This window comes from Hymenobacter negativus (assembly GCF_016056375.1).
GTDB lineage: Bacteria > Bacteroidota > Bacteroidia > Cytophagales > Hymenobacteraceae > Hymenobacter > Hymenobacter negativus_A.
Map to the genome: position 1 here is coordinate 115,343 of NZ_JAEDAE010000005.1, position 115,052 is coordinate 230,394.

105 protein-coding genes and 1 tRNA gene (2 of these 106 running past the window's edge) are annotated in these 115,052 nt (G+C 61.7%); 70 read left to right on the forward strand and 36 right to left on the reverse strand.

All coding sequences use genetic code 11. From position 1 onward, the window contains the following. The 4 genes in view from I7X13_RS12730 to rhaM are tightly spaced (at most 48 nt apart) and all read left to right on the forward strand, a layout consistent with a single transcriptional unit that may run on beyond the window. Positions 1-70, forward strand: partial view of an oligogalacturonate lyase family protein gene (locus tag I7X13_RS12730; RefSeq protein ID WP_198075779.1) — the end only. It extends 1,154 nt beyond the left edge of the window; the window shows 70 of its 1,224 coding nt (coding positions 1,155-1,224); its start codon lies off the left edge, out of view; its stop codon occupies positions 68-70. Between the two features lie 46 nt (positions 71-116). Next, a complete protein-coding gene (locus tag I7X13_RS12735) occupies positions 117-1,247 on the forward strand; it encodes a glycoside hydrolase family 88/105 protein (protein ID WP_198075780.1) in 1,131 nt (376 codons plus the stop codon). Positions 1,248-1,295: 48 nt separating this feature from the next. Further along, positions 1,296-4,148 carry a glycosyl hydrolase gene (locus I7X13_RS12740; RefSeq protein WP_198075781.1) on the forward strand — a complete coding sequence of 951 codons (2,853 nt, stop codon included), beginning with the start codon at positions 1,296-1,298 and terminating at the stop codon, positions 4,146-4,148. Positions 4,149-4,156: 8 nt separating this feature from the next. Further along, entirely contained in the window at positions 4,157-4,471 is a 315-nt protein-coding gene (gene rhaM / locus I7X13_RS12745; protein ID WP_198075782.1) for an L-rhamnose mutarotase, read from the forward strand. A 285-nt stretch (positions 4,472-4,756) separates the two neighbouring features. Here the strand turns inward: rhaM and I7X13_RS12750 are convergent, their stop codons facing one another. From I7X13_RS12750 to I7X13_RS12780, 7 genes are all read right to left on the reverse strand, one after another. Next, on the reverse strand, positions 4,757-5,326 hold the full coding sequence (locus I7X13_RS12750; RefSeq protein WP_198075783.1) for a LutC/YkgG family protein: 570 nt from the start codon (positions 5,324-5,326) through the stop codon (positions 4,757-4,759). Beyond that, positions 5,323-6,723: a lactate utilization protein B gene (locus I7X13_RS12755; RefSeq protein WP_198075784.1), complete on the reverse strand. Its 1,401-nt coding sequence runs from the start codon at positions 6,721-6,723 to the stop codon at positions 5,323-5,325. Before I7X13_RS12755 ends, I7X13_RS12750 begins: the two co-directional genes overlap by 4 nt. A 152-nt stretch (positions 6,724-6,875) precedes the next feature. Continuing rightward, positions 6,876-7,616: a (Fe-S)-binding protein gene (locus tag I7X13_RS12760; protein WP_198075785.1), complete on the reverse strand. Its 741-nt coding sequence runs from the start codon at positions 7,614-7,616 to the stop codon at positions 6,876-6,878. A 115-nt stretch (positions 7,617-7,731) separates the two neighbouring features. Then, positions 7,732-9,129, reverse strand: a complete 1,398-nt coding sequence (locus I7X13_RS12765; protein WP_198066455.1) for an FGGY-family carbohydrate kinase — start codon at positions 9,127-9,129, stop codon at positions 7,732-7,734. Continuing rightward, positions 9,126-10,406, reverse strand: coding sequence for a TIM barrel protein (locus tag I7X13_RS12770; protein ID WP_198075786.1), 1,281 nt, complete (start codon positions 10,404-10,406; stop codon positions 9,126-9,128). Before I7X13_RS12770 ends, I7X13_RS12765 begins: the two co-directional genes overlap by 4 nt. 244 nt (positions 10,407-10,650) lie before the next feature. Beyond that, complete coding sequence (locus tag I7X13_RS12775) at positions 10,651-11,661, reverse strand: GntR family transcriptional regulator (protein ID WP_198066457.1); 1,011 nt, start codon at positions 11,659-11,661, stop codon at positions 10,651-10,653. A 303-nt stretch (positions 11,662-11,964) separates the two neighbouring features. Beyond that, positions 11,965-14,073 (reverse strand): bifunctional aldolase/short-chain dehydrogenase, encoded by a 2,109-nt coding sequence (locus I7X13_RS12780; protein ID WP_198075787.1) that lies wholly within the window; start codon positions 14,071-14,073, stop codon positions 11,965-11,967. A 242-nt stretch (positions 14,074-14,315) separates the two neighbouring features. Between I7X13_RS12780 and rhaT the strand changes: the two genes are divergently transcribed. The 6 genes from rhaT to I7X13_RS12810 all read left to right on the forward strand — a co-directional run bounded on the left by rhaT (position 14,316) and on the right by I7X13_RS12810 (position 24,125). Further along, the gene (rhaT, locus tag I7X13_RS12785) at positions 14,316-15,404 is read left to right on the forward strand and encodes an L-rhamnose/proton symporter RhaT (RefSeq protein ID WP_198075788.1); all 1,089 of its coding nucleotides are present in this window, start codon (positions 14,316-14,318) and stop codon (positions 15,402-15,404) included. Positions 15,405-15,480: 76 nt separating this feature from the next. Then, on the forward strand, positions 15,481-17,415 hold the full coding sequence (locus I7X13_RS12790; protein WP_198075789.1) for a rhamnogalacturonan lyase: 1,935 nt from the start codon (positions 15,481-15,483) through the stop codon (positions 17,413-17,415). A 186-nt stretch (positions 17,416-17,601) separates the two neighbouring features. Next, entirely contained in the window at positions 17,602-18,378 is a 777-nt protein-coding gene (locus I7X13_RS12795) for a rhamnogalacturonan acetylesterase (RefSeq protein ID WP_317191573.1), read from the forward strand. 55 nt (positions 18,379-18,433) lie between these two features. Next, positions 18,434-19,252 carry a rhamnogalacturonan acetylesterase gene (locus I7X13_RS12800; protein WP_198075791.1) on the forward strand — a complete coding sequence of 273 codons (819 nt, stop codon included), beginning with the start codon at positions 18,434-18,436 and terminating at the stop codon, positions 19,250-19,252. 101 nt (positions 19,253-19,353) lie between these two features. Beyond that, positions 19,354-21,099, forward strand: coding sequence for a hypothetical protein (locus tag I7X13_RS12805; protein ID WP_198075792.1), 1,746 nt, complete (start codon positions 19,354-19,356; stop codon positions 21,097-21,099). A gap of 158 nt (positions 21,100-21,257) precedes the next feature. Then, positions 21,258-24,125: a glycoside hydrolase family 2 protein gene (locus I7X13_RS12810; RefSeq protein WP_233454778.1), complete on the forward strand. Its 2,868-nt coding sequence runs from the start codon at positions 21,258-21,260 to the stop codon at positions 24,123-24,125. 116 nt (positions 24,126-24,241) lie between these two features. Here I7X13_RS12810 and I7X13_RS12815 read toward each other — a convergent pair whose 3' ends face one another. The 6 genes from I7X13_RS12815 to I7X13_RS12840 form a co-directional block, all read right to left on the reverse strand. Continuing rightward, the gene (locus tag I7X13_RS12815; protein ID WP_198075794.1) at positions 24,242-24,979 is read right to left on the reverse strand and encodes an SDR family oxidoreductase; all 738 of its coding nucleotides are present in this window, start codon (positions 24,977-24,979) and stop codon (positions 24,242-24,244) included. Between the two features lie 66 nt (positions 24,980-25,045). Continuing rightward, the gene (locus tag I7X13_RS12820) at positions 25,046-26,608 is read right to left on the reverse strand and encodes a DHA2 family efflux MFS transporter permease subunit (RefSeq protein ID WP_198075795.1); all 1,563 of its coding nucleotides are present in this window, start codon (positions 26,606-26,608) and stop codon (positions 25,046-25,048) included. Between the two features lie 48 nt (positions 26,609-26,656). Further along, positions 26,657-27,253, reverse strand: coding sequence for a TetR/AcrR family transcriptional regulator (locus tag I7X13_RS12825; protein WP_198066467.1), 597 nt, complete (start codon positions 27,251-27,253; stop codon positions 26,657-26,659). Positions 27,254-27,421: 168 nt separating this feature from the next. Then, positions 27,422-28,441 carry a glycoside hydrolase family protein gene (locus I7X13_RS12830; RefSeq protein WP_198075796.1) on the reverse strand — a complete coding sequence of 340 codons (1,020 nt, stop codon included), beginning with the start codon at positions 28,439-28,441 and terminating at the stop codon, positions 27,422-27,424. A 42-nt stretch (positions 28,442-28,483) separates the two neighbouring features. Then, positions 28,484-29,425 (reverse strand): glycoside hydrolase family 43 protein, encoded by a 942-nt coding sequence (locus I7X13_RS12835; RefSeq protein WP_198066469.1) that lies wholly within the window; start codon positions 29,423-29,425, stop codon positions 28,484-28,486. Positions 29,426-29,439: 14 nt separating this feature from the next. Beyond that, on the reverse strand, positions 29,440-30,768 hold the full coding sequence (locus I7X13_RS12840; RefSeq protein ID WP_198075797.1) for a rhamnogalacturonan acetylesterase: 1,329 nt from the start codon (positions 30,766-30,768) through the stop codon (positions 29,440-29,442). 155 nt (positions 30,769-30,923) lie between these two features. On the opposite strand from I7X13_RS12840, the gene I7X13_RS12845 reads away from it, so the two are divergent. The 7 genes from I7X13_RS12845 (at position 30,924) to I7X13_RS12875 (ending at position 47,673) form a co-directional block, all read left to right on the forward strand. Next, the gene (locus I7X13_RS12845) at positions 30,924-32,003 is read left to right on the forward strand and encodes a glycoside hydrolase family protein (protein ID WP_198075798.1); all 1,080 of its coding nucleotides are present in this window, start codon (positions 30,924-30,926) and stop codon (positions 32,001-32,003) included. Positions 32,004-32,071: 68 nt separating this feature from the next. Then, a complete protein-coding gene (locus I7X13_RS12850) occupies positions 32,072-33,586 on the forward strand; it encodes a sialate O-acetylesterase (RefSeq protein ID WP_198075799.1) in 1,515 nt (504 codons plus the stop codon). A 480-nt stretch (positions 33,587-34,066) separates the two neighbouring features. Continuing rightward, positions 34,067-37,297: a SusC/RagA family TonB-linked outer membrane protein gene (locus I7X13_RS12855; protein WP_198075800.1), complete on the forward strand. Its 3,231-nt coding sequence runs from the start codon at positions 34,067-34,069 to the stop codon at positions 37,295-37,297. Positions 37,298-37,336: 39 nt separating this feature from the next. After that, the gene (locus tag I7X13_RS12860; protein WP_198066474.1) at positions 37,337-38,860 is read left to right on the forward strand and encodes a RagB/SusD family nutrient uptake outer membrane protein; all 1,524 of its coding nucleotides are present in this window, start codon (positions 37,337-37,339) and stop codon (positions 38,858-38,860) included. 171 nt (positions 38,861-39,031) lie between these two features. Further along, positions 39,032-42,064 (forward strand): glycoside hydrolase family 2 protein, encoded by a 3,033-nt coding sequence (locus I7X13_RS12865; RefSeq protein WP_198075801.1) that lies wholly within the window; start codon positions 39,032-39,034, stop codon positions 42,062-42,064. A gap of 9 nt (positions 42,065-42,073) precedes the next feature. Continuing rightward, on the forward strand, positions 42,074-45,520 hold the full coding sequence (locus tag I7X13_RS12870; protein WP_198075802.1) for a DUF4450 domain-containing protein: 3,447 nt from the start codon (positions 42,074-42,076) through the stop codon (positions 45,518-45,520). A 17-nt stretch (positions 45,521-45,537) separates the two neighbouring features. Then, positions 45,538-47,673, forward strand: coding sequence for a hypothetical protein (locus I7X13_RS12875; protein WP_198075803.1), 2,136 nt, complete (start codon positions 45,538-45,540; stop codon positions 47,671-47,673). 43 nt (positions 47,674-47,716) lie between these two features. Here I7X13_RS12875 and I7X13_RS12880 read toward each other — a convergent pair whose 3' ends face one another. Further along, complete coding sequence (locus tag I7X13_RS12880) at positions 47,717-48,136, reverse strand: hypothetical protein (RefSeq protein WP_198066478.1); 420 nt, start codon at positions 48,134-48,136, stop codon at positions 47,717-47,719. Between the two features lie 267 nt (positions 48,137-48,403). On the opposite strand from I7X13_RS12880, the gene I7X13_RS12885 reads away from it, so the two are divergent. Then, a complete protein-coding gene (locus tag I7X13_RS12885) occupies positions 48,404-48,670 on the forward strand; it encodes a hypothetical protein (protein WP_198066479.1) in 267 nt (88 codons plus the stop codon). A gap of 152 nt (positions 48,671-48,822) precedes the next feature. Here the strand turns inward: I7X13_RS12885 and I7X13_RS12890 are convergent, their stop codons facing one another. Both I7X13_RS12890 and I7X13_RS12895 read right to left on the reverse strand, forming a co-directional pair. Beyond that, positions 48,823-49,056, reverse strand: a complete 234-nt coding sequence (locus tag I7X13_RS12890; RefSeq protein WP_198075804.1) for a hypothetical protein — start codon at positions 49,054-49,056, stop codon at positions 48,823-48,825. Positions 49,057-49,284: 228 nt separating this feature from the next. After that, positions 49,285-50,817, reverse strand: a complete 1,533-nt coding sequence (locus tag I7X13_RS12895) for a hypothetical protein (RefSeq protein ID WP_198075805.1) — start codon at positions 50,815-50,817, stop codon at positions 49,285-49,287. A 232-nt stretch (positions 50,818-51,049) separates the two neighbouring features. On the opposite strand from I7X13_RS12895, the gene I7X13_RS12900 reads away from it, so the two are divergent. Beyond that, complete coding sequence (locus tag I7X13_RS12900) at positions 51,050-52,810, forward strand: ABC transporter substrate-binding protein (RefSeq protein ID WP_198075806.1); 1,761 nt, start codon at positions 51,050-51,052, stop codon at positions 52,808-52,810. A 1,137-nt stretch (positions 52,811-53,947) separates the two neighbouring features. On the opposite strand, the gene I7X13_RS12905 is transcribed toward I7X13_RS12900, so the two are convergent. Further along, a complete protein-coding gene (locus tag I7X13_RS12905; RefSeq protein ID WP_198066483.1) occupies positions 53,948-54,154 on the reverse strand; it encodes a hypothetical protein in 207 nt (68 codons plus the stop codon). Positions 54,155-54,523: 369 nt separating this feature from the next. Here I7X13_RS12905 and I7X13_RS12910 point away from each other — a divergent pair, with 369 nt between their 5' ends. Beyond that, a complete protein-coding gene (locus I7X13_RS12910; RefSeq protein WP_198066484.1) occupies positions 54,524-56,059 on the forward strand; it encodes a hypothetical protein in 1,536 nt (511 codons plus the stop codon). Between the two features lie 255 nt (positions 56,060-56,314). Here the strand turns inward: I7X13_RS12910 and I7X13_RS12915 are convergent, their stop codons facing one another. Then, entirely contained in the window at positions 56,315-57,637 is a 1,323-nt protein-coding gene (locus I7X13_RS12915) for a phage integrase SAM-like domain-containing protein (protein ID WP_198075807.1), read from the reverse strand. A 143-nt stretch (positions 57,638-57,780) separates the two neighbouring features. On the opposite strand from I7X13_RS12915, the gene I7X13_RS12920 reads away from it, so the two are divergent. Next, a complete protein-coding gene (locus I7X13_RS12920) occupies positions 57,781-59,190 on the forward strand; it encodes a T9SS type A sorting domain-containing protein (protein WP_198075808.1) in 1,410 nt (469 codons plus the stop codon). Between the two features lie 64 nt (positions 59,191-59,254). Here the strand turns inward: I7X13_RS12920 and I7X13_RS12925 are convergent, their stop codons facing one another. Next, complete coding sequence (locus I7X13_RS12925) at positions 59,255-60,019, reverse strand: hypothetical protein (protein WP_198075809.1); 765 nt, start codon at positions 60,017-60,019, stop codon at positions 59,255-59,257. A gap of 434 nt (positions 60,020-60,453) precedes the next feature. Here I7X13_RS12925 and I7X13_RS12930 point away from each other — a divergent pair, with 434 nt between their 5' ends. The 3 genes from I7X13_RS12930 (at position 60,454) to I7X13_RS12940 (ending at position 62,798) form a co-directional block, all read left to right on the forward strand. After that, positions 60,454-60,927: a LexA family protein gene (locus I7X13_RS12930; RefSeq protein WP_198075810.1), complete on the forward strand. Its 474-nt coding sequence runs from the start codon at positions 60,454-60,456 to the stop codon at positions 60,925-60,927. A gap of 37 nt (positions 60,928-60,964) precedes the next feature. Further along, on the forward strand, positions 60,965-62,197 hold the full coding sequence (locus I7X13_RS12935) for a Y-family DNA polymerase (RefSeq protein WP_233454779.1): 1,233 nt from the start codon (positions 60,965-60,967) through the stop codon (positions 62,195-62,197). A 205-nt stretch (positions 62,198-62,402) separates the two neighbouring features. Then, the gene (locus I7X13_RS12940) at positions 62,403-62,798 is read left to right on the forward strand and encodes a hypothetical protein (RefSeq protein ID WP_198075812.1); all 396 of its coding nucleotides are present in this window, start codon (positions 62,403-62,405) and stop codon (positions 62,796-62,798) included. 57 nt (positions 62,799-62,855) lie between these two features. Here the strand turns inward: I7X13_RS12940 and I7X13_RS12945 are convergent, their stop codons facing one another. Continuing rightward, positions 62,856-63,128 (reverse strand): hypothetical protein, encoded by a 273-nt coding sequence (locus tag I7X13_RS12945; protein ID WP_198075813.1) that lies wholly within the window; start codon positions 63,126-63,128, stop codon positions 62,856-62,858. Between the two features lie 92 nt (positions 63,129-63,220). Further along, the gene (locus tag I7X13_RS12950; protein WP_198066415.1) at positions 63,221-63,424 is read right to left on the reverse strand and encodes a hypothetical protein; all 204 of its coding nucleotides are present in this window, start codon (positions 63,422-63,424) and stop codon (positions 63,221-63,223) included. A gap of 194 nt (positions 63,425-63,618) precedes the next feature. On the opposite strand from I7X13_RS12950, the gene I7X13_RS12955 reads away from it, so the two are divergent. Then, the gene (locus I7X13_RS12955; RefSeq protein WP_198075814.1) at positions 63,619-63,945 is read left to right on the forward strand and encodes a hypothetical protein; all 327 of its coding nucleotides are present in this window, start codon (positions 63,619-63,621) and stop codon (positions 63,943-63,945) included. A gap of 88 nt (positions 63,946-64,033) precedes the next feature. On the opposite strand, the gene I7X13_RS12960 is transcribed toward I7X13_RS12955, so the two are convergent. The 6 genes from I7X13_RS12960 to I7X13_RS12985 all read right to left on the reverse strand — a co-directional run bounded on the left by I7X13_RS12960 (position 64,034) and on the right by I7X13_RS12985 (position 70,069). Then, positions 64,034-64,801 (reverse strand): T9SS type A sorting domain-containing protein, encoded by a 768-nt coding sequence (locus I7X13_RS12960; RefSeq protein ID WP_198075815.1) that lies wholly within the window; start codon positions 64,799-64,801, stop codon positions 64,034-64,036. A 549-nt stretch (positions 64,802-65,350) separates the two neighbouring features. Next, positions 65,351-65,956 (reverse strand): HIRAN domain-containing protein, encoded by a 606-nt coding sequence (locus tag I7X13_RS12965; RefSeq protein ID WP_198075816.1) that lies wholly within the window; start codon positions 65,954-65,956, stop codon positions 65,351-65,353. 161 nt (positions 65,957-66,117) lie between these two features. Continuing rightward, on the reverse strand, positions 66,118-67,038 hold the full coding sequence (locus tag I7X13_RS12970; RefSeq protein ID WP_198075817.1) for a HipA domain-containing protein: 921 nt from the start codon (positions 67,036-67,038) through the stop codon (positions 66,118-66,120). A 236-nt stretch (positions 67,039-67,274) separates the two neighbouring features. After that, the gene (locus I7X13_RS12975) at positions 67,275-68,015 is read right to left on the reverse strand and encodes a DUF5131 family protein (RefSeq protein WP_198075818.1); all 741 of its coding nucleotides are present in this window, start codon (positions 68,013-68,015) and stop codon (positions 67,275-67,277) included. Positions 68,016-68,098: 83 nt separating this feature from the next. Then, positions 68,099-69,250 carry a three-Cys-motif partner protein TcmP gene (gene tcmP / locus I7X13_RS12980; protein ID WP_198075819.1) on the reverse strand — a complete coding sequence of 384 codons (1,152 nt, stop codon included), beginning with the start codon at positions 69,248-69,250 and terminating at the stop codon, positions 68,099-68,101. 87 nt (positions 69,251-69,337) lie between these two features. Next, complete coding sequence (locus tag I7X13_RS12985; protein WP_198075820.1) at positions 69,338-70,069, reverse strand: S24 family peptidase; 732 nt, start codon at positions 70,067-70,069, stop codon at positions 69,338-69,340. 104 nt (positions 70,070-70,173) lie between these two features. On the opposite strand from I7X13_RS12985, the gene I7X13_RS12990 reads away from it, so the two are divergent. The 9 genes from I7X13_RS12990 to I7X13_RS13030 all read left to right on the forward strand — a co-directional run bounded on the left by I7X13_RS12990 (position 70,174) and on the right by I7X13_RS13030 (position 75,562). Then, positions 70,174-70,395, forward strand: coding sequence for a hypothetical protein (locus tag I7X13_RS12990; protein ID WP_198075821.1), 222 nt, complete (start codon positions 70,174-70,176; stop codon positions 70,393-70,395). A 56-nt stretch (positions 70,396-70,451) separates the two neighbouring features. Beyond that, the gene (locus I7X13_RS12995; protein ID WP_198075822.1) at positions 70,452-70,880 is read left to right on the forward strand and encodes a hypothetical protein; all 429 of its coding nucleotides are present in this window, start codon (positions 70,452-70,454) and stop codon (positions 70,878-70,880) included. Between the two features lie 4 nt (positions 70,881-70,884). Beyond that, positions 70,885-71,220, forward strand: coding sequence for a hypothetical protein (locus tag I7X13_RS13000; RefSeq protein WP_198075823.1), 336 nt, complete (start codon positions 70,885-70,887; stop codon positions 71,218-71,220). A gap of 233 nt (positions 71,221-71,453) precedes the next feature. Continuing rightward, positions 71,454-71,933: a hypothetical protein gene (locus I7X13_RS13005; RefSeq protein WP_198075824.1), complete on the forward strand. Its 480-nt coding sequence runs from the start codon at positions 71,454-71,456 to the stop codon at positions 71,931-71,933. Positions 71,934-71,948: 15 nt separating this feature from the next. Continuing rightward, entirely contained in the window at positions 71,949-72,743 is a 795-nt protein-coding gene (locus tag I7X13_RS13010; RefSeq protein WP_198075825.1) for a hypothetical protein, read from the forward strand. A 13-nt stretch (positions 72,744-72,756) separates the two neighbouring features. Next, positions 72,757-73,245, forward strand: a complete 489-nt coding sequence (locus I7X13_RS13015; protein WP_198075826.1) for a hypothetical protein — start codon at positions 72,757-72,759, stop codon at positions 73,243-73,245. Further along, positions 73,232-74,314: a P-loop NTPase family protein gene (locus I7X13_RS13020; protein WP_198075827.1), complete on the forward strand. Its 1,083-nt coding sequence runs from the start codon at positions 73,232-73,234 to the stop codon at positions 74,312-74,314. Before I7X13_RS13015 ends, I7X13_RS13020 begins: the two co-directional genes overlap by 14 nt. A 9-nt stretch (positions 74,315-74,323) precedes the next feature. Continuing rightward, positions 74,324-74,890 (forward strand): hypothetical protein, encoded by a 567-nt coding sequence (locus I7X13_RS13025; RefSeq protein WP_198075828.1) that lies wholly within the window; start codon positions 74,324-74,326, stop codon positions 74,888-74,890. Positions 74,891-74,902: 12 nt separating this feature from the next. Then, positions 74,903-75,562, forward strand: a complete 660-nt coding sequence (locus tag I7X13_RS13030; protein WP_198075829.1) for a hypothetical protein — start codon at positions 74,903-74,905, stop codon at positions 75,560-75,562. A gap of 35 nt (positions 75,563-75,597) precedes the next feature. Here the strand turns inward: I7X13_RS13030 and I7X13_RS13035 are convergent, their stop codons facing one another. After that, a complete protein-coding gene (locus tag I7X13_RS13035) occupies positions 75,598-75,915 on the reverse strand; it encodes a hypothetical protein (protein WP_198075830.1) in 318 nt (105 codons plus the stop codon). A gap of 13 nt (positions 75,916-75,928) precedes the next feature. On the opposite strand from I7X13_RS13035, the gene I7X13_RS13040 reads away from it, so the two are divergent. After that, on the forward strand, positions 75,929-76,228 hold the full coding sequence (locus I7X13_RS13040; RefSeq protein WP_198075831.1) for a hypothetical protein: 300 nt from the start codon (positions 75,929-75,931) through the stop codon (positions 76,226-76,228). On the opposite strand, the gene I7X13_RS13045 is transcribed toward I7X13_RS13040, so the two are convergent. Then, complete coding sequence (locus I7X13_RS13045) at positions 76,206-76,532, reverse strand: hypothetical protein (protein WP_198075832.1); 327 nt, start codon at positions 76,530-76,532, stop codon at positions 76,206-76,208. The genes I7X13_RS13040 and I7X13_RS13045 overlap by 23 nt on opposite strands. A gap of 35 nt (positions 76,533-76,567) precedes the next feature. Here I7X13_RS13045 and I7X13_RS13050 point away from each other — a divergent pair, with 35 nt between their 5' ends. The 24 genes from I7X13_RS13050 (at position 76,568) to I7X13_RS13165 (ending at position 98,351) form a co-directional block, all read left to right on the forward strand. Beyond that, on the forward strand, positions 76,568-77,023 hold the full coding sequence (locus I7X13_RS13050) for a hypothetical protein (RefSeq protein WP_198075833.1): 456 nt from the start codon (positions 76,568-76,570) through the stop codon (positions 77,021-77,023). Next, positions 77,004-77,405 (forward strand): HNH endonuclease, encoded by a 402-nt coding sequence (locus tag I7X13_RS13055; RefSeq protein WP_198075834.1) that lies wholly within the window; start codon positions 77,004-77,006, stop codon positions 77,403-77,405. Before I7X13_RS13050 ends, I7X13_RS13055 begins: the two co-directional genes overlap by 20 nt. A gap of 94 nt (positions 77,406-77,499) precedes the next feature. Continuing rightward, a complete protein-coding gene (locus I7X13_RS13060) occupies positions 77,500-77,976 on the forward strand; it encodes a phage terminase small subunit P27 family (protein WP_198075835.1) in 477 nt (158 codons plus the stop codon). Further along, the gene (locus I7X13_RS13065) at positions 77,976-79,790 is read left to right on the forward strand and encodes a terminase large subunit (protein ID WP_198075836.1); all 1,815 of its coding nucleotides are present in this window, start codon (positions 77,976-77,978) and stop codon (positions 79,788-79,790) included. The genes I7X13_RS13060 and I7X13_RS13065 overlap by 1 nt, the downstream gene beginning before the upstream one ends. 59 nt (positions 79,791-79,849) lie before the next feature. Then, entirely contained in the window at positions 79,850-81,211 is a 1,362-nt protein-coding gene (locus I7X13_RS13070) for a phage portal protein (protein ID WP_198075837.1), read from the forward strand. After that, on the forward strand, positions 81,208-81,852 hold the full coding sequence (locus I7X13_RS13075) for an HK97 family phage prohead protease (RefSeq protein WP_198075838.1): 645 nt from the start codon (positions 81,208-81,210) through the stop codon (positions 81,850-81,852). The genes I7X13_RS13070 and I7X13_RS13075 overlap by 4 nt, the downstream gene beginning before the upstream one ends. 33 nt (positions 81,853-81,885) lie before the next feature. Continuing rightward, positions 81,886-83,220 (forward strand): phage major capsid protein, encoded by a 1,335-nt coding sequence (locus tag I7X13_RS13080; RefSeq protein WP_198075839.1) that lies wholly within the window; start codon positions 81,886-81,888, stop codon positions 83,218-83,220. A gap of 89 nt (positions 83,221-83,309) precedes the next feature. Further along, positions 83,310-83,567, forward strand: a complete 258-nt coding sequence (locus tag I7X13_RS13085) for a hypothetical protein (protein WP_198075840.1) — start codon at positions 83,310-83,312, stop codon at positions 83,565-83,567. A gap of 10 nt (positions 83,568-83,577) precedes the next feature. Next, entirely contained in the window at positions 83,578-83,901 is a 324-nt protein-coding gene (locus I7X13_RS13090) for a head-tail connector protein (protein ID WP_198075841.1), read from the forward strand. Next, the gene (locus I7X13_RS13095; protein ID WP_198075842.1) at positions 83,898-84,224 is read left to right on the forward strand and encodes a phage head closure protein; all 327 of its coding nucleotides are present in this window, start codon (positions 83,898-83,900) and stop codon (positions 84,222-84,224) included. Before I7X13_RS13090 ends, I7X13_RS13095 begins: the two co-directional genes overlap by 4 nt. After that, entirely contained in the window at positions 84,217-84,708 is a 492-nt protein-coding gene (locus I7X13_RS13100; RefSeq protein WP_198075843.1) for an HK97-gp10 family putative phage morphogenesis protein, read from the forward strand. Before I7X13_RS13095 ends, I7X13_RS13100 begins: the two co-directional genes overlap by 8 nt. Continuing rightward, entirely contained in the window at positions 84,708-85,106 is a 399-nt protein-coding gene (gp17, locus tag I7X13_RS13105) for a tail completion protein gp17 (RefSeq protein WP_198075844.1), read from the forward strand. The genes I7X13_RS13100 and gp17 overlap by 1 nt, the downstream gene beginning before the upstream one ends. A gap of 29 nt (positions 85,107-85,135) precedes the next feature. Next, on the forward strand, positions 85,136-85,621 hold the full coding sequence (locus I7X13_RS13110) for a phage tail protein (RefSeq protein WP_198075845.1): 486 nt from the start codon (positions 85,136-85,138) through the stop codon (positions 85,619-85,621). Positions 85,622-85,723: 102 nt separating this feature from the next. Further along, positions 85,724-86,104 (forward strand): hypothetical protein, encoded by a 381-nt coding sequence (locus I7X13_RS13115; RefSeq protein ID WP_198075846.1) that lies wholly within the window; start codon positions 85,724-85,726, stop codon positions 86,102-86,104. A 41-nt stretch (positions 86,105-86,145) separates the two neighbouring features. Then, on the forward strand, positions 86,146-86,442 hold the full coding sequence (locus I7X13_RS13120) for a phage tail assembly chaperone (RefSeq protein ID WP_198075847.1): 297 nt from the start codon (positions 86,146-86,148) through the stop codon (positions 86,440-86,442). 21 nt (positions 86,443-86,463) lie between these two features. Continuing rightward, on the forward strand, positions 86,464-89,286 hold the full coding sequence (locus I7X13_RS13125) for a tape measure protein (RefSeq protein WP_198075848.1): 2,823 nt from the start codon (positions 86,464-86,466) through the stop codon (positions 89,284-89,286). Between the two features lie 741 nt (positions 89,287-90,027). After that, positions 90,028-90,285: a hypothetical protein gene (locus I7X13_RS13130; protein WP_198075849.1), complete on the forward strand. Its 258-nt coding sequence runs from the start codon at positions 90,028-90,030 to the stop codon at positions 90,283-90,285. Positions 90,286-90,415: 130 nt separating this feature from the next. After that, positions 90,416-94,141, forward strand: coding sequence for a hypothetical protein (locus tag I7X13_RS13135; RefSeq protein WP_213019079.1), 3,726 nt, complete (start codon positions 90,416-90,418; stop codon positions 94,139-94,141). 3 nt (positions 94,142-94,144) lie between these two features. Then, positions 94,145-96,181: a hypothetical protein gene (locus tag I7X13_RS13140; protein WP_198075851.1), complete on the forward strand. Its 2,037-nt coding sequence runs from the start codon at positions 94,145-94,147 to the stop codon at positions 96,179-96,181. Positions 96,182-96,185: 4 nt separating this feature from the next. Continuing rightward, a complete protein-coding gene (locus I7X13_RS13145; RefSeq protein ID WP_198075852.1) occupies positions 96,186-96,512 on the forward strand; it encodes a hypothetical protein in 327 nt (108 codons plus the stop codon). A 135-nt stretch (positions 96,513-96,647) separates the two neighbouring features. Then, a complete protein-coding gene (locus I7X13_RS13150; RefSeq protein WP_198075853.1) occupies positions 96,648-96,944 on the forward strand; it encodes a hypothetical protein in 297 nt (98 codons plus the stop codon). Between the two features lie 15 nt (positions 96,945-96,959). Next, positions 96,960-97,376 carry a hypothetical protein gene (locus I7X13_RS13155; RefSeq protein WP_198075854.1) on the forward strand — a complete coding sequence of 139 codons (417 nt, stop codon included), beginning with the start codon at positions 96,960-96,962 and terminating at the stop codon, positions 97,374-97,376. Positions 97,377-97,504: 128 nt separating this feature from the next. Beyond that, positions 97,505-97,960: a hypothetical protein gene (locus I7X13_RS13160; protein ID WP_198075855.1), complete on the forward strand. Its 456-nt coding sequence runs from the start codon at positions 97,505-97,507 to the stop codon at positions 97,958-97,960. Between the two features lies 1 nt (position 97,961). Continuing rightward, the gene (locus I7X13_RS13165; protein ID WP_198075856.1) at positions 97,962-98,351 is read left to right on the forward strand and encodes a hypothetical protein; all 390 of its coding nucleotides are present in this window, start codon (positions 97,962-97,964) and stop codon (positions 98,349-98,351) included. A 510-nt stretch (positions 98,352-98,861) separates the two neighbouring features. Here the strand turns inward: I7X13_RS13165 and I7X13_RS13170 are convergent. Continuing rightward, positions 98,862-99,134 carry a hypothetical protein gene (locus tag I7X13_RS13170; protein ID WP_198075857.1) on the reverse strand — a complete coding sequence of 91 codons (273 nt, stop codon included), beginning with the start codon at positions 99,132-99,134 and terminating at the stop codon, positions 98,862-98,864. Between the two features lie 112 nt (positions 99,135-99,246). Then, positions 99,247-99,320: transfer RNA gene (locus tag I7X13_RS13175), tRNA-Ile, on the reverse strand. A 98-nt stretch (positions 99,321-99,418) separates the two neighbouring features. On the opposite strand from I7X13_RS13175, the gene I7X13_RS13180 reads away from it, so the two are divergent. The 9 genes from I7X13_RS13180 to I7X13_RS13220 all read left to right on the forward strand — a co-directional run bounded on the left by I7X13_RS13180 (position 99,419) and on the right by I7X13_RS13220 (position 106,795). After that, on the forward strand, positions 99,419-100,078 hold the full coding sequence (locus I7X13_RS13180) for an HAD family hydrolase (protein ID WP_198075858.1): 660 nt from the start codon (positions 99,419-99,421) through the stop codon (positions 100,076-100,078). After that, positions 100,065-101,249: a site-2 protease family protein gene (locus tag I7X13_RS13185; protein WP_233454781.1), complete on the forward strand. Its 1,185-nt coding sequence runs from the start codon at positions 100,065-100,067 to the stop codon at positions 101,247-101,249. Before I7X13_RS13180 ends, I7X13_RS13185 begins: the two co-directional genes overlap by 14 nt. A 189-nt stretch (positions 101,250-101,438) precedes the next feature. Continuing rightward, the gene (locus I7X13_RS13190; protein WP_198075859.1) at positions 101,439-102,077 is read left to right on the forward strand and encodes a hypothetical protein; all 639 of its coding nucleotides are present in this window, start codon (positions 101,439-101,441) and stop codon (positions 102,075-102,077) included. Between the two features lie 9 nt (positions 102,078-102,086). Then, complete coding sequence (locus tag I7X13_RS13195; RefSeq protein ID WP_198075860.1) at positions 102,087-102,815, forward strand: TIGR04283 family arsenosugar biosynthesis glycosyltransferase; 729 nt, start codon at positions 102,087-102,089, stop codon at positions 102,813-102,815. 193 nt (positions 102,816-103,008) lie between these two features. Continuing rightward, entirely contained in the window at positions 103,009-103,386 is a 378-nt protein-coding gene (locus I7X13_RS13200) for a hypothetical protein (RefSeq protein WP_198075861.1), read from the forward strand. A 179-nt stretch (positions 103,387-103,565) separates the two neighbouring features. After that, positions 103,566-104,297, forward strand: a complete 732-nt coding sequence (locus I7X13_RS13205) for an MbnP family protein (protein WP_198075862.1) — start codon at positions 103,566-103,568, stop codon at positions 104,295-104,297. A gap of 7 nt (positions 104,298-104,304) precedes the next feature. Beyond that, a complete protein-coding gene (locus I7X13_RS13210; RefSeq protein ID WP_198075863.1) occupies positions 104,305-105,360 on the forward strand; it encodes a cytochrome-c peroxidase in 1,056 nt (351 codons plus the stop codon). Positions 105,361-105,378: 18 nt separating this feature from the next. Continuing rightward, on the forward strand, positions 105,379-106,386 hold the full coding sequence (locus tag I7X13_RS13215) for a hypothetical protein (protein ID WP_198075864.1): 1,008 nt from the start codon (positions 105,379-105,381) through the stop codon (positions 106,384-106,386). Positions 106,387-106,444: 58 nt separating this feature from the next. After that, a complete protein-coding gene (locus tag I7X13_RS13220) occupies positions 106,445-106,795 on the forward strand; it encodes a hypothetical protein (protein ID WP_198075865.1) in 351 nt (116 codons plus the stop codon). A gap of 15 nt (positions 106,796-106,810) precedes the next feature. On the opposite strand, the gene I7X13_RS13225 is transcribed toward I7X13_RS13220, so the two are convergent. Then, positions 106,811-107,239, reverse strand: a complete 429-nt coding sequence (locus I7X13_RS13225; protein WP_198066493.1) for a hypothetical protein — start codon at positions 107,237-107,239, stop codon at positions 106,811-106,813. A 91-nt stretch (positions 107,240-107,330) separates the two neighbouring features. After that, a complete protein-coding gene (locus I7X13_RS13230) occupies positions 107,331-108,431 on the reverse strand; it encodes an LptF/LptG family permease (protein WP_213019080.1) in 1,101 nt (366 codons plus the stop codon). Positions 108,432-108,496: 65 nt separating this feature from the next. Here I7X13_RS13230 and I7X13_RS13235 point away from each other — a divergent pair, with 65 nt between their 5' ends. Both I7X13_RS13235 and I7X13_RS13240 read left to right on the forward strand, forming a co-directional pair. Further along, positions 108,497-110,134, forward strand: coding sequence for an ArnT family glycosyltransferase (locus I7X13_RS13235; RefSeq protein WP_198075867.1), 1,638 nt, complete (start codon positions 108,497-108,499; stop codon positions 110,132-110,134). Positions 110,135-110,154: 20 nt separating this feature from the next. Next, complete coding sequence (locus I7X13_RS13240; RefSeq protein ID WP_198075868.1) at positions 110,155-111,039, forward strand: lysylphosphatidylglycerol synthase transmembrane domain-containing protein; 885 nt, start codon at positions 110,155-110,157, stop codon at positions 111,037-111,039. Positions 111,040-111,063: 24 nt separating this feature from the next. On the opposite strand, the gene I7X13_RS13245 is transcribed toward I7X13_RS13240, so the two are convergent. From I7X13_RS13245 to I7X13_RS13255, 3 genes are all read right to left on the reverse strand, one after another. After that, complete coding sequence (locus I7X13_RS13245) at positions 111,064-111,867, reverse strand: carbohydrate deacetylase (RefSeq protein WP_198075869.1); 804 nt, start codon at positions 111,865-111,867, stop codon at positions 111,064-111,066. 3 nt (positions 111,868-111,870) lie between these two features. Next, positions 111,871-112,896 carry a glycosyltransferase family 2 protein gene (locus I7X13_RS13250; protein ID WP_198075870.1) on the reverse strand — a complete coding sequence of 342 codons (1,026 nt, stop codon included), beginning with the start codon at positions 112,894-112,896 and terminating at the stop codon, positions 111,871-111,873. 171 nt (positions 112,897-113,067) lie between these two features. After that, positions 113,068-115,052, reverse strand: partial view of a putative Ig domain-containing protein gene (locus I7X13_RS13255; RefSeq protein WP_198075871.1) — the 3' end only. The gene runs 5,632 nt beyond the window's last position; 1,985 of the gene's 7,617 nt are visible here — the last part of the coding sequence; its start codon lies beyond the right edge, outside the window; it ends in the stop codon at positions 113,068-113,070.

Sequence of the window (115,052 nt, forward strand, 5' to 3'; positions counted from 1 at the left end):
GATTTTCCGTGCCAATTTTGAGGGCCAGCCGCAGGTGTACGCGGTAGAGATTGCCAAGTCCGCTTCATAAAGGCCCTTCCCTCGTGCCGGCTCAATCAATAAGAGTATTCAACCCAATGCACCTCAAAACCACCCTTACCACCGTCCTCTGCGCGGCGCTGCTCGCGCTGCCCGCAGCTGCTCAGAAGCTGCCCAAGAAGAAAGCCGTGCTCAAAAGCATGACGCGCGCCAACGACTATTTCATGCGGACCTGGCCCGACCCGGGCAAGGAAATCGTGACCAACATAGCCCGGCCCAGCCACATCTGGACGCGCGGCGTTTACTACGAAGGCCTGATGGCCCTCTACCAAACCGACAAGCAAAAGCGCTACTACGACTACGCCGTGGACTGGGGCACCAAGCACCAGTGGGGCATCCGCAAGGGCATTACTGACCGCAACGCCGACGACCACTGCGCCGGCCAGACGTACCTCGACCTCTACCAAATCGACCCCAAGCCGGAGCGTCTGCACGACATCAAGGCCAGCATTGACCTGATGGTGCAGAGCCCGAAAATCGACGACTGGAACTGGATTGATGCCCTGCAAATGGCCATGCCCGTGTATGCCAAACTGGGCGCCATGACCAGGGACACGGCCTACTACGAGAAGATGTACCGCATCTACAACTATTCGAAAACCCAGCACGGCGGCCACGGCCTCTACAACCCCGAGGACAAGCTGTGGTGGCGCGATAAGGACTTTGTGCCTCCCTACAAAGAGCCCAACGGCGAGGACTGCTACTGGAGCCGCGGCAACGGCTGGGTGGTGGCCGCCATGGTGCGCGTGCTCGACATCATGCCCAAAGACGCCCCGCACCGCGCCGAATACGAGCAGATGTACCTGAACATGATGCAGGCCCTGCCGCCCATCCAGCGTGCTGACGGCTACTGGAATGTAAGCCTGCACGACCCCACGCATTTCGGCGGCAAGGAGCTGTCGGGCACCGCGCTGTTTGTGTACGGCATGGCCTGGGGCCTGAACCACGGGCTGCTCGACCGGCAAAAATACGAGCCCATCATCGCCAAAGCCTGGCAGGCCATGGCTACGGAATGCGTGACGCCCAATGGCTCGCTGGCTTACGTGCAGGGCACCGGCAAGGAGCCCAAAGACGGCCAGCCAGTTAGTTACACCTCGCGCCCCGATTTTGAGGATTATGGCCTAGGCTGCTTTCTGCTGGCGGGCAGCGAGATGTACAAGTTGAAGTAAATATCCCAAAGTCCTGCTGTTGCCCCCCTCCCCGCCAGAACGCCCTTTATGAAACGACTTCTCGCCCCTCTCTTTCTAGCCACGCTGGGCCTCACCGCACAGGCCCAGGCCCCCAAGTGGCCGGCCATCACCCAGCAAACCAAGCCCTGGACGCGCTGGTGGTGGGAAGGCAGCGCCGTGAACAAAGCCGACCTCACCACCGTGCTCACCGAGTACCAGAAAGCCAACCTCGGTGGGCTGGAAATCACCACGATTTACGGCGTGAAGGGCGCGGAAAGCCAGTTCATCGACTTTCTCTCGCCGAAGTGGATGGACATGCTCTCGCACACGCTCACCGAGGCCGGGCGGCTGGGGCTGGGCATTGATATGGCGCAGGCGTCGGGCTGGCCCTTCGGCGGGCCGTGGGTGGCCCCGGCCGACGCCTCGAAGTACGTGACCTACAAAACCTACGAGGTGAAAGGCGGCGCGAGCCTGAGCGAGCCGGTGAGCTTCATGCAGAAGCCCATTGCCACGGCCATTGGCCACAAGGTCGACATCAAGCAGCTGGCCGACCCGGTGGCGAAAAACAAGAACATGCAAACCCTGGCCCTGGAGCAGGTGCGCTTCGAGAAACCGCTGCCGCTGCAGGCGCTGATGGCGTACTCGGACAAGGGCGAAACGCTGGACCTGACCAGTAAAGTTGGGGCTGATGGCAAGCTGGCCTGGACCGCGCCGGCCGGCGCTTTGTGGACGCTCTATGCGCTGTTCCAGGGCGGGCACGGCAAGCAGGTGGAGCGCGCCGGCCCCGGTGGCGAGGGCGACGTGATTGACCACTTCTCCAAAACCGCCACCGACCATTACCTAGCCTACTTCGACCAGGCCTTCAAGGGCCATGACGTGAAGCCGATTCGGGCGTTTTTCAACGACTCGTACGAAGTTGACGATGCCCAGGGCGAGGCCAACTGGACGCCCCAGATGTTTGCCGAGTTCCAGAAGCGGCGCGGCTACGACCTGCGCCAGCACCTGCCCGCGCTGTTCAACAAGGCCTCGGAGGACGAAAACCAGCGCGTTCTTACCGATTACCGCCAGACGATTTCGGAGCTGCTGCTCGAAAACTACACCCAATCCTGGGGCGCCTGGGCCAAAACCCACGACGCACTGATTCGCAACCAGGCCCACGGCTCGCCGGCCAATATCCTGGATTTGTACGCCGCGACGGACATTCCCGAGACGGAAGGCGAGGATTTGACGCGCATCAAATTCGCGTCGTCGGCCGCGCACGTCACGGGCAAACCGCTGACCTCGGCCGAGACGGCGACCTGGGAGAATGACCATTTCCTGAGCAAACTCAGCGACGTTAAGAAGGCCATCGACCGGATGCTGCTGGGCGGGGTAAACCACGTTTTTTACCACGGCACGGCCTACTCGCCGCCCTCGGCTAAGTGGCCCGGGTGGCTGTTCTACGCCGCGGTGGAGTTTAACCCGCAGAACCCGTTCTGGACGGATTTTGGCAAGCTGAACCAGTACACGGCCCGGGCGCAGTCGTTTCTGCAAGCCGGCCAGCCCAGCAACGACGTGCTGCTGTACCTGCCCATTTCCGACGCTTACACCCGGCCCGGCAAGGTGCTGCTTCAGCACTTTGATGGCATCGAGCACGGCTTCAAAGGCCTGCCTATTGAGGCCACCAGCGAGCTCCTGTTGAGCAAGGGCTACGGCTACGATTTCATCTCCGACAAGCAGGTGCAAGCCGTAAAAAACACCGGCAACACCCTCACCACCAGCGGCGGCGCTGTCTACCAAACCCTGCTCGTACCCGACGCCCACCTCATGCCGCTGCCCACGCTGGAAAGCCTGCTGAAGCTGGCCCAGAACGGCGCCACCATCCTGCTGCAAAACCAACTACCCGCCGACGTGCCCGGCCTCGGCAACCTCGAAAACCGTCGCAGCAACTTTAGGAAGCTGCTGGCCCAGCTCAAATTCAAGGCCGCGTCCCAGGCCGGCGTGCAGCAGGCCAGCCTCGGCAAGGGCCGCGTGCTGCTGGGCAACGACGTGCCGCAACTGCTAGCGCAGGCTGGTGTGCGCCGCGAAACCCTGGCCGACCAGGGCCTGCAGTTCACGCGCCGGAGCCATGCCCAGGGGCATTACTACTTCCTGGCCAACTGGGCCGAGAAGCCATTCGCCGGCTGGATAACCCTGCAAACGCCCGCCAAAGCCGCTGCCTTCTACAACCCCATGACCGAGCAAACGGGCATGGCCCGTATTCGCGCCACGGCCAACGGGCTGCCCGAAATCTACGTGCAACTCAACCCTGGCGAAACCTGCATTCTCGACACCAACGAAGGCGAGCGCACCGGCCCCGCCTACCCCTACCTCACCGTGGCCGCCGCGCCCCAGCCCCTCACCGGCCCCTGGGACCTGAATTTTATCTCGGGCGGCCCGGAATTGCCCGCCAAGCTGCAAACCAAGGAGCTGACTTCCTGGACCACGCTGGCCGGCGACGCGGGCCGCAAGTTCTCCGGCACCGCCACCTACAGCACCACTTTTCCGTTGCCGCAAGGTTCCGCCGACGGCTTTCTGCTCGACCTCGGCCGGGTGGCCCAGAGCGCCCGCGTGCAGGTAAACGGCCAGCCCGCCACCACGCTCCTGGGCCCAGTGTATCAGGTATATGTACCTAAATACCAACTCAAAGCCAGCAACACCCTCACCGTGACGGTGAGCAACCTGATGGCCAACCGCATTGAGGACCTGGACCGCAACCACGTCGACTGGAAGATTTTCTACAACACCAACATGCCCGCCAAGCTCAAGGAAAACCGGGGCGCCGACGGCCTTTTCACCACCGAAAACTGGAAGCCGCTGGAGTCCGGCCTACTCGGCCCCGTTACCCTCACGCCGGCATTCACGGGCGCACCGGCCCAATAATTTCAACCATGGAAGAAGTAGCTTTCACAATGCAGCTGCGGCCCGGCGTGGCCGCCGAATACCAGCGCCGCCACGACGAGATATGGCCCGAGCTTTCGGCCTTGTTGACCGAGGCTGGCATTCGGGATTATTCCATTTACCTCGACGCTGCCAGCGGCCGGCTGTTTGCGGTGCAAAAGCGCGTGCCCGGCCACACCACGGCTGGTTTGCCGGCTACCGAAATCATGCAGCGCTGGTGGGCCTACATGGGCGACTTGATGGAAACCAACCCGGACAATTCGCCCGTGGTGCAGCCGCTAGCGCGGGTTTTTCACCTTGATTAGTATACTTTTTTTCGCTAGCAGGAGGGTGCGGGAAGGTTCGTAGTCTACTAATTCCCAGCTTTGTGGCGTGAGTGCAAACAACCTGACGGGCCCGTAGCCCGCCGGAGAAACGATGGGTGGGAGTCCTCTTTCCTCTATTCGCCGCTACGGGTCACGTCAGTGTTGTGGCGCCAATAGCCGCGTGGCTGGCGCAGCAAGTTTAAGTATTAATGGACCCCAAAGCTGAAGAAGCGGCCCCCATTGGGAGCCGCTTCTTTTTTTGCTTGAAAACGGAGGGCGAAAGGCTCAATACAGCAGCACCACGAGGCTGCGGGCACCGTGCGCGCCAATCACCAGCGACTGTTCGATATCGGCCGTTTTGGATGGGCCGGCCACGAATTTGCCGTAGCCGCCGGTATTCGGGAGCTGCGCGTAAGCCTGGTGCATAGTGGCCACGATGCGCCGCTGGTCGAGCACCAGCGCCAGGTGCTGGGTGATGGTGGGCAGCGCCCGGTTCATCATATTTGCCTCCGGCAACCACACGGCTCCGTTCTCAGCCACGCCGATTTCGCCCGGCAACACGGCCAGGTCGATAGCGGCCAGAATGCCGGTGGGCGTTTGCGCATTGATGGGCACGGAAGCCGCAAACAAGGGCGAGGCCGTGGCCCGTGCCTCGGGGAAAAGTTGTTGAAGCGTAGGCACTAGTTCAGCCAGCCCACTCATGCGTACTACCGTGCCGCCGATGCCGGCCAGCACCGTGGTAAACCGTTCAATGGTGGCCTCGCCGCCGAAATCCGGCACGGTGGGCAGCGGCAGCTCGGCTGGCTTATTGGCCCTGGCGGCGTCCAGAATGCGGTCGCGGGATGCGGTGCTCATGCGGGGACTTTGGGGTTCGGGAGCTGGGTGGCGGGTTGCGGCTGCTTGGCATACCACTCGCGGAAGCTTTGCCTGGGTGCCTCGGGCAGCTCGCGGGCCACGGCCCAGGCATTCATGGAAGGGGCGTGGGTGAGGCCGTGCGGCAGCAGGCGCAGCGCCTTGCGCGCGAATTGCCCGCCGAGGCCGTACACGCGGGTGCTGGCCAGCACGCGGCCCATAAATTTCATACTCCACTTCTTCGCGGCCGGGATTTCGTTGGCCTCGCCCAGCACCTGCCGCCACTTGTAGAGCTGGGTGTGAATGTCAATTTTCACCGGGCACACGTCGGTGCACGAGCCGCAGAGCGTGCTGGCGAACGGCAGCGAGGCGTGCTTTTTCATGTCGATGTTGGGCGACAGAATGGCGCCAATCGGCCCCGGCACGGTGAAATCGTAGCTGTGGCCGCCGCTGCGCCGGTACACCGGACAGGTGTTCATGCAGGCCCCGCAGCGAATGCATTTCAGCGAAGCGCGGAAATCGGGCCGGCCCAGCTGCTGCGTGCGTCCATTATCCACGATGACGATGTGCATCTCTTTGCCCGCCACGGGCTTGGTGAAGTGCGAGGTGTAAGTCGTAACGGGCTGGCCGGTAGCGCTCCGGGCCAGCAGCCGAGTAAACACGCCCAAATCGGTCAGGCGCGGAATAATTTTCTCGATGCCCATGCAGGCGATGTGCACGGCCGCCAGGTTCACGCCCAAATCGGCGTTGCCTTCGTTGGTACATACCACTACGCCCCCCGTTTCGGCGATGGCAAAATTGACGCCCGAAATGGCCACCTCGCCCGCAATGAACTTGCCCCGCAAATGCTGACGAGCAGCCTCGGTGAGGCGCTGCGGGTCGCTTTCGCCTTTCTCCGTGCCCAGGTGCGTGTGGAAAGTGTCGCCTACGTCCTCCTTCTTCAAATGGATGGCCGGCAGCACGATATGGCTCGGCGGCTCGTCCCGAAACTGAATAATCCGCTCGCCCAAATCCGTATCCACCACCTCAATGCCGTGCTTTATGAGGTACGGATTCAGATGGCATTCCTCGGTCAGCATCGACTTGCTCTTGACGATGCGCGTAGCGCCCTGCTGCTGAATAATGTCCAGGATAATGGCGTTATGCTCGGCCGCGTCGGCGGCCCAGTGCACGTGCACGCCGTTAGCTTGGGCGGCGGCCTCAAACTCCTGCAAATACAGGTCAAGCCGGCTCAGGGTGTGGTTTTTGATGCCGGACGCCAGTTCGCGCAGCTCCTGAAACTCGGGCACGCCGTACGCCGCCCGGTCGCGCTTCTCGCGTACAAACCACAGGGTTTCGTCGTGCCAGGTGGTGCGGTCAGCATCCAGCAAAAACTTATCGGCGCGAATGGCGTGGGACATGAGGTGGGGTCGTGGGTTGGTGGGGTGGCGGAGTGGTGCGAATTGTCATCCTGAGCGCAGCGAAGGACCTTATCGCCGCTGAACAACTTGCAGTAATTCAAACTACGCAGCCGTGATAAGGTCCTTCGCTGCGCTCAGGATGACAGAAATTTTTAAGCCACTACCCCATTCAAAATCTCGGCGGCGTGCATCACCTTAATTGGCAGCCTAGCGCGGCGCACAATGCCTTCCAAGTGCATCAGGCACGACATGTCGCTGCCGGTGAGTACCTGCGTGCCGTTGCGCACGTGGTCCGCCACGCGGTCCTGGCCCATGCGGGCGGAGATGCCGGCCTCGCTCACGCAGAAGGTGCCGCCGAAGCCGCAGCATTCGTCGTTGCGGTTGAGTTGGGTCAGCTCCAGGCCGTCGAGGGAGCGTAACAGGCGGCTGAGCTGGCCGTCGCGCACGGGCGTCATTTCCGATTCGTTGGCCTGGTGCAGGCCGCGCTGGCCGTGGCAGCTCAGGTGCAAACCCACTTTGTGGGGGAAGGCACCGGGTAGGCTTTCCACCTTCAGCACCGTGCTGATGAAGTCAATCAGGTCATACGCCGCGCCGCGCACGTGCTGCACATCGGCGGTCTGGTCCAGCTTATCGAAATGCTTGCGGACGTGATACACGCAGCTGCCTGAGGGCGCCACCACGTAGTCGTAGTCGCTGAATGTGTCGACGAAGTGCTTGTAGATGGGTAGGGCGTCACGCTCACAGCCGCTATTAGCCAGCGGCTGGCCGCAGCAGGTTTGCTGAGCGGGGAAGTGCGCCTGCACGCCCAGCTTTTCCAGCAGCTGCAGCGTGGCAATGCCGACCTGCGGGTAGAACTGGTCGATGTAGCAGGGGACGAATAGGGCAACTTTCATTCTTATTCTCTAGGGGTAGAGACACATACTTGCGTCTCGTCGTTGAACGGCCAGCGGAATACCTGAACAACATCAGCAACGACGAGACGCAAGCATGCGTCTCTACCTCGCCTGACTACTTACTCACGGGCGCGACGTCATTGCGCACAGCCGCTAATGGCATGTCATCCTCATCGGTAAACAGCGGCTGTGTTTTCTTCAGCGCCTCGCCCTGCTCTAGGTGCACCAAGGCACCCAACGCGGTGGCCTGCGGCACTTCCAGCGTGCGGATTTCCGCTTTCGGGAAGTTCCAGCTCAGCGTTTGCATGAAGAGCGGGTTACGGGCAAAACCGCCATCAACAAAGATGGTTTTCTCGCCTTGCCACACCAGATGGATGGATTCGAGCAGGATGTTAATTAGCCCGTGCATGAGGTGCTGGTAGGCATCCGAGGCGGTGCGGAAGCCGCTCAGGTCCCATTCTTCGGCCGGTTGGTCGGGGAAGGGGCCGGTGCCGGCCATGCAGGCGGGGCGGAAGCCGGCCGAAGCCTCATCGTAGGGCCGCGCCAGTACGATGGAGCGGTAAAAATCGGGCTTGACGTGGAAGTGAGCGGCGATGCGCTCCACCTGGTAGTCGTGCTCGCGGCCCAGGAACACGCGGGCGGCGCGGGTGGCCTCGCCCCGGGGCGTCATGAAGCTGAGGCAGTCGCGGCGCAACAGCTCCGGGGTGAGAGAGTTGCTGTTGAAGGGATTGATGGTAACCGACCAGGTGCCGGTGGATACCAGCACGAAGGGCTCGTCATGCTCGGCCAAGTAAGGCATCACGGCCGAGGTGCTGTCGTGCAAGCCCACGCCCACCATGATGCCGTCGACCACCGAAGCAATGGAGTCGCGGGTGAGGGGCGCCAGCTTCTCGTCGATGCCCTCGCGGTACACCCATTCGTGGTAGTCACCACGCTTGTAGTCCCACAGGGCCGTGTGGCAGCCAATGGAGGTGAAGTCGCTGAATTTTTCGCCCGAAATCAGGTAGGAGAGGTAGTTCGGCAGGTGCAGCGAAGTGTGAATCTGGGCGAACTTCTCCGGCTTGGCGTATTTCAGCCAATACAGTTGCAGGCCCGAATTCAGCAGGCCCAGGCGCGGCGAGCAAGTGTCGGCCGCGAATTCCTCCGGCGATTGGCCCAGCTCGGCGTAGAACTTGGCCTCGATGTCGGCCGGCATGGGCTTGAGGTAGTTGTAGAGCGGCAGCATGGGCTGGCCGTCGGCCCCCAGGTGCACCCAACTGGCGCCGTAGGCTGTGAAGTTCACGCCCTTCACGGTGTAGTGCGGGTGCTGCCGCAGCTGCTTCCAGTGGTCGAGCACCCACTCCGTGAGGCGGGGCAGGTGGTCGCACACGAAGCCGTCATCGTCCAGCACATCGGTGCAGACGTGCAACTCCTCGTTGATAATCTGCTGGTCCTCGTCAAAGAGAATCAGCTTCTTGTTGGTCTTGCCGATGTCAAAAACGGCATAGACGGTTTTCTTGATGCTCGGATTCATAGCCCTGTCGATACGCTGTGCTTGCCGCGCTGCTGGATGAGTTTCTCGCGCACACCCTCGGCGCGGAAGGCCGTGAGGGGCCGAATGGCGCCGCCGGCGCGCAGGTAGGCTTCCGATACCAGCGGGCGCACATCGGTGAGGAAAGCGTCGCGCAGAATTTCCTCGGCGCGTACCACGTCGTTGGCTTCCTGGGCTTCGGCCAGGGCCTCGCGGTCCACGAGCAGGGCCTTGGCGTAGGCCGAGAGGATGTTGTCGACCGATTGCAGGAGGTCTTCCAGCGGGTCTTTCACGTTGTGGCTAGCGTCAATCATGTAGGCCACGGCCTCGGCGGGTACAGATTGGTCGAGGGCGGCGTCTACTAGTTCGTTGAAAATCAGGAACAGCTGGAAGGGCTTGATGCTGCCGGTCGTGAGGTCGTCGTCGCCGTACATCGAGCCGTTGAAGTGGAAGCCGCCCAGGCGGCCGAACTGCCGCAGGCGGCCCACAATCTGCTCGATGTTGGTGTTGGGCAGGTGGTGGCCGAGGTCAACCAATACCTGCGCCTGTTGGCCCAGCGCCTGGCACAGGGCCAGCGAGGTGCCCCAGTCGGGAATCACCATCGAGTAGAAGTTGGGCTCGTAAGGCTTGTACTCCACCAGCATGGTCCAGTCGCTCGGCATGGCCTCGTAAATGGCTGCCAGCGACTCCTGCGTGCGCAGAAACGCGCGGCGCAGGTGCGACTGGCCGGGGAAGTTGGAGCCGTCGGCCAGCCACACGGTCAGCGTTTTGGCGTCGAGCTGTTGGCCGTAGCGCACGCAGTCGATGTTGTGCTGAATGGCCTGCTCGCGCACCGCCTTATCGGTGTGGCTGAGCGAGCCGAACTTGTATGACTGCGTCTGTTCTTTCTGGTCCTGGAAGGTGTTGGAGTTCACCGAATCAATCACCAGACCTTTTTCCTTTAGTAGTTGCTGCAGGCCGGGAATGTCCTGCGGAATATCCCACGGAATGTGCAGCGAAATGGAGTTCGACGAGCGGTTCAGCGCCTGCAGAATGCCCACGTCGCCGATTTTGTCTTCCAGCGTCGCGGGCTCGCCACCGGCTGCGAACCGGCCGAAGCGGGTGCCGCCCGTGCCCAGCGCCCAGCTCGGAATCGCCACCTGAAAATCAATCAGCTTCTGGACCACGGCGGGCACATCGGCATGGCGCAGGCGCGGCGAATCGGCCGTATACTGAAACTGAGTTTGGTGCTCGGCCAGCAGCGGCTGGTTGAGTTCGGCGAGGCGTTGGTCAGAGAACATAGTGGGCGAGAGGAATAAGGTCCGGGGTTGGTTGGGTAGATACAAATTACCCGTTCCCGGAAGGGCGAACTGTTCTGGGCTCTCCTGTTTTGCGCGGGAAACCTGACGTCAGGCCTCACCCCCGGCCCCTCTCCGAGGGAGAGGGGAGCCATGGCGGCGCTGTCGTTATATCCAAACCGAGGCTTGAAAAAAGTCGTCAGTCTCCCCCTCTCCACCGGAGAGGGGCCGAGGGTAAGGCCTGACGTTACAACGACCCCCGCCGAATCGTGTAAAACGGGTTCTTCACCTTCACGCGCTGCTTTTCCAGCAGCAGCGTCGCGGCCGTTTTGCCCATGGCCTCGAAGTCGGTGGTAATCACCGTCATATTCAGCAGCTCCTTGAGGGGCGTTTCGTTGAAGGAAATGATGCCGACTTCGCGGCCCAGCAGGTAGCTTGTCTGGCGGATTTTCTTCACCAGCTCCACCAGGTCGGTTTCGCGGATTACCACGTAGGCAGTACCGGCCTGCACCACCTCGTTCATGGCGTTTTCAACCACTGAGAACTCCTTGTTGCGCATCAGGCAGAAGGACCGGAAACCCCAGGGCAATTCTTCCGGGTGGTTAGCGTCGGAAGGCAGCACGAGGACCAGACGGGAGTATTTTTCAAGCAGGTCTTCGGCTTTTTCGAGGGCGGTGAAAATGTCTTTGTCGAAATCCTGGAATACGCGTAGGCAGTCGTGAGTCAGCTCGGGAATGTCCTTGTCGAGCAGCACCAGCTCCTGGCTGGGAATCGTGTTCAGAATACCCCGCGAAATGGCCTTGTCGGTGTCCAGCGTGAAGTGGGGCATCACCACGTAGTAGTTATACTTGCCCAGGTTCTTCTCAATGATTTCCTGAAACAGGTTCACGTTGTAGTGGTGAATCTGCAAGTCGACGGTGGCGCGGTCGCCGAGGGTTTCGAGGAAGGCGTAGTAGATGATTTTCTTGTAGGAGCTCAGCTTGTTGAATACTAGCAGGATTTTCAACTTCGAATTGTCGCTGGTTTCCACGTAGTAGCCCTTGCCCTGCACCGAGGTGATAAAGCCGCGCTCGCGCAGCTCGCGATAGGCTTTTTCCACGGTGTCGCGCGCCAGGTAGTGCTCCACGCTCAGCTCGCTGATGCTGGGCAGATGGTCGCCGTTTTTCAGCACGCCGCGCTCAATGTCCATGATGACCGACTGCACAATCTGCTTGTACTTCGGCGTTTTATCGAGGGGCTTTAGTTGGAGTTGATACATGCCAGAGAGTGGGCCTGGGGCGGTGATTGCAGGCAGTGTTTCCAAAGGGAAACCCGGTTGGAAGCTGCGGAATTCAGCCGCACGAGAAAAAGAAAAAAACGAGGCAGCAGGCCGAGGCCTTGCCCCAAATGTAGCCTTTTCGGCAATGCAAGGCGATAGATAGCTCGTGTAATCCGCACAAAAGAAGAGCGTCATGCCGAGCGCAGCGAAGCATCTTTACCGCGCAAATAATTATTTACTGTTGCGGTAAAGATGCTTCGCTGCGCTCGGCATGACGCTCCAATTGTTCGTCAAACCTGACGCTTAGCGCACGAAGGCCATGGCCACGCCGCCGTCTACGTTCAGGACGTTGCCGGTGGATTTGCTCAGCGAGCCATCTACGAACACGCGCACGGCTTTGGCAATGTCTTCGGAAAGCAGCTCCTCGCCCAGCAGGGTTCGCTTGGCGTAGTGGGCGGGCAGTTCTTCTACCGAGATGCCGTAGGCCTTGGCACGGCCGGCGGCCCAGTCGCCTTCCCATATTTTCGAGCCGCGAAGCACGGCGTCGGGGTTCACGGTGTTCACGCGGATTTTGTCGCCACCGAGTTCGGCGGCCAGCAGGCGGCTCATGTGGAGCTGGGCGGCTTTGGCGGTGCCGTAGGCCACGTTGTTGGGGCCAGCAACGAGGCCGTTTTTGCTGGCGATGTTCACGATGTCGCCGCCCAGGCCTTGCTGGCGCAGGATGGTGACGGCGGCCTGGCTCACCAGGAACTGGCCTTTTACCAGCACGTCGTTCAGGATGTCCCAATCGGCCTGCGTAGTGTCAGCCAGCGGCTTGGAAATCGACAGACCAGCGCAGTTCACGATGATATCAACGCCGCCGAATTGCAGCACACCGGCTTTCAGCGACTCGGCGATGCTTTCGGCGCTGGTTACTTCGATGGGGGCGGTGAGGGCGCTGTCCTTGCCGAATTGCTTGCGCAGGTCGGCCTGGGTTTCCTCCAGCCGGTCGCGGTCCACGGCCACCACGCAGGCGCCGAATTTCAGCAACTCCTCGCAGATGGCTTTGCCGATGCCGCCGGTACCGCCGGTCACGTAGGCAATTTTGCCAGAAAGGGCTTTGGGCGGGGCCATGCGCTGCAGCTTGGCTTCTTCGAGCAGCCAGTACTCGATGTTGAAGGCTTCCTGCTCGGGCAGGCCCTGGTAGGTGCTCACGGCTTCGGCGCCGCGCATCACGTTGATGGCGTTGGTGTAGAACTCGGCGGCCACGCGGGCCGTCTGCTTGTCTTTTGAGAAGGAGAACAAGCCCACGCCGGGCCACAGGATGATGACCGGGTTGGAGTCGCGCACGGCCGGGCTGTTGGCGTGCTTGCTGCGCTCGTAGTAAGCCACGTAGTCCTTGCGATAAGCTTCGAACTGCGCTTCCAGGTATGTTTTCACGCTGGCGGCGTCAGACTGCATCACGTCGGCGTCGAGCACGAGCGGACGGATTTTGGTGCGCAGGAAGTGGTCGGGGCAGGAAGTGCCCTTGGCGGCGAGGCGAGCCAGGTCGTGCGAGTTCACAAATTCGAGCACGCGAGCGTCGTCGGTGTAGTGGCCCAGCATGCGACGCTGGCTGCTGGCGAGGCCGCGCAGCACGGGCATCACGGCAGCAGCGGCGGCGCGGCGGCCGGCAGCGTCGAGGGTTTGCTCGCGCTTCACGCCACCAAATACTGGCCCTTTCTTGCCGTAGTTGGCTTCGAGGTAGGTGGCGGCTTGCTCAATGACTTCGAGCGTGTTCATGTACGACTCGTAGCTCGTGTCGCCCCAGGTGAAGAGGCCGTGGCCGCCGAGGATGACGCCGCGCAGGCCGGGGTTGTCGGCCACGATTTTTTCGAGCTGCAAACCGAGGTCGAAGCCCGGCTTCTGCCAGGGCAGCCAGCCCATGGTGTCGCCCCAGATTTCGTGCATGATTTGCTCGCCGTCCTTGCTGGCCGCAATGGCAATCAGGGCGTCGGGGTGCAGGTGGTCGATGTGCTTGAAGGGCAGCAGGCCGTGTAGCGGGGTATCGATGCTGGGCGTGGCGCACTTGGGGTCGAAGAGGCAGTACTCGAACAGGCCCACCATCTCGTCTTCAAATTCGAGGCCGCGGTAGCGGTTTTTCAGCTGGTGCAGCTTTTCAACGTAGAGGTTGGCGCAGCCCGAGCGGGTCAGGGTGCCGATGTCGCCGCCCGAGCCCTTTACCCACATCACTTCGGCGGCTTCGCCGGTCACGGGGTTGGTTTCCTGGATTTTGCAGCTGGTATTGCCGCCGGCGTAGTTGGTCAGGCGCAGGTCGGCCCCAAGCAGATTGGAGCGGTAGAGGAAAAGGGCTACTTCGTCGCCGGCCAGCTCTGCGGCTTTGGCTTCGTCCCAGAGGTAGCTGACGTGCTGGAAAGTGAGGGTTTTTTCCATGAGATAGGTTGCAGATGCGTTAACCGGAATTCGAAATAGGTTTGCGATGGGACAAAGGTGCCGGAAGGGCTTAGGGCCAACATCCTGCACTCTCCTGCTTACGGATAAAAAATTGTTACCTGCCCGGCCATCCCCCAAGAGGCCAGGAATCCGGCGTTATTTCGCGTTCAGGAGAGCACAGGAGGGTTTGTCCTCACTTACCCGGCAGCTTTGCCGCATACCTTACCATACCGAACGTAGCAATGGCTGTAATCTGGGGAGTTATCCTTCACGCGCTGGGCGGCTTCGCCTCCGGCAGTTTTTACCTGCCTTACAAGAAGGTGAACGGCTGGGCCTGGGAAAGCTACTGGCTGGTGGGCGGCATTGTGAGCTGGCTGGTGGCGCCGTGGGTGCTGGGCTACCTGACGGTGCCGCATTTGTTCGACGTGCTGCACCAGGCCGATAATTCGACCATTGCCTGGGCGTATTTCTGGGGCATTTTGTGGGGCACGGGCGGGCTCACGTTCGGGCTGGCCATGCGGTATCTGGGCCTGAGCCTGGGCATGGCCGTCACGCTGGGGCTGTGTGCAGTGTTCGGCACGCTGGTGCCGCCGATTTACGAAGGCAAGATGGGCGAACTGCTGGGCACCTCGTCGGGCCGCTACATTGTGCTGGGGCTGGGCGTGTGCGTGCTGGGTATTTTGATTTGCGGCCGGGCGGGCTTGCTGAAAGAGAAAACCCTAACCCAGGAGCAGAAGCAGGAATCCATTGCCGAATTCGACCTGAAAAAAGGGCTGCTGGTGGCCGTGTTTTCGGGCATTATGAGCGCCTGCTTCTCCTTCGGCCTCACGGCCGGGCAGCCCATTGCCAAGCTGGCCGAGGCCAACGGCACCAATCCGCTGTTCGTGAACAACGCCATTCTGGTCATCATCCTGCTGGGCGGCCTCACCACCAATGCCATCTGGTGCCTTTACCTCAACGTTAAGAACAAGACCTACACCGACTATCTGAACCCCTCCTACCCTGCCCTGCGCAACATCGTTTTTTGCGCGCTGGCGGGCACCACGTGGTACTTCCAGTTCTTCTTCTACGGCATGGGCGACAGCCAGATGGGCGCCTACCGCTTCTCGGGCTGGACGCTGCACATGGCTTTCATCATTGCTTTTAGCAGCATGTGGGGCCTTGTGCTGCACGAGTGGCGCGGGGCCAACCGTAGCACCATGCGCACCGTCACGCTGGGCATTATCGCCGTGGTGCTGTCCACGGTGGTGGTGGGCTACGGCAACTACCTGGGCTCGCCCGAGCATCAGGCCCCGGCGCAGGATACGGCTGCCATCAGCGCCGGGGAATAACCGTTACGTCCCTCTTCCACCAGGAGCCCGGGCCTTGTCGTGATGGATGAGGGCCGGGCTTTTTTTACAGACCCCCATGAGCCACCGTTACGCTGCTGTTTTTCTGATTTGCGGCCTGCTAGGGGCCGGTTCATCGGCTGCACCACCGGCCGCTCCACAGGTGCAGGCCGAGCGCCTGGGGCGGGGCGTGGTGGCCGTGGCGCAGCCCGATGGCAAGGTTTTCATTAGCTGGCGCTTGCTGGCAAATGATGCGCCCGGTGTGGCCTTTGATGTATTCCGGCAAACCGGCACCACAGCGGTCAAGTTGAACAAGAAGACGATAACAGCCGGCACCAACTGGCTGGACGAAGCTGCTCAAAAGGGTCAGTCGGCTACGTATTCTGTGCAAGTGACCGGAGCCGCTAAAGACGCTACCGACGCTTCGGCCACCACCAAAGTCTGGGCCGACGGCTACCTGCGCCTGCCGCTCCAGCCGCCGCCCGGCGGCACGGTGAGCAGCGGCCCCGAAACCAGCCCGTACACCTACACCGCCAACGATGCCAGCGCCGCCGACCTCGACGGCGACGGCCAGTACGAAATCGTGCTGAAGTGGGAGCCCACCAACGCCCGCGACAACGGCTCGAACGGCATCACCGGGCCTGTCATTCTCGATGCGTATAAGCTGGATGGCACTCGTCTGTGGCGCATCAATCTGGGCCGGAATATCCGGGCTGGGGCGCACTACACGCAGTTCATGGCCTACGACCTCGACGGCGACGGCCGGGCCGAAGTGGCCTGCAAAACCGCCGACGGCACCGTGGATGGCGCGGGCAAAACCCTCGGCGACGCTGGCAAGGACTACCGCGCGCTCACCGTGCCGACGGACGGCGTGCCAGTGCCCAGCCCGAAAGACAGCAAGTACGGCCGCATCCTGGCCGGGCCGGAGTATTTCACAGTGTTCGATGGCCGCACCGGCGCGGCACTGGCCAGCACACCCTACCTGCCGGCGCGGGGCGAATTGGGCGGCTGGGGCGGCATCGGAGGCAATGGCGGCAACGACCAGTACGGCAACCGCGTCGACCGTTTCCTGGCCTGCGTGGCCTACCTCGACGGCACCCGGCCCAGCGTGGTGATGTGCCGCGGTTACTACGGCCGCACCGTGCTAGCCGCCTGGGACTGGCGCGGCGGCCAGCTCACCTCGCGCTGGGTGTTCGACTCGAAAGACGCCCAAAACCCCTTCTCCGGCATGGGCAACCACGGCCTGAGCGTGAACGACGTGGACGGCGACGGCCGCGACGAAATCGTGTACGGCTCGATGGTGGTCGACGACAACGGCACGGGCCTCTTCAGCACCGGCCTGCGCCACGGCGATGCCCTTCACGTTTCCGACTTCGACCCTGCCTTGCCCGGCCTCGAAGCCTGGGGCGTGCACGAGAACGAGGAGAAGGTGGCAGGCCACGAAAACGGCCCCGGCGCGGCCCTCTACGCCGCCGGCACCGGCCAGATTCTCTTCTCGAAACTGCCCGGCGAGGACGTGGGCCGGGGCATGGCCGCCGACATCGACCCGCGCCACCCCGGCGCCGAGCTTTGGGTGAGCAACCCCGAGCTGGGCCTGCTCACCAGCAAAGGCGAGCGTATCGGCCCGTCGCCGCGCACCGTCAACTTCGGCCTGTGGTGGGACGGCGACCTGCTGCGCGAGCTGCTTAACGACACCCGCGTGGAAAAATGGGATTACCAGGCCGGTCAGCTCACCAAGCTGCTCGAAGGCAAGGATTTCAATGCCGCTTCCTGTAACGGCACCAAAGCCACCCCCTGCCTCAGCGCCGACCTGCTAGGCGACTGGCGCGAGGAAGTGGTGTGGCGCACGGCCGACAACTCGGCTCTGCTCATTTTCAGCACCACCATCCCCACCCAACACCGGCTCGTGACCTTGATGCATGACCGCGCCTACCGTCTCGGTGTGGCCCGCGAGAACGTGGGCTACAACCAGCCGCCACACCCCGGCTTTTTCCTGGGCGAGGGCATGAAATAGGCCGGACGCGCGGCGGGCTATGCCTAAAGGGGTAAGTGGGGCCGGATGCCGTCGACAGGCTTATTCTACCGCCTACTGCGCCACCGAGCCCCGGAGGTGCAGGTGGGTGCAGGATACCGCCGCCCGCATTTCCTCCAACATTTGGCTATCGAATACCGCGCTGCTCCTTCTCCATCAAACCCACCCGTGAAAAAGCCTCTGCTCCCCCGGCATCTGCTGGCCGCTGCTGCCCTGCTGCTGTTGGCGTGCGCCTTCGGCCGGCCCACGCCGCCCACGCTCTACCTCATCGGCGACTCCACGGTGAACAACCCGAACCCGCCTCAGGCAGGCTGGGGCAACGTCATAGCCGCCTACTTCGATACCACCCGAATCAGGGTGCGCAACAATGCCAAGGCCGGCCGCAGCACCCGCACCTTCATCAGCGAAGGGCGCTGGAAAACCACCATCGATGCCATCCGGCCCGGTGATTTTCTCATCATGCAGTTCGGCCACAACGAAGGCAGCCCGCCCGACACCACCAAGGCCGGCCGGCGCGGTGTGCTGCGCGGCACCGGCGAAGAAACCAAAAGCCTTGTGTGGCCCGACGGCCACCCCGAAACGGTGAACACCTACGGCTGGTACCTGCGCAAATTCATCCGCGAAGCCCGGGCCAAAGGGGCCACGCCGGTAGTCTGTTCCATGATTCCGCGCAACGAATGGAAAGACGGCAAAGTCATCCGGGCCAGCAGTGACTTCGGCAAATGGGCCCAGGAAGTGGCGCAGCAGGAAGGCGTGGCTTTTATTAATCTGAATGAAATAACGGCTCTGAAATACGACCAGTTGGGGCCGGTGGAGGTGAAGAAATTCTTCCCCGGCGACCATACCCACACCAACGAAGCCGGTGCCATTATCAACGCCGAATCGGTGGTCGACGGCATCAAAGCCAACCAAAAGCTGGCGCTGAGAAAGTACCTGAAGCAATAACCTTAGCCCGTCATGCTGAGCGCAACCAAAGCATAACTGAAACTGAAACCGCCCCGTGAAACCTAGCAAACCCAACCTGCCCTTCCGCGCCAGCCTGGGCTATGGCCTGCTGCTGGTGGCCCTGCTGCTGGCCGGCTTCACGCGTCCGCTCGCCAAGCGCAAACCCACTCTCTTCCTCATCGGCGATTCGACCGTGAAAAACGGCAAGGGCAAGGGCGACGGCAGCCTCTGGGGCTGGGGCAACTTCCTGCCCGCGCACTTCGACACCACCCGCATCCACATCGAAAACGCCGCGCTGGGCGGCACCAGCAGCCGCACTTTTCAGACCAAAGGCCTGTGGGAAGCCGTCCGCACCAAAATCCAGCCCGGCGATTTTGTCATCATGCAGTTTGGCCACAACGACGACGGCCCGCTGGCCGACACCGCCCGCGCCCGCGGCACCATCAAAAGCAACGGCGACGAAAGCCAGAAGGTCTACAACCCCCTCACCAAACAGCAGGAAATGGTGCACAGCTACGGCTGGTATTTGCGGCATGTCATTGCCGAAACCAAGGCCAAAGGCGCCACCCCGGTGGTGTGCTCCCTCATCCCGCGCAACAGTTGGAAAGGTGGCAAAGTGAACCGCGCCACCGCCACCTACACCCAATGGGCTGCCGAAGCCGCCAAGCAAGGCGGCGCCTACTTCATTGATTTGAACCGGCTGGTGGCCGATAAATACGACCGCGAAGGCGAGGCCAAAGTGGGCACCGTGTACTTCACCCCGAAAGACCACACGCACACCATTGAGGCCGGCGCGCAACTGAACGCGGCCACGGTGGCGGAAGGAATCAGGGCCACGAAGGGGCTGGCGCTGCGCAAGTACCTGAAGAAGTAACGTAGCGTGGACTCTGCAAGTCCGCGCCCACCCGAGCCGTTCGGAAACACGGTACAGGCGCGGACTCGCAGAGTCCACGCTACAACTTTTACTTCCGCCGCATGAAAAAACTCGCCGTCTTGGCCCTGCTACTAAGCTGCTTCGGCAGCCTGAGCAGCCGTGCCCAAACTCCCGCCGCCCGGCCCGCGCCACTGCCGGCCACCATCATCATTCCGGCCTCGGATTTTATTCAGGAGCTTCCCAAAGGCGTCGTCATCGCCGATGCCAACGCCCTGCACGCACCCTGGATTTACAACAACACCGCGCTGGTCCTGAAATCGAAAACCAACATGCAGGTGCGCGTGCCGGTGCCGGAAGCGGGCACGTACACGCTGTTTGTGCGCAGCCAGGGCGAGAAAAACACCGGCTTCAAAGTGACGGTGAACGACCAGGTGACGGCCGCCACGTTCGGGCGCGGTCCGCTGAGCTGGCAGACCGGCGGCACGTTTGAGCTGCCCGCCGGAATGGCTTACCTCAAGCTCACGCGCATTGAGATGGGCGCGGCCGTGGACGTGCTGGTGCTGAGCAAAAACGCCAACCTGAAAGAGGAAGACGTGCGCACCTACCAGCTGCCGGAGGAAGTGGCGCTGCTGAAGCAATACACTATTCCGCAATCCAATGCCGTAAAATTCGGCGACGTGGACGGCGACGGTAAAACAGATTTTATGGTGCTGGAGCCCGATTTCTCCGCCCACGTTTTTGCTAATTCCGGCAAAGAACTGTGGGCTTACAAGGCGCCGACGGAGTACGTGAAGGAGCGGTCAGAATTTGAAGCGCCCGGCGTGCTCTGGGATTTTGACCACAACGGCAAGGCCGAAGTGGTGCACTGGCGCTTCATCGAGGGCCAGGAGTGGCTGGTGGTGGCCGACGGCCGCACCGGCCGCATCCTGCGCAAAACCGCCTGGCCCACCCAGCCGCTGCCGCACGTCTACAACAACTTCCGGCTGGCCATTGCGCACCTGCACCCCGGCCCGGCCAACGACCTGGTGGCCTACACCGACATGGGCGGCACCCAAAACGTAACCGCCTACTCGGCCGGCCTGAAACAACTCTGGCAACACACCGAGCACCGCAAAAAGGACAACCTCGGCCACTACATCTACCCCGTCGACCTCAACCACGACGGCCTCGACGAAGTCCTCGTCGGCTCCCTGCTGCTCGATACGAACGGAAAGGAAGTCTGGAACCGCTTCAACCTGCTGCCCGACAACCACGACCACGCCGACAGCTACAAATTCATCGACATGAACGGTGACGGCCGGCTCGACATCGCCACCGCCAACAGCGAAACCGGCGTGTTCGTGGTAGATGCGGCGACCGGCAAAACCATCTGGCAAAACACCGCCGAGCACAGCCAGCAGCTGGCCGTGGGCAATTTCCTGAAAGGCGTTTCCGGCCCGCAGGTCGTCATCGGGGGCCGCACCTACGGCACCAAGGGCACCGACGAGCCGGGCCTGTCCAGCCAACTCTATTGGTTCGATAACGCCGGCAACCTGGTGAAAAAATGGCCCGGCAACCCCATCAACGGCAACCCCGATTTTGTGCGCGGCAACTGGCGCGGCGACGGTGCTACCTGGCTGTTCTGGCACAAATTCCACTTGAATGACGCGGGCACCGGCGAGCTGTATTTCCCGGATACGGTCTTCCATATGTTCGATTTCACGGGTCAGGGCGCCGAGGAAGTCATCACGCTAAGCCAGGGCCGGCTGAGTGTCTTCGGCAGTCGTAGCGCCACCCACAGCGGCAAAGACTCGAAGAAGGACCTGGAATATCTGCGGAATTCCGTGGTCAACCACACGCATTACTAGCGCAAAACCTCACCCCTGGCCCCTCTCCTTAGGAAAGGGGGAGCCTGACGACTGCAAACGGTAATCTGCGCTCGCGCCGCCGTGGCTCCCCCTCTCCTTAGGAGAGGGGTTGAGGTGAGGTCACCAGCGCCAGGCGGCACACCGCACAAATGACAATTATGAAACACCTCTGCATCCTGTTCCTAACGTTGCTGCTGGTCCACCCCGCCCATGCCCAAACGCCCGCCACCCAGCGCCAAATCCAGTACCTCTCCGGCCGCGACAACCACCCGACCGTGAAGTGGGATTTTTACTGCACGAGCGGGCGCAAAAGCGGCTTCTGGACAACCATTGCCGTGCCTTCGTGCTGGGAGCAGCAGGGTTTCGGACTATACAACTACGGCCGCGACTACAAAACCTACGGCAAAAACTTCCGCTTCGCCGATGAGCAGGGTCTTTATAAACACAGCTTCACGGTGCCCGCCGCGTGGCGCGGACGGCGCGTCGAAATCGTGTTTGAAGGCTCGATGACGGACACCGAAGTGAAGGTGAACGGCGCGGTGGCCGGCGCCATTCATCAGGGCGCGTTCTACCGGTTCAAGTACGACATCACCGACAAGCTCAGGTTTGGCGAAGCGAATCTGCTGGAAGTGAAAGTGAGCAAGATGTCGGCCGAGCCGAGCGTGAACAACGCCGAGCGACTAGCTGACTATTGGGTGTTCGGCGGGATTTTCCGGCCGGTGTACCTGCAATCCTATCCGCAGCAATACGCCGAAAACGTGGCCATTGACGCCCGCGCCAACGGCAGCTTCACGCTGCGCGCCAACGTGCGCAACCTGAAGCAGGCTACCCAGCTGCAGGCTGACATTCTGGACCTTACTGGCCATATAATAGGCACCACCAGCGCCGCCGTGGCCGCCGGCGATACCGTGACCCGCCTCAGCACCACCATCAAAAACCCGCGCCAGTGGACCAGCGAAACGCCCACCCTCTACCGCGCCCGTCTCACGCTGCGCACCGGCCCTGAAACCCTGTACCAAACCACCGAGACCTTCGGCTTCCGCACCATCGAAGTACGGCGTGGCAAGGGCATTTACGTGAACGGCACGCAGGTGAAAATGAAGGGCACCAACCGCCACAGCTGGTGGCCCGAAACCGGCCGCACCCTCAACGACAGCATTCAGCTACAGGACGTGAAGCTGCTGAAGGAGATGAACATGAATGCCGTGCGCATGTCGCACTACCCGCCCGATGCCGAGTTTCTGCACCTCTGCGACTCGCTAGGGCTGTATGTGCTGGATGAGCTGGCCGGCTGGCAGAAGTTTTACAGCACCCGGGCCGGCACGCCGCTGGTACGCAGCATGGTGGAGAAGGACCAGAACCACCCCAGCATCATTTTCTGGGACAATGGCAACGAGGGCGGTACCAACAAGGAACTGGACGCCGTTTTCACCCAATACGACCTCACCAAACGGCCCGTCATTCACCCGCACCACCGGCCCGGCAACGCGGCCAGCGGCATCGACTGCAACCACTACGAGGACTACTACAGCACCCAGAAAATCCTGTCCGACTCGCTCATCTACATGCCCACCGAATTCCTGCACAGCCAGGACGACGGCGGCGGCGGGGCTGGCCTGGCCGATATGTGGGAGCTGCACTGGAAGGCGCAACGCTCGGGCGGCGGCTTCCTCTGGGCCTTGATTGATGAGGGCATCGTCCGCACCGATGAGCACAATATCATCGACGTGAACGGCGTGAACGCGCCCGATGGCCTTGTAGGACCGCACCGCGAGAAGGAAGGCAGCTTCTTCGCCATTCGCGAAATTTTCTCGCCCATTCACATCACCCTGAAAGAGCTACCGGCCAAATTCGACGGCAAGGTAGAAATTGAAAACCGTTACCATTTCACCAACCTCAGCCAGTGCTTTTTTCAGTGGGAATTGGTGAATTTCCGCAAGCCCAGCGACCCGTTTGCGGGTAGTATTACGCAGAAGAAAAGTCGCATCAAAAGCCCCACGCTGGCTCCGCTTGCCACCAGCAAGCTGAATCTGGAGCTGCCCAAAGACTGGAGAAGCTATGACGCAATTGTCCTCTCCGCCTTCGACCCGGCCAAAAACCTGGTGTATAAATGGACCTGGAAAACCGGCGGCAACGCCAAGCTGCTTGATGGCGTGCTGGCCCCTGCTGCCAAAGACAAACCCGCCGTGCAGGTAGCTGAAACCGACTCCACGCTCAGCCTCACGGCCAGCAATATTTCGGTCACTTTCAATAAAACCAACGGTCACCTCAGCGGCGTGAAGGGCAACAACGGCGACAAGCTTAGCTTTACCAACGGCCCCGTACTGGTGGCCGGCACCGCCACCTTCACCGGCCTGAAACATCACGCCGAGCCTGACGGCGAAGTGGTGGAAGCCAGCTACAGCGGTGACCTCAAAACCGTGCGCTGGAAAATGCACGCCACCGGCTGGCTGCAGTTGGATTACGAATACTCTCTCACTGGCGACTTACCCTTCACCGGCCTCAGCTTCAGCTACCCCGAAAACTTTGTGATTGGGGCCAAATGGCTGGGTCAGGGGCCGTACCGCGCCTGGAAAAACCGCCTCGCCGGCACCACGCTCAACGTGTGGGAGAATGCGAACAACAATACCCAAACCGCCGCCGCACCCTGGATTTACCCCGAGTTCAAAGGCTATTTCGCCGACATCGCCTGGATGGAATTCAACACTGTGGAAGGCGCCTTCCTCGTCGCCAGCCCCGATAAAAACCTGTTCGTGCGGCGCTTCAATTTCTACGGCCTTACCGGCATCAAGCCCCAGCCCGGCCTGCCCATTGGCGACATTTCCTTCCTCGATGGCATCCCGCCCATTGGCACCAAGCTCGGCCTAAACATCGACCAGCACCCCGAAAAACTGGGCCCCAACAGCGAGCCGAACCACCTCACGGGCGCGCCCACAAAGCGCACCCTCTACTTCTATTTCGGTCTGCCGCCCACGGATAGCAAGCCCCAGCCCTACATCGCGCCGACGAAGGACGATTTATTTTAGAAAAATATATCCTGCTAAAAACGCTGTCATGCTGAGCGCAGCGAAGCATCTTATCACGTCTGCACAAACTACTGTACCGCGATAAGGTGCTTCGCTGCGCTCAGCATGACAGCGTTTTAACCATTCATCGAAGCAAACGCCTCGGCCGGCGAAGCCCGCTGAAACTCGTAAAACTGAGCCGTCTGGCCCACTCGAATTTCGTTGTCGTCATTTTCCAGGCCGGCCAGTAGCTCATCGGCTACCTGCTGCGGCGGAATGCCGCTAGCACCGCCGATTTCAGCCGAAAACTCGGTATCGACCAGCGGCGGCATCAGCTCAAACACGCGAATGTTGGTATTCTTCGCCAGCGTGTGGCGCAGCGCCTGCGTGTAGGAGTGCACGGCGGCTTTGCTGGCCGAATACGTAGGCACGGCCGCACTCGGCGCGAAGGCCACGATGGACGACACGTTCACCACGGCTGCTTCGGGCTGCTGGCTCAGCACGGGCAGCAGCAGCTCGGTCAGGCGTACCATGGCCAGATAATTGGTCGCCATTTCGGCTTCTGCTTTGGAAAACGCGTTCGAGCCCGTAGTCAGCTGATAGGCCGACGCCTGGCCGGCGTTGTTGATGAGCACGCCCAGGTCGCCAAATTCGGCTTGCACCTGCTGGACCAGCCGGGTCACATCGGCCCCATTGGTAATGTCGCAGGCAACGGTGGCCACACCGGGCACCTGTGCGGCGGCCTGCCTCAGCTTCGCCTCATTGCGCCCCACAATGACGACGCGGCTGCCTTTTTCACTCAGGGTTTTGGCAATGGCCAGGCCGATGCCGGAACCGCCGCCCGTGATGAGCACGGTTTTATTGGAGATGTTCATGTTGGTTGGATTGGAAAAAATGAGAAGAAAAATGAAAAAACAGGCTTTAGATAAAAGACACGTGCATCAGTGGTCCGACAAGCTCACCTGCACCGGCCTGCTGCCGGGCTTGCGCTTCAGCACCAGCAGCAGCAGCGGCATGGCCGCCAGAAAAAAGCAGCCCACCAGCAGGAAAGCGTCGTTGTAGCTCATGATGCCGGCCTGCTGATTCACGGCCGCATCCAGCAGCGCATAGGCGCGGCGCTGGGCCTCCAGCGCCGGCTGGCCGAGGCGTACGGCCACCAACTGCGCCCCGGCCGCCAGGCGTTCGGCCACGTTCAGGTCGCCGGCCGTGAGATGGGTTACCAGCGCCTGCCGGTGCACGGCGAACTGCGTGGCCAGAAAGGTGTTGACAATGGCAATGCCGAAGGAGCCGCCCAGCTGGCGCATCATGTTGTTGAGGGCCGCGCCCTGGGCAATGTCCTTCAGCGGCAGGCCCGATACCGCCAGCGCCGTGAGCGGCACCGTGAGCAGCGCCAGCCCCGCTCCGCGAAATATTAGGGGCAGGTAAAAATCGCCTTTGCCGGCCGTGCCATTGAGCAGCGCCATGCGCCAGCTAAAAGCAAAGAACAGCACGAACCCCAGCGAAACCACCACCGGAATGGGCACGCCGCCTTGCAAGGCGCGGGCCGTGAGCATTAGGCAGAAAATAGCCAGTACCGCGCCCGGCAGCAGCAGCAAGCCTGTATCGAGGACCGGGAAATGCAGCAGACGCTGGGCAAATACCGGCGTGAGGTACACCGACGTAAACAAGCCCGCACCCGTCACAAACGTGAGCACGGCCGCCACTGCCAGCGTCCGGCTCTTGAGCACCCGCAGGTTCACGATGGGGAATTCAGTGGTCAATTCCCACCAGATGAAGGCCCCGATGCCCACCACGGCCGCCACGCTCAGCTGCATGATGTAAGCCGTTTGAAACCAGTCTTCTTCCTGCCCGCGCTCCAGCACCACCTGCAGCGCACCCACGCCCACCACTAGCAAAAACAACCCCACCCAGTCCATGCGCAGCGTGTTGCGCGCCACCTGCACGGCCGGCTCCTTCACCAGAAAAAACGACGCAATGGTGACCACAATGCCGATGGGCACATTCACCAGAAATATCCAGTGCCAGGTGCTCACGTCCAGAATGTAGCCGCCCAAAGTCGGCCCAATGGTAGGCCCGGTAAACACGCCAATGCCAAACAGCGCACTCGCCACCCCGCGCCTGGCTGGCGGAAACGCTTCAAACACAATGGTCTGTGACGTAGACAGCAGCGCCCCGCCGCCCAGCCCCTGCACGAAGCGGAAAGCCACCAGCGTCCAGATATTGCCCGCCGTGCCGCACAGCGCCGAGGCCAGCGTAAACAGAATAATCGACCCGATAAAGTAGCGCCGCCGCCCAAACCGCGCCGCTAAAAAGCTGGTAATCGGGATAATAATAATATTGGCAATGGCGTAGGACGTGATAACCCACGAGGTATCGGCCAGCGTGGCGCCCAGGTTGCCGCTCATGTGCGACAGCGCCACGTTCACAATGCTGGTGTCAATCAGTTCCATCACAGCAGCGGCAATGACCGTGCTGCACAGCAGGAAAAGGCGGAGAGGGCTCATCAGAAACAGAATTATATACCAATCGGTATAATTTTGGGCAAAAAAATATCAGGCCACTAGTTCGGTTTCAATCAAATGCTCGATGTGGTCGAGGCTGGTGAAAAGGGCTGTGGAGCTACCCGTGGCTTTCGAAACCAGAATGCCGCCCTCGGTGAGAGTGATGAACAGGTTGGCGTAGCGGCTGGCTTCGGCCGTGGGCTTGATTTCGCCGGTTTGCTGGCCTTTCTCGATGAGGCGCACGAGGTTGCGGTGCCATTTGGCGAGGCTGTCCTGCACGCGCTGGAGCAAGGCGCTGGGCGGCGCATCGTCGCACTCCACGGCGGCGTTGAGGATGGGACAGCCGCCACTTTGCTTGAGCTGCGGGTAGCGCTGGCGGTAAAAGCGCGGCATGGCCAGCAGTTGCTCGCGTACGGGGGCGGTGCTGTTGGTGCCGGCGCGCAGGCCCTCCAGCACCAGCCCGAGGTTGTGGTCGAAGGCAGCCAGGGCCACTTCTTCCTTGTTCTCGAAGTTGCCGTAAATGGCCCCCTTGGTGAGGCCGGTGGCGGCCGTGAGGTCGTTTAAGGACGTGCCGGCGTAGCCCTGTTTGTTGAAAACGGGGGCCGTTTGCTCGATGATGAACTGGCGGGTGCGCTCGGCTTTGGACATGATGACGGTGCAAATATACCGTTTGGTATTAAAACTGAATAATCGTCAGGAAAGTTTTGTAGAGACGCAATATTTTGCGTCTCGTCGTTAGTGCCGTTAGGGTGTCATTTAAGCGTTAACCATCCAACGACGAGACGCAAAATATTGCGTCTCTACATCGTTCAGAGGTTATTTTCTGGGCTTTAGCAGTTGCACATACGTCGGCTTGTCCCGGTCACACTTCAGCTTGCCATTGCTGAATTCCAGCTCGGCTACCTGGATTACGCTGCGTTTGGCGGCGATTGAATTGGCTGGGGCGGGGTTGGCTTTGCTGCGGCCGGGATGGGTGAAGTAGAAAACGTAGGCGTGGCCGGCGCTCACCACCACGTCGCAGTGGCCGCCGATGGCCTGGTCGTCGCGGCCCTGGCCGGGCTGTTCGAGGATGCGCTCGGGTTGGGGCTGCCAGTGCAGCAGGTCATCGGAATGATAGACGGCCATGCCTTTCCACTGGTCGATTATCATCCAGTACTGCTCGTGCCAGCGGAATACTTTGGGGCCTTCGCCGCGCTCGTTCAGGGCCTGGCCGTGGTCGGTCCAGTGGCGCAGGTCGGGGCTGTCGGCGTAGTAGATGGATTTATGGTCCCGCTCGTTGTTGTACCACAGTCGCCAGGTGCCGTCGGGCAGCCTGAATACGCTGGCGTCGATGACTTTATCGGTGATGAGCGGCAGGGTTTGGACGTATTGCCAGTTTTGTAAATCGGGGCTGGTGAGCTGGATGATGACGCGCGGGTGGTTCCAGTCGGTGAAGGTGCCGGGCACGTAGGTCAGGAACATGTGGTAGAGGCCTTTGTCCTCCACAATGTCGGGGGCCCAGTGGGTGTAGCCGCGGTCGGAGCGATAGTTGATGTTGGCGGTGTCGCGGTAGGTCCAGGTGGTGCCGCCGTCGCCCGATTCGGCGATGCCGATGCGGGTGCCGTGTACCCAGGTGACGCCGTGGGCGGTGGTGTCGGTGGCGCGGCGGTTGGTGTAGAACATCCACCACTTCTGCCGCTGCTTGTTCCAGATGATGACGGGGTCGGCCGCCCCGTCATAAATGGGGTCGCTGAACAGGGGCTTGGGCGCAGGTTTCGCGGCCGATTTTGCCGCAGGTTTTTGCGCTGCGACGATGCTTGGGGCCACCATTGCCAGCACAATTCCCAACAGTCTCAAAGCCAGGCCAGACCAGATTTTAGGCATCGAATTTATCTGTTTCTATTGTTGTTCCAGCCGCTTCAGCTCCTTGGCCGAAACACGAAAAATAGTGCCGTGGCGCAGGCCCGCCGGCAGCTTGATTTGCTCGGAGACATCGGTCCAGTGCATCAAATCGGTAGATTTTACGGCGCCGTACTTGTGCTCGCGGTACTTATCGAAATACACCAGCCAGTCTGCGCCCAGCCTAATGGCCGTCGGGCCTTCGGCCCAGTAGCGGCCGGTGATGGGAGCTGAGGCCGGACCGTAGGGGCCGGCCAGCTTATCGGCAAAAGCCACGCGCAGGTTCTTCTGCACGGGCTCGCGGGTTTCGTCTTTCAGGAACATGACGTAGCGTCGGCCGTCGGGCTGAATGCTGGCGTCGATGACATTAAAGCCCGGCTCGTAGAGGAGTTTAGTGGGCGTGAAGGCCTGAAAATCCTTCGTGCTGGTGGCGTAGATGCGGTGGTTGTAGCCCTTTTCCTCCGGGCGCTGGGTTTCCGGAAATTTGCCCGTGACGGTGCTGGCCCAATAGATGAGGTATGTTTTGGTGGCGGGGTCGTAGGTGATTTCCGGAGCCCAGGTATTGCGGGTACCGGGCTCGTGCGCCATCACGGGCAGGAAGCGCTGCTCACTCCAATGAATGAGGTCTTTGGAACTGGCGTAGCCGATGCCTTTGTCCTGCCAGCTCACCGTCCAGACCATGTGAAACAGACCGTCGGCGCCGCGCAGGATGCAGGGGTCGCGCATCAGCCGGTCCTGGCTCACGGTGGGGCGCAGGAAGGTGCTGTCGTGTTTCAGGGCGGTCCAGGTGTGGCCGTCGCGGCTGCTGGCAAGGTGCAAGCCGTCCTGCCCGTTGTTTTTGAAGTAACAGAAGATGAGGGCTTCGTTTTTAGGCAGTTCCGTTTGGGCGCAGGCAGGGCCTGCCAGGGAGGCAAGCAGGGCGGAGAAGGCGAAATGTTTCATTTGGGAGACTGGCGTTAATTTCCGTCTGGCTTGGTCACGGCGCTGCGGGGGCTATCGGGCCACACCCAGCTGGTCAGCGCATCGGGCTTGGCAGGGTCGAAGGCGGGCGTGTCGTTTTTAAGGAATTTCGCCAGGCCCATCTTGTTGGTTTTGATGCCTTCGACCACGCATTTGGCCAACTCGTAGGCCCCGTAGGGATTGAAATGGGTGTTGTCGGCCAGCGGCTCGGGCTGGTTGGGGTAGGTGTTGGCGGGGTAGTGCACGAGAGCTTTTTTCGAGTCTTCAACTCCCATAGCTTCGTAGAGCCTGGCCGATAGGACGTTGAGGTCAATAAGGGCTACTTTCTCGTCGGCAGCCGCTTTGCGGGCAGCGGCCGGGAAATCGCCGAGGCTATTTTCAATCCTGCCATCGGCCCCGAAGGTGCGGCGGCTGGTGGACGTGACAATGACCGGAATGCCGCCCTTCCGGCGGGCTTCCTGCACGAAAAGGTGCAGCCGCTCGGTGTAAGCTTTCCACGCGCCGTCATTTTCGCCCTTGTCTTTCTGGTCGTTGTGGCCGAATTCGATGAACAGGTAGTCGCCGGGCTTCATCACGCTCAGCACTTTGGTGAGGCGTTTGGAGCTGAGGAAGCTGCCCAGCGTGAGTCCCGATTCGGCGTGGTTGGCCACGGCCACGCCGGGCCGGAAGAAACGCGGCAGCATCTGGCCCCAGGCCGCCCAGGGTTCGTCGTCCTGGTTCACCACGGTGGAATTGCCGGCCAGGAAAACCGTCACGGCCTGCGGGGCAGGCGTGATTTCCAGCGCAGCCAGGCAGGGGTTGGCGCCGTCGAATTCGAGGGTGAGACGGTCGTCCCAGTCCAGCTTGTGCAGCTCGCGAGGCTTGAGACTCACAGTTTCGGTGTCGTTGATGCGGCGGCTTTTGACGTTGAGCGTGAAGGTTTGGGTGAGAAGCTGGCCGGGCTTGGTGGCGGTGGTTTCGAGCAGCAGGCGGCGCGATTCAGCCTTTAGAAAAGTGCTGCTGGGGCCTTGGGTGTCGCCCAGCGTCACCGTCATGTTGTAGTTGCCTTCGGGCAGCTTCACCGAGAAATAGAAGGGCTGCTTGCTGGTCACAAAGTCGCTTTTCAGCGCATCCTTGCCGCCGCGGTCTACGCCCGTCACCGTCGTACCAAAATCGAAACCGTAGCCGGTGGCATCTGAATAAGTGGCCGTGGGCAGCACCTGCTGGTAGCCGGCGGCGGGTTTGCCGGGGCCAAAATCGAACTTGAAAGACGTTTTAGGCGATTGCGCGGCGGCAGCAGCGGCCAGCAGCATAACGGCTGCTATCGTCAGGAAGTGGATTTTCATGGGCGGGCAGTGGCGAGTGGGCTAAAAGTACCGGCGGCTCCTGCCGGTGCTCACCTGCACTGTCATGGCTGCGGCAGAGTGCAGGAGAGTGCCGGCGGAAAAGCGGCCGTAGTTGCGTCACCATCTCACCCGTTTCCCGAACCATACCCTTGCTCATGTTGGCTCGTCGCACCTTTCTGACTGGTTTATTGCTGGCTCCGCTGACTCGCGCTTTGGCCGGTTTCACGGGGCGACTCATTGATTACCCCAAGGCCGATTTCTCAAAATTCAGCAAGCACCTGAAGCCAGTGGGCCGGGCCCTGGAACTGCCTGATTATTACGTGTGGTGCAACTCGCCCATTCACGGCACCGATGGGAAGGTGCACGTTTTCTTCTCGCGCTGGGATGCCAAAAAGGGCATGGGCGGCTGGCTCAACGGGTCCGAAATAGCCCATGCGGTGGCCGACAAGCCCACCGGCCCGTTCACGGTGCTCGAAACCGTGCTGGCTCCGCGCGGCCCCGGCCACTGGGACGCCACCACCTGCCACAACCCCAGCATTCAGTTTGTGGACGGGCAATACTGCCTGTTTTTCATGGGCAATTCCAACGGCAAAACCGATACCAAGCGCATCGGGATGGCCACCGCCCCTACCCTCAACGGCCCCTGGACGCGCCCCGATGCGCCGCTGCTGCTGCCCGGCCCCGCCGGGACCTGGGACGACCACTGCACCACCAATCCGGCCTTCATCAAGCACCCGAACGGGCAATATTGGCTCTACTACAAGTCCTGGAACACGCGGGAATACGACGACGCCAAAGGCCAGGAAATTCGTGGTAACCGCAAATACGGCCTCGCCATTTCGGACAAGCTGGAAGGGCCTTACCAAAAGTTTGAAGGGAATCCGGTCATCGATTTCTCGAAGCAGGGCAACAACAAGCAGTTTGAAGATGCTTTTGTGTGGCGGCAACACGGCAAATTCTGCCTGCTGGCCCGCGACATGGGCGTGTACAGCCAGGAAGTGGGCCTCTACCTCGAATCCGAGGACGGCAAGGCCTGGACGTTTCCCAAAATCGCCTTCCTGCCCTTGCGCAACTACGGCGTACAGGAGCCGCCCGCGCCCCCCAAGCTCAAGCGCTACGGCCGCCTCGAACGGCCACAATTGCTGCTGCGCGATGGCCAGCCCGAGTATCTGTTCTGTGCCTCGCAGGGCGGCAAGGAGATGACGGCTTCGGCATTTATTCTGAAGGTTGGGTAACGCGGCTTTTAATCTGCACCGATTCTATCATTCAACTCGCTGACTAAAAATCCGCACTAATTCCACCCATGGCCCGCTACTTCCTGCTGCTCCTGCTGATTCTCCCCCGCCTCGGCCGCGCCGATGTGACGCTGCCCGCGCTGCTGACCGATAACCTGGTGCTTCAGCAAAAAACCACCGTGGCCCTCTGGGGCTGGGCCACGCCCGGCGAGGCCGTGACCGTGGCTACCAGCTGGCAAAAAGCCCCCGCCAAAGCCAACGCCGACGCGCAGGGCAACTGGCTGGTGCGCGTGCCCACCACCAAAGCCGGCGGCCCCTACACCATCACCATTGAAGGGCGAAACAAGCTCACCATCAACAACGTGCTGCTGGGCGAAGTGTGGCTGTGCTCAGGCCAGTCAAACATGAATTTCCCACTGGCCAAAGGCGCGGCTAAGTGGATGACGGGAGTCAGAAACGCGGCCGAAGTTATTCCGCAGGCTAAATCCCCGGCCATTCGCATGTTTACAGTGGCCCAGAAAGTGGCCGATGTGCCACAGCGCGACGTGGCCGGCAGCTGGGCGGTGTGTAGCCCCGAAACGGTGGGTAATTTCTCGGCTGTCGCCTATTTTTTCGGGCTCGAAATTCACCAGAAACTGGGCGTACCCGTGGGCCTCATTCACTCCTCCTGGGGCGGCACCCCGGCCGAGTCGTGGACACGGCAGGACGTGCTGGAGGCCAACCCCGTGCTGCGCCCCATCCTCACCCGCTACGCCCTCGGCCTGACGCAGCGCCCAGCTTACGAAACCGCTCTGGCAGATTGGAAACAGGAGAAAACCGACAACCCCCAAACCACCCGCCCCAAGCCGGAGGAACCGCTCAGCGCTACCAGTAACAAGTCGCCGGCCAAGCTTTATAATGGCATGATTCGGGGGCTGGAGCCGTACACGCTGCGCGGCGTTATCTGGTACCAGGGCGAGAGCAACGCCGAGCGCGCCTACCAGTACCGCACGCTATTCCCGGCCATGATTGCGAACTGGCGACAGGACTGGCAGCAGCCCAGCCTGCCGTTCTACTTCGTGCAAATAGCCCCGCACAAGGGCCAGAACCCCGAAATTCGCGAAGCGCAGCTGCTTTCCTGGCAAGCCGTGCCGCACACCGGCATGGTGGTGACCACCGACGTGGGCGACTCACTCGACATCCACCCGCGCGAAAAGCAGACCGTGGGCCACCGCCTGGCCCTGTGGGCCCTGGCCCAAACCTACGGCGAGCGTGCCCTGCCCCACTCCGGCCCACGCTACCGGGCCATGCGGGTGAAAAATGGTGAGGCCATCCTCACCTTCGACTACGCCGAGGGCCTGCTGAGCCGCGACGGTGACCTGCGCGAGTTCACCGTGGCCGGCCCCGATAGCGTGTTCCGGCCCGCCCGGGCGCGCATTATGGGCCGCACAGTGGTGGTGAGCAGTCCGCAGGTGGTCCAGCCGGTAGCGGTGCGCTTTGGCTGGGCTAAGTCGCCGATGCCCAACCTGTTCAACGGCGCGGGGCTGCCCGCCTCGCCCTTCCGCACCGACCAGTGGCGCACGCCCACGCAGGGCAAAGAATAGGAGGCGGGAGTCGTTTTTGGAGGCAGGCAGGAGGGTGCGGGAAGGCTATTAATTAGAAAAAATAGATTTTTGCATAGATGAGTGGTGAACCCCGGCCGGTTGCTACCAATTCTACCCAAAAGATCCGGACAAGGCCGGTATGGGCGGCTGCAACTGCCCATACCGGCTGGGAACCCCGCCACCCAGCGGCATTTTGCTGCCAGCCGCGCCTCCAGGGCCCCGGCCGGTGCGCTGCTCAAAGCCTGGGATTGGGCCGCAGCCCCCGGCCCGGACCGGCAGCCCCAACAGTAGTGAGTAAGCAACTACTAAACGAAGTGGCCCTAACCAGTAGTCTACAGGAGAGTACCGGCAAAACACCCTCATAATATTGGCCTCAGGTTCCGCTTCCACGCTCCTTCTTTCTTCAAAAAAAATCTCACCCAAGTTCATACGCTCATGAAGAAGTTTTATCCCTGGCATCGTTTGCGTCTTGCGGCGTGTGTGCCACTGCTCTTGCTGGCGGGGCCGGGCACGGCACTGGCCGCCGTGCATCCGGTTCGGCACCTAGCCGCCGAATGGCCCCTCACCGGCAAAGTGACCTCGCCCAGCGGCGAAGGCCTGCCCGGCGTGACCGTGGTAGTGAAAGGCACTACGCTGGGCACCACCAGCAACGCCGATGGCTCGTTCAGCCTGTCGGTGCCCGAAAAGGCCGGCACGCTGGTATTCAGCTTTATCGGGTTTCAAACCCAGGAGAAACCCTTCTCCGGTCCCGGCAGCTTCAACGTGAAGCTGAGCGACGACACCAAAAGCCTCGACGAGGTAGTGGTGGTGGGCTACGGCACCCAGAAGCGGGCCGACGTGACCGGCGCCATTGCCACCCTGGATGCCCGCAAGCTGGAAGAGCGGCCCATTGCCCGCGTCGACCAGGCGCTGGTGGGCCAGCTGGCCGGCGTGCAGGTGAAGCAAGTATCGGGCGTGCCCGGCCGGGCCTTTAGCATTCAGGTGCGGGGCGCGGGCTCCATCTCGGCCGGCAACGAGCCGCTGTATGTGATTGACGGCTTTCCGCTGGAAACGGCGGCGGCCAACGGTGGCGGGCGTTTCAGCGCCGGCAGCCCGCTCGACAACATCAACCCCAACGACATTGAGAAGATTGAGGTGCTGAAGGATGCGGCCGCGGCCGCCATCTACGGCTCGCGGGCGGCCAACGGCGTGGTGCTCATCACCACCAAGCGCGGCCGCTCGGGCAAGCCCCAAATCAGCGTGAATACCTACGTGGGCGGCTCGCGGGCTGCCAAAAAGCTCGACCTGCTGAGCGGCGACGAGTGGATTGCGAAAGCCACGGAAATCATCAACTCCAACTGGGTGCGCTCGACGCCGACCACGCCCGGTGCCACGCCACGCACCGCCGACCAGAATAACGCCACCCGCCGCCAGATTATTAACAGCACGCCACTGGCTACCACGGGCTTGCTGCCCACGCCCCTGACCGCCACGCAGTACAACACCGACCTGATGCTGGACGAGCGTTGGGCCCTGCCGGGCCACCCCGGCCTAGCGTTTGTAGACTGGCAAGACCAGCTCTACCGCACCGGCCTCAGCCAGAGCTACCAGGTGAGTGCCTCCGGGGCCACCGACAACGTGAACTACTTTGTATCGGGTAACTACAGCGACCAGCAGGGCTTCGCCATCGGCCTCGACTACAAGCGCTACTCGGCCCGCGCCAACGTAGAAGTAAAGGCCAGCGACAAGCTGCGCTTCGGCCTGACGGTGAGCCCGTCGTTTTCGATTGCCACCGACCCCGGCATTGAGGGCAAGGACAACCGCTTCCACCAGCTACTCTCGATGACGCCGGTGGTGGAAGACACGGCCGGCGTGAACACCGGCTACGGCAAAAACGAAGTGTACCGCTGGGGCGTGAGCACGGCCAGCCCCATTGCCGTCATCAAGGCCTACCAGGGCGATACCCGCACGTTCCGCACGCTGGGCACGGTGTTTGGCGAGTTCCAGCCCATCGCGGGCCTGCGCCTGCGCTCCTCGCTGAACATGGATAACACCGACGCTACGTCGAAGTCGTTTCAGCCGCCCACGAACACAAAGGCCACCTCGCTAGCCAGCGGCTCGTACTCCGGTTTCCGCCGCCAGACGTTTGTGAACGAGAACACGGCCACTTACAGCAAGGTCATCGGCAAAAACGACTTTTCGGTGCTGGTGGGTCAGGCGTATAACTTCTCCAAGCTCGACAACGTGGCCCTAGCCGCGAACGGCGGCTTCATCAACAACAACCTGACCACGCTGAACGCGGCCACCAACATCACCGGCACGAGCGCCAACTACACCACCGAGACCCAGAGCGTGTTGCTCTCGTACTTCGGCCGCCTGCAATATGCCTTCGATGGCAAGTACCTGCTGTCGGCCAGCGTGCGGCGCGATGCTTCGTCGCGCTTCGGGTTTGAGGACCGGGCCGGCGTGTTCCCGGCCGTATCGGCCGGCTGGCGCATCTCGCAGGAGCCGTTTATGGCGGCCACCAGCAACGTGCTGAGCGACCTGAAGCTGCGCGGCAGCCTGGGCTACTCCGGCAACAACACCATCGGCGACTACAGCAGCATTGCCACGCTGGGCTTTGCCAACTACGCCCTCGGCGGCACTTCGCCGGTGCAGGTAACGGGCCAGGCCCCCAACAAAGTGGGCAACCCGCAGCTGAAATGGGAGCGCAACCGCACCGTGGACTTCGGCGTGGACGTGGCTTTCCTCAAAAACCGCATCACGGCCTCGGCGGACTACTACACCAAAACCAGCCAGGACCTGCTCCTGAACGTGCCCGTGGCCAGCGGTTCGGGCTTCACCACCAGCCTGCAAAACATTGGCGAGGTGCGCAACAACGGCTGGGAAGTGGAGCTGAACACCCGCAACGTGGAAGGTGCTTTCTCCTGGACTACCTCTTTCAACCTGAGCCACAACGAGAACAAAGTGGTGCACCTGGGCCCCGGCGATGCCACCATTGAGGTGCCCAACGGCCTGGATACGCCCAGCAACATTTTGAAAGTGGGCCTGCCCATCTACAGCATTTTTGTGGTGAAGCAGACCGGGATTCTCACCCAGGCCGACATCGACGGCAAAGTGGCCCAACTGGGCACGCAGTCGGCCGGCGAGCCCAAGTTTGAGGATTTCAACGGCGACGGCAAGATTGACTTCAACGACCGCCAGGTGGTGGGCAACCCCAACCCCACCTACACCTATGGCATGACCAATACCTTCCGCTACAAGGGCTTCGACCTGAGCTTCCTGGTGCAGGGGCAGGCCGGCGGCTCCATCTACTCCACCCTGGGCCGGTCCATCGACCGGATGGGCGTGGGCTACAAGGAAAACGCCCTGGGCCGCGCCCGCGACCGGTGGCTGTCGGCCGACAACCCCGGCGACGGCATCAAGGGCAAAGCTACCCCGCTGAGCACCACCTTCATCCGCAACACCGACTGGCTGTACTCGTCGAACTACTACCGGGTGCGCACCATCACGCTGGGCTACGACCTGGGCCTGATTATCAAGAAGAGCGTGGCGCAGGGCGCCCGCATCTACGTGACGGCCGAAAACTGGTTTGGGCACGACAACTACTACGGCGGCCTCAACCCCGACGCCCTGAATACCAACAACGGCAGCACCTTCGTGTCGGGCTCCGACTACGGCGGACTGCCGCTGGCCAAAACCCTGGTTCTGGGCCTAAACCTCACTTTTTAATCGGCTGGGTTTGTCCCACTCACCCTTCTGAAAATTCCCATGAAACGTATATTCCTCTTCTTAAGCCTGGCCTGCGCCGTGGCCCTGAGCGGCTGCGAGAAAGACCTGGACCAGCTGCCGATTTCGAACGGCTCGGTGCCGGACTTCTATAAATCGGCCGCCGACTTCGACCAGGCCATGACCTCGGTGTACAGCACGCTGCGCGGCTACCCCGACCGCGAAGTGTACCTGTCGGAAGTGCGCTCCGACAATATTTACGCCTCCAGCGCCGTGGGCGGCCGCGACTGGGACCCCATCAACAACTTCTCCACCCTGCTCAACATCAACGCCATTGTGGCCGATGCCTGGGCTTCGGACTACGCCGCCATCTACCGGGCCAACGTGATGCTTGACCAGCTGGCCGCCAATGGCTCGGTGGTGCCGGCCGCGCTGCGCACCCGCTACGAGGGCGAAGCCAAGTTCATCCGGGCCTTCATGTACTTTGACCTGGTGCGCAAGTTTGGCCGCGTGCCCGTGATTGACCACGCCCTGCTGCCCCGCGAGGTGGCCCAGATTCCGCGCGCCGATGTAGCCAAGGTGTACGAGCTGATTCTTACCGACCTGGGCACCGCCATCACCAACCTGCCCACTTCCTACACGGGGGCCAACGTGGGCCGCGTGACGGCCGGCGCCGCCAAAGGCATTCTGGCGCTGGTGTACCTCACCCGCTCGGGCCCGACCTACGGCATCAAAGGCCCCGGCCTGAACTCCAACGAGTACGACAAAGCCAACGCCCTGCTCGACGACATCATCGCGGCCAAAGGCACGGCCCGCTATGCCACCCAGGCCACCTACGCTGGCATTTTCTCGCCCACGGCCGAGAACAATTCGGAGGTAATCTTCGACATTCAGTACTTCGCCAACGGCTCGGTGGGCGGCTCGTTCCAGAACATCGTGGTGCCCGATGGCTACTACACCCAGTTAGGTCTGTCGTTCTCGGCCGGCTCGGTCGAAATCAAACCCACTTCGAACGACCTGATAAGTTCGTATGCCACGGCTGACCTGCGCCGGGCATTCAACATCCAGTTTGGCTACTCGTACGTCACCGGAGCGACGACCACCTCGGATACCCGGCCGTTCTTCAAAAAATATGTGAACGTGGCTGCCAAAGGCGCCAGCCGCACCGATTGGGGCCTGAACTACATCGTGCTGCGCTACACCGACATCCTGATGATGAAGGCCGAATGCCAGATGCGCGGCGTGGGCGGCAGCACGGCCGATGCCCTGCTGCTGGTGAACCCCATCCGAGTGCGGGCGGGCGTGCCGCCCCTTACCACCCTCACCCTGGAAAGCCTGATGGAGGAGCGCCGCCGCGAATTTGCCGGCGAAAACCTGCGCTGGAACGACCTCATGCGCTCCGGCCTGGCCCTGACCGTGATGAACGCCTGGGCGGCGCGCGAAGACCTGGCTCCGCCGTTCAACAAAATCACCCGGCCCATCACCGCCAACCTGCTGCTCTACCCTGTGCCGCAGGCCGAGCTGGCGGCTGTACCTGGCCTCTACGACCAGAACGACGGCTACTAAAAAACTCGCTTGCTGAGGCGCTGCGCCCGGTTTTGGCTTTCGTCGGCACCCTGCCGGCGGGGCCGGAGCCGGGCGCAGCTGCGTTCGGCCTACCCCGCCGCACCCCACAGTACAGGACAGTACGGGCAGCGGCGGCCGTTTCTTTTGCTCCTCCCTCCTATTTCCCGCCCGATGCCGCAACTGTCCTGCCTATTTTTCAGCCTGTTGGAGCGGCGGCGCTTGGTGCGCTACTGCTTTTGGTGCGGGCTGTTGCTTCTGAAGCTGGCCGCTTCCGTCCACGCTGCGCCCTCCCCGGCCGGCCGCCTGAAACTCAACTTCAACCCGGAATGGAAGGTCCGGGTGGGCGATGCCCTCGGCGCGGATGCTGTCGGCTTTGATGATGCGAGCTGGAAAAAGGTGACGCTACCCTACGCCTGGAACGAAGACGAGGCCTTCAGCAAGGACATCAAGAATTTGAGCACCGGCGTGGCCTGGTACCGCAAGCATTTCCGGCTGCCGGCCGGGGCGACGGGGCAGAAAGCGTTTATTGAGTTTGAGGGCGTGCGGCTGGCTGGCGAGTTCTGGCTGAACGGCCAGCGCCTGGGCCTGCACGAAAACGGCGTAATGGCCGTGGGCTTCGATTTGACGCCTTTCCTCCGGCCCGCCCCGCAGGAAAACGTGCTGGCCGTGCGCACCGACAACGACTGGGACTACAAAGAGAAAGCCAGTGGCCAGGCATTTCAGTGGAGCAATCGCAACTTCAACGCCAACTACGGCGGCATCCCGAAAAATGTGTTTCTGTACGTGATGAGCCCGCTGCACCAGACGCTGCCGCTGTTTTCGGCGCTGGGTACCACGGGCGTGTATGTGTATGCGCAGGATTTTGACGTGGCCGGTGGCCGGGCCACGGTGGTGGCCGAGGCGCAGGTAAAAAACGAGTTTCCAGCGGCCCGCACGTTTGCGTATGAAGCGTCGGTGGCCGATGGCGAGGGGAAAACCGTGGGCACTTTCAGCGGTGGCGAAACCACTTTGCAGCCGGGCGAAATGAAAACGGTGACGGCCCGCGCCAGCCTCAGCGGGCTGCATTTCTGGAGCTGGGGCTACGGCTACCTGTACACGGTTTCGACCCGATTAATCGTCGACAAAAAAGTCATCGACGAAGTAAAAACCCGCACCGGCTTCCGCAAAACGGAATTTGCCCACGGCCTCATCAAAATGAATGACCGCGCCATGATAGTGCACGGCTACGCCCAGCGCACCAGCAACGAGTGGCCCGCCGTAGGCCTGGGCGTGCCCGCCTGGCTCTCCGACTACAGCAATGGCCTGATGGTGGCCGGCAACGCCAACCTGGTGCGCTGGATGCACGTGACGCCCTGGAAGCAGGACGTCGAAAGCTGCGACCGGGTGGGCCTGCCCCAGGCCATGCCCGCCGGCGACGCCGAGAAAGACGTGGCCGACCGCCGCTGGGGCCAGCGCCTGGAGCTGATGCGCGACGCCATCATCTACAACCGCAACAACCCCAGCATCCTGTTTTACGAGGGCGGCAACGAGAGCATCAGCGCGGCCCACATACAGGAGCTGAAGGACATTCGGAACCAGTATGACCCGCACGGTGGCCGCGCCATCGGCTCGCGCGAGATGCTGGACATTCCGCAGGCCGAATACGGCGGCGAGATGCTCTACATCAACAAAAGCGCCACCAAGCCGCTCTGGGCCATGGAATACTCGCGCGATGAGGCCCTGCGCAAGTATTGGGATGAGCTCACGCCGCCCTTTCACAAGGACGGTGCCGGACCGCTCTACAAGGGTGCGAATGCCGCCGACTATAACCGCAACCAGGACTCGCAGGCCCGCGAGGACGTGATGCGCTGGTACGACTACTGGCATGAGCGGCCCGGCACCGGCACCCGCAGCAGCGCCGGCGGCGTCAACATCGTATTCTCTGATACCAACACCCACTACCGGGGCGAAGAAAACTACCGCCGCAGCGGCGAGGTGGATGCCCTGCGCATTGCCAAAGACGGCTACTACGCCCACCAGGTGATGTGGGACGGCTGGGTAGAGCCCGAGAAGGCGCACACGCACCTCATCGGCCACTGGAACTACAAACCGGGCACGGTGAAAAACGTGGACGTGGTATCGAACGGCGAAAAAGTGGAGCTGTTTCTCAATGGCAAGTCGCTGGGTTTTGGGCAGCAGAGCTACCGCTTTCTCTTCACCTTCAAAAACGTGGCCTGGCAGCCCGGCACCCTGCGCGCCGTGAGCTACGATGCGGCCGGCAAGCCCATGAGCGAAGCCGAGCACCAAACCGCCGGCCCGGCCGTGGCCCTGCGCCTCAGCCCGATAGCAAGCCCCGCCGGCCTGCGGGCCGATGGTGCCGATTTGGCCCTGGTTCAAGTCGAAGCCATCGATGCGCAGGGCCGCCGCTGCCCCACGGCACTCAACATGGTAAACTTCACCCTGAGCGGGCCCGCCGAATGGCGCGGCGGCCTGGCGCAGGGGCCGGGCAACTACATTCTGGCCAAAAGCCTGCCGGTGGAAGGCGGCGTGAACCGCGTGCTTATTCGCAGCACCACGCAGGCCGGCAAAATCAGTGTCACCGCCACTTCCGAGGGCTTGAAATCCGCTTCGGTCAGCCTGAAATCGGAACCGGTGAAAGTGGAAAACGGCCTGACTACGCAGCTGCCCGGCGCGGATTTGCCGGTGAGTTTGCGGCGCGGGCCCACACCGGCCGGGCCATCGTTCACCGTGTCGCGGGTGACGGTGCCAATCATCGCCGTCACGGCCAGCTCCAATGCTACCAATGCTGCTTTCAGCTTCGATGACAATGAGCTTTCGGAGTGGATTTCGGACCGCAAAGAGGCCCGGCCGTGGATTGAATACGCGCTGGCCCGCCCCGCCAGCATCAGCCAGGTAGCCATGAAGCTGACCGGCTGGCGCACCAGCACCTACCCCATTCGCATTCTGGTGGATGGGCAGGAGGTTTTCAGCGGCGCTACCGAGCGCAGCCTGGGCTATTTCACGGCCGTATTTCCGCCACGTACCGGCCAGAAACTGCGCATTGAACTGACCGGCTCCACCCAGGCCAAGGATGCCTTCAACATCACCGAGCTGGAAACGCCCAAAGTGCCCACCGCCGCTACCGACCAGGCCGGCCCGCCCGGCACGCTGGGTTTGGTAGAAGTGGAAATATATGAGAAGCCGGCCATTTCGCCCGCGCCGTAACCCGCCTATATGCTCAAAAATGCATACTTTTTCTGCGCGCTCCTGCTGACTGGTTCGCTGGCCCAGGCGCAAACCGCGCCTGCCCCGCCCGCGCTCTGGCACAACCAGCCGCGTCCCCTGCGTTACCACCCCGAAGGCTCGGATTTTGTCATCACCAACGGCACGCACCGCTTCACGCGCTCCCTTTACGGCACCAACACAGCCTTCCGCGTCGAGGCCGGTGACCTACCCGAATTTGCCCTCTACCTGCCCGGCATGGGCGGCAACCTGAAATTTGGCCTGCTGGCCAACGGCCAAAGCAAGTGGCTCATCAAAGCCGAAAACATCACTGCCCGCTACCGCCCGGGCCTGATGCTGTATGACATCACCGACCCGCTGCTGGGCCCCGGCAAGCTCCACCTCGAAGTGCTGGCCCGCGCCGAGGCCGAGGGCCTTATCGTAAAAGCTCGCTTCGAAAATGTGCCGGCCAATAAGGTACAATTGCTCTGGGCTTTCGGCGGGGCTACAGGCAAGAAATTCAGCCGCGACGGCGACATTGGGGCCGACCCCGAATCGAGCTTTTACCTGAAGCCGGAGTATTGCCAGGGCAATGCGTTCGAGTTGAATAACAACAGTTTCACCTTAAGCTACGGAGGGGCCACCAAGTCGGCAACAAATGCCGCCGAAACGGCAAAACCAACCAACGCCGAGCAAAAAATACTGGTTGGCGTAATGCCCCCGGCCTCCCGAGCCCACGTAGCCAATGCCGCGCAGCAGGAGACGCCGCAGCAGCTTCTGGCATCCTCCGCATCGGCCACACCGGTACTGGCGGGCTCCGTGCCGGCCCAGGCGGGCACCGACCTGTACTTCGCTGTGCAAAAGCCGGAAACTACTACTGCGCCCACTTACGCCGCTTTGCCGGCCGTTTTCGCCCGGGCTGAAGCCGCCCGCACCGCGCTGGCCGGCCGCATCACTGTCAGCACGCCCGACCCCTATATCAATACGCTGGGCGGTGCGCTGGCCGTGGCTGCCGATGCCATCTGGGAAGCGCCGTCGTACCTGCACGGCGCGGTGGCGTGGCGCATTCGGCTCGATGGCTGGCGCGGCCCCTACGCCGCCGACCCGCTGGGCTGGCACGACCGCGCCGCCACCCACTTCCGCGCCTATGCTAAGTCGCAGCTCACCGGCCCGCCCAGCGGTCCGGTAGTACCCGATACCGCCCTGCACCTGGCCCGGCAGCTCGAAAAGCTGGGCACCACCGTATTCAGCGAAGGCTACATAGCCCGCAACCCCGGCGGCGATTTCCGCCCCCACCACTACGACATGAACCTCGTGTTCATTGATGAGCTACTGCGACATTTCAACTGGACCGGCGACCTGCAGTTTGCCCGTGAAATGTGGCCCGTGCTCCAGCGCCACCTGGCCTGGGAAAAGCGCAACTTCGACCCCGACAACGACGGCCTCTACGATGCCTACGCCGCCATCTGGGCCTCCGACGCGCTGCAATACAGCGGTGGGGCCGTCACCCATACCTCGGCCTACAATTACTTCGCCAACCAAAAAGCCGCCGAGCTGGCCCGCCTGCTGGGCGAAAACCCGGCACCGTACCGCCAGGAGGCGCAGCACATCCATCAGGCGCTGCAAAGCCGGCTCTGGCTGCCCGCCCAGGGCTGGTACGCCGAGTATCAGGATGCCCTGGGCCTTCAACGCCTGCATACTGCGGCCGGCCTCTGGACCATCTACCACGCCCTCGATTCGGAAGTGCCCGACGCCTTCCAGGCTTATCAGGCCCTGCGCTACGTCGATGCCGAAATACCGCACATTCCGGTGCGCGCTGCTGGCCTGCCCGATGCCGGTTACTACCTGCTTTCCACCACCAACTGGCAGCCCTACGACTGGTCGCTGAACAACGTAGTGCTGGCCGAAAACCTGCACACCAGCCTCGCCAACTGGCAGGCCGGCCGCCGCGAAGAAGCCTTTCTGCTTTGGAAAAGTGCCCTGCTCGAAAGCCAGTATCTGGGCAGCAGCCCCGGCAATTTTCAGCAGATCTCCTTTTATGACACCTACCGGGGCGAGCTTTACCGCGATTTCGCCGACCCCGTCGGCATGGCCAGCCGTTCGCTGGTTGAGGGCCTGTTCGGCATCCGCCCCGATGCCCTGCACGATACCCTGCGCATCAGCCCCGGCCTGCCCGCCGCCTGGGATTCGGCCGCACTGCAAGTGCCCGACGTGGCTTTCCGTTTCCGCCGCCAGGGCCGCCGCGAAACTTATACCATCACCCCGAAGCTCCCGAAACAGCTGGCGCTGCAGCTACGTGTGCCGGCCCTGGCCAGTCGTGTAGCTTCGCTGAAAGTGAACGGCCAGCCCGCTGCCTGGCACAACGTAGCCGCGGCCGTGGGCCGGCCAATTATTGAAATCAGCAGCGCGCCATCAACTCGCTATGCAGTTGAAATTGAGTGGCAGGGCGACGCGCCGGATGCGGCTGCACCGCAAGCAGAAGCGGCCAGCGGCGCGGCTTTTTCTGCAACGTTTGACCATGCCCGGATTATTCGGGTTTCCGACCCGCAGCAGGTGCTGCGGCAGCCTCGTCTGAGCATCTCGGCGCTCACGGCACAGGTAGCAGGGCAGCCCGGCAGCCGCACCGCCTTCGTGCAGCTTCAGCAGAATGATTTGACGTGGTGGGAGCCGTTGAAAATTACCGTGCAACGCCCGGTCATCCCTGCTCCTACAACTCATTCTACGATGCCCGCCAAATGGGAAACAGTGGATTTATCCGCTGCTTTCAACGACCGGGTGACGCAGATTTTCCGCAATAGATATCTCACGCCCCGCCCCCCCGTGGCCACCCTGCAACTGCCCACCCAGGGCATCGGCAACTGGTGCTACCCCCTCACCCAGGCCAATATTGATGATACTGGCCTGCGCCAGCTGGCTGGCCCCAAAAGCCAAATTCAGCTGCCCGAGGGCGTGCCGGTGCGCACACCCGGCGCGGCCGGTGTGAAGAACGTCCTCTTCGTTTCGCAGTGGGACAATTATCCGCACCAAGCCACGCTGCTGCTGCGGGGCCGCGCCCGCCGCGCCGTGCTGCTCCTGGCCGGCTCCACCAACGCTATGCAAAGCCAGTTTCTCAACGGCGAAATCACCATCACCTACGCTGACAACACCATCGCCACCCTGCCCCTGCGCAACCCCGACACCTGGTGGCCCATCGAGCAGGACTACCTCGACGACGGCTTCGCCTTCCAGACCGGAGCCCCTCGCCCTTACCGCATCCACCTCAAAACCGGCCTCATCACCCGCGATTTCAGCCAGTACACCAGCATCAAGGGCTTCAGCACCCGCGCCATCGACGGCGGCGCGGCTACCGTGCTGGAATTGCCCCTCGACCCCGGCAAGAAGCTCAAATCTCTTACTCTAAAAGCCCTGGCCAACGACGTGGTGCTTGGGTTGATGAGCGTGACGCTGGACCGTAATTAATCCCTCTTGCTACCCTTATGAAACTGACTTCTGGATTTTTACTTACGGGTCTGTTGGCTACCAATAATTTGCTACTGGCCGCCCAGCCCATCAACCGCCAGGCCCTCGTGGAGCGCCACAAAGTGGTTATCACGAATACCGATTCGCTCAATTCGCTGTCAGTCGGCAATGGCAAGTTCGCCTTCACCACCGACATCACAGGCCTGCAAACCTTCCCCCTGCACTACGAGAAAGGCATTCCGCTCGGCACCGAATCGGAATGGGGCTGGCACCGCTTCCCCAATAAAGCAGGCTACCAATTCGCCCAAAGCCTGCGCGAATACCAGTTCAACGGCCGCCCCGTCACTTACTCAGTGCAGGTGAAAACGCCCGGCAACAAAGACGCCGTGGACTACCTGCGCGCCAATCCGCACCGCCTGCAGCTGGGCAATCTGGGCTTTGTTATCCTGAAAAAAGACGGCCAGCCGGCCAAAATTCAGGACCTCAAAAACATTCACCAAGAACTGAACCCGTGGACGGGCGAAATACAGAGCCATTTCACGGTGGAAGGCGCGGCGGTGGATGTAGTGACGGTGGGCCACCAGACGCAGGATGCTATGGCCGCTAAAGTCACCTCGGAGCTACTGAAAGCCGGGCGGCTGAAAGTGGCGCTGCGCTTCCCCTTCCCCACTGCCGGCTGGGCCGATATGGGCACCGATTACTCGCACGAGGCCGACCATAAATCCGCCATCGCCACGCAATCGACTGGCCGCGCCCTAATCACCCACCAGCTCGATACCACCAAATATTACACCGCCCTAAACTGGGCGCAAACCGCCACGCTGGTCCCCGGCCGGCCGCACGAATTCATCCTCACGCCCGGCCGCCAAAGCGGCGTACTGGAGCTGAGCTGCCGGTTTTCACCCCGCCAGCCCGCAACAGCCGCGCCCACCTTCGCCGCCACCCGCGCCGATAGCCGCCAGCAGTGGCCGGCCTTCTGGCGCAGCGGCGGCGCCGTCGATTTCAGCGGCACCGCCGACCCGCGCGCCGCCGAGCTAGAGCGCCGCATCGTGCTCTCGCAGTACCTCACCCGCCTGCACAACGCCGGCTCGCAGCCGCCGCAGGAAACCGGCCTGCTGCTCAACAGCTGGTACGGTCGCCCGCACCTCGAAATGCACTGGTGGCACGCCGCCCATTTCGCCCTCTGGGGCCGCCCCGAAATACTGGAAAAGAGCCTTATCTGGTACGCCCGGCCCGATGTGCAGGCCGTGGCCAAAGACATTGCCCAGCGCCAGGGCTACGCTGGCTGGCGCTGGCAGAAGATGACCGACCCGTGGGGCGCCGAAGGCCCGTCATCCGTCGGGGCGTTTCTGCTCTGGCAACAGCCCCACACTATTTATTTTGCCGAAGAAGCCTACCGCGCCCACCCCACCGCCGCCACGCTGAAACTCTACCAGGAGCGGGTGCAGCAAACGGCCGACTTCATCGCCTCCTATCCATTTTTTGAGAAAGACAAGAGCCGCTACATCCTCGGCAAGGGCGTGATTCCGGCCCAGGAACGGTTCAAGGCCGAGGACACCTTCAACCCCACTTTCGAGCTGGTGTACTGGCATTGGGCGCTTGATATTGCCCAGAAATGGCGCGAACGCCAGGGCCAGCCGCGCAACCCGCAGTGGGACGACGTGCTGGCCAAGCTCGCCAAACTACCCGAAGCCAACGGCGTGTACCTCGCCGCCGAAAGCGCCCCCGATTCCTACACCAACCCCGAATACAAGACCGACCACCCCTCCGTATTGGCTGCTCTGGGCATGATGCCCGCCACCGGCCAGCAGGACGCCGCCACCATGCGCCGCACCTTCGACCTCATCTGGAAAGACTGGAGCTGGGACAAAACCTGGGGCTGGGATTTCCCCATGACTTCGATGACGGCCACCCGCCTTGGCCTTCCCGAAAAGGCCGTAGACGCCCTCCTGATGAAGGTGCAAACCAACACCTATCTGCCCAACGGCCACAATTACCAGGAAGGCCGCCTGCCCCTATACCTGCCCGGCAACGGCGGCCTACTCGCGGCCGTGGCCCTCATGTGCGCCGGCTACGACGGCTGCAAAGAGGCCAACCCCGGCATCCCCAAAACCTGGAAAGTGCGCTGGGAAGGCCTGCAAAAAATGCCCTAATGCCGCAATTCGATGGCGGCAGCGCATTGACTCGCCTACCTCGCTACGCCAGTTGCGCCAGCCACGCAGCCGCCTCGGCTTCTTCCGCAAACAGGCGGTAAGTCAGGGCCCTGGCCGTGGTTTCGCCGGTGGCCTCGTCGATTGGGAGACGGGCTAACACCTCGGCGGGCAACAGCACAGCTCCGTAGAAGTCGTGCATGCGCGTGCGGGGCATGCTCAGCCAGCACTCGTTTACCCAAGTGGATTCTTCGGGCGTGAAAGGCGTCATGAGGCGGTGGTCGCCGATGACCTTGTGCCAGCCACGCAGCGCCAGTAGCTGCTTAGCGTGGCCGAGCAGCGTTTGCAGGTCGGCAAACTTGCGCGGGCCGCTGGTGTACTCGATGATGATGTATTTGCCGGCGGGCTGCTCCAGCAACTGACCGGCAGCGTTTCGAAAATGGACGCGAAGGTTACCAGGATTCATATGGACCGCAAAGGTAATCTTAATTATAGCGCCTCCTCCCCGAAGCCCTGATTCGGGGCCTTCCTGCATTTGCGCGCACAAGTAACGCCACAGGCGGGCACCAGGCACGAGAAAGCCCGGCCCCGTTTCTGGCTATTCTGGCGGGCCGTCTGGTCTCGTAGTTTTGCAGTCCGGCAACCCGATTCTCCGGTCTCTCCAGCAAAAACCCCGGAGAAATTGCACGAAAGCGAAGCCCATTTGGTTGGGCTTTTTCTATACCTTTATTTTATGGAAATAGCTAACCACACTTTTGCCGAAGCTACTTCGGCCGCCCCGTTTCTGGATTACGCCATTTGTGTAGACGCCAGCAACCGACCGGCCAACCACGTAGGCGACTGGCCCGTGCAAGGCCAGGCCTATGCTGTGCGCGTGGTAGAGAGCCGCACCGAGGGCATAGACCTGGTTCACGTATTAGGCTTCGAGGGCGAAGCGCCGTACTTCAACGCCTTCGCCCCGCACCGCTTCGAGTTTATCGAACGCATGTGGCTCAATTAGAAAACCTTGCCAGCATAGCAAAACAGTGGGCCAGCCCCTACCCAGTCCCAGGCTAAATCACGAAAAAGCCCCATTGCAAAATCGCAGCGGGGCTTTTTTGTGGGTAAACCAGAAGCTTCCAGCGTGGTAGTAGCCAAACAGGGCGGCCAGCATCAGCCCCCCGGCAGACGCTCATGGCGGCTGAGGGCGGCACAGCTGACGCAGCGGGGCCGGGTTTCCTCCCGGCTTTGTGGCTCGTAGTATTGCCAGTTGGCGCTGGCTTTCACTTCCTGGCCAATGGGGCAGGCATCGTTGTCATGAAACGGGTAGCGCACGGGCTCGGGGGCCAGCGCCATCAGGCCAGTGGCGTGGGCAACGTGACGAAAAAAAGGAGGTACCTGGGCCATGAGCAGCTAAGCGGAAATACCTGCAAACCTACCCGGCCAATCTGTGCCGAATCTGAAGCTACTTCATATGCACATCCCTGCCGGCAGAGCGGGACGGCTAGCCAAGCCGGACAGGGTCGGTACGTTATGTAACGATGCACTCCGAAGCGACTAAGGCAGCACGTAGCTGCTCTGGCCCTCCAGAATCGTAGCGCGCGTTTTCGGCGACCGCAGCGCCTGCTATCCGCTCTACGCCGTGGCGTCCGGCACGAGCTTTAGCACCGGTGGGGAGGTGCGCAGGTGCTCCAGAATGATGCCCCAAAGCAGCGGGTAGGGAATTATCTCGACTTCCGCAAAGGCCTCCCCCGGCGGTGGGGTATTGGCGAGCTGTTGCAGAAATGGCCCGGCGCGTTCCGCGCACCGGACGGGGTCAAACTGCTCGTCGGAAATGAGCTGAAGCAAGCGCAGAAACAAGCGGGTGCGTTGATTGGTGGGTTCACGCAGGTGGCGCAGCCGGTATTTGCGCAGCGACTCCACCCGCAGCACCACCGCTTCGGCGTCCTGCTCCCGCAGAAAGTAAAGCACCTGACCAATCAGAATGGCAACGTTGAGCCCGCATTTATCGCGGCTGTACTCCGGCATCATCAACGCCAGCCTGCCCAACTCCCGGCGGCGGGCAGCACTGGGCTTGCCGGAAGGACGCACGAAGTCCAGGTAAGCGCCGAACAATTCCCAGCGCTGCTGTGCCCGCTTGTTCTGGCGTTCAAAAACCGGGCTGAGATGCGCCCGCTGCACCACCCGCCGGGCCAGGTCAAACTGGCCAGCGTGCAAAGCCAGCAGGAGGCGGTGCTCCTCAAAATACATCCAGTTCACCGCCGTAGGGTGGAAATGCTTCTCGGCTTCGCTGGCCACCTCCAGTCCCTTTTCTGGTTGCTGGGTTAGCAGGTAAGCATACATTCTCATAAACAGGTTAAAGCGGACATCAAACCGGTGCGCATTGAATTGCCCGCGGGCCAGCTGGTGCTCGGCTTCCAAGGCCAGGTCGATGATGCCTTGGTAATCACCGGATTGCTCCAGATAAATCATCTGCATCCGGTAGTAGAGGTCGGCCGTAGCGGGCGTCTGGGCCTCGGCGTGCAACTGCCGCACCTGTTCGAGGTGGAGCTTTAGCGTAGCAAGCAGGGTTGCCAGCCGCGCCACCGGGCCGGTGCGCGCCAACCGCGCTTCGGCGTATATCGCCTCGGCTTGCTCCTCCAGCCGCCGGAGCCCCTGCAAGCGCTCCAGGTCTTTCACTACGGCCCGGAACTTCTTCACCTCCTGCATTTCGGCGTAAATGGTGCGCAGCTGTTGCGCGGCCTCAATCGCATAGGCCGTAAAGCCATCATCCATGGCCTTGGCCATGCAGCTGGCGCACACCCGGGCCGACAAAGCGGAGGCTCCTTCCTGGTAGAGAATCAGGCCCTTGTGCAGCAGGTCAAGGCATTCGAGCTGATACCGACGGGAAACGGAAAAGCGGGGGTCCGAGTGGTCGAGAAAGTAAAGGTGGTTGAGCAGCTTGCCAAAAACGCGGGAGTGCAGCTGGCGAAAAGCGTTATCATTCTTCGCCGACGGCTGGTCGTAGAGCGTGCGAACCAACTGGTTCCGGGTAGTCTCTTTCCCTTCGGCCAGCGCCGATACCAACCGGTTTTCCTTGACTTTTTCGCCGGCCTCAAAATCAAGCAGCGGCACTTGCCCCTGCCGGCGATTGATGATGATGCGGGCCAGATTGCGAGAATCTTTCATTTGCTAGCGTAGCCGACGGGCTGAAGAAAAGAGCAATGGGGATTCCCGCTCAATTAAGTGAACACACGAGTAACAGATACGGGCCCGAAAAGTGAAATTAAAGCTCCGCGGTCGCAAGGGCTGCTTTATCCTACCTTTACCGGGCAACCGGAAATCGCCCGGCTGCCCGGAAATGCCTAGTTTGCGACAAGCAACGGGATTTCCACCGTTCTGGTACCCTCAATCCGTCCGCATGGCTCACACGCCTCGCCTCCTGCTGTTTGCTTCACTGGCCGTATCGGCCGCAGTCACCAGTAGCTGTTCCTCGCCCTCGAAGCCCCAGGCAGTTGATGCCCCCGTTCGCATTCGCTGGGCCAGAGACCCGGAATCATTCGACCCGTTTATGCAGCCCAACCAGAACGCCGTCGAGGCGCAGGGCTTGTTGAACGGCGGCCTGCTGGCCGTCAACCCCGAAACCAGAAGGTACGAGCCGTTTCTGGCCGAAGCCTTGCCCACCGTTAGCTACAGCGGCGATTCGCTGACCCTGCTTTCTTATCGCCTGAAGCCAGCGGCCGCGTGGGGTTCGGGCAAGCCCATCACAGCCGCCGACGTTGCGTTCACCCTCAAGCTCATTTTTTGCAAGGGCGTGCCCAATGAAGGGTTTCAGCTGCAGGAAGCTTTCATTCGGGATATTAAATCGGACCCGCGCGACGCACGCCGGTTCACGCTTGTGTGCAAAGGCAAGGCCCCGGATTATGTGCAGGCATCGGGAGATTTTCCCGTCCTCCAGGAGGCCGCCCTCGACCCGGAAGGACGCATGAGAAAGTATTCAGTGGCCGAGTTCCAGGGCCGGGCCAATGCCAGCCGGCGCCCAGAGCTAGCCCAGGTGCAGCAGCTGATAGCCGCTCGCTACACGGCCGCCAGCCCGGCCCAGCACCCGCAGCAGCTGGGCGGGAGTGGCCCCTACTCACTCAAGGAATGGAATCGGGACCGACAGGTAATCTTCACGCGCAAGAAGAATTGGTGGGGAGACAAAGCGGGCAGCTCCATCTTGTTTCAAGCCAAGGCATCACAGCTGGAGTACGTCATCATCCCCGAAGAATCCTCGGCCGCGCTGGCGTTGCGTAGCGGGCAGCTTGACGTCTTTCCCAACGTGCCGGCCCGGGTATTTGAGCGCCTGAAAAACTCAGCGACGGCGCAGCAAAAACTCGCTTTTTACACCTCGCCAACTTACGAAGTGATGACGGCTGGCTTTAACACCAGTCGGCCGGCCCTGCACGACGCGGCCACGCGGCAGGCCCTGAGCCGGCTCTTCGATGCGGAACAGCTGCGCAAGGCCAGCCAACTGGGCAAAGGCTTCCGCACCGTCGGCATCATCAGCCCGCAGGAGAAAGGCAAATACAACGACAGCCTGGCACTGCTGCCTTACAGCCCCAGCGCAGCCGCCGAGCTGCTAACGAAAGCCGGGTGGCGCCGCGGGCCGGCCGGCTGGAACCGTCAGTCAGGAAAAAGCCCCGCGCAGCACTTGCACCTGCAGCTGCGCTACCGGGCCGGAGACACCAATTACGAGTTGGTGGCCCTGCAATTTGCCAGCGCGGCAAAGGCCCTGGGCATACCCGTCGCCTTGGCCCCCACCGAGTCAGGCGTGTTGCGCGGGCTGCTGCAAACCGGCGACTTCGATATGTACGTGCAGAGCATCAAAGGCAACCCGTTCCTGTTCAACTTTTTGCCAATCCTCGGCACCCCAGCTATTGGCGAAAGCAACCTAACTCGCTTTGCTTCGCCGGCCGCCGACCAGTTGATGCTGAAAATAGCCGCCGCTGAGTCGTCGACCGAGCGCGACTTGCTGCTGCGCCGGTTTCAGACCCTGATGCAGCAGCAGATGCCGCTGGTGCCGTTATACTTCGTCGCCAATCGCGTTATCGCCAGCAAAGCCGTGGCCGGAGTAAACGTCATGAGCCTCAAGCCGGGTTACGTGGCTTCGACCATTTACCACGTGGCACCAGCTAGGTAGCAGTTTAAGTGACAATACATAAAAGGGCCTGGTTACTACACAGTAGCCAGGCCCTTTTATGATTGTTTACTAGCAACCAGGCAGAGGGCTGCGCTCCCCACCCAAAACTGTCTGACCAAATCCAAAATGTCACAGACAACCAGGAAATTGCGCATTTCTTAGCAATTTTCGATATCTATCACATTATTAATCAATACATCATAAAAAAATATAACATTTTTACAACAATTTTATTTGGAATATTCATAATAATTTTATGGCAAATATATTCCTTTTACATATCTTGCGTGTAGGGGTATTTTTGTAATGAAACCGTGCACCTGTTTTACAGCAGAGTACTGATTGCCACAACATTATCCGAACCTGCACAAAATAATCAGGTGTTCAGTATTCGATACCATAGCAAAATCACACTTTCCGCATTTCAGCCTATTGAGCCGCGTTGTAAACAAAGGCCCTACCCAGCCCAGTTTGACGCTACCCGTTTAACTAACAAGGCAGCTCATAATTTTCAAAAGAAAGGCCCAACGCATGCGTTGGGCCTTTCTTTTGAAAGCAAGTACAGCATGTGCCGTCAGCACAACATGCCCACATACAAAAAAAGGCCGCTGCATTGCTGCAACGGCCTTCTAAAGTAGCAGGCTTAGCCTTATAGGTGTCTACCCCACCTATTCAGCCAAACTGTGCGGCACGAGAAGGTCCTTCCTTTCCACATTTCCAGCCCGTGCGGGATACTTATGGGTCAAAGGTAATAAAGCAGTGATAATTGCTACCGGCCGCATTAGACCGGTAGGCATATTTACTCGCCTAGCGCGTTGAACTAAACGACGAATGCCGCTTCTACCGAAGATGAGTTCACCAACCCGGTGAAGCTTTTTATAAAAATTGCCAGGCGGCAAATGTCCGCTCCCCACCACCAGCCGTAACGACGGCGCGCCGCTAGCTGATAAGGCTTGCCCCTGTCTCACATTCCTGGCCATCCGGCCTCAACGGGCCCTCAGGCAGCACGGAGGTTTGCTCTTCGTCACAGACGGAGCATTGCTCCCGCCCGTGCTGGCCACAACTGTGGTGGTCAGAGGGCGGACTGTTATTCTGCTGGTTCCAGCGCGCCTTGTGCGGCTAGGGGGCAGCAGCTTCTTATTTACCGATAATGTCGTTGCCCCAGCCGCCGCTGCCGACAGTTGTATCGTTGCAGGTTACATCGTTGCCCCAGCCGCCGCTACCCACGGTTCCATCGGCCTCAGTTTGGGCGCAAGTCGATTCGTTGGCATTCGGTTGATTCGTTGGAGCGTAACCCAATACGGTGGCTAGCTGAAACAGGGCGATTGCGAAGAAGTCGAGCATGGTCGATGGGCTGTAAGTGTTTGTGTATTAACTAAGAACACAACAAAATTAGAACACCCCCCAGGACCAAAAAAGGACACTCTTAGTGAAAATCAGACAATAAATAATACAAGCAATTCTTTAATATTCTTAAGAAATAATCTGGTGCAACCTTGAATGCATTAAATCTGCCAATATTTTTTTTCCGCGTTTCTACAAAAAATTGCCTATTTGCGACATATAAGCCATATTTCGGCTGTGTAATCACGATGTAAAGTTGAACAGCCCCCGTAAATGAAAAAAGGAAACATCCCCCGTTTTTCAGACACGGGTTTTTATTACTGACGAGGGTTGAATATGCTACCTATAGCATGCTAGAGCTGTTTTTGCATGAACGACATTGCCAATCTTGCGCGAATTGTGACATCGCGGGCCCTGCATTCGGTGCCGGTGCTTGACCTGAATGGCGAGCATAAAACCAAGGAATACCAATTGGTGCAATCACTGCTTGACGCCCCCGATGCTACGCAAAACCAATTGGTTAAGGCGTTATACGGCAAGGCCTCAACGCCCAACATTCGGGCCTTGCAGAAGCTACAGTCGCGGGTGCGCGGCAAACTGCTCAACCACCTCTTCTTCCTTGACCACTCCGACTCGCGCCACCTGGTATCGCGTCGGTACCAGAGCGAATGCCTTGACTTACTGCATAAAATCAGCATTCTCTTTGCCGAGGGCGAGTACGTGCTGACCGAGCAACTGCTGAAGCGCTGCCTGGCCATGGCCCAAAAAGGAGAATTCACGCAGTACGTTGTGCAATGCGCCCGGATGCTGAGCACGCTCTACGCGCAGATGCGCAAGGCCCACTTGTTTGAGAAAATGGATAAGTTGCTCCAGCAGGCTCAGCACACCCAATCCCTGGAAGACGAGGCTGAGCGACTGCACGCTCAGACGCAACTGGCCCTGGCCAGGACTGTGAGCAGCCGGCGGGCTGTGCTGCCCCTGCTGCCGGCGCACCTGGAGAAGCTGGAAGCGCTACACCGGCGGGCCAAAACATTCAATACCTACAACTACCTCTACCGCCTGCGCCTGGCCACCCACGAGCTGCAAGGAAACTACCCGGAGATTATCCGTCTGACCGCGCTGGCTACCAAGCAGCTGCGCGATGGCAAGCTCAACGAGCGCCGGTTCGATAAGCGCTACAACCATTTCATGACCGTTTTTGCGCACCTGCGCAGCCGTCAGCCTATTAAGGGACTAAAACTGGCGCAGCTGGCGATGTCGGATTTTCATCCGTCGTCCAGCAACTGGCTGTTTTTTCAAGAAAACCACGTGCTCCTTGCCCTGCACGCCCAGAACTACGAATACGCGCAGCAGCTGTTTACGACGGTCATGAAAAACCCGGCCTTCTCCAAGCAGCGTCCGGCGGCTTTGGAACGCTGGGATTTGTATAAGGCTTACAGCGACTTCGTGCATCCGGTGCAGCGGATGGGTCCTGCCCGGCGGGTGCAAATGGCCCGGTGGGCGCTCATGCTGCCCGAGTTCAGCCGCGATAAGAGTGGGCTGAACGTTGCCATTCTGGTTCTTCAAATGCTCGTTTACATGCGTGAGCGCAATTTTGAAGAAATCATGGTGCGTCTGGAGCGTCTGCGCAAGTACCAGCAGCGGCACATGGCGGGCAGCGGCATGATACGCAGCAAACTGTTCCTGCGCCTGCTGCGCATCATGGTGGACAACGGATTCAATTCAAAAAAGGCGGCCGAAGGCGGCAAGGCCGTTTTGCAACAACTGCAAAACACCAATCCTCCCGGTGAGGCTTACGCCGAAATTGAAATCATCCCCTACGAGCACCTGTGGGCGCTTATCCTGGAGATGCTGCGCGAGCCATTCCCGGTGCCGGTGGCCAACGGAACCCAGGACCGCCCCTAGCCTACCCGGTTTGGATTTGGGCGCGCCGCTGGAGCAGTCAGGAAATGGTGGCCAAGTAAGGAGCACGGGAGCACTAGTTTAGCTGTACGGTCTTAGCGCGCAACTTTTCTTCAGCACTTCCAATGCCAGCACATCTTTTTCAACATCTCCAGCTGTCGCATTTGTTGCCAGGTCACAAAAAATCCCCTTCACGATGGCGTAAAGGGGATTTTTTGTGGGCCCAACTGGTATCGGCCTTTTACTGCCCTGCCCTATTCAGCGGTACGAAACCCGCCTAAAAACGACTCCCTCCGCCCCGTTGCTCGGTGCTGGCTGGTGCACGGTACCGGCCAAAGTGGGTGCATTTTTTTCGGGTGCACCCAGTACCTTCTCCCAGGCCCTGAGCAGTGCCGGGCCGTAGCGCTCCAGCGCGTCGTGGCCGTAGACGCCGGCGTGGCCCAGCGCTTTCTCTTTTAAGTTAGAATCGCCCCCCGAGCCCAGCATCACCATGTCGGCCCCGGTGTGGCGGGCCGTGTGGGTGGTGATGACCTTGTAGAGCGGCAATACGGTTTCGGCAGCTTCGCCCCGCACGTACTGCACCCGCACGAACGAGCGCGTGAGCTGGGCCACGCGGGCCAGCTGCTTCATGCGCCGGTTGCGCTCCTGCTGGACCGGCACCGGGGGCTGGCCCTCCCACCCATGCCAAAGGACCGCCGCCGCCGGTGGCAAGGGGACACGTACCTCGTCCCCGGTTTTGGCCTGGTGAAAAGTAAGCACCGGCGTGGCCGGGTAGCCGGGCAAATCAACCAACCGGACGTGGTGGGGCCGCAGGGCACGCAGGTCGGAGTCGCGCAGCAGCAGCAGGGTTTGGAACGTGAACAGGGCTGCCTCCGCGCGCAGGTCGTCGTCGGTCAGTTCCAGCACCATGAGGGCACGCAACTCGTGCTGTTGCAGCGCCGGGGCGCGGCCGTAGCGGGTCTTGATTTTCAGCCAGGCCGGCAGGGGCTTGCCGGCCAGCCGAAAGCATTCGCGCAGGAACTTGACGTGCTTGCTGACGGTGCTGTCGACCAATCCCAGGGCGGCGAGGTGGGCCAGGTACTCGAGAAAATCCTTGCGGGCCAGCTCGGTGAGCTTCCAGTTTGGGTGATAGGCTTCCAGGTGTCCCACCACCTGCCGGTAGCGGCGGGCGCTGTTGTAGGTCTGGTCGGGGTTCTCGGCCTGCCAGAGCGCGTAGAATTCCAGGGCCGTCGTGGGCGCGGCGACTTCCGGGGCCGATTGGCGCCCGGCCGGTTTCTTACCCAGCGCTGCCCGGGCCACCGCTTTCAGCTCGGCCTCGGTTACCAGGCGGTTCTCGGCCGAGGCCAGGGTGAAGGCGGTGTTGACTGCCCCCTCGACCTTGGCCAGCTCATTATTGAGGCGGGTGGCGTCGGGGTCCTTGCGCTGCACAACCTGCCGGGCCTCGGGGCTGAAGTGGGCCGGCCGGCAGCTCACGCCGGTGGGCAGCTTCACGCGCAGCCCCTCCCAGGCCACGTCGACCACGATGCGGCAGCGGCCATCGGCATCGGGCCGGGACAGGACTTGGCGGTAGGTAAGCTTCATGGCGGCAAGGTAGCACTATCCCCGGATTGCCTTTACCTAGCCTATAACTTCCGGGCATTGCCTTTCCCTGGCGTAGCATTTCACGGAACCATCATCGGCCGACCGGTAGATTTGTCCCCCTTGTCTCCCACCCATTTAATGCTATGCGCTCATTCTTTACGCTCCTCGCCGGCGGTCTGCTGGCCTGCTCCGGCGCCCGCGCCCAGGCGCCCGCCTACAACTTTTACTACGGCAACCTGCACGCCCACTCGGCCTACAGCGACGGCAACCAGGACGCGGCCACTTCGGGCAGCAACACGCCGCTGCAGGACTACCAGTTTGCCAGCGCCTCGCTGCACTTCGACTTTCTGGGCCTCTCGGAGCACAACCATGCGCAGGCCGGCATGAACCTGCCCAACTACGCGCTGGGGCGGACCCAGGCCACGCAGGCCACCACGGCCACCTTCGTGGCCCTGCACGGCACGGAGTGGGGCGTCATCTCCGGCGGCGGGCACATGCTCGTCTACGGGGTGAACAAGCTCTACGGCTGGGAGACGGGCAACTACGACGAGTTCGTGGCCAAAAACGACTACCAGTCGCTCATGCGCAAGATTAACCAGGTGCCGGGGGCCTTTGCGCTCTTTGCCCACCCGCAAAGCGGCGACTACGGCAACCTGGCCGGCAGCGCCGCCTTCAGCCCCCGGGCCGACTCGGCCCTGGTGGGCGTGCCCCTGCGCTCGGGGCCGGCCACTTCCAGCTCGACGCTCTACAACGCCGTGGGCACGAGCTACGAGAGCACCTACCGCACGATGCTGGCCAAGGGCTACCACGTGGGCATGAGCCTGGACCACGACAACCACAACACCACCTTCGGCCGCACCACCCACGGCCGCCTGGTCGTGCTGGCTCCGAGCCTGAGCGAGGCCAATTTGCTCACGGCCCTGCGCGCGCGCCGCTTCTACGGCTCCGACGACTGGAACGCGCAGGTGACGCTCACGCTGGCCGGGCAGCCCATGGGCACCATTGCCCGGGGGCCGGCCGCCGCCGCGCTGGCCGTGGGCTACGCCGACGCCGATAACGAGGCGGTGGCCAGCATCACCCTGCTGCGCGGCGTGCCGGGCTCGGGCACGCTGGCCGTGAGCGTGGCCTCGGCCGCTGCCGGGGCCACGGCCCTGAGCTACACCGACCCGACCCCGACGGGCACGGCCTACTACTACGCCGTGATTGTGCAGGCCGACGGCGACCGCATCGTCACCTCCCCCATCTGGTACACCCGCACCGCCGCGACGGCCACGCTGGCCGCCCAGGCGGCGCTGCCGGTGGACGTGTTCCCCAACCCGGCCGCCACTGGTGGTCCGGTCACGGTGTCGTATTACCTGGAAGCCGCGGCCACGGTGAGCGCCGACGTGCGCGACGAGCTGGGCCGCCCGGTGCGGGTGCTGGCCGACGCACAGGCACAAGGCGCGGGACCGCACACGCTGGACGTGTCCACGGCCGGGCTGGCCGCTGGCCTCTACACCGTGCGCCTGATGCACGATGGCGCTGCAACCTACCGCAAGCTGGTGGTCGAGTAAAAGCCCTTTGCTGCTACAACGAAAAAGCCCCGGCCGGTTGGTCGGGGCTTTCTTTCATGCCTAGTTATGGAATTCGAATAACAGGTCCTGGACCATAGGTTTGGGGGTGAGCATACGAACTAGTGCCCGTCCCTTGCCCATTGGGGCCCAAGTAGCTGCCGTTGCCATTGAAAGTTGTTCGACCGTTTTCAACAGCGGCTTTGGCATTAGCCAAGGCTTGTTCGGCGGAAAGTGAGGATTGGCCCTGCGCATAGTAATTGTCGGAAGATTGCACCTGCACTTGGTAAAGGATGCCGGCTCCCATGATGGCAGAGCCTGAACCCTCGTTGTTCTGTATAATCATGGCTACTCCGCCTTGTTGCATAAGCTTTTGGTAGGCCGCTTGTGCTTTGGCTTCCGCATCCTGTTCAGACACCGAGGACTGCCCTTGAATACAGTAATAGTTGCCTAATTCCTTTTGAAATTGAAAATTGGCCGGCACTTGTACCGGGCGCTGTATTCCTGGCCCCGTATCGTCTCGGCTCTGCTGTTGCACCGGCAGGTTCTGCTGGAACTGCTGCAATCGTTGCTGCAGTGCTTGATTCGTCTGTTCAACGGTTTGCTGTACTTGTGGGGACAAGACCGGCGGCACCGGATTTGACATCGGTGGCATCACCTGATTTTGATTATTGTGCTGGTGCTGTTGCTGTAATTCCTGCTGCACGTATTGTTGCAACACTTGCTGCGTCTGCTGAAGCATCTGCATGTTTTGCTGTGATAGCTGCGCACGGCTCGGCGCTACTCCAAGCCCCAGGCACACCAATAAAACAAGCATTTTCGGAGCTTTCATGCGCGACAACATAAAGTGCGATTACAGGGTAAATATATAGAATCTGAAAATGCTTATCAAGTTGCTTTTCAACCGACTGCATCTTGCTGACTGAGGCAACTTCACAAGTTTACAAGATGAGGTAATAGCCCCTGTTGGCCTCGTAGCAGTGCAGGGTGAGACGGCGGGTGTGGAGTCGGTCAACGACGACCCTAGTTGATAGGTATTGCTCCGGATTCTTAGCGGGTTTAGGGACGGCAGTCATCGTCATATCGGCAAATTATTTTGCTAAGCTCTGTAGTGCCTGTGCTGCTTGCAAAATCATATGACTGTTCACCAATGATTTATATACCAACTTAAAATGCTCAATAATACAGGTTCTAATATTATTAGTGAATAAATTGCTAACAATTTTAGTTACTTCGTCGTTACTTGCATCTCCATTTACTGAAGCCATGACGACGGTTGACATTTTAGACATTGCCCGGGAGCCGGTTTGGCTCATCCAGTGCGATACGCCCATTCCGGCCGGGTTCCCCAGTCCGGCCGACGACGAAGCCGGGGAGCGGGTGGACCTGAACAAAATTCTGCTTCCTCACCCCGCCCACACCTACCTGGCGCGGGTGAACGGCACGAGCATGGACGGCGCGCCCTCGCACATTAGCGACGGCGCGCTATTGGCCGTGGACTGCGCCATGAAGCCGCGCGTCGGGCACGTGGTGATTGCCGCCGTTGAAAACGAATTCACGGTCAAACGGCTGGAAAAGCGCGGCGAGGTGTACTGGCTCGTGCCCGACAACCCGGAGCACACCGCCATCGAAGTGCGCGGAGCCGACCACGTGCGCGTGTGGGGCGTTGTCACCCACGTCGTGACTGAACTCATCAACGGCAAACTCCACGAAGATGTACGGGCTCGTCGATTGCAATAATTTCTACGTCAGCTGCGAGCGCGCCTTCCAACCCCGATTGGAGAACAAACCCGTGGTGGTGCTGAGCAACAACGACGGGTGCATTGTGTCCCGCTCGGCCGAAGCCAAGGCGCTGGGCATCCCGATGGGCGAGCCTTTGTTCAAAGTCCGGCCCTTGATTGAGCAGCACGACGTCCACGCGCTTTCCTCGAACTACGCCCTCTACGGCGACATGAGCGGGCGCGTGATGAGCTATTTAGCCAGCCAGGCACCGGAGATGGAAATCTACTCCGTGGACGAAGCCTTCCTGAGCCTGCACGGCATGGGCCTGTTGCAACCGTCGCTGGAAGCGTATGCGCGTGATATTCGCAAAGAAGTCAAGCGACGGACCCATATCCCCACCTGTATTGGCCTGGCGCCGACCAAAACGCTGGCCAAGCTGGCGAACCGAGTGGCTAAGAAAAACGCCTCCTTGGGCGGGGTGCTGCTGTTGGATTCCCCCGAACGGCGGCAATGGGCCCTAGAACAAGTAGCTGTGGAGGACGTTTGGGGCATCGGCCGCCAGTACGCCACCAAGCTCTACAGTTTGGGCATTACGACGGCCGCCAGCCTGTCCCGGTGCTCGGAGGCAATGGCCCGCAAGCACCTGGGCGGGGTGGTAGGCGCACGCCTCGTGCGCGAGTTGCAGGGCTATCCCTGCCACGGCCTGGCCCCCAGCGAAGACGGTACGCTCAAGCGAAAGAGCATCGCCTGCACCCGCACGTTCGGCAAGCCATTGGCGCGGTTTGAGGACGTACTCGGAGCCGTGGCGGCGTTTGCCTCGCGAGCGGCCGAGAAGCTGCGCCGTCAAGAGAGTGCCGCCAACGTGCTCACGGTCTTTCTCAGCCAGAACCGCTTCGGAACCGCTCCGCCCCCGCACACGCGCTCGGCCCAGGTGACGTTGCCAATAGCCACGAGCAGCACGCTTGAGCTCGTGCGCTTCGCCCGGGCCTTGCTGGGCCGACTTTGGCAGCCGGGCCTGGTCTATGTGAAGGCCGGGGTTATTCTCGACGGCTTTGAAGAAGGCGAGCAGAAGCAACTCAGTTTGTTTGCGCCCGATGGGGGCGAGCGGGCCGAGCGGCTGATGCACAAGCTTGATGCGCTCAATGCGCGCTTCGGCAAGAACAGCGTGCAGGTGGCCACGGCCCTTGGGGCAGTTGGGAAACAGCCCGGAGCCTGGAAAGGCCAGCAGCAACGCCGCACCCCGGCCTATACCACGGACTGGAATCAGTTGTGGACTATTAATTCTTAGCCTTTATTCATCTAGGCAGAACGGTTTTATGGTAGTTCACGAAACTCATCCCTTTGGCGCGTTTCGTAAACTTTGATTGGTAGACGGGTTTCTTAAACTCGTCCGGTACTACAGTAGCTTGTGGGCGACTTGAAAGGGGATGATGATAGTAGTTTAGGAAAACGAGCCTTCGCATGTACTTTCGGTTGGTAAATTCCTAATAGCAATGCTTCTGGTTCTCTGCATCAGCGCCCTGCTGCAAACGCCTGCCGTTGACCCCGCCATCACGGTCCGACTGGCCCGATACGGCCGGCCCCGGCCCGTGGATAAAATTGTCTTCACATCAAAGGACGAAGTCTTGACCTTGCAGCAACGCAACGACAGCGTGTTTGTTATCCCGGCGCGTTTGCTGACCCAGCGCTTCACAATTGCGTTTTGCTCCCGCAACCAGGTCATTACCTTCTTCCAGGTCCCGATTCGGTACAATCCCGGTTATCCGTTCTGGGACGTTACGGTCGAGCGTAAACCCTTTTCGCAGCAATACGGGTATTTGGCCCACCGCACGTCCAAGGAAATTCAAGTATTGGATCAGAATACGGGCGGCATCATTAGCAACCCGTGAATCGGCCCTGAAAACGGGAAATTTGCGCAACGAGCGTTCACGATAACGGTTATTTCACTAGTCAACTTCTGGTAGCCACCCTGGCAACTTTACGAACATAGCGTAGTCCGGCAGGCGGTCATTCTCCCCGCCGGCTTCGAATGCTACTAAGTACTGGACTTCGTTCGTCTCGGTGTCATAAGTGAGTTCCGCGAAGAAGCCGCTTGGCAACTGGTAGAGCAGCACCGCTTCGTAGACCTCCTGCCAGCGTGTGGCTATGTAGGCTCCTTCCGCATAGACGAGCGCGAGCTGCTGCTCGTAGGGCAGGGCGTTGAATTGAGCGAGGGCCATCGGGAATGCAAGGTATGGCGTGGGCACGAAAAAGCCCCGACGGGTGGCCGGGGCTTTCCGATTCGCCCCATCGTAGGGCAAGAAGGCAGGTCCTAATAGCGCCGTTGTTGCGCCAGCACCCGGAGCGTTTCCCGGTGCCGCTCTTCGGCCAGGTCCTCCCGGTAGGAGGCCACGGCCCAGATGGCGGCCGGTATCCAGCCGATGAGGGTGACGTGCAGGATGCCGCAGAGCAGGCCTTTGAGGAAGTGGCCGCGAAACATCATGGAGATGCCGGGAAGCAGGATGGCGAAGAGCATGGCGGTTGGGGTGAAACAGGTGGAGCCGGGGACGGGGGTACGGGGCTAAGGTAGCGGATGTATCGCCGGGGCGGGCACGGCATTACAAGACTACTCCCCTTTCTTGGTTCAGGGCTTTTTCCGCTCCGATGGCCCATTCGGTTGGTTTTCCGTATAGGCTGGAACAGACCTGCTCTTGCCTTCACTGCCCGCCCATGCGCCCCCTCCTGCTCTTCGCTTCCCTGTTTACCCTGGCTGCCGGACCCGTAGTGGCCCAGGTGCCCCGGCGGCCGACCACGCCGCCCGTGCCGCAGACAACGGGCCTGCCGGCTTCGTCCGGTGCGGTGCCGGCGGCAGCCGTGCCGGCGTACCCCAAGGGGTACACCACCAAGCACCTGGGCGGCACGACCAGCCCCACGTTTCCCAACGGCTTGCCCGAGCGCGACCTCGACCACGGCACCAGCCGCGACGACCAGCCACGCGCCAACCAGGCCCAAGCCGGAGCGCAGCCCACCCGCAGCATCTTCCGCAAGCGGCGCTAAGAACGCGGGCCTATTGCTCCCCTTTCTCCGCTCGTGGCGTGGGCATGAAAAAGCCCCGCCGGATGGGCGGGGCTTGGCTTTTTAGGGCTTACTGAATTACGAAACGCTGGGGCGCTGACGACTTGCCAGCAGTTTGCAGCTGATACAGGTAAAATCCTGGTGCCAGGCCCTGCGTATCAAACAATAGTTTATCGAAGGTGCTGTCTACCGTGAAGCGGCGCACCAGTTGGCCACCCGCGTTGGTCACGGTTAATTCGCCTTGCTGCCCCGGCGCGACGGCGTATGGCAGGGCGATTTGGGTCGTGGCCGGGTTGGGAAACGGAGCCAGTTCGGTGCCGGGGTTTGCCGGGGTCGTTTTAAGCGGCGTGTACGTGCCGGGCAAGGCGTACATTTTGCTGTACTGCCGGGTGGACGTGTAGTAATTGGTCAGCATCTTGGTGCCCAAGGGGGTGTTGTACACCTGCGGATACGAGGTCGAATCGAGGGCCAATATTTGAGCGCCGGTCTCGTCGATGATGCGCATGGCCTGCGAGTACGAGGCGTTGCTTACCGTAAAGTTGACGACCATCTCCAAGGCGGCGTTGCTGTTGAACAGGTTGTCGCTCACGTATAGCACGGGGCCGGGCTGCGCCCCCGCTGGCAAACTCACCGGCACCTGGCGGTAGAGTGAGTTGTCGTTGTTGTAGATGCGCACCTGGCCGCCGGTCGAGCCGGTGAAATAGCCGGCGTATTTCACCGCCCCGGTGGAGAGCTTGTGCACCGTGAGCTGCGTGTTGTAGCGTTGCTCTTGCACGATTTGCGCCCGCGTGGTGCCGCCGGCCAGCACCAGGCCGGCCAGAAGTAGAAATTTGTTCATCGAGAAGGAATGGGTTGAATTCCCCGAAAGGTAGCAGGTGGAAACGCATCCAGAGTTGTAGGCGGCGCTTTGGATGGGGTTACGGCTGCTCCCCTTTCTTCGCCCGGGGCTTGCGGGGCGGCTTGGGGGCGGGTGGAGTCGGCGCTGGCGGTGGTGCTGGTTGAGTGACTGGAATTGCAGCGGCTAGAGGTGGATTTGAGCCAATGATAATAGGACGCAATAGAGCTAAAATCTCATGATAGTCTCTATCCCGTCCTGCTTGAGAAGTATACTCCATAGACCATTCCCGTCCAATGGATGGGGTCAGGCTAATAGAATAGATGCTTTCCCCCTCCTTCACATAGGCGTTTTTCCTCTCCTCATCAGTTTTTGTAGCAACACGCTCCCCGCGTGTAATGCTCGCCAAGTGGTTAAGGTTGACAACTGTTTTCGCGGGGTCGAGGAACTGAATGAATGTCGGCACAATAAGGGAAAACAGCACAACGGATGAGGCCGGGCTTTCGTGTGCTGGGCATGAAAAAGCCCCGCTCGGAGTGAGGGGGCTTTTCTCTAAGGCCGAATCAGTTCATCGTACATAGTATCACGCAAGGCAGGTAAGTCCGTTGGCACATCATTAGCTTGTAGCCGGCAAAGCAATCTCAGTTGGACAGGTGCTGGAGCCGGATTAATTTTTTCAACTACGACTTTAACTTGGGCGGGGTAAGTCCTCAAAAGCTGTGAAGTAAGTGGTACAAGATGGCGTGGAAGGTATCCAGGAACTACAATGTCATCAGCGGTGCGCAATAGCACTGCTTCTGAGTCCTGTGGATTTTGAATATCCAAAGCCATCAAAAATTGAGTACCGGGGCTCAACTTATCAATCAGTGCCTGCACTTCATTACTTCGATATCTTAAACCTCGAATGAAAAAGCATGTTTCTAACGAGCCATCTGCCTGAATAGAGGGGCGGCGAAATAATTCTACTGCATCGGTCTGACGAGTCCCATTAGTTCGGTCAAGCAATACTAGCGGATGGTCAGTGGCCGTTTCAGAAGAAACGGCTAGCCAAGACAAAAAGTCGGCATAGTCAGGACGTGATGTCGGCAGAAGCCGGTTATGGAAGTTTGCAAATAGTGTTGGCTGTTGATAAACTTGGTAAAAGTCTGGGAATGACACTAGTGGCCGAAAGCCTGTATTGTAAGCTTTAGAAGCCCCTCTAGTATATACAAACCTGAATATACCTCCGCTTTGACTTAACTGTCCAATCACAAACCACTGTCGAGTTGTGGGCTGTTGCCAGCTTACATACAGGACATCTGGGGAGGTTGATACTACTGTCATGACACTGAGAGTATTTGTTGTCGATTATGTTCTAATAATGCTCGCGCAAAGCGGCTGCCTGTATTAGTGAGCCAATCAGACGGGAACGATTTAAAGACTGCTTCTACTTTTATCAACTTAACCTGGCGCAATAACATTCGCCAATTGAGTGCTGCTTGCGGCAGCATTTCTGCTGCCAATCGAAATGCATCAATCGGCTTTAATGATTGCGATTTAGGGTCAGTTACCAAACGAAAAAACCTTCCTCTTCCACGCGATGCATATGCAGCCAGATTGTGGTCTGGATGAGCCTGTTGCAAAATTTGTTCCTTGCGCTCATCGTTTAACTCGCGGCCCAAGCTTGAACCGTGGTCGTAAGTAGGGCTTAAAAACCACTGTGAAGGTTGCTGGTGCAGGGGCTGGACAAGCGCCCAATTTTCGTGATGTCTATCCATATTGCCAACCCATGCATCAAACATCAGATATCCGACAAACTGATGAGCAGCCGTTCGCATCATTGGTGCAACCCGAGCATGTGGGGAGTAAGTGCCCAAGCACTTTAGTACCCTTTTTACGGTGTGTTCAGATGTACGCGCTATATCGCGGGGATAGTCCGCTATTATGCCTTCAAGAATTTCATTACCATGCACAAGCTGATAACTAGGGGGCAGCATATAGGGAGATAAGGTGCCTATCTGAGCCCCTGTTTCACTGTGCCAAACAGCCAACTCAATTTGAGCAACTGGCAGGTACAATAGCTGAGCTAAATGTGCACAAGCCTTTTCAGCCCAGTTTTCTCCGTGGCCAGGGCGCCCCATCTTAAATAAGCATAGTCCCATTTTAGGATGTTGACACCAGAATTTTCTTTTTGTACCAAGCTGTTCACTATCAACAGGTGCATTTGCAGGCAATTCGTGTACAGAATATATTGCGCTCATGAATTATAAAACAGACAATTAAGCCTTTAGAACAGCTTTACGTAAATGTCGCGCCAGCACTACATGCCGACCAATCCCCGGGAACTCAACCAGCATTGAACTGTTACGGCCACGGATGCACTTGCCTCGGCTATCAAGCACAGCGATGCACTCCTTCCCTTTCAATACCTCGTCCGTCATCCGGTCGCCCCGGTAAGTATATCGACGTTGTGAAGGAATAGAACTACCAAATTCCATTAAGCCAATACAGCCTCACGCCGCAAGCTGGGCTCGGCGGGCATCTCGTTATAAGTGCGCCCATTTAACTCACGGCCGGCAGCCTTCTTATTCTTGCCACCCCACTGTTTGAAGAAAAACGCAACACCAGCTGCTTCGCATTGCTGACGGATGTCCTCTACCCATTCCTCTTTCATCGGCCGGGGCTTACGGCCGGACTCACCGCCTACAATCACCCAGTGAATGCCGGTAAGGTCTAAGTCCGGCAAAGGGCCGAGCAGCGGTTCGAGCGATAGGAACTTGGTCTTAGCGCCACAATTGCGCAGTCCTTCGATACGGTCGCGCACTCGGTAGTCTTCTACTGACACCCCCATCCAAATATTATCCGTCCAGGTCAACTCCGACGAAAACTCCTCCAGCAGTTCAGCTCGTTTGGTGAGCACTTGGTAAGTGTGCCGAGGCGTCTGGTTCATGGTATCAAACACCCGCTTAATAAAGGGCAATGGCACGTTGACGTGGAACAGGTCGCTCATGGAGTTCACGAACACCGTGGTAGGCTTGCGCCAAGCAAACGGACGGGTAAGCTCGGATTCGTGGGTTCGGATGATTTTGAAGCCATCCGCATACTTCTCCTGGCCCATCGCCTTCAGGCGCTTGGTCATCACTTCGGCGTAGCAGAATTTGCAGCCGGCCGAGAGCTTGTCGCACCCGGTGGTAGGGTTCCAAGTGACTTCGGTCCACTCGATGCTTGACTGTGCCATAACTTAATTGTGCTAGTATTTGTGCAAAATGCAATACTAATGTAATAAGCAGTACGCAAATTTGCTAGTAAAGTTAGCAATTATTATGGAAAGGTAATCATAACATTTTCACCGAGGGTTGGCCTACCTCTGTAACTCCGTCGCTTGGAACGCTCTGGATTTACTGTTACTTGATGTGTTTCTTCAAGCCAGAGTAGCGCATCCTTATAGTTTTTACTAGTATACGGGCCGGTAAATTGGTGATTGTCATACACCTCTTTATGAGTCAAGTTGCGACCTGCATAAAAGGTCAGCAGTTGTTGCCCTATAAGTACCAATCCATCAAACAAACCAAACTGGGTCGACGAGTTTTGGCTATGTTGATAAGAAGGCAACCCATCCGGATAAGAAGCGCTTTCAGTTGACATGATATCTTTCATCAAGCCAAATCCTTTAGGATGCGTAGTGGCAAAAATCACAAAATGTGATACTCTATTCCCTTTTTTAAATTTAAATTCTTGTACAAACGCTGTCTGTGGATGCACGGCTCGACGCAGATTCTCCTTCACTGCTTGCAAGATTATGTACTCTCTTAGAGCCGGTCTTTTTTTGATAGCAGCTAGTTCATGATGTAAGCTGTCAGCACGCTCTTGACCGAATAAAATAGTCATGTGCTTTTTCATGAATGGGTTATTCAACGCCCCATTAATCCTATTATAGTTAAAGAAAAATATTACCTCGCATCCCCTGATTTTAAGTATATCTCCCAAATGATTCAATGACAAACCTCTATATCCCCAAGGGTCAACGAATACAAGGCTGGGAGGCAATGTATTCCCTGGTTGCAATTGAAGCCAGTTCCGCAATTGCTCAAGCGCTGGCAATTCTTCAAAACTTTGGTTTTGTATGATTGGTGAATATCGCAGCTGAGCAGTTGGTAAATGTTCAGCAATGTTTCTCGTTAGCTGCGCGTGAAACTCCTGATTCAATTCGTTGAAAATGAACTGAATCTTATTCTTTAAATTAGACCGACTGTCGCGGCTGGCAACGTTGCTAATAGATTCCAAAGGAGTGGAGGCGCTTCCATCTTCGTATCTGCCACACCCCGCGAAGAAATCGGCGTAGACCAATTTCTGTGCCCACGAAGAGAGTATTAAGCTCCACCCATCTAAGTATTTAGAGACAATCTTAGACTTAATCCTTGATGCTTCTGTCTGTTCGTTGAAAAACGTTTCACTCAATGCGTTATTAGGCATTTTACTAGGAATTAAGTTGAAGCGCGGAACCTACACAACTTTCCTGTATTAACCTAATATTCCCATTTTGACACAATACTTTACCATTTATAGGCGGATTTTTGGCCTATCAAAAAACTCGTCAGCACGCCATATTGAACGTATTGATTGCCGGGCCACTGGCAGGTAGCCAGCACGCGCATCCAGCGCATATAACGTCAGCAAATTCTTTGTAAAAAGGTCATTCTCGCGGATAGCCTTTACTGTTACCGTGTCATCATAGGACACCACGCAGGCCACGTTGTGGAGTTGCTCCCATTTGCTTTCGGGGACGGGCCAGGCGATGACGCGCTGGCCGGAGTGCATCAGCGGCTCCATGCTGTCACCGTCTACTTCAAACACGACGGCACCTGTATAGCGCTCGGCCTCCTCGGGTGTGAGCAAGGAGAGGCGCACCGTTTCGAACTGTGATGGGTCTACGGCGGCCCCGCCTAAGCCAATGAAAGAGGCGCGGGCTTTAAAGCTGATGAATGGTAGTTCGACGGACGGCATATCCGATAGGAAGCCCAGCGCCTGTACATCAAAGGGGGCTTGACTAAACATCTCCCCTTCGCCGGTTTCAAGGAATGCCAGCGACACCTCACGGAATTGGTTAACCAAAGACAGAAGGTGACTTGCCGAAAACTTGCGCTTGCCGCTCTCGAATTCGGACCAGTGTGTGTTCAAAAAGCCTACTCCCTTAGCAAACTCTGTCTTGTTGCGTACCCGAGTGCGATTTTTCAAGGCGTAATACACATCAAAAACTCGCTGATTAACAGTCGATTGTGCTGTTTCAGTCATTTTTGGTTATTTTTTGGTTAAAATTATTGAGCCAATCCTTGCTTTTTGGTTAACCAATAATTTACCTTTGTCGTAGATAACGGTAATTAACCAAAGGTAGCCAAATGCAAACCAACCCAAAACCCGAAAGCCTCGCCAAGCTCCTGCCTGACGGTGAGGTCACGCGCATGGCAAAAGAGGCCGGCGTATCGCTGGCCGCTGTCAGCAAGGCACTTAAACGAGCACGCCCCGGCAACCGCTTCGTGATGGAAGCGCTGAACGTGGCCCGCAAATCCGGCACGCTGCAGGCGGCCCAGGATATTCTTTCTCTCAAACCCGCCGCCTAGGAAACGGCATTTCTCAACCAAACCCTTCACCTTCTTTCACACCCTCCCTTTCACGCATGAATAAGAACAAACCCTCCCTCATCCCCGAGCTGGGCAGCCCGCAGAACAAGCGGACGCGCCTCTCGGTGGCCGCCGGCTTCACCGAAACCGACCTACTACACCTCACGGCCCCGGTGCTCGACTTTCCCAAGGGCACGGTGCTGCCGGTGCTCGGCTACTGCATCGACGAGGAAGTCGACGGCACGCCCTACTGCGTGCGGGCCTACGTGCCGGGCCGGGGCACCACGTTTGCCGGGCGGCAGGCCAGCCGCTTCCGCACGGCGCTGCAGCGCGAGGTCTGGTTCGGCGGCATCCGCCCGCTGTTCTTCACCGAAATCGACGTCACCGACCACGCCGAGGCCCTGCGCCTGGAGCGCGTGGTGGAGGCCGTGGTGATTCCCATGTACGACTACCGCGGGTTCGACACCCTGCGCAAAGCCGCCTAGCGCCATGAACGTCGAGCTCACCAACGGCATCCTGCACCTGCACCTAAGCACGCCGCGCGAGATGGAGGTCATCCGCCTGGCGGCCACGGCCTATGCCGACCGGCTGGCGGCGGCCGAACTCGCCAACCGCACCTACCACATGGGCAGCAAGCCCACCCCCGACCGGGGCTACGACGACCGCCTGACGGCCCGCACCGGCCTTTCGGCCAGCACCTGCTACGAGTACCTGCGGCTCGACGCCAAGCGCGGCGGGCTGGTGGGCCGGCAGGTGGGCACCAAGTGGCTCATCACCGAGGAGGCCGTGCGCGCCTTCGAGGGCCGCCAAAAGCAGGCCGCTTAGTATACACGGCATACACTGCATACAGGTATACAATGCATACGGGTATACACTGCATACAAGTATGCAAAGCTTGCCTACCAGGTCCGGATTGCACGGCCCGCAACATGATTGACATGGTGGGCACTGGTTCGAGTCCAGTCCCCACTACGGGTTCGAGTCCCGTCTCCGAATTCGAATCCTCCCTTCTCTACAAAACGGCTACCATTTTTCACTTCTCCCTACTGCATTTCTTCATGCTTCCCTCCATTGAAACCATCGAGCAATTGATTGAAAGCCGCGACGGCCGTGGCTACGAGGCCCACTACGCCGCCAATAAGGTAGCCCGCCTGCGCCAGCTCTTCGCCGCCGAGCGTGCCCACTACGACGCCATTGTGCAGGCCTCGGACGAGCAGGTCATTGAAGTCACCATCCGCACCCGCCTGCAGACGGTGGTGGTGCCCGTTTCTGAGGCCACCGGCCAGCAAGTCGCCATGGAGCTGTGGGAAGCCCAAGGCAAGCGGCTCCACTCGCTGGAAGTCGAGATTCTCTCGGCCCTGCTGGAGCAGCACGACGAGGAGAGCCGCGGCGAAAGCACTTGTTCGCGTGCTCGCATCCTGGCCCTGTGCCTGCCCCAACCCGAAACCGTTCCCGTTGCGGTACCGGCCCAGTCCACCCCCACCCCGCCGCGTCTGCGGGCCGCCCGCGCCCACCGCGACGCCGACGTTCCTGCCTAAGCGCCGCCGGTTCCCATGAACGGCTACACCCTCGCCAACGCGTTCCGCAAGCTGCGCCCCACCGCTTCGTTCTCGTCCATCGAGGCCGACCTCTTCTACGAGTTGGTGGGCATCTGCAACGAGCGGAACTGGCCTACCGAGTTCCAATACTCAAACCCGCTTCTCTGTGCGACCCTCGGCATTTCGGAGAAATCGCTGATTACGGCACGCAACCGACTCAAGCAGGCAGGGCTATTGGAATTCACGTCAGGCCACAAGCGCAGCCCCACGGTGTACCGCTTCCTCGACCCCGATGCTCCGCAAATACCCTTACCTGAGGTAAGCCTAAACGGCAGTATAAACGGCAGTAAAAGCGGCACCCATACCGGCAGTATAAGCGGCACCCCTTATAAGGAACAAACAAAAAGGAAAAGGAAAACACCCTCTCCGGCTCCCGCCGTCGGGGCCGAGGATGCGCTTTCCTTCGAGGCTTTCTGGCTGGCCTACGGCAAGAAAGAAGACAAGCACAAGTGCGCTCAGCGCTGGGGGGCGCTGAGCCCGGCCGAGCAAACCGCGGCCCTGGCGGCCCTGCCGGCCTACGTGGCCGCCACGCCGGAGAAGCGCTACCGCAAAAACCCGCTTACCTGGCTCAACGGCCGGTGCTGGCTGGACGAAGAGGTGCCGGTGGCGGGCCCCGAACCCGCCCAACCGGCTCCCCGCCCGGCTCCGCTGCCGGCCAATTTCGACCCCTCCGCCCTGTTCCGCCCCGCCCTGTCCGGGGCGCTGGCCCCCAACCCCTCGCTTGCCCTGTCCACCGTCGAAGCCGCCTAACCGATTCGTTGCCATGCTCCCCTACCTCGACCCGGCGCTGACCCAGCAGCTGACCGACGACGCGGCCCACGCCCTGCGCCAGGCCCTGCTTCCGCTGGCCCAGAATGCCCGCCGTCGGCTGGCGGCCCTCGACCCCACGGCCAAAAACGCGGCCTTCGTGGTGCGCGATGTGCAGCAGACCGAAGCCGTGCTCGACGCGGTGTCGGCCTACCACTTCGCCGCCACCGGCGAGCGCAGCCTGGCCACCTACAACGTGGCCCAGCTGGCCCGTACGCTGGCCGCCACCACGCCCGCGCCGGACGTGGACTGGCAAGCCATCACCTACCGGCTCTTTGCCCGCTTCACTGCCTACAACCCGCCGCCCTCCCCCACCGTGGCCCGTGTGGCGGCCTTGCTCCAACAGCCCCACCTGCAGGCCCGCCGGGGCTGGCCGCTCGAACAGCGCCAGCAAGCGGCCCTGTGCACCTCCTACGCCCTCGACGCGCCCCATGCCGAACGCTGATTACTTCGCCGACCTGACCACTGCGCTACCCGAAGCCAACCCCACGGGCAAACCGGCTCCGCTGGCCAACCCCGCCGAGGCCTTGCTCAACCCGGCCGATGTGCTCGACGAGATGCGCGCGGCCTGGAACCGGCAGGACACCAACGGCTCGCCCACGCACTTCCCCACGTTGCAGGGCTGGTGGTCGTGGATGCCCGGCGAGGCCACGCTCGTCACGGGCTGGCCCGGTCACGGCAAAACCGAACTCATGCTGCAGCTCATGCTCGTCAAAAGCAAGTACGACGGCTGGACCTGGGGGCTGGACTGCCCGGAGAACATGCCCAGCTGGAAGCTGGTGCGCAAGCTGGTGCAGGCCTACGTGGGCCAGACCTGCAACCCCCGGTACCGCCGGCTGAGCTTCGCCGAGTACGAGGACGCCGCCGCGTGGGTGCTGCGCCACTTCCACATCGTCAACCCCCGCAAGGCCGGCAAGCTCGACGAGGTGCTGGCCGTGATGCAGCACGCGGCGGTGACGCACAAAACCAAGGGCTTCCTCTTCGACCCCTGGAACACGCTCACCGACAACCTGCGCGACTACGGCGGGCGCGACGACGAGATGCTCAAGCACCAGCTCGGCAAGCTCTGCGACTTCGCCGAGGACTACGACCAGTGCGCCATCGTCTGCGCCCACCCGGCCGGCGTGGCCCGCACGGCCGACGGCAAGCTCAAGGTGCCCGACCAGTTCAGCGTGGCCCAGGGCCGCATGTGGGCCAACAAGATTGACAACCTGCTCGTGGTGCACCGCCCGATGTACGACGAGAACCCCACCGACAACACGGTGGCCTTCCACGCCAAGAAAATCAAGGAACAGCCCGAAACCGGCTTTCCCACCTCTGCCGACGGCGTGGGCCTGAGCTACGAACGCACCACGTTCCGCTACACCGACCCCAAGCTGGGCCACTCGCCCCTGGACGTGAAGGCCGTCAACGCCTACCGCCAGCACGGCACCAACTACCTGCCCGCCGACGCACTGCCGGCCGATTTCCACCCCACCGGCCGCCTCGTCCGCATCCCTTACGCCAACGACTAACTCATATCCATGAAACGTTACCCCAAAGGCGTGCACGCCGCCACGCCGCACTTGCCCGGCCCCGGCCCGCTCTACATCGTCGACGGCCCGCGCCTGGCCAAAATCATGGGGCGGGCCTACCACCGCCACCTGCGCTGGGTTCGCTACCGCGTGGCCAGCCGCAACGGCGTGGTGTCTCCGTTCGCCCGGCTGCGCAACCGCCGACTCGCTGGCTGCTTCGACCGCCTGAGCGCGGCGCTGGCTCCTTTCCGCGAAACCCGCTCAACCGGCCACGCCGCGCTGGGCCTGCTGCTCGATGACCCGGAATGCCGGCCCCACGTTGCCCGGCACGTCCAGGACCTGCTGCACGAGATGGATTTTACCATCGGCGAGTACGAGCGCGCCTTCCGCTGGCTGCAAGCCCTCAAGCCCGACTACTACGGCGCGGACGAGGCCACGCAGGCACGCCAGGCGGCCCGGCTGCTGCCGTTCGACGCCAACCAGCTGCTCACGGAAATCAAGCCGCTGTACGAAGAGGCGGTGAACGATTTGCAGGCCCTCAAGCGCTTGCGCCCCCACTTATTTCCTCGCTTGTAACCCTTCCCCATCATGGCTAAAATCCCCGGACTCCAGGACGTCAACGACCACATCCACACCTGCCGCTTCGCCTACCTGCGCACCATCCTCTACCAGGAACGGAACGAACTCACCGCCGAGCAGCAGCACGACTACCAGTTTAAGATTGGGCACATGACCATTCTGCTCGAGGAGCTCAAAGACCACCTCTACAACCTACGCGGCCTGGCTATCGCCTGCGCCCACGGCTTGGCCGGCACCCAGCCCGACGACTACGAGCCCTGGGAGGAAGACGCCGACGGCAACGATGTAGAAGTGCCCTACGACCCCTACGCCGAAATGGCCTACCACCTGAGCGGCGAGAGCAGCGTGCGCCCGCACCAGCTTAGCAACTCGGTGCTGGCCTACATCGACCAGATGCCCCTGCGCGACCAGCTGCACGCCGAGGGCTTCCTGCAGCTGATGGGCGGCGAGCTGAGCGTGCTGCAGCAGGGCGTGCCCGGCACCGATTCGGCCCAGTACGCCAGCGTGGGCATCTCCGCCGCCCTCGAAGCGCTCGAATCCACGGCCTTCGTGCTCACCTACGAAGCCGACCTGGCCCGCGTGGAGGAACTTGTTATCACCCGCGGCCCGCTAGAGGAAATCGCGACACTACTCGGACCGCTGAAGCGAAAATTGCCGTGGGAGAAATAAGTAATCACCCACCAATTGACGCTTTGGCCGCAAGGTTATTCCTTAATGAAAATCAACGTAGCGCCAAACCCTTGCGAACCGCTGAAAGTGCTTTTCAAGGTGTAACCCTCCTGGGTAAGCGTTGTCACGAGCCGTTGAATCGTTAGTCCGGCCTCCTTCATGCTATTGGCGTTGAGCCCCCCGTTCAAGTCATACTCCTCGGTTTTGCCGTTCGGCCGCACCACCACCACTTTGCCGCGGCTGGCGAGGTCGACCATTCGCACCACAACGACTTCCCCCTTGACCGCCTGCGCACGCACCGGTACCGAGGCCAATGCCACCAGGCACGCCCCCAACAAGAATACTTTTTTCATAACCGCGAAGCTAATGCCCATCCGCACCGCCTCTCGCATCGACGCCAACCAGCCGGCCATTGTGGCCGCGCTGCGCGGCATTGGCGCCTCCGTGCTGCACCTGCACCAGCTCAAGAACTGCTTCGACTTGCTCGTGGGCTATCGTGGCCGCACGTTCCTGATGGAAGTGAAAGACCCGGCCCAGCCCCTGAGCAAACGACAGCTCACCGCCGGCGAGGCCGAGTTCCGCCGCACCTGGCGGGGCACACCCTACCACGTCGTGCACAGCGAGGACGAGGCCATCCGGCTGGTTACGGCTTCGGGGCCTCCTTGACAAATATCAGTGTGGTGAGAAAGACGTCTGCCGTAAAGGTGCTTTTCAAGGAATAGCCTTCTGAGTAGAGCTTCTGCACCACTTTCAGATAGCCTTGTCCAGAGTCACTTAAGCCTTTTTCGCCGTTCCCGCTGTTGAAACTACTGACCTCGTTTTTGCCACCGGCGCGGCTAATCACGACCCGAGCCGAGCCCCCATTGTCGAATACCCGCACCACGACAATATCCGGGTCACTCGCATAAGCCCGCACCGGATTCATACTCAGTGCCAGCAGGCACGCTCCCAAGAGTAACAGCTTTTTCATGGGGCCGAATGTAGCGCCCCGCTCCCCAACCCCACATGCTTTCCGCTAACCGTCTCTCTGCCCCAGCCGCTACCCCTTCGCTCCAGTCCCCCGCCCCCCGGCCAGCGCTGGACCTACCGCCCTACAACCCCGACCAGCACGTGCCCCCGCCACCGCCGATGCCTACCCTGACGGTGACCCCCAAAGGCGTGCTGCACCTGCACTCCAGCCTGCGCGAACGGCTGGGCCTGCACGAATGTCAGCCCATTGACCTGGTGCCCCCGGTTTGGAAAAGCCTGTTCTGGCACCTCGACCTGCGCAAGTGCGCGCCCCGCCAAATCTACTGGCACGCCAAGAAGCTGCGCGCCGACGGCATCAGCCTGCCGCCCGGCCTGGTGACCGAAAACCTGCTGTTCTACCTGCTGCCCGGCGAGCCCGGCCATGCCGGCTACTACCCGCTGCTGGCCGCCAACACCCTCGACCCCGCCTTCTATGCCCACCTTGCCCAGTAAGTCACCCGCCCGCCCGTGGATACCCAAAGCCCAGCCCACGGTGCGCAAGTCCTACCAGCGGCACGCCGAGCGCAGCCCGCTGTACGACTCGCCCCGGTGGCGGGCCCTGCGCCGGGCCCAGCTGCGCCAGGAGCCGTGCTGCCGCGCCTGTGCCGCGAAGAAGCGGGTGACGCCGGCTGTGGTGGCTGACCACATCGTCCCCTACCGCAACGGCTCGGACTTCTTCGACGCCCGCAACCTGCAGAGCCTGTGCACCCCGTGCCACGCCCGCAAGAGCGCCCAAGAAGGCCACGTGAGGCGCAAACAGGCCGCTTCGACACACCAGGCCACGCCCAGCCTCCGAAAGTGCCCCCAATGGCTGGAAATGGCCTTTAGGGGGTAGGGGGTCAAAATCCTCAATGAGGCGTCGCCAATAACCGTAGCCCGAAGTCAAATTTTCACACTGTCAAAATTCACCCCAAAGGGGGTACCCAATTATGCCACCCGGCCGCACCCCCAAACCAACCGCCCAAAAGAAGCTGGAAGGCACCCACCGCCCTGACCGCGAGGCAGCCAATGCCTTGGCCTTCGACCCGGCGCGCGATGCACTCGACCCGCCGGTCGACCTCAAGCCCGAGGCTGCCCGCCAGTGCTGGCGCGTCGTGGCGAAAGAACTGCATCAGAAGAGCATGCTAGCCACCGTGGACTTGGCCCTGTTGCGCGCCTACTGCTACCAGGTGGCGCTGATGATGGAGGCCGAAACGGAGTTAGAAACCAGCGGCAAAACCATTACCATCACCAATAAAGGAGGCGGCAGCTACGCAGTAAAGTCCCCATGGGTGGCCATCCTCTCCGACGCCACGGAGAAGGTCAGCAAGATTGGCCAGCAGTTCGGCTTCAGCCCCAGCAGCCGCACCCGCATCAGTGTTTCCAAATCAGAAAAAAAGCCCGCCGACCCGTGGGCCGAATTGTAATGAGCACCACCCGCGATTACTGCATCATTGCCCACCGCTACGCTACCAACATGGTGGCTGCCCACGCCGCCGAAGAAGCCATTAAGGTGGTTCTACGTCCCATTCTGCGGGACTTGCGCAAGTTGCGCGAGCAGGAAACACCCGACGAGGCGCAGGTGGCGGCCCTGGAAAAGCAGGCCGAAGCCCAGCGCCAGCGGATTTACGCCCTGCCCGTGCGCTGCGGCAAGTGGGTGGCGCTGGCCTGTGAACGACAGTTAAAGGATTTGCAGCGCAAACGCTTCAAGTACCGCTTCGACGAGGCGCGGGCGGCCCACGTCTGCAAGTTTATTGAGCTACTGCAGCATACCAAGGGCGAGTGGGCCGGCCGGCCCATCGTGCTGGAGGACTGGCAAATCTTTCTGCTCACCACCGTGTTCGGCTGGGTCGATGCCAGCGGCTACCGGCGCTACAAGGTCACCTACAAGGAAATCCCGCGCAAAAACGCAAAGTCTACCGTCAGCTCGGGCGTTGGCCTGTACATGCTCACCGCTGATGGCGAGGGCGGGGCCGAGGTGTATTCGGCAGCCACCACGAAGGACCAGGCTAAGATTGTGTGGCAGGATGCACACAGCATGGCAGCCAAAAGCAAAGGGCTTCAAAGCCGCTTTGGCGTACGCACGGCGGCTCACAGCATCTACACCGAAGAAGGCAGCAAGTTCCTAGCGCTGGCCCGCGACCAGGGCGGCAACCTCGACGGCCTGAACGTGCACTGCGGCATCATCGACGAGCTGCATGCCCACAAAACCCGCGAGATTGTGGACGTCATCGAAACGGCCACCGGTGCCCGCCGGCAACCGCTGCTCTGGCAAATCACCACGGCCGGCTTCAACCTGGCCGGCATCTGCTACGAAGTGCGCACCTACACCACCAAGGTGCTGGAAGGCCAGATTACGGACCATCAGCACTTCGGCATCATCTATACCATCGATTCGGATGACGACTGGGCCCACCCGAGCAGTTGGCAGAAGGCCAACCCCAACTGGGGCATCAGCGTGGGCGTCGAGGACATCACCCGCAAGGGCAACAAGGCCGTGAAAGTGGCTTCTGCCCGCGGCAACTTCAAAACAAAGCACCTCAACGTCTGGGTAAACGCCAACGAGGCGTGGATGGACATGCAGGCCTGGGAAACTGCAGCCGACCCGAGCCTGCGCCTGGCCGAATTCACAGGCGAAGAGTGCGTAGCAGCCGTCGATTTGGCGACCAAAGTGGACGTAGCGGCGCTGGTTCTGCTATTCAAACGAGACGAAATCTATTACCTCTTTCCCTTTTTCTGGCTGCCCGAAGCCGCGGCCGAAGGGGAGGAAAATGCCCACTATGCTGGCTGGGCAGCCGAGGGCTACATCAGTTTGACACCGGGCAACGTGACCGACCACAACGCCGTGCAGGACCGGGCGCGGGAGCTGGCTGCCGACCACCAACTACGCGCGTTGGCTTACGACCCCTGGCAGGCCCATAAGTTCGCCACGGAACTATCGGACGAAGGAATGGCGGTGCTGGAATACCGCATGACAGTGCAGAACATGAGCGAGCCGATGAAAGAGCTGCACGCCGCCGTCATTTCCGGCAAGCTGGTACACAACGGCAACCCGGCCATGAGTTGGATGATGAGCAACGTGGTGGCTCATACCGATGCCAAAGACAACATTTTTCCCCGCAAGGAAAACCCGAAGAACAAAATTGACGGCCCTGTGGCGGCCATCATGGCCATGGGCCAATGGCTCACGCCTACAGAAGACGAATACATCTACAGGGACCGGGGTCTGGTTTCCTTGTAAACCCCTCCCCCACTTACCCCCCATCGGCATAGTAACCCCGTCACCAGGGCATCGGAGCTTTGACCAAGCAATCCGACGCCGTGGCCCTGTTCGACTTCCTCACCCGCAAACCCAAGCCTGCCCCTGTAATGGGTGACCCCAACCAACCGGGCGGGGTGGCCACGCACGTGGGTGCTGGCGGTTACGGGGAAGCCGACCCGGCCTTCATGGCGTGGCTGGCCAACGGCGGCACTGGCCCCGTGGCATCGAGCGGCGTGGCCGTGAACGAAACCAGCGCCGTAACGCTGATGGCCGTGTGGGCCTGCGTGCGGGTGATTGCCGAGTCTGTGGCCCAGCTGCCGCTGCTCGTGCTCGACAAAAGCCAGAAGGGCAAAAACCGCCTGGCCACCGAGCACCCCAGCTACGTGCTGCTTGACGCCGAGCCCAACCCGCGCCAGACCGCCTTCAACTTCATCGAGCTCATGGTGGCCACGGTGGTGCTCTGGGGCAACGCCTACGCCATCATCGAGCGCGACAGCAGCTACAACCCCATCGGCCTGCACTGGGTGCACCCGCGCAACGTCACGGTCTGGGAATTCGAAGGCGAACTCTGGTATCAGATTGCCGGTGAGGCCCGCCCCCGTTCCTCGTCCGACATTTTCCACATCGCCGGCCTGGGCTTCAACGGCGTGACCGGCCGCTCGGTGCTGAGCGTGATGCGCGAAACCATCGAGCTGGGCCTGTCGGCGCAGAAATTCGGCAACAATTTCTTCACCAACGGGGCCAACATCGGCGGCGTGCTGGAGACAGCGGCCAAAGTCGACGACAAAGTCATCGACCGGCTGCGCAAGCAGTTTGCCGAGCAGTACCAGGGCCTGCAAAACAGCCACAAGCCTTTGCTGCTGGAGCAGGGGCTGACATATAAGCGGGTGGGCATGCCCCCGGCCGATGCCCAGTTCATCGAAACCAGCAAGATTTCGGCCGAGGGCATCGCCCGCGGCATGCGCGTGCCGCCGCACAAAATCGGCCTGCTGGAGCGCAGCACCAACAACAACATTGAGCACCAGGGCATCGAGTTCATCACCGACTGCCTGGGTCCTTGGCTGACCCGGTTCGAGGCAGAAGGCCGCCGCAAGCTGCTGCGCCAGGACCAAAAGGCCACTTACCGCATCAAATTCGACCGCGACCCGCTGCTGGCCGGCGACTTCGCGGCTCGTTCCACTTTCTACAAAACCATGTGGGGCGTGGGCCTGATGAGCGCCAACGACATCGCTGACATGGAGGACCGCGACCACGTGGACGGTGGCGATACGCGCTACGTGCCCCTGAACATGGTGCCCACCCACCTCCTCGAGCAGGTGCTGATGAAACCGGCCGCCAAAGCCCCCAGAAACGGCCAGCAAGCCCCCGACTCTACCCAAAAAGCGCCCGAAAACGCATGAAAAAGCCCTTGATTAGCACTCAAAACGGACCCGAAATTCGCTTCGCCGAAGGGCAAAAAGTGGGTTTGGAGTACCGAGCGGCCGCCGAAAGCGAGCCCAAAGTGCCAGAATACTTCGTCGGCAAGGCCATCGTGTGCGGCGTGCGCAGCAAAAACCTGGGCGGTTTTGTGGAAATCATCGACAAAGAGGCGCTGAAAGACGCCGATTTGAGCGACGTAAAGGGCCTCTTCAACCACGACCGCAACTACGTGCTGGGCACCATTAGTGCCGGCACGCTGGAGCTGACCGTCGACGCCGATGGGGGCCTGAGTTACCGCATCAAGTACGACCATCTCGACCCCGACCACGTGCGGGTGATGCGCAAAATTGAGCGCGGCGACGTGGTGGGCTCCTCGTTCGCGTTTCGGGTAGCACCCAACGGGGCGGACTGGGATTACGACGAGGAAGGCATGTACGTGCGCACCGTCACCAAAATCAGCCGCGTCTCCGACGTGTGCCCGGTCACCGACCCGGCCTATGCCGACACCGAAGCCGCCCAGCGTAGCCTCGGCGACTACCAACAGCAGCGGGCCAAGCCGGCTGGTCCTTCCCTGGACCAGCGCCGCCGGCAGCTGGCCCTGCTGGCCCACGCCCCTCAATAGTCTTCACCTCACCTTTTTCTGCAAATAAGTACCATGAAAAAATTACAGCAACTGCTGGAAGAGCGCGCCACCAAGCTCAAGGCCAACCAGGCCCTGATGGATGCCGCCGATGCGGACAACCACCGCGACTTGAGCGACGCGGAGGCCAAATCCTTCGACGCCAACACCGAGGAAATCCGCGCCCTCGACGAAAAAATTACCCGCGCTCGCGCCGCGGAGGAGCAACGGGCTACGCTGGCCGGCCAGAACGGCACCCGCCACGACAACGGCCTGAGCAACCAGGAAAACCGCGACCTGGGCAGCTACAGCATGCTCGAAGCCGTGCGCATGGCCAACGGTAACGTGGCCATGACCGGCCTCTACAAGGAGATGCACGAGGAAGCGCAGCGCGAAGCCCACCGATCCAACATTTCCGTCTCGCCCAAAGGCGTGATGATTCCGGGCCTGGTGCTGGAGCACCGCTCGACCGAGCAGCGCGCCGTAACGGCCACCGGTGGCGCCAACGGCAACCAAGGCGGCGTGGCCATCGCTACCAGCCTGGGCAGCTTCATCGACCAACTGCGCAACGCTCTCGTGCTGGCCGGTCTGGGGGCCGACTTCATGTACAATCTAGTGGGAAACCTCGACTTCCCGGTGGAAGATTCGGTGTTTGCGCCGACCTGGCTAACGGAAAACGCTACGGCGCAGGCCAGCAACCCGACCTTCAAAAAGCTCAGCATGATGCCCAAACGGGTGGCCGGCTTCCTCGACGTGTCGGACCGCATGCTGCTGCAAACCTCGCCCAGCATCGAAGCCCGCCTGCGCGGCCAGCTGCTTCGCGGCATGTCGGAGTCGATTGACCGCGCCGGCCTGATGGGCAGCGGCTCGGGCGAAGAGCCTACCGGCGTGCTCAACACGGCTGGCATCGGCGACGTGGCCATCGGCGCCAACGGCGGGGCGGCCACCTTCGACCACGTGGTGAAGCTCAAGGGCAAAGTGGACGCCAACAACGCCCTGTTGGGCTCGCTGGGCTACGCCACCAACACCGACGTGCGCACCCAGCTACAGCTCACCAAGAAGGATGCCGGCTCTGGCATTTTCGTGTGGGGCGACGACGACAACCGCCTGGGCGGCTACAAAGCCGGCGTGACCAACATCCTGCCCAACACGCTGGTGAAGGGCACGGCCAATACCTGCTCGCCGCTGGTGTTCGGCAACTGGAACGACCTGTACATCGGCATGTGGAGCGGCATTGAAATCCTGCCCGACCCTTACACGCAGGCCGCCAACGGCATGGTGCGCATGCACGTGAAATCTTTCGTGGACGTGCTCGTGGCCCGCGCCAAGAGCTTCGCCGCCGTGAAGGACATCCTGGGCGCCAACAACTAAATCCCTCCTACCCCTAGTCCAAAAGCCCCGGCTGCCTCGTGCAGTCGGGGCCTTTTGGGTGCCAATCGTTTCACTTTATTTCCCACGTCATGCCCCAAACCCCTGAACAGAAAGCCGCTGCTGAGAAAGCAAAGGCAGAAAAGGCGGCCGTCAATCAGCTACAGGAAGGCCAGCACTCCGCAGCGCTGAAGCCCATCGTTTTCCTGCGCAGCCACCCGAATTACGCCTACAACGCCGGCAACAAAGCCACGCTCAGCCAGGAGCACACCGACCTGCTGGTAAACGGCGGCTTTGCCCGCTTTGACGAGGCTGAAACGGCCGAGGCCCCTACCGACGAACAGCGCTAAAAGCTAACTCATGGCCCTGCCCATCACCCTGAACGACGCCAAAGCCCAGTGCCGCATCCCGCTCGCGGATACGGCCGAGGACGCGTTGCTGCAATCCTACCTGGTGGTGGCAGGGGCCATGTTTGAGCAGTTGAGCAAACGCAGCTTCGATGCCACCGGCGACGAGGAGCTGACCGCGAACGAACTGGCCATTGCCGGCCAGTGGCTGCTGCTCATGGTGGCCCACTTCTACGAGACGCGCCAGCCCGTCATCACGGACGTGCGTGCTGTGACGGTGGAAGTACCAAAAACGCTGGATTTTCTGATGGACTTAATCCGGGTGCCCACGCTATGAGCAACATCGGCAAGCGCAACCGGCAAATCCAACTACAGGCCCCCGCGCCCGTGGCCCAGAACGGCTACGGCGAACCCGCCCCGGCCAGCTTCAGCGACCAGGGCACGGAGTTCGCGCAGGTCATCTACTCCAGCGCCGGGCAGGAGTTGGTACAGGCCGCCCAGCAAACGGCCGTGCAGCCGGTGCAGTTCGTCATGCGCTACCGGGCCGACGTGCGGCCCACCTGGCAGGTCGACTTCGGAGGCACCATTCACCTGATTACCGCCGTCACCGAAATCGGCCGACGGCAAGGCCTCACCCTCACCACCCAGCGCCGTGGCTAATACTTCTGGTTTCAAAATAAAGGGCATTGAGGAGCTGAATCAGGTGCTGGCCGGCTTCGACGACAAGCTTGGCGCGCAGGTGCTGGACAAAATATTGCGCAAGGCCGCCGGGCCGCTGGTGCGCGAATCCAAACGCCTGAGCAGCAACGCCGACGTGACGGGGGAAACCACCAAGAGCATCGGCATCATCGCCAACCGCCGCAACAACAGCATCACCGTGGGTCCGCGCCGGGGCAACGGCTTCAAGGGCTACCACGCCCACTTGCTGGAGTACGGCACCGCGCCGCACCTCATCAAGGCCAAGGCCGCCGGCGGGCTGCTGCACTGGGCGGGAGGGGCGGCCACCCAGGTGCAGCACCCGGGCAGCGCGGCCCAGCCGTTCATGCGGCCGGCGTTCGACGCGACGGGTACCAGCATGGTGGAATCAATTAAGGACCAATGCCGCGAAATCATTGAAAGCGGCTTTAAATCAGTGTACAGGTAGTGGAACCCGGCCAGCTCATCTTCTCCCGCCTCAGCCAGGCGCCCAGCGTGGGCGGCCAGCTCCAGCATGTGCGCGACGGCCAGCCCGAGGTGAAGATTTACCCCGTGCTGGCTCCGCCGGACACGCCGCGGCCCTATCTCACCTACCAGCTTATCAGCAACGTGCCCGACGACTCGGCCGTGTGCGAGCTCGACGACCTGGCCCGGGTACAGATTTCCATTTTCGCTGATAGCTACGCCGGCATCTGCGGGCTGGCAAACGCCATCCGCCGGCAACTGCACCGCACCGAAACGGCTGGCACCTATCTGCTGCTCACCAACGAATTCGACCACGAACAGCCCGGCGCGCTGTGTTTTTTCCGCAGCCAGGATTACGAGGTAGAGCACACCCCCGCTTAAGCATTTTCTCACCTTTTTCTGCAAACACAATGGCTAAATCCAATATCAGAGGCCGCAACGTGGCCATGATGGTCGAAAAGGCCGAAGGCTCCAACACCTTCGTGCGCGTCGGCTGTATCGGCGACCTCGGCCTGAGCATCACCACCGAGTCCGACGAGGTAACCTGCTCGGACTCGACCGATTTCAAAGAGTTCGAGCCGGGCCAAATCAGCTTCGACGCCAACGGCAACCTGACCGTGCGCCAGCTCACCGACATGCCGGCCGGCAACGGCGGCACCACCGCGGCCCAGACCGACGCCACCGACGGCGTGAGCACGGAAAATTTCATCGACTGGCAGCTGCAGGGCCGCAAGCTGAAGCTGCGCTTCGATTTGGGGCAGGGCTCCGGCTCCGCCCGCTACGAGGCACAATTCTTCATCACCAAAGGCGACTTGAAGGCCCAGCTCAAGGGCGCGGCCACCTATGCCGTGGCCCTGCAGGGGACCGGCAAGATGGACAAAACCATTGCCGCTTAATTCCTGCCGTGGAAGTGACCCGACAACCCGTTCCGGCTTCCGGGCGGGCTGTCTGGGCGCAGACCGGCCGCTTTCTCATTCCTCACTTTCTCTTTTCACTGCATGAAATCCACTCCTTCATCCCTTGCTCCCTTGACCGCCGACGCCACGCGTGGCGAAGTGCTGCTCACCATCGGCGGCCGTCAGCGCCTGATTCGCTTCGGCCTCAAGTTCCTCAAAGCCCTCACTGAACAGCGCGGCGGCAACGGCCCGACGGATGTGCTCGAAACGTTGGAAAAAGCGCCACTGGCAGCCTTGCTTGACATGGCCACGCTGGCCATCACGTTGTGCGTGCCGGCGGCCGAGCTGCCCGAAGACTTCGACGCGCTACAGGCCATGGACGAGTTGCCTGCGGCTGAGCAAACCCAACTGTTTTCGGTGCTGCTGGCCAGTGTGTCGGCAAACCCTCTCATGGCGGCTTTGACCCAGACCAAAGCCGCCTAGCCCCCAACGCTACTCCCGCGCCGCCCGACACCTGGGACGACGTGGAAACCTTCGGCATCGGTGAGTTGGGCCTTAAGCCGAAGGCCTTCTGGCGCCTTACCTGGCGGGAGTACCGCATGCGGGCCGACGCTTTCCACCGCCAGGAAATCCGGGCGTGGCGGCGGACCCGCTGGCTGGGCACCATTCTCCTCAACGTGCACCGGGGGGAAGACGACCCGGCCCAGTTGCCGGAGGAGGTGCTCTACCTGCCCGGCGACCCGCCGCTGCTCACCATCAGCCCCGAAGAGCTCGACGCCGAACTGGCCCGCGTGGCCGCCCTAGACCCCGATTGGCTGTAAGCCCTCACCCTCCCTCTACCCATGTCCTCCATTTTAGCCAGCGTCAGTGTCTTCGTCGGAGCCGAGCTCAGCGAATTCAAGGCCAAAATGGCCGAGGCCCGCCGCGAGCTCCGCGGTCTGGTGAAGTTCAGCGAAGGACTGAAGGACATCGGCAGCAGCCTGACCCAGTACGTCACGGTGCCCCTGCTCGCCCTGGGCGGGGCATCCGTGGCGGCGTCGGCCAAAATTGACAGCCTGCGCCGGGGCTTGGAGGCCATCACGGTGCAGGAGCTCGGCAAGCAAGGTATCACGGGCCTGCAAGCCCTCCAGCAAGCGGCCAGCCTTACCACCGACCGCATGAAGGAGCTGCAGGTCATTGCCCGGCAGCCCGGTCTCGGTTTCGAGGGCGCGGTGCAAGGCGACGTGCGCTTGCGGGCGGTGGGCATTTCAGCCGAGCAATCCGCCAAAAGCATCAAGGCCTTCGCCAACGCCGTCGCCACCACCGGCGGGGGCAAATCCGAGTTCGACCGGGTGACCGTGCAGCTGGCCCAGCTCAGCGCTAAAGGCAAAGTGCTGGCACAAGACCTGCGCCCCATCATTGAGGCGGCCCCGGCCGTGTCGGGCGCGCTGCAAAAACTGTACGGCACGGTCGATTCGGAAACCATTTCGGCAAGCCTGAAAAAGCAAGGCCAGAGCAGCACCGACTTTATCGCGGTACTGACCGAGGAGCTCAGCAAGCTGCCGCAGGTAACGGGCGGCCTGAAGGCCATGTGGGAAAACGGCCTGGATGCGCTGACGCTCTCCGCCGCCAAGTTCGGCGACGGCGTTGCCAAAGCCTTCAACCTGCAGGAGGTGGGCCAGCAACTCACCGACGCCATTACCGGTTTGGGCGACCGGTTTGCCAGCCTCTCGCCGGGTGTCCAGAAAGCCATCGTTGTCCTGGGCTCCCTGGTGGCGGCCACCGGCCCGGTGGCCGTGGCGCTGGGCACACTGGGTGCCGCTACCCCGGCCGTCATTGCCGGGATTGGGTACCTTCGGGCTTCTGGCGCGGCGTTACAGGGGGCCTTTGCAGCTCTGCTCACGCCCACCGGCGCCGTTGTTGCGGTACTGGCCACCCTGGCAGCGGTGGTCTACGCGGCCGCTACGGCCAACGAACGGGCCTATGCCTCATTTCATGAACAGACGGCGGCGACGCGCCAACTCACGACGGAGATTTCGCCGCTGCTCGACCGCTACGATGAGCTGAAGAGCAAAACGGCGCTCTCGGTTGCCGAGCATGACGAGCTGAAAGCCATCATCGAGAAGGTGACAGGGGTGCTGCCGGACGCGGGCAAAGGCATGGACCAGTACGGCCATGCCATCGAGCTGGTCACCGACAAGGCCCGGACGCTGATTGCCCAGAACCAGGAGTTGGACAAAAAGATTGCCCTACAAAGCCTGCCGGCCCAGCTCAAGAAGCTGGACGAGCTGCAGCAGGCTTACGCCTACTTGGCACGGGTGCGGGACGAGATTTCCAAAAAGGGCACCTACAATGGCCTTGCACTCGAAGACCTGCCCGTCGATGTGCTGCTCGAATTTCGCAAAAGCGTCAGCAGCACCACGGAGGCGCTGGAGGCGCAGAAAAAGCGGGTAGCTGAGCTACGCGCCACGATTAGTGGGCTGGGCGAAGCCTACGAAGAGGTAAACGGCCTGAACAGTGTCGGCCTTGCCGGCGCGGCTGCGCAGGAACAGGGACTGCTGGCGGCCCTGCGCGAACGGCTAAAACTGGTGAAGGAGCAGCGGGAGAACGAAACGTCGTTGCAGGCGATTGCGGCCGACAACAAGGTCATCAAGAGCCTGGAGGCCCAGATTGCCGCGCTGGAAGGCATCGACAAGCAGAGCAAAAAGGCACAAGATGCCCTACAGAAACTGGCTGCGGAGTTGCGTGGCAATGGGGCGCTTTCGGTGGCACTCGGGGCCGATTACGATTTCCTGAAAGAGCGTCAGAAGATTCTGGAAAGCGGGCTGAAAAGCCTGGTGCAGGCGGGTGTTTCCCCGGCCAGCGCCGCGTTTCGTCAGTACGCCGCCCAACTCAAGGAGGTCAATCAGGTTCTGGGAGACAACGACGCGCTCAGTCAGCGGTTCTATAAAAACGCCGACCTGCGCAAGGATGCGCCGCAACGAGAGTTGGCCAACCCGTTCAGCGACACCTCACAGCTGGACAAGGCCGGCGGCCGCAATCCCTACGAGCGGCCGGGGCGGCTGCTGCCCCTGCCCGGGTACGACACGTCGGCACTCGGCGAATCGGCCCAAAAGGCCCGCACGGCGTTCGGCCTGCTGAGCGATGCCCAGAAGTTTGCGTTTCAAAAAACGCTCGACTTCAACGTGAACATGGAAGCCGCCATCGCGCAGCTCAGCACCAGCATTGCCCCGCTGCTGGCGGATTTTGCCGGCCAGTTTGGCGATGCGTTTGGCAGCATCGTGGCGGGCACGGCAACAGCGGGCGAAGCCATGACGCAGCTGTTCTCGGGCATTTTGGGCACGCTCTCCGGCTTCATGGCCGATTTTGGCAAGCAACTCATTGCCATCGGCATCGGCAAGCTGTCCCTGGACACGTTGTTTAACGGCCCGCAAGGCGGCCCATTGGCGATTGCTGCCGGCCTCGGCCTAGTGGCCCTGGCCGGCGTGACCAAGGCCATTGCCAGCAGCGCCAGCAGCAGCCTGTCAAAAGTCACGAGTGTGGGCAGCGGCGGCGCCAGTGGCAACTTTGGCCAGTCCACTCCCCAGAAGATTCAGGTAGAAGTCGTGGGCACTCTGCGCGGGGCCGGGAAAGATTTGGTGGCTGTGTTGAGTGCGCAGGACTACCGGCGCCTACGGACTAGTTAGCCAATATTCTGGTCTTTCTTTGCCATGACGCCAATATACGGTTAGGTAATATTCAGCTTGCTCGCCTCATCCAAAACAAGCAGTGGGATTAGTGCGGCAACGGACACGTCCGGCGCCACCCGCATCCCCAAGTAGTCTGCGCTTTTCATAGCGGGCCAAAACTTATTTTTCAAACAGGTTGCGAGCCTATATATAAGGAACGCGCGCGCGCTCGTTCCTGTAATGAGCGCATAATCAATAGGATTTATTCTCGCAAGATAAAGTTGAACAAGTTTTCCACATACCACGTTTCCGGCTTAGATTCGTGACTTACTGATTGTTTTGGTCATTCGTCACGCAGTTCATGCCCCCAGTTCTTTCCGCACACAACTACACCGCCTACTGCTCTACCACGTCACAAACCCACCAAATAACATGGACTACTGGAGCCGGGATGCGCCTGCTGGAATGCTTTCAAGAAAGTAGCCGTACCGGCCGCGTCAATCCATTTACATACGAGCACGTTGCTAACTGGATTCGGATGTCGAGCTACGAGGTTGCTTTCCCTATCCCCAGCATGCCCAATCTTACATTATTCCTCTGCAAAAGCGCAGGTGTTGTGTACGAAGTGTATGCTAACCTTCTGCCCGCTGTTGCAGCAGATACCTTGCCTCGTTGCGAGGTTGTCAGTTTTGCAGTTTGCACTAATGCGGAACTATTAAGCAAGGTCAACTAAGTGCCCACCCTCTTTCTATACTACTCATGGCAGACATTCAGAAAAGGCCCGCAACGGGCAATAAAAGCACCGCTGGACCAAAACGTATCTACGAACCTCACGGTCATTTCCGCGACTCTTACGGCGCAAGCCATCGCTACGCAGGCGTCAGCGCGAAAGCAAGCCACACCACACCTTCCTACCCTTCCGACATCTTTGACAGCCGTGCCGATTACGATGCTGCCATGCGTGGGGTAGCTGCTCGTATCGCTAGCGGCGAGATTCGACGCAAAAAACCACACTAGAATTAAATCATGTAACGACTTCCAAGCCCCGCTCCCCAGCGGGGTTTTTTTGTACCCGCTCTCCCCCACTTACCCCCCATCCGCCCACCTGTTTGCGTAACCCGCGCCCGGAACTTTGGGCGTGTCCTACGTGCTGCTCCGTCGTACTCCCATCGCCAACACCGCGCCCGCCACGGGCTACACGGTGTTCGTGGACCAGTACGACCTGAGCGCCCGCCGGCCCTACCGCGACGCCTACCAGGCACTGACCAACACCGGGGCCCATGCCGCCTTCGAGCTGGCCGTCGGCGCGCTGGTGCCGGGGGCCTCGTTCTGCGTCAACCAGACCCAGCGGCAGGTGAAATACGCGGGCGACGGCAAGGTGAGCACCCACGACGTGCCCGGTGCCCCGGCCTGCGTCAGCAGCCTGCATGACCTGGTGCTCACCACCGCCCACACCAGCTCCCTGTACGCCGCGGATGCGTACCTGACGGCTACCTGGGCCGGTGGGGCGGGCCCCGTGCGGGTGCGCTGCGCCCTGCTGGCCGCCGGCACCACGGGCGCCGCGGATTTCTACACCGAGCTCAACCTACCGGCCGGCACTACCACCGTGGTAATTCCGCCGCTGGTGGCCACGCCCGCTGTCGTAGCCCCGAGCCTGGTGGCCGACGTGGCCCGCTACGAGCGCTTGGCCACGGCCGCGCCCGCACCGGCCTTGGCTTGTGGCCGCTACCGTGTGGAGGTGCTCGAAGAAACCGGCGGCATTCTTGCCGGCGAAATCACCGTGCTCCCCTCCCTGGCGCCAGGCGCGGTGGATGCCTACAAAGTGGCGTACACGGCGGCTCCGGCCTACCTGTCCTTCGGCAGTGCGCCGTTCGTCGTGGTGGCCCGCTTCGGCCGCTTTGCCAACACCACGGTGGACGGCCTGGTCGGCCTTTACAGCGACGCCCCGGCGGCCGGCAACCTATTCACCCGCTACGCGGTGCAGGCCACTTCGGAAAGCCGCGCCGTGTTTTCGGCCACCCTGTACAACCCCGCCACGGGCACCCTGAGCGATTATACGGCCACGGTGGACATTCCCCGGGCCACCACCAACGTCAGCCTGCTCGACGTCCTGCCCGCCGCGGCCTACTGCCTGCCGGCCGGCACGCCCATCGGCACCGCCGGCGTGTACAGCAACGGGCAGGGCGGCGTGGTGAACCTGGGCAGCCCCGTCGCGGCCTCGCCCCGGCTGGCGCTGGCCAACCTCGTGTATTTTCACCCGCCCACCCCCAGCAGCGCCACGGGCGGCGTAATGGTGGAGGCCGTCAGCTTCGACGATGCGCTGCCAAAGCTGTCGGCCGACGAGTACCTGGTCACGGGCGGGCCCTTCCCGCGCTACGCGCTGCTGAGCAGCACCGGGGCGGAACTGGCCGTGAACAGCACCGGCCGCTTCGGCGGGCTGCTGGCCGGGGCTTACACCGTGCGGGTGCGGGGCCAACTCGTGGGCGGCCTGACGCTCGACGTGCCGGTGACGCTCACGGCCGCCTACGGCCTGAAGTACCGGCTGCGCTTCGCGGACGTGCGGGTAAACAAGCCCTGCCGGCTCGAACTCTGGGCGCGGGGCTACGCCGGCCCGGTGCTCGACCTGTGCGGGCAGGCCGAGCCGGTCACGCTCGAAACCGAGGGCTTTGCCGGCGGCAACACGCAGGCCGACCTGCCGAACAGCATCGGCAGCAGCCTGACCATGCGCCTGCGCACGCCCCCCGGCGAACTGGCCGACCTGCTGGCCGACGACCGGGCCTGCCGCGCCGATTTTTACTACGACGAGGCACTTGAATTCACGGGCTACGTGCAGCCCGACATCTACGAGGAGCCGCTGGTGGGCACCACGGTCGCCGTGGAGCTCACCGCCACCGACGGCCTGGCCGCGCTCAAGGACGTGGACTTTGCCGGCCACGTGGGCCAGGAGCTGCGCGGCCGGCGGCCCGTGCTCAACACGCTGCTCCACTGCCTGAGCCGCACGGGCCTGGCCCTGCCGGTGGCCGTGTTCACCAACCGCCGGGCGCTGGAGATGAGCAGCGACGAGCAGCCCGAAACCGCCCTCTACACCGACCGGCTGGCCTATGCTCCTGGCGGCAAGCCCATGGATTTGCGTGCGGTGCTCAATGCCTTGACTGAACTGCTGGGCGGCACGCTGGTGCAGCGCAACGGGCGCTGGGAAGTGCGTTCGGCCCTGGAAGCGGCCGGCGTTAACAGCCCGGCCGGGTACGTGCTGCTGACGCTGCCCACCCCGGCCGACCTGACCACGGGCCAGGTACAGCTCGTTTCCTGGCTGGTCGCGGACGGGGTCACGGTCACGGCGGGGCAGTCGGTGGCCGAGGTGCAGTACGAGGTGCAGCCCGGCGGCGTGGGCGCGCCCCTCACGGTCAACGAACTGCTGGCCAGCCCGGTGGCCGGCGTGTTGAGGCAGGCGGTCAGTGCCGGCACCAGCTACCCGGCCGGCAGCACTATCGGCGACCTGCCCGTGCCCGCCCGCACGCTCCCCGTACCCGGCCGGGCCTACGACGCGGCCGGCGACCACGCCGCCAATGAAGCAGCGCCCACCCCGGCCCACCGCATCGCGCCGGCCCGCCTGGCCGGTTCCTCGGTCGTTGCGCCGCTGTTTTGGCGCGAGGCCAGCCAGCGCCAGCAGCGCCGCGCCGGCTGGCGCTACCTGACGGCCGGGGGCGACGCCACCTACGCCGGTAACGCCTTCCGGCCGGGCGACTACTTTTCCGATGCCGCCTTCTGGGACGCCAGCGGCACGGCCCTGCGGCCCGAAACCGGCTGGCAGGCCGGCAGCGCGGCCGGCCCGGCCCCGGCCGCCTCGTTTCCCCTGCGGTTGGTGGAAGCCGGCGCGAAAGCCGAGGAGCTGGCCACGCAGTGGCCGCAAGCCAGCAGCCGCCTGGACAGCCGCTACCTCGAATCCGAGCTGGCCCCGGTTGCCGCCGATGCCGAGGGCGTGGCCTGCGAAATCAGGGCGGAGGCCAAATTCTACTACGGCCGGGAGCTGAGCAATGCCGCCGACATTCTCCAACAACTCACGGCCTCGCTCTGGGTGGAGGTGCATTACCGGCAGGCCGACGGCCAACCCGGCCTGCTGGGCGCGGTGCTCGCCTTTCCGGTGGCCCCGAAGCTAACCGACGGCTTTACCACGGCCACCGCCCACCTGCCCCTGGCCCTGCTGCCCGGCGGCACCCGGCCGCGCATTCGGGTGCACGCCTACACCTACACCGACCCGCTGCGCGCCCGCGAGGGCCAGCTGCCGGCCGTGTTGCTGCTCAAGTCCGTGGCCGTGCAGTTGCTGCCGCAGGGTGCCAGCTGGAACGCGGCCGAGAGCTACTACGCCAGCGGCGCCGGCGGCAGCGTGCGGCCGGCCGGCCTGGACGTCTTTCACGTCGATGCGCCGCAGCGGGCCGGCCTATTTGGCGGCGTGGCCCACGCCTTCCGCCGCAGCGTCACCCGGGGGCCAGCAGCCAACCCGGCCACCAGCTGGGCCCGCGCCGACGACTTGAAGCCGGCGCCGCTGCTGGCCGCCGCTGTGCTCGATACGCTGGCCCTGCGCGCCAACCCTTCGCGGGTGCTCACCGGCACCGTGAAGCACCAGCGCCGCGCGCCCGCGCCGCTCGATGCTGTGGACGCGCCCTACGACGCGCCCGGCCGCCGCTTTGCCGTGGGCGCGCGCACCTGGCACGTCAAGTCCGCCGAAACCGAGGCGGCCCTGGTCGAAATCGGTTCGGGCGAAACCCTGGTGCCGGCTACCCTCCCGCCCCGGGTGCTGCTGGTGCGCGGCCGCACGCAAAACCGCGTGCGCCTCCTTTTATCACGCCGCGGCGGTGTCCGCGCCATTCGCTAACCCATGCCCGCTACCCCCCTGCCTGCTGGCACCCCCAGCGAAGGTTATTACATCAACGACGAGGACCGCTTTGCCGGCTCGACGGCCCAGCTGCTGGCCAGCCTGCTCCTGCTCGACACCCCCGACGCCGCCGCCGCGGCCGGATGGGTGAGCCGCAGCGTAGCGGTGCAACAGCTGCTGGATTTTTTCCGGTCGCGGCAGGCCGGCAACGCCCTGTTCGGCAGCACCAAAATCGCTATCAACCTGGCCGGCCGGGATGCCCTGGACCCGCTCACGATGGGCCTCGAAACCGAGTGCATCCTCATCGACCCGCAGCCCGGTGCGCCCAAGCGCTACCGCCTGCAGTACACGCCCTACACTACGCCCGGCTGCCTGACGGTGTGGCGCGATGGCTACAGCTTTGGTGGGCAGCAGAGCACCGCGCAGTGGGTGGATGCGGCCAGCCCGTTGAGCCTGCTCCGGGAGTTCAGCGAAGACCCGGCCGGCTACGTGTACGCGGCCGGCGACCTGCGCCGGGGCTACGTCACCGGGGCCACGGAAGAGCAAATTTTCCGCCGCACCGCCGCCGGAGCGGCAACTGCACCCACCGACGTGGCGGGCAATGCCGATTGGGAGCACGTCAACGGGCCGGATGCGCCGCAGCCCAATGCGGTCAGCTGGCCCAACCTCATTGGCGACCCGGCCGACAGCGCGGCCCTGATGGACTTGCTGAGCCAGTATGCGGGCGTCGCCTACGTGGACGCCACCGAGGCCCAGCTGCAATCCGAAATTGACGACCTCGACACGCGCATCACGCAGGCGGAGAACGATGCGGACGCACTGGATTTGCGGGTAGACGCCGCTGAAGCGTCGCTGCTCAGCCGGCTGAAGGTTCGCGGCGCGTGGGCCGCCAATACGCTCTACGCCGCCAACGACGTGGTGACCTACCTGGGCACGCCCTACTACCGCACCGGCGCGGCGTTTACGAGCGGCAGCAGCTTCGACCTGAGCAAGTGGACCGCCTTCGGCATCGACAAGCGGGCGCTGCCGAACTACCAGTCGGAAATCGTGGTCGATGCCGGCTACGACGATTCGTTCCATGCCATTGGCGGCCAGGCCTACGCCATTTCCGTAGCCGATTTTGCCGTGTATGCCGTCGGCCCGGCCAGCTACGGCCGGGTAGACGCCTACCGCAACACGGGCACAGGGCCGGTGACCATCACGGCCCCGTCCGGCACCACCATCGACGGGGCGGCCAGCCTCGTGCTGCCGGCCACTGGCGATGCCGTGTGGCTGAAAGCGCAGGCCGGGGGCTACGCGGTGGTACTGGATGCGCGCAAAGCCACCGGCGGCGGCGGCGGTGCTGCCATCGACTACGCCAACCCCATCACGCTGAGCGCGCCCACCACGCTGGCCTCGTTCAAGGCGTACCACCTGACCGGCACGGGGTACACCCTGACGCTGCCCACCGGCACCGTGGGCGATTTGATTTCGGTCAACGTGGACCCGGCCGCCACCGGCGTCTACACCGTGGGGCCGCGCAAGCTCATTTCCGGCGAACTGATGGAGTTCATTCGCCTGACCGGCGGCTGGACCAAGAAAACCGCCGCCACGCTGCCCATTCGGGCCGCCATCAAAACCGCCATTGGCGACCAATCGGCCTTGATTCCGGGCGATTACAAGTACCTCAACTTCACCGGGGGCCTCACCGCCGATTCCACCCCCAACCTGCCCGGCCTGCTCAAAGCCGACGGCAAGAGCCTGGTGGTGCAGCGCGACTGCAACGCCACGGTGACCATCAACGGCGTGCTGGAAAACCTGCAAAACGGGGGCACCTACGCCATCGGCCTGAATGCCAACGCGCCAGGCATGAGCGGCAACAACACCCGCTACCAGATACCGGCTGGCCCCGGCAACAACTTCCCCGGCCTGAGCTACACCGGCTTTTTCGCGGCCGGCACCGAACTCACGGTCAACATTTTCGCCTCTGCCGGCGGCAACCTGCGCGGCACCTACGCGGCCGACCCCTACGTGCTGCAATTCATCGAACTCCTGACCTAAGCCCATGCCCCTGCTCATCACCCCTGTCACCCCGCTTGCCACGCCATCGGGCCTGACCTGTGCCGTCCTGTATGCGATTGTCAACAAGGTCGAATTTGACCGCCTCCTGCGCCAGGGCTCTTTCTCCCTCGGCTACTACCTCAACGAATTGGCTTCACGGCCGGGCTCGGGCGTGTCGGAACTGCCCGTGGACTTGACGCGGGGGTATGCCTTCAGCATCCTGCCCGAACAGGCCGATGCGCTCGAAAGCCCGACGGCGTTTTGCGAAGCCTACGCGACACGCGAGCTGCTGGCCCTACTGCCCGGTGCCACCATTGAAACCGTCGAGTAACGCCCGGTGGCTGGTGGCGTTCCTGCTGGCCGCCGCCATTGCCGTGTACTGCTGCTGGCACTGCCCGGCGGCGGCGCTGCCCAAATTCTGATTCTACCATTTTTCATCTACCGCCGCGCGGTCTGCGCTTCAACCATGCCTCTACCCCTTCTCTGCTGCCTACTTGGCTTAGGCTCGACCATTATCATCGCCGTCATCGGCGGGCTGCTCAGCCGCAGCATCCGCCAAATGGATGAAAAGCTCGACACCAACTGCGACGCCGTGGCGGCCATCAAGGCCGATATGAAGGGTTACGAACTGCTGGCCCAGCACCTCACCGAGAAAAATAACAAGCTCGAGCAGAAGGTGGACACCCTCAGCAAGTCCCATGCGGAAATCGACAAGTTCATCGCGGTGCAGGTCGCGCTGCATAAAATCACCCCACCTCTTTAATCCTTTTTTCTGCTTATGCTCCGCAAGCTCACCCCCTACCTCCTATTCGGCGTCCTCGGCCTGCTCATGCTGGCCGGGGCGCAATTCTTCCCGCAGGCCATCGCCTGGCTCTACGACGCCACGGCCGGGCCCGGCTCCGCAGCCTCCGGCGCCATGGTGGCCGCCGGGCAGCAGGCCAGCGGCTGGGTGCCCTCGGCTACGGTGGCCAGCAAGTTCATCACGTTTGCCGGTGCCTACCTGCTGGCCGTGCTCCTGCCGTGGGGGGTGCAGCACCTGACGCACCCCATGCCGACCCGCTGGGCGAAGCTGCGCTACAGCAAAGCCTTTGCGCTGCTCGCGCGCGAAAAGCAATTCGCCGTGAACAATCACCTGCAACTGGTTAACGTCATTCGGGCCGCCGCCGCCCTGCTGTTTGCGGCGCTGGTCGTATGAGCAGGCTGCTAGTTGTTAGTTGCCTGTTGTTAGCTGTTAGCTTTCAGTTGTGCGCCCAGCCCACCCCTCTCCCTCGGGGAGGGGGTGCGGCAACCTGCACCCTCAACTTCCTCGCTTCCCTGCTGTGGGTGCGCGAAAGCCAGGGCTACAACGCCGGCCCCGGCGTGGCCCTGCTCGTCAAGGGTGGTGGCGGCAACTATGCCACGCGGCCCGAATACTGCGGCTTCACGCAGGCCTACGCCCAGCGACATTGCGGACTGCCGATTCCCCGCAACGGGATGCAGGGCGCGGCCAATGCTTGGTTTCCGCTCACTGGCCCCGATGCCTGGCGCACCGTGTTTCAGCGCGCCGCGGGCCGGGGTTCGATTGACAGCATCCGCGTGGGGCAGAAAGCCGGCTTCGACTATGGGGCCGGTATTCACCACGTCGGCGCCGTGGCGGAGCTAGGCCGAGCGGTGCGGGCTGGCCGGGCCCCGCGCTCGGTGTGGACCTGGGCCGGTAACGAGGGCACCAGCACGGCCGCTGGCGTGAAGCGCACCCTCTACCCCATCGGGGCCATTGATGGCTTGGCTAACTGGAATTGATATGCGCCTACTACTGCTCTCCTGCTGCCTGTTGGCACTTTCGTGCGGCCGGGGCGAATTCGCCGGCGTGGAAAGCGTCGGCACCACGGCCGATGATACCACCCGCGTGCCCGCCGACACCCGCATTGGCAAGCTGAAGGCCAAAACCGTCATCATCCAGCAGGGCACCGGCAACGTGGCCACGCCGACCGATAACACAAAGGCCGGCCAAAAAGGCGGCTCGGCCGCCACGGGCCCAGGCGCAGTGGCCAGCACCACTACTACCAAACCCGCCGGCTTGCCCTGGTGGGTGTTCGCCTTGGTGGGCGTGCTGAGCATTGCCGCGTGGGAATGGCTCACAGCAAAATTCAGCCTCACATCCTGGCTGCCGTGGCGGGTGAAGCCGGGTTAGCTAAATCCAGTTAACTTATAAGTGAAGTGTTATAAGCAAAAAGCCACGGCCGGTTGGTCGGGGCTTTTTGTTAAAATGTCAGCAATCAAATGATATGTCGACGTAGACGGCCTGCGCGTAGGTTGCCGGCACGACATCTCGTAATTGAAAGGGGTTTGTAGGATATGGAATACTTTTCATTTCCCATATGTACACGCGATTGGCGTCTTGCATATGAAATCCAATATGTGGGTCGCCATTACCGTCCGGTCTCACCTCAATAGTATGTTTCCCAGCGTCGACAAACGTGAACTTCAATACCCATTCGTCGTTGGTATCTGTGCTACTGATGTCCGCATAGAATTTAAACACCCCATTCGGAAACACTTGAAACAAGCCATTGCGCAACGACCCGTCGCCAGCGGTCAGTTGAAACGAAAAGTACTTGCGCTTGCCGGGTTCCTCAATTAGGGTAAACCGGCTGTTTGAGTAGTTTCTCATAGCCTTTTTTATTTTCCATAAACATAGTAATTAATCCGTATTGGACAACCAATCCGGCAGCTTCACGAACATCGCGTAATCCTCCAGCCGGTCATTCTCGGTGCCCGCCTCGAAGGCGAAAAGGTGCGTGACCTTGTTTTGGTCCACATCGTAGTTCAATTCGACGAAGAAGCCGCCGGGCATTTGGTAAAGCATGACAGCTTGGTGCACGTCGTCCCAGCGCCGGGCGAGGTAGTTGCCCACAGCGTGTACGGTGGCGAGTTGGGCCTCGTTGGGCAATAAACTGAATTGGTAGAAGGTCACGTCAGCATGATAAAAACATATGCAACGGCACGCAGCAATAGCCTTCTCCGGTTGCAAAATCGGGTGCAAATCAATAAAAAAGCCCCTCACGCTATCGTGAGAGGCTTTTTTGTGGGCCCAACTGGAATCGAACCAGTGACCTACTGATTATGAGTCAGTTGCTCTAACCGATTGAGCTATAGGCCCGGTGCTGGAGGCAGTCATCTTTCACCTCAACCCTGCCGTTGCCGGCCCTCCAACGGTGCAAAAGTACGACCTTCGCGGACGGAAAAACAAGCCAGCCCATGCTTCCCCACTTATTGTTCGATTTCGGCGGTGTTATCATCGATATTGATTACGACGCCACTCCTGTGGCTATGCGCCGGCTGAGCCGCGCCGGCAACACCATCCAGTTTTCGCAGGCCAGCCAGGCCGAGCTGTTCGACCGGTTCGAGACTGGCCAACTCTCCCCCGCCGAGTTCCGGGCTGGGCTGCGGGCAGCCTACGACCTTGACGCCACCGATGCCGAGCTTGACGCCGCCTGGCACGCCATGCTGCTCGACGTGCCCGCCGAGCGCCTGGCCCTCATCGGCGAGCTACGGCGGCAGGGCCACCAAACGGCGCTGCTCAGCAACACCAACACGCTGCACATTGCCGAAATCAACCAGCGACTCGCCGCCAAATATGGCTTCAAAAACGGCATTGCCGACGTGCTCGACCGCGTGTTCTACTCGCAGGAAGTAGGCCTGCGCAAGCCCGGCGAGGAAATATTCCGGCACGCGCTGCGCGAAATGAACTGGCGGCCCGAAGACGTGTTGTTCATCGAGGACAGCCCGCAGCACATTGCCACGGCCCGCCGCCTGGGGCTGCGGGTGCTGCACCTGGCCCCGCCGCTCACCCTCACCACTGCCCTGCCCGAAGCCCTCCGTGTCTTTCCCCGAGAATACCCCGTTGCCCATTCCTGAACCTGATTTCGCGGGTTTTCCTGCCGATGTAGCCGCTCCGGTGGCCACGGATGCGCCCGGCCGCCTGGCCCGGGCGCGGGCGCTGTTCCGGCGGTTCGAGCGGCCGGAGCCGTCGCCGGGCCGCACGGCGGCGGTGCACATCGGGCTATTTTTGATAACGCTTGTTACGACCACGCTGGCGGGCATTCAGCTCACGCGCGGCGCGGTCGATTTTCTACCGCTTGATGTATTTCTGTTGCGCGGGCCGGCCTTGTGGGCGGAAGTGCAGCGCGGGCTGTGGTTTGCGCTGCCGTTTCTGGGGGTGCTCACGGTGCACGAGTTTGGGCATTATTTCACGGCGCGCTACAACCGAGTGCGGAGTTCGCTGCCTTACTATATCCCCTTTCCGATGGGGCTGGGCACGTTCGGGGCCATCATTCGCATTCGGGAGCGGATTTTTTCGCGGCGCGAGTTTTTTGATATCGGGCTGGCCGGGCCATTGGCGGGCTTCCTGGTGGCGGTGCCGCTGCTGATTTACGGCTTTACGCACCTGCCGCCGCATAATACACTTTCTATTCCAGCTTCGGCAGATTTTACCCTGGCTCGCCCGCTGCTCTATCAATTCCTAGAAAAAACCTTTGCCGACCCCACCCGCCTGCCCCACCCGCTGGAGCTGCTGCACTACCCCGTGCTGCTGGCTGGCTCGCTCAGCCTGTTTTTCACGGCGCTGAACCTGCTGCCCATGGGCCAGCTCGACGGTGGGCACATCCTGTACGGGCTGCTGGGGCCGCGGCGCTTCAACCGCATGGTGCCGGTGCTGTTCACGGGCTTCATTTTTTATGCCGGGCTGGGGTTGTTTTCGCTGCACGACGACTGGCAAACCTGGCTCTATGGTGGGCCAGTGTACGCTGGGTATCTGGCCCTGATATTCTGGCGGGTGCTGCCCCGGCCGCGCCAGGGACTGTTGCTGGCGGCCGGCATCTGGGCGGCACAGCTGGCGGGGGCCGCGCTGCTGCCGGGCGTAGTGGGCAACCCCGGCTGGCTGGTGTTTGGGCTGCTGCTGGGGCGGTTTACAGGCATTTACCACCCGCCGGCTCCTGATGAGCGCGCCCTGAGCCTCGGCCGGCAGCTGCTAGGCTGGCTGATGGTGGTTATTTTTGTGCTTTGCTTCACGCCGAGCCCGTTTGCTTAAGAGGAATGCGATTTCCTGCAAAGGCATCTGTCATCCTGAGCTCGCGAAGGACCTTACCGCGTTCGCTTTATTGTAATTACGGCAAACTATTCCTGCTTGATAAGGTCCTTCGCTACGCTCAGGCTGACAGACGAATTCATTACGCCGCCTTCTCTCCCTTCCTTCTACCAATACCTACTCCTCCCCTGAATGATTTTTAGCCAAAAACAGCTTTTTTTGGGTACTACGCATCTTGAACTGCGGGCCGAAAGCCTCTACGTGTGCAAGCGCAACCCGCAGGGCGTGCCCACCCTCGAAACCGAGGTGCCCTACGAAGAAATTCTTCCTATTAAATCCGGCGAGCATCGCCACATTCCCACCAACCAGCTGCTGCTCACGGGGCTGCTGCTGGTGTTTCTGGGCTACGGCCCGTGGCGCGAGTGGCTGGCCACCGGGCACGCCGACATCGCGCTGTATTCGTGGTGGCTGGTTTTTGGGTTGAATGTGCTGGCCAGCTGGCTGCGCTTCGAGCAGCAGTGGTGCACGTTCCGGCTGCGCACGGCGCACCTGGCCGTCACGCTGGCCGGGCGGCCCTGGCAGCGCAAGCAGTTTCGGGCGCTGGTGGCGGAGCTGGAGCGCCGCACCAAAACCTACCTGCGCGACGAATACGGCCAGGTGAACCCGCTGGGCTTCATCGAGCCGCAACTGCGCCGCGTAGCCTGGCTGCACGAACTGGAAGTCCTCAGCGCCCCCGAAGCCCAAGCCCTGAGCACCCGCCTCACCGGCCGGCGCGGGGCTGCTACGCTCCGCAGCATGGGCCAGGAGTTGGAATCTCCCTACCTGAACTAACCGGCCGCCATGCCGCGCCCCGCCCCTGCTGCCGCGCTGGTGAGCATCATCATCCCCACTTATAATGAAGCGGAGGGCATTGCGACCCTGCTGCACCACCTGCGCCGGGCGGGCACGGCCACCGATGCGGCCGTGGAAATCATCGTGGCCGACAGCCCCGGTACCGATGCCACCGCCGCGCGGGCCCGGCAGGCCGGGGCCGGCGTAGTGGCCTGCCCGCGCAAGGGCCGCGCCGCCCAGCTCAACCACGGAGCGCGGCAAGCCACGGGCAGCATCCTGTATTTTCTGCACGCCGATTCGCTGCCGCCGGTGGGCTTTTTGGCCGATATCCGGCGGGCGGTGGCGGCGGGGTATGGCTGCGGCTGCTTCCGGCTGGCATTTGATATGCCGCACTGGTTCTTGCGGGCGCATGCCTGGTTCACGCGCTTCGATGTGGCCCTGGCGCGCTTTGGTGACCAGAGCTTATTTGTGGAGCGGACCATCTTTGAGCAGGCCGGCGGCTATCGCGAGGACCTGCTCATCCTGGAAGACCAGGAAATTACGCGGCGGCTCCGGCGGCTGACGCGGTTGCGGGTGCTGCCCGACCCCATCATCACTTCGGCCCGCAAATACCGTGAGAATGGCGTTTTTCGGCTTCAAGCGGCTTTTTACCTGCTCACGGGGCTGTATTATCTGGGTGTAGGCCAGTTCACTTTGCTGCGGGTGTACCGGGCTCTCATCCGACAGGACAAGCTGTAGCCTCGGTGCCGGAACTGGTTGCACCAGGCAACGGTTGGCCATTCGGGCCCGAGCGACCCAGCAACGGACACTTACCGACAGCTTTTGCCCCTATTCACTACAATCCAGCATTGTCCCCACTGCCGTTTATGTCGTTAGGGATAACCTGAATCATGGGCCGTTGGCCTATCTTTGCCCTCGTAGCTTCTGCTTTATGCACCGCATTCTGGCTTTTTTCCTCGTCGCGCTTATGCTGCTCCAGACCTTGGGGCAGGAAGTGTTGGTCGTGGATTATCAGCTGAACAAGGCGCGTATCACGGAGCTGTACTGCGTGAACAAAGCCAAGCCGGTGCTGCATTGCAACGGCAAGTGCCACCTGGCCCAGCAGCTGCGCAAAGCCGAGGGCGGCGACAAAAAAGCCCCCGAGCTACTGGCCAAGGTGAAGTACGAGGTGCTGCCCACGGCCGCCTTGCAGCTGCTCCAGCCACAGCGCTGGCCCGCCGCCGCCCGGCCCTATGCCCGCCCGGCAATGGTGCGCTACACGGGTGTACCTGGCCGGGGCGTACTCCGCCCACCCCTTCTATCCATCTGATTGTGGCTTAGGGCTTTCTGCGCAGCAGGAGGCCGGCCAATTTGCGGGTTCCGCCGGATTTTCGGCGAGCCCGATGCGCGCGCACGCGCTGTTTTTCAATCAGTTGTTGATTCCCCTTCCCCGCTTTTCCAATGAAACGCTTTTCAATTTCCGCCCTTTCCTGCACGTTCGCCCTCGCTATGCTTGCCCTCGCGGGCTGCAAGAAAGATGTGGTGGTGGCCGCGCCGCCCACGGTTTCCCTCGAATTTGAGCAGACCGTAGGGACCGACCCGCTGGTGCTCGACACCAAAACCTATAATACCCTGGCCGGCGAACAGTTCACGGTCAACACCTTCCGGCAGTACATCTCCAACATCGTCTTCACCAAAACCGACGGCTCGACCTACGCCGTGCCCGACAGTTACTACCTGCTGGATGCGGCCAAGCCCGACAACCAGCACATCACGCTCACCGGCGTGCCGGAGGGCGATTACAAGGGCCTGACCTTCACCATTGGGGTCGACAGCCTGCACAACGTTTCGGGGGCCCAGAAGGGCGCGCTCGACCCTAACAACAAGATGTTCTGGACCTGGAACTCGGGCTATATCTTCACCAAGCTGGAAGGTTCCTCGCCCCAGTCCCGCACCACGGCTCTCACCTTCCACGTCGGCGGATTTCAAAAGCCGTACAATGCCGTGCGCACAGTTTCGCCGGCCTTCCAGGCTGGCACCACCCTGCTGGTGCGGGCCGGCCACAACCCCGAAATCCACCTGAATCAGGACCTGCAGAAGATGTTCAGCGGGCCGAACACCATTCGCTTCGGTGGCACTGGTTCGATGATTGAGATTATGTCGGCGGGCCCCAACGCCGTGATGATGGCCGATAACTACGCGGCCGGCATGTTCTCCGTCGAGCACATTCACGCCAACTAGCCCGGCCATGCGCCGCGCATTAGTTGCCTCGCTGGCCTGCGGGCTGGCGGGGCTGCTCCTGGCGGGTTGCGGCCTCAGCGACGTGGTGGCACCGGATTCTTCGGTGCCCGGCACCGTTCTCCCGGCCAATTTCCCCGCCCCCGTGTACGCCCTCGATGCCAACCCGCCCACGCCGGCGGCGTTTGCGCTGGGCCGTAGCTTGTTCTACGATGCGCGGCTTTCGCGCGACGGCTCGGTGTCGTGCGGCAGCTGCCACCAGCAGTTTGTGGCGTTTGCCAATGCCGACCACCGCCTGAGCCACGGCGTGAACAACCGCCTGGGCACGCGCAACGCCCCGGCGCTGCAAAACCTGCGCTGGAAACCAGATTTTTTCTGGGATGGCGGGCCGAAAAACCTCGAAACGCTGCCCCTGGCTCCGCTCACCAACCCGCTGGAGATGGACGAGACGCTGGACCACGTCCTGGCCAAGCTTAATGCTGACGCTGACTATCCGCGCCGTTTCGCGGCCGTGTATGGCCCCGGCCCCATCGATTCGTATCAGTTTTTGCGGGCGCTGGCGCAGTTCACGGCTTCGCTCACCTCGGCCAACTCGCGCTACGACCAAGTGGTGCGGGGCGAAGGCAACGCCGTACTCACGGCCAGCGAGGGGCGCGGCCGGATGCTGGTGACGCAGAAATGCGCCAGCTGCCACGCTACCGACTTATTTACCGACGAGTCGTTCCGCAACAACGGCCTGAGCACCAGTTTCGGGGCCGACTCGGGGCGCGCCCACATCACCGGCCGGGCCACCGACGTGGGCCGCTTTAAGGTGCCGAGCCTGCGCAACGTGGCCCTCACCGGTCCCTACATGCACGACGGCCGCTTCACTACGTTGGCGCAGGTGCTGGCCCATTACGACCACGGCGTGCAGGCTTCGCCTACCCTTGATGCCGCGCTGCGGCCGGCCGGCGCACCGCTAGGCATTCCCCTCACGGCCACCGAGCAGGCCGACATCATCGCCTTTCTCAACACGCTTACCGACGACTCGTTTATCCATGATGCGCGGCTGGCCGAGCAGCGTTAGGCTTCAGCATTCACTTCCATGACCATCAAGAAATTTATTCTCATTGCCTTGCTAATGAGCGGGCTGGCGCGGCCCGGCCGGGCATGCGACATCTGCGGCTGCTTCATGGGCATCACGCCCTACGACAACCAAAGCAGCTTCAGCCTGATGCACCGCTACCGCATCTTCAACGGCTACCAGGCGCTGGGGCAGTCGGCGCAGTTTTTTCCGGCGGGGGCGCGGCCGTTTTTCCCCTCGCCTCTCAATGGCGACAACGGCTACGCGCACTCCCACCACGGCGACCCGACCGATTTCGAAGCCTTCCGGGTGATTGAGCTGCGGGGCAAATACTTCCTCTCGCAGCGCGTGGAACTGAACGCTTTCGTGCCCTACGTGATGAATACTTCCCAGATAAACGGCCGGCAGCTGAACTCGGCCGGCGTGGGCGACGTGACGGTTTTTGCCGGCTACCACCTCATCCGGGCCATCGAAACGGCGGGCGTGCAGAGCCGGCTCATCGTGGGCGGCGGCGTGAAGCTGCCCACCGGCGAGTACACCCGCCAGAACGCGCAGGGCCAGCGCTACCCGCTGTTGAACCAGGTGGGCACCGGCACCACCGACGGCTTTGTGTACGCCAACTACATCGGCAGCTTCCACAGCTTCGGGCTGAGCGTGAACAGCAGCTACCGGCGCTCCAACGAAAACACGTTCAGCAACAGCCTGGCCCCGAGCACGGCTACCTACGCCAGTCTGTTCTACCGGGTGCCGCTGGGCGAAAACTGGCAGATTTACCCCTCAGCGCAGTTTTTCTACGAGAAAACCAAGGGCGAAATGCTCGACGGCCACCTCACCGGCGAGCACGCCATGAACAACGCCCTGCTGGGCCCGGGGCTGGACGTGTACTACAAAAACGTGTCCTTGAACACCAGCTTTCAGCTGCCCATCTACACCGCCGCCACGGACCACCCGGCCAGCGCCGGCCGGATGGTAGTGTCCGTCGGTTACAGCTTTAAGCAGACCAAATACCTGCTCCACGGCAAAAGCTGAGCACTAGGAACCTGGGCGCGCGGGGTGCGTAGGCAGGGGTTCACCAACCTTTTTTCCAATGTCTGTTTCCCTCAACCCGCAGGCCGTGGCCTACGCCCGCCGCCTGATTAAGGACGGTAAAATCAAGAACGACGAAGGCCACTGGGGCCAGCACAACCCCAATACAAGCAAGGAAAACGCTTTTCTCGAAAAGCACGAGATGGAAGAGTATGCCAACTGGCATCTCGGCCTCGACAAAAGCGCGGGCGTGGATGCCAAAGCGGCCTACAAATTCCCCTACGGCGACTTCAAAACCGTGCACCGTGACGGCCTCATCGCCGCCAAGGAGCGCGCTGCCCAGCAAGGCTACGCCGACATCGAAAAAGCTGCCGACGAACTGCTGGGGCTGCTGGAGAAGGCCGCCAAGTAGTGCCCCGGCCGCTTCCTATAATTCAGCAGGATTGAGCCAGCGCATGGCCGCCCCCTCGTCTTCAAACAAGCCGATATCGAAGGGCCGGGCGGGGTCGAGGACGTAGGCCACGTATTTATTCTGGGCGGGGTCCGAAGTGTAGGCTTCGGTGAGGGCCGGCGAGTTGAGCACGGCCATGCGCAGGCGGCGGGGCGCCAAGCGCTGGGTAGCTTGCGGATAGAACACATTGGTGACCCAATCGCTGAGGTCGGCCGGAATTTTGTTCCGGCGCCGCACATCCAGTAGCCAGTCGCTGATGCCGTGCTCTTCGGCGGCGGCCAGCATTTGGGCGTAGTCGGCCTGCACCTCTTCGAAAGTGGCGTGGCTGTGCCAGCGCACCACCATCACCCGCAAATCGGGGCGGAAGGAAATACTGCGGGACGGAAGCTCAATGGTTTGATGCATGGGCCAAAAGTACGCCGTCCAACCTGTCGGGCAGTTCTTATTATCAAACCCAAAGCCCTGCCTACCTGCGCAGCCAGGGCTTTTTTGTGGCCTATTTGGGCACAAAGCGGTAGAGTACCAGCCCGATGCCGGAGAAAATCAGGCTGGGTACCCAGGCCGCCAGCATGGGCGAGAGCTGCCCCACCTGCGCCAGGTTGCGGCTGAACATCACGAAGAAGATAAAAACGAAGGCCAGCACGAACCCCAGCGCAATTTGCCCACCCACGCCGGCCCGCGCCTTGCGAGCGCTGAGCGTGACGCCAATCAGGGCCAGGATGAAGATGGCGAAGGGGTAAGCGTAGCGCTCGTATTTATCGCTCTGGTAGGTTTGCGTGTCGCTGGCCCCGCGCTCGATTTTGGTGCGAATCAGGCCGTTGAGCTCGGGCAGGGTGAGGGTTTCGGCCAGGTGATAGTCGCTGCCGAAATCCTTGGGAAAGAGGTTCAGGGTGGTGTCGCGGGCGGGCAGGGTTTGCAGTGTTTCGTCCTGCAAGCCGCGAAAGGTGCGTATCAGCTGCGGCGACAAATGCCACGCGTGCCGGGTCGAATCCCAGTTAATGGCATCGGCCGTGAGGCGGCGGCGCAGTACCGTGCCGTCCACGGTTTCGAGGGCGAAGTGGAAGCCGATGTTGCTGATGTTGTCGTAGCTCTCCATGTACACGTAGTGGCGCGGCCCAATTTTGATGTGCACGTTGCGCCCCTCATAGCGCCAGGGGCTTTTCACGTAGGCGCGCTCGAACTGCACGCGGTGCTTGTTGCCCAGCGGCAGCACCCAGCCCACCACCGCAAACGTGAGCACGCCCAGCAACCCGGCCCCCACCGCATACGGCACCAACAGCCGCCGGAAGCTGACGCCCGAGGCCATAATGGCCACAATTTCGGTGCGCACCGCCAGCTGCGCCGTCACAAACACCACGGCAATAAACACCGTGATGGGCGAGAGCATATTGGCGAAATACGGGAACACATACACGTAGTAGCCGAAAATGATTTTGTGCCCGGACAGCCCGTGGCGCAGAAAATCGTCGTTTTTCTCGGTGTAGTCAATCACGCAAATCACCGATACGAGCAGCACCACGGTGAAAAAAAACGCCGTGAGAAACTTGCGAATGATGTACCGGTCGAGGATACGCACGAGCTTTAAATAAATATTCAATATATAAAATACAAAGACTAATTTGAATCCTACCTTTAGCGGGCTAATTCACCCTGCTTTTCGCCATGGCTCCCGTCCTCCCCTGGCTGCGGGCGCGCCCCTGGGTGCCCGCCGTGCTGGCCCTGCTGATGCTGCCGCCGGCCCTGCTGCTCAACCTGGGCCTGCTCCCGCTCATCGCCGATGAGCCCATCCGGGCGCTGGTGGCCCTGGAGCTGAAGCTGCACGGCAATTTCTTCGTTTCGACACTGCAGGGCGAGTATTATTTCAATAAGCCGCCACTGTTCAACTGGCTGCTGCTGGGGTTTTTCCGGCTGTTTGGCTCCGTCGAGGAGTGGGTGATTCGGCTGCCCACGGTGTTGGCGCTGCTAGGCATGGGGGCCAGCCTGTACTACTTCGTGAGCCGCCGGCTGGGCCGAATGCTGGGCGTAGCGGCCGCACTGGCTTTCGTCACCAGCGGGCGCATGCTGTTCTACGACTCCTTCCTCGGGCTTATCGACACGCTGCACGCCCTGGTCACCTACCTCGGCTTCATGGCGGTGTTTGAGCTGGGCGCGCGGCGGCGCTGGGCGGCCCTGTTTGTGGTGAGCTACGCCCTTACGGCTGTGGGCTTTCTGCTGAAGGGGCTGCCGTCGCTGGTGTTTCAGGGGGTGGCGCTGGGGGTGTATTTCGGGTTGGTTGACGGCCACTGGCGGCGGCTGTTATCGGGGGCGCACGCGCTGGGGCTGGGCGTGCTGCTGGGGCTGGCGGGCGGCTACTTTGCCGTGTACAGCCATTTTCACCCGCTGCACGACTACCTCGCCACGCTCCTCGACCAGTCGACGCAACGCACCGTGGCCGCCCACGCCTGGCGGGAGTCGCTGGCCCACCTGGTGAAGTTTCCGTTCGATTTCATCTCCGATTTCCTGCCCTGGACCCTACTGCTGCTGTGCCTGGTCCGGCCCGGCTGGCGGCAGGTGCTGCGCGGGCGGCCCTTCCTGCGCTACAATGCGCTGCTGTTTGTGGCGCTCACGCCGGTGTTCTGGCTGTCGCCGGGCACCATTCCGCGCTATTTGTTCGTGCTCACGCCGCTGGGCTTCACGGTGGCGGTTTATTTCTACCAGCAGTTTCGGGCCGAGAGCCGCTGGCCCCACCGGGTGCTCGATACCGTGCTGCTCACGGCCATGGCACTGGTCAGCCTGAGCTTGGTGGCCGTGCCCTGGATACCCGCCGCCGCCGTGCAGCCCGGCGTGGCCTGGAAATCAGGACTGGGGGTGCTGGCCCTGGCCGGCTGCACGCTGGCCTTCTGGTACCTGCCGGCCCAGCGGCTGGCGTGGCTGGGGCTGTTTTTGCTGTGCATGCGCGTGGTGTTCAACTGGTTTGTGCTGCCGGCCCGCCTGCTCACCCGCGACGAAACGCCCTATCGCACGGCGGCCATCCGGGTGGCGCAGATAGCCGGCAGCGCCCCGGTGTACAAGCTGGCCGATACCCACGTCGACAACGACGAGGCTTTTTACATCACGCGGGGCACGGGCCACATCGTGTATTCGTCCACGTCGCCACTGCTGCCCGCCGCGCCCGCCAAAAACGCTTTCTACCTGGCCGAAGACCGGTACCTCACCGGCCGGCGCTACCGCCAGTACTATGAGTTCGTCATCGACCGGGGCATCCGGCTGCACTTGGTAAAATTCGACCAGTCAGATTTATTTTCATCGTCAAACCGCTGATTCAACTGCCTCCCCGCATCTTGACCCTCCCACCCCGCCTGCGCGCCCCCCTCCTCCTGCTGCTGAAGCTGGGGCTGCTGGCGGCCGCGCTGTGGTTTGTGTTTCGCCGCATCAGCCCGCGCCAGATTGGGCAGGTGCTGGCCAGCGTGCAGCTGGGGTGGCTGGGGCTGGCGGTGGGGCTGTTCGCGGCGTCGAAATGGCTGGCGGCCCGCCGCCTCAACTATTTTCAGCGGGCCATCGGGGTCGATTTGTCCGAGGCCGCCAACCTGCGCCTCTATTGGCTGGGCATGTTTTATAACTTGTTCCTGCCCGGCGGCATCGGCGGCGACGGCTACAAGGTGCTGGTGCTGCGGAGGGCCTACCCTACCAAAACCGCTGCCCTGGTTCGCGCCCTGGTGCTGGACCGCGTGAGCGGCCTGCTGGCGCTGGGGGTGCTGCTGGTGGCGCTGGCGTGGGTAGTGCCCCTGCCGTTGCCTGGGCTATGGGTGTGGCGCGGGGTGGCCGGCCTGGGGGCGGCGGGGCTGCTGCTGGGTGGCGCGGCCGTTACGGAGCGGTGGTTTGCGCCGTTTGGCCCCACGTACTGGCGCACGCAGGGGCTGGCGCTGGGGGTGCAGGCGGCTCAGTTGCTGTGCACGCTGGCTTTGCTGGCCGCTACGCACACCGTCGCGCAACAACCGGCGTATCTGCTGGTGTTTTTGGCGTCGTCGGTGGCAGCCGCGTTGCCGTTCACGGTGGGCGGGGCTGGCGCGCGCGAGGTGGTGTTTCTGCTCGGGGCGCAGTGGCTGGGGCTCGATGCGGCGGTATCGGTCAGCCTCAGCCTGCTCTTTTACCTGCTGTCGGCGGCGGTGGCGTTGCCTGGGGCATTGGTAGGCGAAGGCAGCTGGAATGCGGTTGAGCGAGGTTGAAAACCGGTTTTTACCATTGCGGTTTCAGACTTCATCGTACCGAATCAAGCTCCCGCCCTGCTCCGCCAGGTGCTCGCGCCAGGTGCCGCCGCGCCAGAATTCGTACTCGGTGCGGCGGGCCAGGTACGAGCCGGGCCGGTCAGTTAGGCCGGGGTGGGTCATAAACTCTACGGTGGGGCCGTGCCGCCGGGCGCGGGCCAGCCCCTGCGCAAACAGCGGCAGCGTGGCCGCCTGCGCCGCCGAGAAATCGGCCGCCAGTGCATTGGGCGTGGCAAAATCCCGCAGGCCACGGGCTGAAATTCGCCCAAACACGTTCAGGATGCGGCCGCGCTGCCCGTAGCTGGGCTGGGGCGTCCAGCGCCGCATCCGTCGCACCCCCAGCTGGCCCAGAATGCGCGTGAGGGCGGGCCCCAGCCGGGGGTAGAGGTGCAGGTGCCGGTGCGAATCGGCGTGGCTGAGGGCAAGGCCGTGGGCCCGCAGGCGGTCAATCTGCGCAGTCAACTCCGTGGTTAGCTCGGCCGGGGGCACTTGGCCGGCCAGGTAACGCAGCCACAGCCGTTGCGCGGGCCAGAAATGGCCATCCGGCCCCAGCAAGCTCGGCACCTTGGCGGCCGGGGCCACCGGCGGGCCCACAATCAGGTTCAGGTGGTAGCCCACCGATACGCGGCCGGAGAGCTGACGGAGGGCAGCCAGGTCCATTTCACTGGCCAGATTGGCCATTGCGGTGGTGCTGCTAAGGCACCCCTGGGCGGCCAGGTCGAGAATGGCGGCCGTAGCCGCAGCATCCCAGCCAAAATCGTCGGCGTTGATGATGAGACGCAGGGCCATGCGTTAAAGCGTTAGGGTTGGCGCGCGCAGCTCGCGCCGCACCACGTAAGGCGCCCGGTTGCGGCGGGCATAGTAGGCATGCGTGCCGATTTCGGCCAGCAGGCCAAAACAAATCAAAAAGATGCCGCTCATTATCAGAAACAAGCTGAAAATGAATTCCATAGGGAATCGATGAGAAATATTTACCCCGAAGAAAATGGAGCCGACCAACAGGCCCGCAGTAGCCAGCAGGCCCACCCCCAGCGTCAGGATGCCCAGCACCCCAAACAGCCGGAAGGGCTTGCGCGAATAGCGCAGAAAAAAGCGCAGCATCACCAAATCGACCACCACCAGCAGGGCTTTGCCCAGGCCGTAGTGGCTGGTTCCAAACTGCCGCCGCTGCACCTCAATCGGGAATTCGCGGTACCGAATGCCGCGCTGCGCCACCAGAGCCCCCAGAAAGCGGTGCGAGTCGCCGAGCAGCTCCACGTTGCGCAGCAGGTAGCGGCGGTAGGCCTTGTAGGTAGCTCCGAAATATTCGAGCTGCACTCCCGATAACAGGGAAATGACCTTGTGGGCCGTATTGGCGAGCAGCGAATGGGCGCGGCCATCGGGGCGCTTGGCTTTGGCCCCGCTCACCATGTCGTATCCCTCGCGGATGTAGGCCACAAACTGCGGCAGGTAGGCCGGGTCGTGTTGCAGGTCGCCGTCCATGGCCACCACAATGTCGCCCCGGGCCCGCTCAAAGCCGGCGCGCAGGCTGAGCGTCTGGCCGTAGTTGCCGGCCAGGTCGATGCCCAGCACGGCCGGGTTTTCGGCGGCCAGGGCGCTGATGCGCGGCCAGGTCTGGTCCTCGCTGCCGTCGTTCACCAGCAGCAGCTCATAGGCCAGCCCGTGGGCAGTCATCACGCCTTCTATCTGCTCGGCCAGCGGGCGCACGCTGTCCTGCTCGTTGTGAACCGGCACCACGATGGACACCAGGTCGTTGATTTCCACGGTGGGGTTCACGATTCGGCGGGCCGGGACGGGAGCAAGAAAATCGGTGAACATGGCTGGCGAGCTGTTCCGTAAAAACAATTAGTAAATATATATTATTATTTATAATTATAAAAACATAAATGCAGTTCTCCCAGGCTTTTCACGGCAGGCATTTTACCCCAACAAAAAAGCCCCGGCTGCATCTGCAGCCGGGGCTTTTCAAGGCCTGGTGAGGCGGGTGGTTTATTCCACCACCAGCTTTTTCACCACCACGCCGGCTTCCGTCTGGAGGCGCAGCGAGTACACGCCGGTGGCCAGGTTGGTCAGCGGCAGGGTGTAGGTGGGCTGGCCGGCAGGCAGCGCCTGCGTCAGCACCACCCGGCCCAGGGCATCAACCAGCGCGGCCGTCACGGCCTTGCGGTTGAGGGCGGTGGGCAGCTCGACGAACACCGCCTTGCTGGCAGGGTTCGGGTACACGGCCACCTGGGCGGCCAGCTTGGCCGAAGCCACGCCCAGCACCCGGGCACCAAACACCAGCTCGAAGCGCGGGGTGGTATTGGCCGCGTTCATGGTGAAGGTGTAGTCGGGGTGCAGGCTCAGGTCGGTGAGCGTGCCCAGCTGCAAGTCGCGCAGGAAGGGCTGCTCGCCGGCGCCGAAGTTGAGCACCTGCGCCGCGTGCAGCGTGTAGGTGCCCGTCACGGGCAGGCCAATGAACAGCGGCACCGTTACCGAAGCCGTCGAAGTCAGCGGCAGGGCGTTGATGGCCATCTTGTCGCTGCCAGCCCAGGCGGCCAGGTTCAGGCCGGTCGAGTTGGGCAGCTTCACGGCGTCGTATTCCACATCCGTGCCGGCCGTAGCGGCCTGCTCGAAGTACACATACAGCGGGTCGGAACCGGTGGCGCTTTGCAGGTCGAGTTGCACCAGCGGGCGGGTTTCGGTAGTGCGGTGGTACACCGGGTTCTGGTAAGTCGTCACGCGTTGCGAGTTGCGCAGCGTCAGGGTACCGCTGGTCTGGCCGTTGCTCACCCGCACGAAGAAGCCCTGGCCTTGGGCCAGAATCGAGTTCGGGCTATTGGCGTTGCCGCCCACGCCGTTCACATTGGCGCGGTAGGTGCCGCCGTACAGGCTGGTGCTTTCGAACACATACATGGCAGCGTCGAGGTTGTTGCGGTCGGCCGCGCCTACCTGCGAGTAGTCAAGGGGCGACGGGTAAGGGTTACCCACCAATTGCCAGCCGGCATCGGTCGCCGTGGCACCGCTGTTGCGGGCCAGGGACTGGCTCACGTCGCCGTTGTTCGGCTGGCCGGTCACGGCCAGGGTCTGGTTCGCCGCCAGGTTCACGGTGTAGCCTTTGCCCACGGTCAGCGGGTCGGTCAGCGCGCTGGGCGAGGTCCAGCCCTTGTCGAAGGGCGCCAGGTTGTTGGTGGCCGTGGCCAGGCGGGCTTGGTCGTAGTAGTACACCGTGGGGAAAGGCCGCACGCTGTTGGGCGTGGCCGAGCTATTGTAGGCCGGGTTTACTACGGGCGTGAAAGTACTCGTAGTCAGGCTGCCCACGGTCGCAGTGCTCACCGGTGCCGAGTAGTGGCGGTAGCCGAGGCCCGGGTTCAGGTCGGGGGCGATGTAACGCTGCACCGTGACGTTGCCCACAATCACGTTGCTGCCGTTGTTCACCACCAGGGCCGTGTTCGTGGCATTCGACTCCAGCGTGAGCGGGTTACCGTTGGTCGTGTAGTTGCCGTTGAGCAAGAACACGCGCTGTACCGAGGTGCTGGCCGAAGTGCTCTGCTGGGCACCGCTGGCCCCCACCGTCAGGTTCCAGAACCGGGTGTTGCTGGCGCCGAAGATGTTGCTCAGGGCCGAGTTACCCAGCAGCACCGTGCCGCCCGTGGGCTGGAAGGTGCCGTTGTTGGTCAGGTTGGCCGCCACAACCAGCGTCCCGGCGCTCTGCGTCAGGCTGGCGCCGCTGTCGAAGGTCAGGTTGCGCACGCTGGCCGTGCCGAAGCTGATGTTCGGGAAGCGGCCGCCGCTGGGCGCCGTGGGGATGATGGCGTCAATCGTGGCGCTGGGCAGCGTGTTCGACGACCAGTTGCCGGCCGTGAACCAGTCGGTGCTGATGAGACCCGTCCACGTCACGGCCGTTATCACCGGGGCGTTGATGGTGAGCGAGTAGCTGCGCGAACCGCTGTAGGGGCCGCTGCCTGTTGAGGCATCGGTGGCCGTCACCGTGA

Bases quoted from the DNA above. Each gene is read 5' to 3' on its own strand.
- I7X13_RS12735 (WP_198075780.1), top strand. From the start codon at position 117: ATGCACCTCAAAACCACCCTTACCACCGTCCTCTGCGCGGCGCTGCTC.
- I7X13_RS12740 (WP_198075781.1), top strand. From the start codon at position 1,296: ATGAAACGACTTCTCGCCCCTCTCTTTCTAGCCACGCTGGGCCTCACC.
- rhaM (WP_198075782.1), top strand. From the start codon at position 4,157: ATGGAAGAAGTAGCTTTCACAATGCAGCTGCGGCCCGGCGTGGCCGCC.
- I7X13_RS12750 (WP_198075783.1), bottom strand. From the start codon at position 5,326: ATGAGCACCGCATCCCGCGACCGCATTCTGGACGCCGCCAGGGCCAAT.
- I7X13_RS12755 (WP_198075784.1), bottom strand. From the start codon at position 6,723: ATGTCCCACGCCATTCGCGCCGATAAGTTTTTGCTGGATGCTGACCGC.
- I7X13_RS12760 (WP_198075785.1), bottom strand. From the start codon at position 7,616: ATGAAAGTTGCCCTATTCGTCCCCTGCTACATCGACCAGTTCTACCCG.
- I7X13_RS12765 (WP_198066455.1), bottom strand. From the start codon at position 9,129: ATGAATCCGAGCATCAAGAAAACCGTCTATGCCGTTTTTGACATCGGC.
- I7X13_RS12770 (WP_198075786.1), bottom strand. From the start codon at position 10,406: ATGTTCTCTGACCAACGCCTCGCCGAACTCAACCAGCCGCTGCTGGCC.
- I7X13_RS12775 (WP_198066457.1), bottom strand. From the start codon at position 11,661: ATGTATCAACTCCAACTAAAGCCCCTCGATAAAACGCCGAAGTACAAG.
- I7X13_RS12780 (WP_198075787.1), bottom strand. From the start codon at position 14,073: ATGGAAAAAACCCTCACTTTCCAGCACGTCAGCTACCTCTGGGACGAA.
- rhaT (WP_198075788.1), top strand. From the start codon at position 14,316: ATGGCTGTAATCTGGGGAGTTATCCTTCACGCGCTGGGCGGCTTCGCC.
- I7X13_RS12790 (WP_198075789.1), top strand. From the start codon at position 15,481: ATGAGCCACCGTTACGCTGCTGTTTTTCTGATTTGCGGCCTGCTAGGG.
- I7X13_RS12805 (WP_198075792.1), top strand. From the start codon at position 19,354: ATGAAAAAACTCGCCGTCTTGGCCCTGCTACTAAGCTGCTTCGGCAGC.
- I7X13_RS12810 (WP_233454778.1), top strand. From the start codon at position 21,258: ATGAAACACCTCTGCATCCTGTTCCTAACGTTGCTGCTGGTCCACCCC.
- I7X13_RS12815 (WP_198075794.1), bottom strand. From the start codon at position 24,979: ATGAACATCTCCAATAAAACCGTGCTCATCACGGGCGGCGGTTCCGGC.
- I7X13_RS12820 (WP_198075795.1), bottom strand. From the start codon at position 26,608: ATGAGCCCTCTCCGCCTTTTCCTGCTGTGCAGCACGGTCATTGCCGCT.
- I7X13_RS12825 (WP_198066467.1), bottom strand. From the start codon at position 27,253: ATGTCCAAAGCCGAGCGCACCCGCCAGTTCATCATCGAGCAAACGGCC.
- I7X13_RS12835 (WP_198066469.1), bottom strand. From the start codon at position 29,425: ATGAAACATTTCGCCTTCTCCGCCCTGCTTGCCTCCCTGGCAGGCCCT.
- I7X13_RS12840 (WP_198075797.1), bottom strand. From the start codon at position 30,768: ATGAAAATCCACTTCCTGACGATAGCAGCCGTTATGCTGCTGGCCGCT.
- I7X13_RS12845 (WP_198075798.1), top strand. From the start codon at position 30,924: ATGTTGGCTCGTCGCACCTTTCTGACTGGTTTATTGCTGGCTCCGCTG.
- I7X13_RS12850 (WP_198075799.1), top strand. From the start codon at position 32,072: ATGGCCCGCTACTTCCTGCTGCTCCTGCTGATTCTCCCCCGCCTCGGC.
- I7X13_RS12860 (WP_198066474.1), top strand. From the start codon at position 37,337: ATGAAACGTATATTCCTCTTCTTAAGCCTGGCCTGCGCCGTGGCCCTG.
- I7X13_RS12865 (WP_198075801.1), top strand. From the start codon at position 39,032: ATGCCGCAACTGTCCTGCCTATTTTTCAGCCTGTTGGAGCGGCGGCGC.
- I7X13_RS12870 (WP_198075802.1), top strand. From the start codon at position 42,074: ATGCTCAAAAATGCATACTTTTTCTGCGCGCTCCTGCTGACTGGTTCG.
- I7X13_RS12875 (WP_198075803.1), top strand. From the start codon at position 45,538: ATGAAACTGACTTCTGGATTTTTACTTACGGGTCTGTTGGCTACCAAT.
- I7X13_RS12880 (WP_198066478.1), bottom strand. From the start codon at position 48,136: ATGAATCCTGGTAACCTTCGCGTCCATTTTCGAAACGCTGCCGGTCAG.
- I7X13_RS12885 (WP_198066479.1), top strand. From the start codon at position 48,404: ATGGAAATAGCTAACCACACTTTTGCCGAAGCTACTTCGGCCGCCCCG.
- I7X13_RS12890 (WP_198075804.1), bottom strand. From the start codon at position 49,056: ATGGCCCAGGTACCTCCTTTTTTTCGTCACGTTGCCCACGCCACTGGC.
- I7X13_RS12895 (WP_198075805.1), bottom strand. From the start codon at position 50,817: ATGAAAGATTCTCGCAATCTGGCCCGCATCATCATCAATCGCCGGCAG.
- I7X13_RS12900 (WP_198075806.1), top strand. From the start codon at position 51,050: ATGGCTCACACGCCTCGCCTCCTGCTGTTTGCTTCACTGGCCGTATCG.
- I7X13_RS12905 (WP_198066483.1), bottom strand. From the start codon at position 54,154: ATGCTCGACTTCTTCGCAATCGCCCTGTTTCAGCTAGCCACCGTATTG.
- I7X13_RS12910 (WP_198066484.1), top strand. From the start codon at position 54,524: ATGAACGACATTGCCAATCTTGCGCGAATTGTGACATCGCGGGCCCTG.
- I7X13_RS12915 (WP_198075807.1), bottom strand. From the start codon at position 57,637: ATGAAGCTTACCTACCGCCAAGTCCTGTCCCGGCCCGATGCCGATGGC.
- I7X13_RS12920 (WP_198075808.1), top strand. From the start codon at position 57,781: ATGCGCTCATTCTTTACGCTCCTCGCCGGCGGTCTGCTGGCCTGCTCC.
- I7X13_RS12925 (WP_198075809.1), bottom strand. From the start codon at position 60,019: ATGAAAGCTCCGAAAATGCTTGTTTTATTGGTGTGCCTGGGGCTTGGA.
- I7X13_RS12930 (WP_198075810.1), top strand. From the start codon at position 60,454: ATGACGACGGTTGACATTTTAGACATTGCCCGGGAGCCGGTTTGGCTC.
- I7X13_RS12940 (WP_198075812.1), top strand. From the start codon at position 62,403: ATGCTTCTGGTTCTCTGCATCAGCGCCCTGCTGCAAACGCCTGCCGTT.
- I7X13_RS12945 (WP_198075813.1), bottom strand. From the start codon at position 63,128: ATGGCCCTCGCTCAATTCAACGCCCTGCCCTACGAGCAGCAGCTCGCG.
- I7X13_RS12950 (WP_198066415.1), bottom strand. From the start codon at position 63,424: ATGCTCTTCGCCATCCTGCTTCCCGGCATCTCCATGATGTTTCGCGGC.
- I7X13_RS12955 (WP_198075814.1), top strand. From the start codon at position 63,619: ATGCGCCCCCTCCTGCTCTTCGCTTCCCTGTTTACCCTGGCTGCCGGA.
- I7X13_RS12960 (WP_198075815.1), bottom strand. From the start codon at position 64,801: ATGAACAAATTTCTACTTCTGGCCGGCCTGGTGCTGGCCGGCGGCACC.
- I7X13_RS12970 (WP_198075817.1), bottom strand. From the start codon at position 67,038: ATGAGCGCAATATATTCTGTACACGAATTGCCTGCAAATGCACCTGTT.
- I7X13_RS12975 (WP_198075818.1), bottom strand. From the start codon at position 68,015: ATGGCACAGTCAAGCATCGAGTGGACCGAAGTCACTTGGAACCCTACC.
- tcmP (WP_198075819.1), bottom strand. From the start codon at position 69,250: ATGCCTAATAACGCATTGAGTGAAACGTTTTTCAACGAACAGACAGAA.
- I7X13_RS12985 (WP_198075820.1), bottom strand. From the start codon at position 70,069: ATGACTGAAACAGCACAATCGACTGTTAATCAGCGAGTTTTTGATGTG.
- I7X13_RS12990 (WP_198075821.1), top strand. From the start codon at position 70,174: ATGCAAACCAACCCAAAACCCGAAAGCCTCGCCAAGCTCCTGCCTGAC.
- I7X13_RS12995 (WP_198075822.1), top strand. From the start codon at position 70,452: ATGAATAAGAACAAACCCTCCCTCATCCCCGAGCTGGGCAGCCCGCAG.
- I7X13_RS13000 (WP_198075823.1), top strand. From the start codon at position 70,885: ATGAACGTCGAGCTCACCAACGGCATCCTGCACCTGCACCTAAGCACG.
- I7X13_RS13005 (WP_198075824.1), top strand. From the start codon at position 71,454: ATGCTTCCCTCCATTGAAACCATCGAGCAATTGATTGAAAGCCGCGAC.
- I7X13_RS13010 (WP_198075825.1), top strand. From the start codon at position 71,949: ATGAACGGCTACACCCTCGCCAACGCGTTCCGCAAGCTGCGCCCCACC.
- I7X13_RS13015 (WP_198075826.1), top strand. From the start codon at position 72,757: ATGCTCCCCTACCTCGACCCGGCGCTGACCCAGCAGCTGACCGACGAC.
- I7X13_RS13020 (WP_198075827.1), top strand. From the start codon at position 73,232: ATGCCGAACGCTGATTACTTCGCCGACCTGACCACTGCGCTACCCGAA.
- I7X13_RS13025 (WP_198075828.1), top strand. From the start codon at position 74,324: ATGAAACGTTACCCCAAAGGCGTGCACGCCGCCACGCCGCACTTGCCC.
- I7X13_RS13030 (WP_198075829.1), top strand. From the start codon at position 74,903: ATGGCTAAAATCCCCGGACTCCAGGACGTCAACGACCACATCCACACC.
- I7X13_RS13035 (WP_198075830.1), bottom strand. From the start codon at position 75,915: ATGAAAAAAGTATTCTTGTTGGGGGCGTGCCTGGTGGCATTGGCCTCG.
- I7X13_RS13040 (WP_198075831.1), top strand. From the start codon at position 75,929: ATGCCCATCCGCACCGCCTCTCGCATCGACGCCAACCAGCCGGCCATT.
- I7X13_RS13045 (WP_198075832.1), bottom strand. From the start codon at position 76,532: ATGAAAAAGCTGTTACTCTTGGGAGCGTGCCTGCTGGCACTGAGTATG.
- I7X13_RS13050 (WP_198075833.1), top strand. From the start codon at position 76,568: ATGCTTTCCGCTAACCGTCTCTCTGCCCCAGCCGCTACCCCTTCGCTC.
- I7X13_RS13055 (WP_198075834.1), top strand. From the start codon at position 77,004: ATGCCCACCTTGCCCAGTAAGTCACCCGCCCGCCCGTGGATACCCAAA.
- I7X13_RS13060 (WP_198075835.1), top strand. From the start codon at position 77,500: ATGCCACCCGGCCGCACCCCCAAACCAACCGCCCAAAAGAAGCTGGAA.
- I7X13_RS13065 (WP_198075836.1), top strand. From the start codon at position 77,976: ATGAGCACCACCCGCGATTACTGCATCATTGCCCACCGCTACGCTACC.
- I7X13_RS13075 (WP_198075838.1), top strand. From the start codon at position 81,208: ATGAAAAAGCCCTTGATTAGCACTCAAAACGGACCCGAAATTCGCTTC.
- I7X13_RS13080 (WP_198075839.1), top strand. From the start codon at position 81,886: ATGAAAAAATTACAGCAACTGCTGGAAGAGCGCGCCACCAAGCTCAAG.
- I7X13_RS13085 (WP_198075840.1), top strand. From the start codon at position 83,310: ATGCCCCAAACCCCTGAACAGAAAGCCGCTGCTGAGAAAGCAAAGGCA.
- I7X13_RS13090 (WP_198075841.1), top strand. From the start codon at position 83,578: ATGGCCCTGCCCATCACCCTGAACGACGCCAAAGCCCAGTGCCGCATC.
- I7X13_RS13095 (WP_198075842.1), top strand. From the start codon at position 83,898: ATGAGCAACATCGGCAAGCGCAACCGGCAAATCCAACTACAGGCCCCC.
- I7X13_RS13110 (WP_198075845.1), top strand. From the start codon at position 85,136: ATGGCTAAATCCAATATCAGAGGCCGCAACGTGGCCATGATGGTCGAA.
- I7X13_RS13115 (WP_198075846.1), top strand. From the start codon at position 85,724: ATGAAATCCACTCCTTCATCCCTTGCTCCCTTGACCGCCGACGCCACG.
- I7X13_RS13125 (WP_198075848.1), top strand. From the start codon at position 86,464: ATGTCCTCCATTTTAGCCAGCGTCAGTGTCTTCGTCGGAGCCGAGCTC.
- I7X13_RS13130 (WP_198075849.1), top strand. From the start codon at position 90,028: ATGGCAGACATTCAGAAAAGGCCCGCAACGGGCAATAAAAGCACCGCT.
- I7X13_RS13140 (WP_198075851.1), top strand. From the start codon at position 94,145: ATGCCCGCTACCCCCCTGCCTGCTGGCACCCCCAGCGAAGGTTATTAC.
- I7X13_RS13145 (WP_198075852.1), top strand. From the start codon at position 96,186: ATGCCCCTGCTCATCACCCCTGTCACCCCGCTTGCCACGCCATCGGGC.
- I7X13_RS13150 (WP_198075853.1), top strand. From the start codon at position 96,648: ATGCCTCTACCCCTTCTCTGCTGCCTACTTGGCTTAGGCTCGACCATT.
- I7X13_RS13155 (WP_198075854.1), top strand. From the start codon at position 96,960: ATGCTCCGCAAGCTCACCCCCTACCTCCTATTCGGCGTCCTCGGCCTG.
- I7X13_RS13165 (WP_198075856.1), top strand. From the start codon at position 97,962: ATGCGCCTACTACTGCTCTCCTGCTGCCTGTTGGCACTTTCGTGCGGC.
- I7X13_RS13180 (WP_198075858.1), top strand. From the start codon at position 99,419: ATGCTTCCCCACTTATTGTTCGATTTCGGCGGTGTTATCATCGATATT.
- I7X13_RS13190 (WP_198075859.1), top strand. From the start codon at position 101,439: ATGATTTTTAGCCAAAAACAGCTTTTTTTGGGTACTACGCATCTTGAA.
- I7X13_RS13195 (WP_198075860.1), top strand. From the start codon at position 102,087: ATGCCGCGCCCCGCCCCTGCTGCCGCGCTGGTGAGCATCATCATCCCC.
- I7X13_RS13200 (WP_198075861.1), top strand. From the start codon at position 103,009: ATGCACCGCATTCTGGCTTTTTTCCTCGTCGCGCTTATGCTGCTCCAG.
- I7X13_RS13205 (WP_198075862.1), top strand. From the start codon at position 103,566: ATGCTTGCCCTCGCGGGCTGCAAGAAAGATGTGGTGGTGGCCGCGCCG.
- I7X13_RS13210 (WP_198075863.1), top strand. From the start codon at position 104,305: ATGCGCCGCGCATTAGTTGCCTCGCTGGCCTGCGGGCTGGCGGGGCTG.
- I7X13_RS13215 (WP_198075864.1), top strand. From the start codon at position 105,379: ATGACCATCAAGAAATTTATTCTCATTGCCTTGCTAATGAGCGGGCTG.
- I7X13_RS13220 (WP_198075865.1), top strand. From the start codon at position 106,445: ATGTCTGTTTCCCTCAACCCGCAGGCCGTGGCCTACGCCCGCCGCCTG.
- I7X13_RS13225 (WP_198066493.1), bottom strand. From the start codon at position 107,239: ATGCATCAAACCATTGAGCTTCCGTCCCGCAGTATTTCCTTCCGCCCC.
- I7X13_RS13235 (WP_198075867.1), top strand. From the start codon at position 108,497: ATGGCTCCCGTCCTCCCCTGGCTGCGGGCGCGCCCCTGGGTGCCCGCC.
- I7X13_RS13245 (WP_198075869.1), bottom strand. From the start codon at position 111,867: ATGGCCCTGCGTCTCATCATCAACGCCGACGATTTTGGCTGGGATGCT.
- I7X13_RS13250 (WP_198075870.1), bottom strand. From the start codon at position 112,896: ATGTTCACCGATTTTCTTGCTCCCGTCCCGGCCCGCCGAATCGTGAAC.